The organism is Enterococcus villorum (assembly GCF_007990225.1).
Classification (GTDB): Bacteria; Bacillota; Bacilli; order Lactobacillales; family Enterococcaceae; genus Enterococcus_B; species Enterococcus_B villorum.
On the sequence record NZ_BJWF01000005.1, the window covers coordinates 1 to 106,085 of the forward strand.

Annotated in this window: 112 protein-coding genes, 1 tRNA gene, 2 pseudogenes and 1 other annotated feature; of the genes and pseudogenes, 23 read left to right on the forward strand and 92 right to left on the reverse strand. The window is 35.1% G+C overall.

The features are described from left to right. The 9 genes and pseudogenes from EVI01_RS03410 to EVI01_RS03450 all read right to left on the reverse strand — a co-directional run. A pseudogene (locus EVI01_RS03410) lies at positions 1 to 991 on the reverse strand (cell wall protein); the annotation flags it as partial. A 760-nt stretch (positions 992 to 1,751) separates the two neighbouring features. After that, on the reverse strand, positions 1,752 to 2,099 hold the full coding sequence (gene rbfA, locus EVI01_RS03415; protein ID WP_010752122.1) for a 30S ribosome-binding factor RbfA: 348 nt from the start codon (positions 2,097 to 2,099) through the stop codon (positions 1,752 to 1,754). A gap of 20 nt (positions 2,100 to 2,119) precedes the next feature. After that, positions 2,120 to 4,405, reverse strand: a complete 2,286-nt coding sequence (gene infB, locus EVI01_RS03420) for a translation initiation factor IF-2 (RefSeq protein ID WP_010752123.1) — start codon at positions 4,403 to 4,405, stop codon at positions 2,120 to 2,122. Positions 4,406 to 4,417: 12 nt separating this feature from the next. After that, a complete protein-coding gene (locus EVI01_RS03425) occupies positions 4,418 to 4,729 on the reverse strand; it encodes a YlxQ-related RNA-binding protein (RefSeq protein WP_010752124.1) in 312 nt (103 codons plus the stop codon). Further along, complete coding sequence (rnpM, locus tag EVI01_RS03430; RefSeq protein ID WP_010752125.1) at positions 4,726 to 5,019, reverse strand: RNase P modulator RnpM; 294 nt, start codon at positions 5,017 to 5,019, stop codon at positions 4,726 to 4,728. The genes EVI01_RS03425 and rnpM overlap by 4 nt, the downstream gene beginning before the upstream one ends. A 23-nt stretch (positions 5,020 to 5,042) precedes the next feature. Continuing rightward, complete coding sequence (gene nusA, locus EVI01_RS03435) at positions 5,043 to 6,227, reverse strand: transcription termination factor NusA (RefSeq protein WP_010752126.1); 1,185 nt, start codon at positions 6,225 to 6,227, stop codon at positions 5,043 to 5,045. A gap of 22 nt (positions 6,228 to 6,249) precedes the next feature. Beyond that, the gene (gene rimP, locus EVI01_RS03440) at positions 6,250 to 6,723 is read right to left on the reverse strand and encodes a ribosome maturation factor RimP (protein ID WP_010752127.1); all 474 of its coding nucleotides are present in this window, start codon (positions 6,721 to 6,723) and stop codon (positions 6,250 to 6,252) included. 142 nt (positions 6,724 to 6,865) lie between these two features. Beyond that, positions 6,866 to 11,218 (reverse strand): PolC-type DNA polymerase III, encoded by a 4,353-nt coding sequence (locus EVI01_RS03445; RefSeq protein ID WP_010752128.1) that lies wholly within the window; start codon positions 11,216 to 11,218, stop codon positions 6,866 to 6,868. 253 nt (positions 11,219 to 11,471) lie between these two features. After that, a complete protein-coding gene (locus tag EVI01_RS03450; protein ID WP_010752129.1) occupies positions 11,472 to 11,843 on the reverse strand; it encodes a winged helix-turn-helix transcriptional regulator in 372 nt (123 codons plus the stop codon). A 132-nt stretch (positions 11,844 to 11,975) separates the two neighbouring features. On the opposite strand from EVI01_RS03450, the gene EVI01_RS03455 reads away from it, so the two are divergent. Continuing rightward, positions 11,976 to 12,818 carry an aldo/keto reductase gene (locus EVI01_RS03455; RefSeq protein ID WP_010752130.1) on the forward strand — a complete coding sequence of 281 codons (843 nt, stop codon included), beginning with the start codon at positions 11,976 to 11,978 and terminating at the stop codon, positions 12,816 to 12,818. A gap of 124 nt (positions 12,819 to 12,942) precedes the next feature. Beyond that, positions 12,943 to 13,737 (forward strand): SDR family NAD(P)-dependent oxidoreductase, encoded by a 795-nt coding sequence (locus EVI01_RS03460; RefSeq protein ID WP_010752131.1) that lies wholly within the window; start codon positions 12,943 to 12,945, stop codon positions 13,735 to 13,737. A gap of 246 nt (positions 13,738 to 13,983) precedes the next feature. On the opposite strand, the gene EVI01_RS03465 is transcribed toward EVI01_RS03460, so the two are convergent. The 8 genes from EVI01_RS03465 to rpsB all read right to left on the reverse strand — a co-directional run bounded on the left by EVI01_RS03465 (position 13,984) and on the right by rpsB (position 22,306). Then, entirely contained in the window at positions 13,984 to 15,687 is a 1,704-nt protein-coding gene (locus EVI01_RS03465; RefSeq protein WP_010752132.1) for a proline--tRNA ligase, read from the reverse strand. A 68-nt stretch (positions 15,688 to 15,755) separates the two neighbouring features. Further along, a complete protein-coding gene (gene rseP, locus EVI01_RS03470; protein ID WP_010752133.1) occupies positions 15,756 to 17,024 on the reverse strand; it encodes an RIP metalloprotease RseP in 1,269 nt (422 codons plus the stop codon). A gap of 132 nt (positions 17,025 to 17,156) precedes the next feature. Further along, positions 17,157 to 17,957 carry a phosphatidate cytidylyltransferase gene (locus EVI01_RS03475; RefSeq protein WP_010752134.1) on the reverse strand — a complete coding sequence of 267 codons (801 nt, stop codon included), beginning with the start codon at positions 17,955 to 17,957 and terminating at the stop codon, positions 17,157 to 17,159. Beyond that, positions 17,954 to 18,763: an undecaprenyl pyrophosphate synthase gene (uppS, locus tag EVI01_RS03480; RefSeq protein ID WP_010752135.1), complete on the reverse strand. Its 810-nt coding sequence runs from the start codon at positions 18,761 to 18,763 to the stop codon at positions 17,954 to 17,956. Before uppS ends, EVI01_RS03475 begins: the two co-directional genes overlap by 4 nt. A gap of 274 nt (positions 18,764 to 19,037) precedes the next feature. Then, entirely contained in the window at positions 19,038 to 19,595 is a 558-nt protein-coding gene (frr, locus tag EVI01_RS03485; RefSeq protein WP_010752136.1) for a ribosome recycling factor, read from the reverse strand. A gap of 2 nt (positions 19,596 to 19,597) precedes the next feature. Further along, entirely contained in the window at positions 19,598 to 20,320 is a 723-nt protein-coding gene (gene pyrH / locus EVI01_RS03490) for a UMP kinase (RefSeq protein WP_010752137.1), read from the reverse strand. A gap of 225 nt (positions 20,321 to 20,545) precedes the next feature. After that, positions 20,546 to 21,427 carry a translation elongation factor Ts gene (tsf, locus tag EVI01_RS03495; RefSeq protein WP_010752138.1) on the reverse strand — a complete coding sequence of 294 codons (882 nt, stop codon included), beginning with the start codon at positions 21,425 to 21,427 and terminating at the stop codon, positions 20,546 to 20,548. Positions 21,428 to 21,523: 96 nt separating this feature from the next. Continuing rightward, positions 21,524 to 22,306 carry a 30S ribosomal protein S2 gene (gene rpsB / locus EVI01_RS03500; protein ID WP_010752139.1) on the reverse strand — a complete coding sequence of 261 codons (783 nt, stop codon included), beginning with the start codon at positions 22,304 to 22,306 and terminating at the stop codon, positions 21,524 to 21,526. A gap of 908 nt (positions 22,307 to 23,214) precedes the next feature. Here rpsB and EVI01_RS03505 point away from each other — a divergent pair. Then, positions 23,215 to 23,697: an arginine repressor gene (locus tag EVI01_RS03505; protein WP_010752140.1), complete on the forward strand. Its 483-nt coding sequence runs from the start codon at positions 23,215 to 23,217 to the stop codon at positions 23,695 to 23,697. Between the two features lie 116 nt (positions 23,698 to 23,813). Here EVI01_RS03505 and argS read toward each other — a convergent pair whose 3' ends face one another. The 4 genes from argS to arcA form a co-directional block, all read right to left on the reverse strand. After that, complete coding sequence (gene argS / locus EVI01_RS03510; protein ID WP_010752141.1) at positions 23,814 to 25,505, reverse strand: arginine--tRNA ligase; 1,692 nt, start codon at positions 25,503 to 25,505, stop codon at positions 23,814 to 23,816. A 70-nt stretch (positions 25,506 to 25,575) separates the two neighbouring features. After that, positions 25,576 to 25,776, reverse strand: a binding site (T-box leader). A 145-nt stretch (positions 25,777 to 25,921) separates the two neighbouring features. Next, positions 25,922 to 26,872, reverse strand: a complete 951-nt coding sequence (gene arcC / locus EVI01_RS03515; protein WP_010752142.1) for a carbamate kinase — start codon at positions 26,870 to 26,872, stop codon at positions 25,922 to 25,924. A gap of 115 nt (positions 26,873 to 26,987) precedes the next feature. Further along, positions 26,988 to 28,007 carry an ornithine carbamoyltransferase gene (gene argF, locus EVI01_RS03520; protein WP_010752143.1) on the reverse strand — a complete coding sequence of 340 codons (1,020 nt, stop codon included), beginning with the start codon at positions 28,005 to 28,007 and terminating at the stop codon, positions 26,988 to 26,990. Between the two features lie 110 nt (positions 28,008 to 28,117). After that, positions 28,118 to 29,344, reverse strand: a complete 1,227-nt coding sequence (arcA, locus tag EVI01_RS03525; protein ID WP_010752144.1) for an arginine deiminase — start codon at positions 29,342 to 29,344, stop codon at positions 28,118 to 28,120. Positions 29,345 to 29,805: 461 nt separating this feature from the next. On the opposite strand from arcA, the gene EVI01_RS03530 reads away from it, so the two are divergent. Next, the gene (locus EVI01_RS03530) at positions 29,806 to 30,507 is read left to right on the forward strand and encodes a Crp/Fnr family transcriptional regulator (protein ID WP_010752145.1); all 702 of its coding nucleotides are present in this window, start codon (positions 29,806 to 29,808) and stop codon (positions 30,505 to 30,507) included. Positions 30,508 to 30,708: 201 nt separating this feature from the next. Here EVI01_RS03530 and tsaD read toward each other — a convergent pair whose 3' ends face one another. The 7 genes from tsaD to galE form a co-directional block, all read right to left on the reverse strand. Continuing rightward, positions 30,709 to 31,737: a tRNA (adenosine(37)-N6)-threonylcarbamoyltransferase complex transferase subunit TsaD gene (gene tsaD, locus EVI01_RS03535; protein ID WP_010752146.1), complete on the reverse strand. Its 1,029-nt coding sequence runs from the start codon at positions 31,735 to 31,737 to the stop codon at positions 30,709 to 30,711. Continuing rightward, positions 31,734 to 32,201, reverse strand: a complete 468-nt coding sequence (gene rimI, locus EVI01_RS03540; protein WP_010752147.1) for a ribosomal protein S18-alanine N-acetyltransferase — start codon at positions 32,199 to 32,201, stop codon at positions 31,734 to 31,736. The genes tsaD and rimI (EVI01_RS03540) overlap by 4 nt, the downstream gene beginning before the upstream one ends. A gap of 4 nt (positions 32,202 to 32,205) precedes the next feature. After that, complete coding sequence (gene rimI, locus EVI01_RS03545; RefSeq protein WP_010752148.1) at positions 32,206 to 32,748, reverse strand: ribosomal protein S18-alanine N-acetyltransferase; 543 nt, start codon at positions 32,746 to 32,748, stop codon at positions 32,206 to 32,208. Beyond that, entirely contained in the window at positions 32,732 to 33,454 is a 723-nt protein-coding gene (gene tsaB, locus EVI01_RS03550; protein WP_010752149.1) for a tRNA (adenosine(37)-N6)-threonylcarbamoyltransferase complex dimerization subunit type 1 TsaB, read from the reverse strand. Before tsaB ends, rimI (EVI01_RS03545) begins: the two co-directional genes overlap by 17 nt. 146 nt (positions 33,455 to 33,600) lie before the next feature. Next, positions 33,601 to 34,581: a LacI family DNA-binding transcriptional regulator gene (locus EVI01_RS03555; RefSeq protein ID WP_010752150.1), complete on the reverse strand. Its 981-nt coding sequence runs from the start codon at positions 34,579 to 34,581 to the stop codon at positions 33,601 to 33,603. A 39-nt stretch (positions 34,582 to 34,620) separates the two neighbouring features. Beyond that, positions 34,621 to 36,105: a UDP-glucose--hexose-1-phosphate uridylyltransferase gene (gene galT, locus EVI01_RS03560; protein WP_010752151.1), complete on the reverse strand. Its 1,485-nt coding sequence runs from the start codon at positions 36,103 to 36,105 to the stop codon at positions 34,621 to 34,623. A gap of 6 nt (positions 36,106 to 36,111) precedes the next feature. Then, positions 36,112 to 37,101, reverse strand: a complete 990-nt coding sequence (galE, locus tag EVI01_RS03565; protein ID WP_010752152.1) for a UDP-glucose 4-epimerase GalE — start codon at positions 37,099 to 37,101, stop codon at positions 36,112 to 36,114. 229 nt (positions 37,102 to 37,330) lie between these two features. Between galE and EVI01_RS03570 the strand changes: the two genes are divergently transcribed. Then, a complete protein-coding gene (locus EVI01_RS03570) occupies positions 37,331 to 37,498 on the forward strand; it encodes a DUF3042 family protein (protein WP_002288457.1) in 168 nt (55 codons plus the stop codon). A 140-nt stretch (positions 37,499 to 37,638) separates the two neighbouring features. Here the strand turns inward: EVI01_RS03570 and EVI01_RS03575 are convergent, their stop codons facing one another. The 9 genes from EVI01_RS03575 to EVI01_RS03615 all read right to left on the reverse strand — a co-directional run bounded on the left by EVI01_RS03575 (position 37,639) and on the right by EVI01_RS03615 (position 45,584). Next, complete coding sequence (locus tag EVI01_RS03575) at positions 37,639 to 39,462, reverse strand: FAD/NAD(P)-binding protein (RefSeq protein WP_010752153.1); 1,824 nt, start codon at positions 39,460 to 39,462, stop codon at positions 37,639 to 37,641. Positions 39,463 to 39,805: 343 nt separating this feature from the next. Beyond that, on the reverse strand, positions 39,806 to 40,201 hold the full coding sequence (locus EVI01_RS03580) for a rhodanese-like domain-containing protein (RefSeq protein ID WP_010752154.1): 396 nt from the start codon (positions 40,199 to 40,201) through the stop codon (positions 39,806 to 39,808). A gap of 14 nt (positions 40,202 to 40,215) precedes the next feature. After that, the gene (locus EVI01_RS03585) at positions 40,216 to 41,181 is read right to left on the reverse strand and encodes an ROK family glucokinase (protein WP_010752155.1); all 966 of its coding nucleotides are present in this window, start codon (positions 41,179 to 41,181) and stop codon (positions 40,216 to 40,218) included. Continuing rightward, on the reverse strand, positions 41,181 to 41,393 hold the full coding sequence (locus EVI01_RS03590) for a YqgQ family protein (RefSeq protein WP_010752156.1): 213 nt from the start codon (positions 41,391 to 41,393) through the stop codon (positions 41,181 to 41,183). Before EVI01_RS03590 ends, EVI01_RS03585 begins: the two co-directional genes overlap by 1 nt. A gap of 20 nt (positions 41,394 to 41,413) precedes the next feature. Beyond that, positions 41,414 to 42,112 (reverse strand): rhomboid family intramembrane serine protease, encoded by a 699-nt coding sequence (locus EVI01_RS03595; protein WP_010752157.1) that lies wholly within the window; start codon positions 42,110 to 42,112, stop codon positions 41,414 to 41,416. Between the two features lie 13 nt (positions 42,113 to 42,125). Then, complete coding sequence (locus EVI01_RS03600; protein WP_010752158.1) at positions 42,126 to 42,671, reverse strand: 5-formyltetrahydrofolate cyclo-ligase; 546 nt, start codon at positions 42,669 to 42,671, stop codon at positions 42,126 to 42,128. A 128-nt stretch (positions 42,672 to 42,799) separates the two neighbouring features. After that, positions 42,800 to 43,795: a FecCD family ABC transporter permease gene (locus EVI01_RS03605; RefSeq protein ID WP_010752159.1), complete on the reverse strand. Its 996-nt coding sequence runs from the start codon at positions 43,793 to 43,795 to the stop codon at positions 42,800 to 42,802. Then, complete coding sequence (locus tag EVI01_RS03610) at positions 43,792 to 44,781, reverse strand: FecCD family ABC transporter permease (protein ID WP_010752160.1); 990 nt, start codon at positions 44,779 to 44,781, stop codon at positions 43,792 to 43,794. Before EVI01_RS03610 ends, EVI01_RS03605 begins: the two co-directional genes overlap by 4 nt. Further along, positions 44,778 to 45,584, reverse strand: a complete 807-nt coding sequence (locus EVI01_RS03615) for an ABC transporter ATP-binding protein (protein ID WP_025480716.1) — start codon at positions 45,582 to 45,584, stop codon at positions 44,778 to 44,780. The genes EVI01_RS03610 and EVI01_RS03615 overlap by 4 nt, the downstream gene beginning before the upstream one ends. 163 nt (positions 45,585 to 45,747) lie before the next feature. Here EVI01_RS03615 and EVI01_RS03620 point away from each other — a divergent pair, with 163 nt between their 5' ends. After that, positions 45,748 to 46,692, forward strand: a complete 945-nt coding sequence (locus EVI01_RS03620) for an iron-hydroxamate ABC transporter substrate-binding protein (RefSeq protein WP_010752162.1) — start codon at positions 45,748 to 45,750, stop codon at positions 46,690 to 46,692. A gap of 162 nt (positions 46,693 to 46,854) precedes the next feature. Here EVI01_RS03620 and EVI01_RS03625 read toward each other — a convergent pair whose 3' ends face one another. After that, the gene (locus EVI01_RS03625; RefSeq protein ID WP_010752163.1) at positions 46,855 to 47,349 is read right to left on the reverse strand and encodes a dihydrofolate reductase; all 495 of its coding nucleotides are present in this window, start codon (positions 47,347 to 47,349) and stop codon (positions 46,855 to 46,857) included. A 178-nt stretch (positions 47,350 to 47,527) separates the two neighbouring features. Next, on the reverse strand, positions 47,528 to 47,677 hold the full coding sequence (gene rpmG, locus EVI01_RS03630; RefSeq protein WP_002296119.1) for a 50S ribosomal protein L33: 150 nt from the start codon (positions 47,675 to 47,677) through the stop codon (positions 47,528 to 47,530). A 229-nt stretch (positions 47,678 to 47,906) separates the two neighbouring features. On the opposite strand from rpmG, the gene EVI01_RS03635 reads away from it, so the two are divergent. Beyond that, positions 47,907 to 48,353 carry a DUF2188 domain-containing protein gene (locus EVI01_RS03635; RefSeq protein ID WP_010752164.1) on the forward strand — a complete coding sequence of 149 codons (447 nt, stop codon included), beginning with the start codon at positions 47,907 to 47,909 and terminating at the stop codon, positions 48,351 to 48,353. A 64-nt stretch (positions 48,354 to 48,417) separates the two neighbouring features. Here EVI01_RS03635 and asnB read toward each other — a convergent pair whose 3' ends face one another. Then, entirely contained in the window at positions 48,418 to 50,313 is a 1,896-nt protein-coding gene (gene asnB / locus EVI01_RS03640) for an asparagine synthase (glutamine-hydrolyzing) (protein WP_010752165.1), read from the reverse strand. A 360-nt stretch (positions 50,314 to 50,673) separates the two neighbouring features. Beyond that, on the reverse strand, positions 50,674 to 50,850 hold the full coding sequence (locus tag EVI01_RS14255; RefSeq protein ID WP_174270071.1) for a hypothetical protein: 177 nt from the start codon (positions 50,848 to 50,850) through the stop codon (positions 50,674 to 50,676). Between the two features lie 1,182 nt (positions 50,851 to 52,032). Here EVI01_RS14255 and EVI01_RS03650 point away from each other — a divergent pair. Next, positions 52,033 to 52,935 (forward strand): SHOCT domain-containing protein, encoded by a 903-nt coding sequence (locus EVI01_RS03650; protein WP_010752166.1) that lies wholly within the window; start codon positions 52,033 to 52,035, stop codon positions 52,933 to 52,935. Between the two features lie 545 nt (positions 52,936 to 53,480). Here EVI01_RS03650 and EVI01_RS03655 read toward each other — a convergent pair. The 24 genes from EVI01_RS03655 to EVI01_RS03780 form a co-directional block, all read right to left on the reverse strand. Further along, positions 53,481 to 54,500 carry a peptidoglycan recognition protein family protein gene (locus EVI01_RS03655; protein WP_010752167.1) on the reverse strand — a complete coding sequence of 340 codons (1,020 nt, stop codon included), beginning with the start codon at positions 54,498 to 54,500 and terminating at the stop codon, positions 53,481 to 53,483. Positions 54,501 to 54,623: 123 nt separating this feature from the next. Beyond that, a complete protein-coding gene (locus tag EVI01_RS03660; protein WP_010752168.1) occupies positions 54,624 to 55,973 on the reverse strand; it encodes a DUF3329 domain-containing protein in 1,350 nt (449 codons plus the stop codon). A 194-nt stretch (positions 55,974 to 56,167) separates the two neighbouring features. Beyond that, on the reverse strand, positions 56,168 to 56,374 hold the full coding sequence (locus EVI01_RS03665) for a BhlA/UviB family holin-like peptide (RefSeq protein ID WP_002334520.1): 207 nt from the start codon (positions 56,372 to 56,374) through the stop codon (positions 56,168 to 56,170). Between the two features lie 75 nt (positions 56,375 to 56,449). Then, the gene (locus EVI01_RS03670) at positions 56,450 to 58,780 is read right to left on the reverse strand and encodes a BppU family phage baseplate upper protein (RefSeq protein ID WP_010752169.1); all 2,331 of its coding nucleotides are present in this window, start codon (positions 58,778 to 58,780) and stop codon (positions 56,450 to 56,452) included. Positions 58,781 to 58,821: 41 nt separating this feature from the next. Continuing rightward, complete coding sequence (locus EVI01_RS03675; RefSeq protein WP_010752170.1) at positions 58,822 to 59,595, reverse strand: hypothetical protein; 774 nt, start codon at positions 59,593 to 59,595, stop codon at positions 58,822 to 58,824. A gap of 14 nt (positions 59,596 to 59,609) precedes the next feature. Continuing rightward, positions 59,610 to 61,304 carry a BppU family phage baseplate upper protein gene (locus EVI01_RS03680; RefSeq protein ID WP_010752171.1) on the reverse strand — a complete coding sequence of 565 codons (1,695 nt, stop codon included), beginning with the start codon at positions 61,302 to 61,304 and terminating at the stop codon, positions 59,610 to 59,612. 12 nt (positions 61,305 to 61,316) lie between these two features. After that, positions 61,317 to 64,076 (reverse strand): phage tail tip lysozyme, encoded by a 2,760-nt coding sequence (locus EVI01_RS03685; RefSeq protein ID WP_010752172.1) that lies wholly within the window; start codon positions 64,074 to 64,076, stop codon positions 61,317 to 61,319. Next, on the reverse strand, positions 64,073 to 64,792 hold the full coding sequence (locus EVI01_RS03690) for a phage tail domain-containing protein (protein ID WP_010752173.1): 720 nt from the start codon (positions 64,790 to 64,792) through the stop codon (positions 64,073 to 64,075). Before EVI01_RS03690 ends, EVI01_RS03685 begins: the two co-directional genes overlap by 4 nt. Then, entirely contained in the window at positions 64,789 to 67,092 is a 2,304-nt protein-coding gene (locus EVI01_RS03695) for a phage tail tape measure protein (protein ID WP_010752174.1), read from the reverse strand. The genes EVI01_RS03690 and EVI01_RS03695 overlap by 4 nt, the downstream gene beginning before the upstream one ends. A gap of 191 nt (positions 67,093 to 67,283) precedes the next feature. Next, complete coding sequence (locus tag EVI01_RS03700; protein WP_010752175.1) at positions 67,284 to 67,748, reverse strand: hypothetical protein; 465 nt, start codon at positions 67,746 to 67,748, stop codon at positions 67,284 to 67,286. Beyond that, entirely contained in the window at positions 67,748 to 68,374 is a 627-nt protein-coding gene (locus EVI01_RS03705; RefSeq protein ID WP_002317335.1) for a major tail protein, read from the reverse strand. The genes EVI01_RS03700 and EVI01_RS03705 overlap by 1 nt, the downstream gene beginning before the upstream one ends. Before the next feature lie 5 nt (positions 68,375 to 68,379). Further along, complete coding sequence (locus EVI01_RS03710) at positions 68,380 to 68,745, reverse strand: HK97-gp10 family putative phage morphogenesis protein (protein WP_010718814.1); 366 nt, start codon at positions 68,743 to 68,745, stop codon at positions 68,380 to 68,382. Then, complete coding sequence (locus EVI01_RS03715) at positions 68,735 to 69,073, reverse strand: hypothetical protein (protein ID WP_010718813.1); 339 nt, start codon at positions 69,071 to 69,073, stop codon at positions 68,735 to 68,737. Before EVI01_RS03715 ends, EVI01_RS03710 begins: the two co-directional genes overlap by 11 nt. Beyond that, on the reverse strand, positions 69,063 to 69,389 hold the full coding sequence (locus EVI01_RS03720) for a phage head closure protein (protein ID WP_010718812.1): 327 nt from the start codon (positions 69,387 to 69,389) through the stop codon (positions 69,063 to 69,065). The genes EVI01_RS03715 and EVI01_RS03720 overlap by 11 nt, the downstream gene beginning before the upstream one ends. Next, on the reverse strand, positions 69,370 to 69,648 hold the full coding sequence (locus EVI01_RS03725; protein WP_010718811.1) for a head-tail connector protein: 279 nt from the start codon (positions 69,646 to 69,648) through the stop codon (positions 69,370 to 69,372). Before EVI01_RS03725 ends, EVI01_RS03720 begins: the two co-directional genes overlap by 20 nt. A 1-nt stretch (position 69,649) precedes the next feature. Further along, on the reverse strand, positions 69,650 to 70,996 hold the full coding sequence (locus EVI01_RS03730) for a phage major capsid protein (RefSeq protein WP_010752176.1): 1,347 nt from the start codon (positions 70,994 to 70,996) through the stop codon (positions 69,650 to 69,652). 12 nt (positions 70,997 to 71,008) lie between these two features. Beyond that, positions 71,009 to 71,578 carry an HK97 family phage prohead protease gene (locus EVI01_RS03735; protein WP_010752177.1) on the reverse strand — a complete coding sequence of 190 codons (570 nt, stop codon included), beginning with the start codon at positions 71,576 to 71,578 and terminating at the stop codon, positions 71,009 to 71,011. After that, positions 71,550 to 72,779 (reverse strand): phage portal protein, encoded by a 1,230-nt coding sequence (locus EVI01_RS03740; RefSeq protein WP_146811536.1) that lies wholly within the window; start codon positions 72,777 to 72,779, stop codon positions 71,550 to 71,552. Before EVI01_RS03740 ends, EVI01_RS03735 begins: the two co-directional genes overlap by 29 nt. Before the next feature lie 21 nt (positions 72,780 to 72,800). Then, on the reverse strand, positions 72,801 to 74,528 hold the full coding sequence (locus tag EVI01_RS03745; protein ID WP_010718807.1) for a terminase large subunit: 1,728 nt from the start codon (positions 74,526 to 74,528) through the stop codon (positions 72,801 to 72,803). Next, positions 74,525 to 74,977: a P27 family phage terminase small subunit gene (locus tag EVI01_RS03750; RefSeq protein ID WP_010718806.1), complete on the reverse strand. Its 453-nt coding sequence runs from the start codon at positions 74,975 to 74,977 to the stop codon at positions 74,525 to 74,527. Before EVI01_RS03750 ends, EVI01_RS03745 begins: the two co-directional genes overlap by 4 nt. Before the next feature lie 110 nt (positions 74,978 to 75,087). Further along, positions 75,088 to 75,468 carry an HNH endonuclease gene (locus EVI01_RS03755; protein WP_010752180.1) on the reverse strand — a complete coding sequence of 127 codons (381 nt, stop codon included), beginning with the start codon at positions 75,466 to 75,468 and terminating at the stop codon, positions 75,088 to 75,090. After that, positions 75,465 to 75,866, reverse strand: a complete 402-nt coding sequence (locus EVI01_RS03760; RefSeq protein WP_010752181.1) for a hypothetical protein — start codon at positions 75,864 to 75,866, stop codon at positions 75,465 to 75,467. Before EVI01_RS03760 ends, EVI01_RS03755 begins: the two co-directional genes overlap by 4 nt. After that, positions 75,847 to 76,146, reverse strand: coding sequence for a hypothetical protein (locus tag EVI01_RS03765; protein ID WP_010752182.1), 300 nt, complete (start codon positions 76,144 to 76,146; stop codon positions 75,847 to 75,849). Before EVI01_RS03765 ends, EVI01_RS03760 begins: the two co-directional genes overlap by 20 nt. A gap of 805 nt (positions 76,147 to 76,951) precedes the next feature. Continuing rightward, positions 76,952 to 77,431 carry a hypothetical protein gene (locus tag EVI01_RS03780; RefSeq protein ID WP_010752184.1) on the reverse strand — a complete coding sequence of 160 codons (480 nt, stop codon included), beginning with the start codon at positions 77,429 to 77,431 and terminating at the stop codon, positions 76,952 to 76,954. 344 nt (positions 77,432 to 77,775) lie between these two features. Between EVI01_RS03780 and EVI01_RS03785 the strand changes: the two genes are divergently transcribed. Next, positions 77,776 to 77,988, forward strand: coding sequence for a hypothetical protein (locus EVI01_RS03785; RefSeq protein WP_010752185.1), 213 nt, complete (start codon positions 77,776 to 77,778; stop codon positions 77,986 to 77,988). A gap of 79 nt (positions 77,989 to 78,067) precedes the next feature. Next, entirely contained in the window at positions 78,068 to 78,310 is a 243-nt protein-coding gene (locus EVI01_RS03790) for a hypothetical protein (protein ID WP_010752186.1), read from the forward strand. Positions 78,311 to 78,336: 26 nt separating this feature from the next. Here EVI01_RS03790 and EVI01_RS14005 read toward each other — a convergent pair whose 3' ends face one another. The 15 genes from EVI01_RS14005 to EVI01_RS03855 all read right to left on the reverse strand — a co-directional run bounded on the left by EVI01_RS14005 (position 78,337) and on the right by EVI01_RS03855 (position 85,655). Continuing rightward, positions 78,337 to 78,519: a hypothetical protein gene (locus tag EVI01_RS14005; RefSeq protein WP_244150162.1), complete on the reverse strand. Its 183-nt coding sequence runs from the start codon at positions 78,517 to 78,519 to the stop codon at positions 78,337 to 78,339. Between the two features lie 28 nt (positions 78,520 to 78,547). Further along, positions 78,548 to 78,736, reverse strand: a complete 189-nt coding sequence (locus EVI01_RS03800) for a hypothetical protein (protein WP_010752187.1) — start codon at positions 78,734 to 78,736, stop codon at positions 78,548 to 78,550. After that, the gene (locus tag EVI01_RS03805; RefSeq protein WP_010752188.1) at positions 78,733 to 79,308 is read right to left on the reverse strand and encodes a hypothetical protein; all 576 of its coding nucleotides are present in this window, start codon (positions 79,306 to 79,308) and stop codon (positions 78,733 to 78,735) included. Before EVI01_RS03805 ends, EVI01_RS03800 begins: the two co-directional genes overlap by 4 nt. A 129-nt stretch (positions 79,309 to 79,437) precedes the next feature. Next, on the reverse strand, positions 79,438 to 79,893 hold the full coding sequence (locus tag EVI01_RS03810) for a DUF1064 domain-containing protein (RefSeq protein ID WP_010752190.1): 456 nt from the start codon (positions 79,891 to 79,893) through the stop codon (positions 79,438 to 79,440). Between the two features lie 141 nt (positions 79,894 to 80,034). Then, positions 80,035 to 80,256, reverse strand: coding sequence for a hypothetical protein (locus EVI01_RS03815; protein ID WP_010752191.1), 222 nt, complete (start codon positions 80,254 to 80,256; stop codon positions 80,035 to 80,037). Between the two features lie 8 nt (positions 80,257 to 80,264). Next, positions 80,265 to 81,122 carry an ATP-binding protein gene (locus EVI01_RS03820; protein WP_010752192.1) on the reverse strand — a complete coding sequence of 286 codons (858 nt, stop codon included), beginning with the start codon at positions 81,120 to 81,122 and terminating at the stop codon, positions 80,265 to 80,267. Further along, positions 81,122 to 81,898 carry a phage replication protein O gene (locus tag EVI01_RS03825; RefSeq protein WP_010752193.1) on the reverse strand — a complete coding sequence of 259 codons (777 nt, stop codon included), beginning with the start codon at positions 81,896 to 81,898 and terminating at the stop codon, positions 81,122 to 81,124. Before EVI01_RS03825 ends, EVI01_RS03820 begins: the two co-directional genes overlap by 1 nt. Before the next feature lie 15 nt (positions 81,899 to 81,913). Next, positions 81,914 to 82,729 carry a PD-(D/E)XK nuclease-like domain-containing protein gene (locus EVI01_RS03830; protein WP_025480718.1) on the reverse strand — a complete coding sequence of 272 codons (816 nt, stop codon included), beginning with the start codon at positions 82,727 to 82,729 and terminating at the stop codon, positions 81,914 to 81,916. Then, on the reverse strand, positions 82,692 to 83,714 hold the full coding sequence (locus tag EVI01_RS03835; RefSeq protein ID WP_010752195.1) for a recombinase RecT: 1,023 nt from the start codon (positions 83,712 to 83,714) through the stop codon (positions 82,692 to 82,694). Before EVI01_RS03835 ends, EVI01_RS03830 begins: the two co-directional genes overlap by 38 nt. 1 nt (position 83,715) lies before the next feature. Then, positions 83,716 to 83,910 (reverse strand): hypothetical protein, encoded by a 195-nt coding sequence (locus EVI01_RS03840; RefSeq protein WP_010752196.1) that lies wholly within the window; start codon positions 83,908 to 83,910, stop codon positions 83,716 to 83,718. After that, positions 83,907 to 84,065, reverse strand: coding sequence for a hypothetical protein (locus EVI01_RS13605; RefSeq protein WP_010752197.1), 159 nt, complete (start codon positions 84,063 to 84,065; stop codon positions 83,907 to 83,909). Before EVI01_RS13605 ends, EVI01_RS03840 begins: the two co-directional genes overlap by 4 nt. Then, positions 84,062 to 84,355, reverse strand: a complete 294-nt coding sequence (locus tag EVI01_RS03845) for a hypothetical protein (protein ID WP_010752198.1) — start codon at positions 84,353 to 84,355, stop codon at positions 84,062 to 84,064. Before EVI01_RS03845 ends, EVI01_RS13605 begins: the two co-directional genes overlap by 4 nt. Positions 84,356 to 84,395: 40 nt before the next feature. Then, positions 84,396 to 84,572, reverse strand: coding sequence for a hypothetical protein (locus EVI01_RS13610; RefSeq protein ID WP_010752199.1), 177 nt, complete (start codon positions 84,570 to 84,572; stop codon positions 84,396 to 84,398). 49 nt (positions 84,573 to 84,621) lie between these two features. Then, the gene (locus tag EVI01_RS03850; protein WP_002323902.1) at positions 84,622 to 84,882 is read right to left on the reverse strand and encodes a hypothetical protein; all 261 of its coding nucleotides are present in this window, start codon (positions 84,880 to 84,882) and stop codon (positions 84,622 to 84,624) included. 23 nt (positions 84,883 to 84,905) lie between these two features. Beyond that, entirely contained in the window at positions 84,906 to 85,655 is a 750-nt protein-coding gene (locus EVI01_RS03855) for a phage antirepressor Ant (protein ID WP_010752200.1), read from the reverse strand. 62 nt (positions 85,656 to 85,717) lie between these two features. Here EVI01_RS03855 and EVI01_RS14010 point away from each other — a divergent pair, with 62 nt between their 5' ends. Next, complete coding sequence (locus EVI01_RS14010) at positions 85,718 to 85,849, forward strand: hypothetical protein (RefSeq protein WP_010718782.1); 132 nt, start codon at positions 85,718 to 85,720, stop codon at positions 85,847 to 85,849. Here EVI01_RS14010 and EVI01_RS03860 read toward each other — a convergent pair. Beyond that, the gene (locus EVI01_RS03860) at positions 85,838 to 86,110 is read right to left on the reverse strand and encodes a hypothetical protein (RefSeq protein WP_010752201.1); all 273 of its coding nucleotides are present in this window, start codon (positions 86,108 to 86,110) and stop codon (positions 85,838 to 85,840) included. The genes EVI01_RS14010 and EVI01_RS03860 overlap by 12 nt on opposite strands. Positions 86,111 to 86,128: 18 nt before the next feature. Then, complete coding sequence (locus tag EVI01_RS03865; RefSeq protein ID WP_010752202.1) at positions 86,129 to 86,332, reverse strand: helix-turn-helix domain-containing protein; 204 nt, start codon at positions 86,330 to 86,332, stop codon at positions 86,129 to 86,131. A gap of 295 nt (positions 86,333 to 86,627) precedes the next feature. Here EVI01_RS03865 and EVI01_RS03870 point away from each other — a divergent pair, with 295 nt between their 5' ends. The 4 genes and pseudogenes from EVI01_RS03870 to EVI01_RS14015 all read left to right on the forward strand — a co-directional run bounded on the left by EVI01_RS03870 (position 86,628) and on the right by EVI01_RS14015 (position 88,312). Continuing rightward, positions 86,628 to 87,047, forward strand: coding sequence for a helix-turn-helix domain-containing protein (locus EVI01_RS03870; RefSeq protein WP_010752203.1), 420 nt, complete (start codon positions 86,628 to 86,630; stop codon positions 87,045 to 87,047). A 16-nt stretch (positions 87,048 to 87,063) separates the two neighbouring features. Continuing rightward, positions 87,064 to 87,486 carry an ImmA/IrrE family metallo-endopeptidase gene (locus EVI01_RS03875; protein WP_010752204.1) on the forward strand — a complete coding sequence of 141 codons (423 nt, stop codon included), beginning with the start codon at positions 87,064 to 87,066 and terminating at the stop codon, positions 87,484 to 87,486. Positions 87,487 to 87,515: 29 nt separating this feature from the next. Beyond that, positions 87,516 to 87,717, forward strand: a pseudogene (locus tag EVI01_RS03880) (hypothetical protein). An 85-nt stretch (positions 87,718 to 87,802) separates the two neighbouring features. Beyond that, positions 87,803 to 88,312, forward strand: coding sequence for a PH domain-containing protein (locus EVI01_RS14015; protein ID WP_010752206.1), 510 nt, complete (start codon positions 87,803 to 87,805; stop codon positions 88,310 to 88,312). Positions 88,313 to 88,488: 176 nt separating this feature from the next. On the opposite strand, the gene EVI01_RS03890 is transcribed toward EVI01_RS14015, so the two are convergent. After that, positions 88,489 to 89,145, reverse strand: coding sequence for a hypothetical protein (locus tag EVI01_RS03890; RefSeq protein WP_010752208.1), 657 nt, complete (start codon positions 89,143 to 89,145; stop codon positions 88,489 to 88,491). 153 nt (positions 89,146 to 89,298) lie between these two features. Between EVI01_RS03890 and EVI01_RS03895 the strand changes: the two genes are divergently transcribed. Then, positions 89,299 to 90,447, forward strand: coding sequence for a site-specific integrase (locus tag EVI01_RS03895; RefSeq protein WP_010752209.1), 1,149 nt, complete (start codon positions 89,299 to 89,301; stop codon positions 90,445 to 90,447). A 106-nt stretch (positions 90,448 to 90,553) separates the two neighbouring features. Here EVI01_RS03895 and EVI01_RS03900 read toward each other — a convergent pair. The 3 genes from EVI01_RS03900 to EVI01_RS13615 form a co-directional block, all read right to left on the reverse strand. Then, positions 90,554 to 90,641, reverse strand: a tRNA-Ser gene (locus EVI01_RS03900). 193 nt (positions 90,642 to 90,834) lie between these two features. Then, entirely contained in the window at positions 90,835 to 91,401 is a 567-nt protein-coding gene (locus EVI01_RS03905; protein ID WP_010752210.1) for a TetR/AcrR family transcriptional regulator, read from the reverse strand. Between the two features lie 538 nt (positions 91,402 to 91,939). Continuing rightward, positions 91,940 to 92,092: a hypothetical protein gene (locus EVI01_RS13615; protein WP_155853997.1), complete on the reverse strand. Its 153-nt coding sequence runs from the start codon at positions 92,090 to 92,092 to the stop codon at positions 91,940 to 91,942. Positions 92,093 to 92,493: 401 nt separating this feature from the next. Between EVI01_RS13615 and EVI01_RS03910 the strand changes: the two genes are divergently transcribed. Beyond that, positions 92,494 to 93,093 carry a TVP38/TMEM64 family protein gene (locus tag EVI01_RS03910; protein ID WP_010752211.1) on the forward strand — a complete coding sequence of 200 codons (600 nt, stop codon included), beginning with the start codon at positions 92,494 to 92,496 and terminating at the stop codon, positions 93,091 to 93,093. Positions 93,094 to 93,182: 89 nt separating this feature from the next. Beyond that, positions 93,183 to 94,985: a glycerophosphoryl diester phosphodiesterase membrane domain-containing protein gene (locus tag EVI01_RS03915; protein WP_010752212.1), complete on the forward strand. Its 1,803-nt coding sequence runs from the start codon at positions 93,183 to 93,185 to the stop codon at positions 94,983 to 94,985. Positions 94,986 to 95,158: 173 nt separating this feature from the next. On the opposite strand, the gene EVI01_RS03920 is transcribed toward EVI01_RS03915, so the two are convergent. The 3 genes from EVI01_RS03920 to EVI01_RS03930 are packed head-to-tail and all read right to left on the reverse strand — an operon-like array spanning position 95,159 to position 96,256. After that, positions 95,159 to 95,755, reverse strand: coding sequence for a helix-turn-helix domain-containing protein (locus tag EVI01_RS03920; RefSeq protein WP_010752213.1), 597 nt, complete (start codon positions 95,753 to 95,755; stop codon positions 95,159 to 95,161). Continuing rightward, positions 95,733 to 95,954, reverse strand: coding sequence for a helix-turn-helix transcriptional regulator (locus EVI01_RS03925; RefSeq protein WP_010752214.1), 222 nt, complete (start codon positions 95,952 to 95,954; stop codon positions 95,733 to 95,735). The genes EVI01_RS03920 and EVI01_RS03925 overlap by 23 nt, the downstream gene beginning before the upstream one ends. A gap of 2 nt (positions 95,955 to 95,956) precedes the next feature. After that, positions 95,957 to 96,256, reverse strand: coding sequence for a hypothetical protein (locus EVI01_RS03930; protein WP_010752215.1), 300 nt, complete (start codon positions 96,254 to 96,256; stop codon positions 95,957 to 95,959). A gap of 178 nt (positions 96,257 to 96,434) precedes the next feature. On the opposite strand from EVI01_RS03930, the gene EVI01_RS03935 reads away from it, so the two are divergent. Continuing rightward, on the forward strand, positions 96,435 to 96,869 hold the full coding sequence (locus EVI01_RS03935) for a thioredoxin family protein (RefSeq protein ID WP_010752216.1): 435 nt from the start codon (positions 96,435 to 96,437) through the stop codon (positions 96,867 to 96,869). A 13-nt stretch (positions 96,870 to 96,882) separates the two neighbouring features. Then, positions 96,883 to 97,230: a hypothetical protein gene (locus tag EVI01_RS13620; protein ID WP_010752217.1), complete on the forward strand. Its 348-nt coding sequence runs from the start codon at positions 96,883 to 96,885 to the stop codon at positions 97,228 to 97,230. Between the two features lie 622 nt (positions 97,231 to 97,852). Here the strand turns inward: EVI01_RS13620 and EVI01_RS03940 are convergent. Further along, positions 97,853 to 98,071 carry a hypothetical protein gene (locus EVI01_RS03940; protein WP_010752219.1) on the reverse strand — a complete coding sequence of 73 codons (219 nt, stop codon included), beginning with the start codon at positions 98,069 to 98,071 and terminating at the stop codon, positions 97,853 to 97,855. A 453-nt stretch (positions 98,072 to 98,524) separates the two neighbouring features. On the opposite strand from EVI01_RS03940, the gene EVI01_RS13625 reads away from it, so the two are divergent. Continuing rightward, positions 98,525 to 98,674 carry a hypothetical protein gene (locus tag EVI01_RS13625; protein ID WP_010752220.1) on the forward strand — a complete coding sequence of 50 codons (150 nt, stop codon included), beginning with the start codon at positions 98,525 to 98,527 and terminating at the stop codon, positions 98,672 to 98,674. A 98-nt stretch (positions 98,675 to 98,772) separates the two neighbouring features. Here the strand turns inward: EVI01_RS13625 and EVI01_RS03945 are convergent, their stop codons facing one another. Beyond that, on the reverse strand, positions 98,773 to 100,548 hold the full coding sequence (locus EVI01_RS03945) for a hypothetical protein (protein WP_010752221.1): 1,776 nt from the start codon (positions 100,546 to 100,548) through the stop codon (positions 98,773 to 98,775). 463 nt (positions 100,549 to 101,011) lie between these two features. Here EVI01_RS03945 and EVI01_RS03950 point away from each other — a divergent pair, with 463 nt between their 5' ends. Then, a complete protein-coding gene (locus tag EVI01_RS03950; RefSeq protein ID WP_010752222.1) occupies positions 101,012 to 101,836 on the forward strand; it encodes a hypothetical protein in 825 nt (274 codons plus the stop codon). 1,057 nt (positions 101,837 to 102,893) lie between these two features. On the opposite strand, the gene EVI01_RS03955 is transcribed toward EVI01_RS03950, so the two are convergent. Beyond that, entirely contained in the window at positions 102,894 to 103,412 is a 519-nt protein-coding gene (locus tag EVI01_RS03955; RefSeq protein ID WP_010752224.1) for a hypothetical protein, read from the reverse strand. A 1,068-nt stretch (positions 103,413 to 104,480) separates the two neighbouring features. Between EVI01_RS03955 and EVI01_RS03960 the strand changes: the two genes are divergently transcribed. Next, positions 104,481 to 106,085 (forward strand): bacterial Ig-like domain-containing protein (locus EVI01_RS03960; protein WP_146811540.1); only part of this gene is annotated, 1,605 nt, incomplete at its 3' end.

The window sequence follows — 106,085 nt, forward strand, 5'->3', positions numbered from 1 at the left end:
TCACCCATTCATAAGTAACTTTTCCACGGGTATTTTCAGCAGTTACATACTCTTCTGGGTTAGGAATCGTTGATTGGTGCTCGCCTAATGTATGGTCACCTGTTTTGATATTTACCTTGATTTTACCGATTATGTTTTCAGCATTTTGAAAATCGAATGCAAGTTCAAGTGGCAAATAAAACGTTCGGTAACCAACCATCCCTCCCGGCAATCCAGAGTTTCCATAGTATGTATAGACAAATTTAGGTATTTTAAACACTTCTTTTTGCGGTGGTGCTACTTTTAGACGAGTAAATGTTATATATAAATTTAGGTTCTGAAGTGTTGTTCCAAATATATGGATTGAAGCATCAGAGGGTGTAATATGAATTTGCCAATTCCCACTTTCCGAAGTTGTCGTTACATAATAAATATCATTAGCACGCCCTTCTTGAGTACCATCTCTCAAAGTACCCATGTACCAAATGTTAGCAGAGGAACTCCACGAATCCCAAAAACCAATTGGAGTTTTCTCGCTACTCCTTGCTAATACTTGAGATACTCCAAAAGTGAACTTATCACCCACTTGATAGTTGTCGTTAGCGTCATCAAATATCTCAGGCAGTTTTTTACGCCAATAATTTAAAACATGATCACCGACTTGTCTGTCTAAAGTTGCCTCAGGAACACTGATACTATCAGGAACTGGTTTTACTTTAGTAAAAGTCGGATTTTCCTCTGACGCTCTTGCCGAAAGAACAAGACTCCTACCTTGGATTGTACTTGTTTCGGTATCCTTCTTTACTTCTTCTTTCGTTTCTTCTTTGGTTGATTGAGTGGCTTTTTTACTGGTCTTGCCTTTTGTTTCTTCCTTTTTTTGTATGACTTTCTTCGTGTTGCTACTTCCGATTGTATTTAACACGGAAACAGCTTCAACAATGGTACCACTGGTTTGTCCAAAAGCGAGTGCTAAAATCAAGATACTATTTATTAGCTTTTTTCTTGTTTTCAATGAAATTCTCCTTTATGTATTTCTATTTATGAAAGTTCCCAATGACGGTTTTAGCTCTTCTTAGTAAAAACTTTCTTGTCATTTGATTGTTATGTAACTGATTTCCTTTTTGTTGTTTTTATTCACTCCTTTTGTTATTTTTTTCGAAGAAATATTAACTAAATACCTTACCTATTTAAGAGTAACAGGGTGTAGATGATTACAAAACGTCATTTTTTACTTATTAAAAGTAGGTTTTTGACTGGGATTTTTTGTTAGGAAATCGTCAGAAAATCATCTATTTTTTTGTATAAAGAATGTGATGATATGAAGAGGTCGTTCACTAGATTTCACATGAAGAATCAATAAAAATAGTTTACTGCTTTGTTTTGCCCATTTCTCTACGCAAATAAAGGGAAAAGAACGATCTGGCTCCACTTTGTTTATTTAGAACTTGGCTCTTTTTCTAATTCACAAATTTTCTCATCCATAGATTGAATAAGAAATTAAAAAGGTGCCTTCACTGAATGAAGGATGGAGATGAACAACTGAATCATAAAAAATTCAAAAATTAGTGTTTTTTTCAACACTTAGCTTATATGGAAATATTTTCTTAGCTAAACATTTTCTCTCATTTCTTTTATTATGCAGGTTTTCAAACTTCATGAATTTTTTCTGGACAAAGGAAGCAAATGATCGACTATCCTTTTTTATTCATTAAGAATATGAATCAAAAAAAGAACTATAAACCTTGCATTTACAAAGTTTATAGTTCTTTTTTTTAATCTTTATTTAAATTACGCAACAATTCGTCAATATGATTTCCGTAACCAACGGATTCATCTAATTCAAATGTTAATTCAGGCGTTTTATAGATGCTTAAGTTGTGTCCTAGTTCACGTCGAATTAAACCACTGGCTTTTTCTAAGCCTTCTTTTGCTTTTTTCTTATCTGATGCTAAATCAGAAAGAATACTATAGTAAATGGTGGCTTGTTGTAAATCGCCCGTCACATGTACATCGGTGATTGTAACATTTTCCACTCGTGGATCACGCACTTTTTTACGTAAAATGTCATTGACTTCTTTTAAAATTTCTTGACCGACTCGGCGGTCTCGGTAGTTTGCCATATTGAGCGGCCTCCTTTAAATTAATTGTTTTTAATTTCTTCCATGATGAATCCTTCAATTACGTCATCCACTTTGATGTCGTTGAATTTTTCGATCATTGCGCCACATTCGTAGCCCATTTTGACTTCTTTTACGTCATCTTTGAAGCGTTTCAAGCTAGCTAATTGACCTTCGTAAATAACAATGCCATCACGAATCACACGTACGCCACTATCTCTGCGAATATAGCCTTCCGTTACATAGGCTCCGGCAATGGTTCCAACTTTCGATACTTTGAATGTTTCACGAACAATCATTTGACCAGTAATTTTTTCTTCAAATTCTGGATCAAGCATCCCTTTCATCGCTGTTTCAATTTCTTCGATGGCTTTATAAATAATACGGTGCAAGCGAATATCAACTTCTTCATTGTCTGCTTGGCTTTTGGCTTGTGGTGTCGGACGAACGTTAAAGCCGATGATAATGGCATTACTTGCTGCTGCTAATGTCACATCACTTTCATTGATGGCACCAACTGCTGAATGGACGATTTTTACACGTACTCCTTCAACATCGATTTTCTTCAATGAAGCAGCTAATGCTTCAGCGGAACCTTGAACATCTGCTTTAATGATTACATTGACTTCTTTTAATTCGCCTTCTTTTAGGCTTTCAAATAAGTTGTCTAATGTGACACGGCTAGTACTTGCACGGTGTTCTAATAATGCTCGTTTTGCTCGTTCTTCCCCAGCTGCTCGTGCTGTTTTCTCATCTTCAAAGACAACAAAACGATCTCCTGCTTGAGGAACATCATTTAAACCAGTGATTTCCACTGGCGTAGCAGGACCGGCAGATTTTTCACGACGACCTAAATCATTGACCATCACACGAACACGACCATAGGTATTTCCTACAACGATCGGATCCCCTACATTTAAAGTTCCTTGTTGAACAAGTAAAGTTGTCACTGGACCTTTTCCTTTATCAAGTCGTGCTTCAATAACTGTACCGATTGCACGCTGTTTAGGATCGGCTTTTAAGTCTTCCACTTCTGCTACTAATAAAATCATTTCTAGTAATTCGTCAATATTTTGTCCGAATTTCGCAGAGATTTCAACAAAGATTGTTTCGCCACCCCAAGCTTCTGGAATCAATTCGTATTCACTTAATTCCTGCATCACATGTTGTGGGTTCGCTCCTGGTTTATCAATTTTATTGACAGCAACAATAATTGGCACACCGGCTGCTTTGGCATGGTTGATGGCTTCCACTGTTTGTGGCATCACACCATCATCAGCTGCCACAACTAAAATAGTGATATCCGTAATACTTGCACCACGAGCACGCATGCTTGTAAACGCCGCATGTCCTGGTGTATCTAAGAAAGTGATTGGTTTGCCATCAATATCAATTTGATAGGCACCAATATGTTGAGTAATTCCGCCTGCTTCTCCACTTGTGACACGTGAATGACGTAACGTATCAAGCAACGTCGTTTTCCCATGATCGACGTGTCCCATGATTGTTACTACAGGAGGACGAGAAACAAGATTATCTGGATTTAATTCTTCTGGTTCAAAGAATTTATCAATGTCTGCGATGTCCACTTGGACTTTTTCTTGTGGTTCCATGCCATAATCCGTGGCTAATAATTCGATGGTGTCTTTATCCAATGCTTGGTTTTGGTTAACCATCACGCCAAGTAAGAATAATTTTTTAATGATCTCCGCTGGCTCACGATGGATTTTTTTGGCGATATCTGCAACGTTCATTCCTTCTGTATACTCTAATACTTCTGGTAATTCACGGAATTTACGTGGTGGAACTGCAGGTTTATTTGATGTTTGTTGTTTGCCTTTTTTGCCTTTTTTATTGAAACGATTGCGGTTATTATTATTGAATTTCCCGCGATTGTTATTGTTGTTTCGGTTTTGATTTCCACCTTGGTTGGTGCTTGGACGGTTTTGGTTATTGCCGCCTCCATTGTTTCGGTTTTGATTTGCTGATTGATTTTTTCCTTGAGTCACTTGACCGCTCCCTTGACCGCGATCTTGATAGTTGCGGTTATTTTTTTGTTGTTTCGTTGTTGTTTCTGGTTTTCTTCGTTCATCTGGCTGGTTTCTGGCTGGTTTTTGGCTTGCTGGCTGTACTGGTTTTTTATTCGTTTGTTTTTGATGAAACGCTTGTTGCAACTTTTTTTCCTCATTTTCTGTAATAGCTCCCATGTGGTTTTTGACATGGATGCCAAGTTGCTGCGCTTTCTCCACAACGTCTTTACTAGGCTTATTTAACTCTTTTGCTAGTTCATAAATTCGTTTGTTGCTCATGCAATCACCTTCCTAACCTTCAATTAGCTCCTTGGTTTTCTTCGCAAATCCATTATCGATAATGCCAAATACTTTGCGAGGTCGTCCAATTATCTGCGTGATTTCCGCTTCAGAAAATAACTCAAAGCAAGGAACTTCATAATATGAACTTTTATCTTTTATCTTTTTCTTCGTATTCTCACTTGCATCACTGGCGACAAACACAATTTTCGCTTTGTTTTTTCGAATATCTCCGATCGTCAATTCTTCACCGGTAATTAGTTTACCTGCTCGCATGGCTAATCCAATGAGATTCATGGCTTTTTGCCGATTGACTTCATTCATTTACCAAAGAGCTCTTTTCGTGCTTTCTGGTGTGATACGTAATCTAAGAGTTCTTGATAAAATTCATCTGTTAAAGTTGTTTCTAACGCTCGATCCAGAATTTTCTTATCCCAAGCTTGTTGTACTTCATCCGGCTCAAGTGAGACATACGCACCGCGCCCTGGCATTTTCCCAGTGGGATCAATCGATACTTCCCCTTCTTTTGAACGGGTAATTCGAATCATCTCTTTTTTGGGTTTCATTTCACCTGAAACCACAGATTTGCGTAAAGGGATTTTCCTTTGTTTCATCTCTTTGCCTCCTAAGCGATCAGTTAAGCATCTTGATCGTTTTCTTCAAACTTTTCGTCGTTGAATGCAATGGTTTCATATTCATCATCTGTCAAATCTGACTGAACAATTGCTTCATCATGGATGGCTTCTGCTGTTTCTTCTTGTTTTTGGGCTTGTTGCTCATAATAATCAGCCATATCTGACTCTGACTTAATGTCAATTTTATGATTCGTCAATTTTGCCGCTAAACGAGCATTTTGCCCACGTTTACCAATGGCCAATGATAATTGATAGTCTGGCACAACGACTGTACAAGCTTTAGGGTTTTCTTCATCAAAGATTACATCGACCACTTGTGCTGGGTTTAAGGCATTTGTAATAAATACTGCTGGATCTTCATCCCATTCAACAATGTCCATATTCTCGCCTTTTAATTCATTAACAATCGCTTGAACACGTTGTCCTTTAGGTCCGACACAAGTACCGACCGCATCAATGTTTTCATCGTTTGAACGAACAGCGACTTTTGAACGGTCGCCTGCTTCTCTTGCGATGCTAACAATTTCAACGATTCCATCATATACTTCTGGTACTTCTTGTTCAAATAACCGACGTAAAAGGTCTGGATGACTACGACTAACAAAAACTTGAGGACCTTTTGACGTGTTTTCTACACGAGAAACATACACTTTGATGCGGTCATGTGGTTGATAAAATTCATTTGGCATTTGGTCTTGTTTGGATAAAACAGCCTCAATTTTCCCAAGATTGACATAAATATAGCGTTTGTCTTGGCGCTCAACGATCCCTTGCATAATGTCTTTCTCGTAAGCACTAAATTCATTATAGATGATGGTTCTTTCTGCTTCTCTTACACGTTGCAAAATGACTTGTTTAGCTGTTTGTGCAGCAATTCGACCAAAGTCTTTTGGCGTCACTTCAAAACGGATAGTATCGCCAATCTCATAGGCAGGGTTAATTAAAAGAGCATCTTTTAATGAAACTTCAAGTTGTGAATCCATTACTTCTTCTGTCACTTCTTTTACAGCATAGACATGGATTTTTCCTTTTTTTTGCTCAAATTCGACTTCAACGTTTTGAGCTTGTCCATAATGACGTTTGTAAGCAGAAACTAAAGCCGCTTCTAAAGCGTCAATCACGATTTCTTTTGAAATTCCTTTTTCTGCTTCCAATGCATCTAATGCGTTTAGCATTTCTTTACTCATTCTTCTGTTTTCCTCTCCGTGATTAAAATTGGATTGCTAAGCGAGCTTTGGCAATATTTTTTCGGTCAATAACCAATTCTTTTTCTCGTGTTTTGATGCGAATTTTCAATATAAGCTGTTCAGCGTCTACTAATTGAAGAAATCCTTCGTACTGCTTTTCTTCCTCAACAGGTTGATAGAAAGAAACATGGATATATTCTCCAAGTGCTTTTTGATAGTCTTCCTCTTTTTTTAGTGGACGTTCTGCGCCAGGCGAAGACACCTCTAAAAAGTAGGCTTGTGGAATAGGATCTGGATCGGCTGCATCAAGTTTTTCACTCAGTTTTTCACTCACCCATGCACATTCTTCGATATCTATTCCGCCATCCTTGTCAATGAATACTCGTAAAAACCAACTTTTGCCTTCTTTCACAAATTCTACTTCTACAAGTTCAAAATTCTGTTCATCTAAAATCGGAGTCACCATTTCTGTGACTGTTTCAACGACGCTACTCAAAAATTTCGCCTCCTTAAAATTGGATCCGTAATTCCATTAAAAAGAGTGAGCGAAAATTCCGCTCACTCACAGTTAGTATCATTACCTAACATAACTATACCATGTTTCGCTTAAAATGACAAGTATCCACGTCAATACTCGGTTAAAACATATCAAAAAGCGAAAGTTGATTTTCATCTGGCAAGTCTTTTAATACCCCATTGTCATTCATGTATTCAATCAATGTTTTTGAGACTTTCCCACGTGTGGCAAGGTCTTCTTTTGATAAGAACGGACCATCTTGTCTTGCTTCTACAATTTGTTTGGCAACGTTTGTCCCTAAACTTGGCACTGCTCGAAATGGAGCAATTAAAGTGTCGCCTTCAATTACAAAATTCACCGCATCGGATTTATATAAATCGATCATTCCAAAGTGGAAGCCTCTTTCTAACATTTCATTGGCTAGTTCTAAGACCGTCAACTGGTTCTTTTCTTTCACAGAAGCATCTAGCCCTTTGTCAGTGATTTCTTTCATGGCTTGCTTTACGGCCTCTTTGCCTTTACACATCGCCACTAAATTAAAATCATCTGCACGTACTGAAAAATAAGCGCAATAATATAGAATCGGGAAGTATACTTTAAAATAAGCCACTCGCAAAGCCATGAGCACATAAGCTGCAGCATGGGCTTTCGGGAACATGTATTTGATTTTAGAACAGGAATCAATATACCAATCTGGTACGTTGTTTTCTTTCATCGCCGTCAAATAAGTTTCTCGCAATTCATCAGGTATCTTATTCCAAAGACCTTTACGTACCGTTTCCATGATCTTAAAGGCCATTCCACTATCTAAACCTGCATGAATCAAATAAACCATAATATCATCACGACAACCGATAACTTCGGCTAAGGTAGCATCGCCTCGTTTAATTAACTCCTCGGCATTTCCTAGCCAAACGTCGGTTCCGTGTGACAAACCTGAAATCTGTAATAATTCAGCAAAGGTTCTTGGGTGCGTTTCTTCTAACATTCCTCGAACAAAGCGTGTTCCAAATTCTGGAATACCCAGTGTCCCAGTTTTTGAATAGATCTGTTCACTGGTCACATTTAACACTTCAGGACCTGCAAAAATCCTCATGACTTCAGGATCATCAGTCGGTATAGTCTGCGGATCAATCCCAGACAAATCTTGCAACATACGAATAACCGTCGGATCATCGTGTCCAAGTATATCCAGTTTTAAGACATTGTCATGAATGGAATGAAAGTCAAAGTGGGTCGTTTTCCATTCAGAACTTTGGTCATCTGCTGGATATTGAATCGGTGTGAAATCATAAACATCCATATAATCAGGAATAACAATGATTCCTCCAGGATGCTGTCCGGTCGTTCTTTTTACACCAGTCGCACCTTTTGCTAATCGATCCACTTCGGCACTCCGATATTGCAAGTTATGGTCTCGTTCATAGCCCTTTACAAAACCATACGCCGTTTTATCGGCCACTGTACCGATTGTTCCTGCCCGATAAACATACTCTTCTCCAAACAACACTTTGGTATAGTTGTGGGCTTCAGCTTGATAATCACCTGAAAAGTTTAGATCAATATCTGGTACTTTGTCGCCATGAAAACCTAAGAAAGTTTCAAATGGAATATCATGACCATCTTTGTTTAAGCGAGCGCCACATTTAGGGCAGTTTTTCTCCGGCATGTCAAACCCTGAACCATACGTGCCATCTTCAAAGAATTCTGAGTACTGACAATCTGGACAAAAATAGTGAGGCGCTAATGGATTGACTTCCGTAATTCCTGTCATAGTGGCGACAAAACTAGAACCTACCGATCCACGAGAACCAACTAAATAACCATCCTCGTTACTTTTGTGGACAAGTTTTTGTGCAATTAAATAAATCACCGAAAATCCATTCCCATTAATGGAGTTTAATTCTTTTTCTAAACGTTTTTGAATGATTTCTGGTAACGGATCTCCATATAATTGTTTAGCTTTAGAATAACTCAACTCAGAAATTTCTTCTTCTGATCCCGGAATTTTGGGCGTATATAGATCATCTTTAACAGGAATGACCTCTTCACAAAGATCCGCAATTTTGTTTGTATTATCCACCACAATTTCTTTGGCCAGCTCTTCTCCTAAAAAGTTAAACGCCGTTAGCATTTCATCCGTTGTTCGAAAATGAACATCTGGTAAGCTATGGCGATTCAGCGGATTAGCGCCCCCCATTGAATTAATTAAAATTTTACGATAGATCGCATCTTCTTCATTTAAATAATGGACATTTCCAGTAGCTACGACTATTTTATTTAACGTTTGACCGATTTCAACTAAATTACGAATGATTTCCTCTAGATCATGTTCATTTTTGACTAATTCTTGCTCAAGTAATGGCGCATAAACAGCTTTAGGCATAACTTCGATATAATCATAAAATTTTGCACGGTTTCTGGCTTCTTCGATCCCTTTTTGCATCATTGCTTCAAAAATCTCGCCTTTATCACACGCAGACCCGATGAAAAGATTTTCTCGCAACTTCTTCAACTGAGACCTAGGAATACGTGGCACACGTTCAAAATACTCCACATTCGACATGGAAATTAATTTGAATAAGTCCTTTAATCCAGCTTGATTCTTCGCCAAGATTGTCACATGAAACGGACGGGCACGTTTATAAGAATCGCCTTCTCCTACATGGGCATTCAATTGATCATGATAAAGCATTTCATGATTTTCCATAGCTTCTTTTACAAAGATCCATGCTAAATGCCCAGTTGCCTCTGCATCGTAAATGGCACGGTGATGTTGCTCAAGACTTACGCCAAATTTTTTAGATAAAACGCCTAAACCAAAACGCTTAAATTGTGGATAGAGATACCTTGCAAGCTCAAGGGTATCAATCACAGGGTTAGCAGCTTCTGGAATCCCGTATTTTGCATAACTCGTGTTTAAAAAGCCCATGTCAAATGCTGCATTGTGGGCAACAAGTATCGCATCCTGTGAAAATTCGAGAAACAGGCGTAACACTTCTTCTTCTGACTTAGACCCACGAACCATTTCATCCGTAATACCTGTTAAATCAACCGTTGTTCTTGAAAGTGGATGGCCCGGATCAATAAATTCATCGAAACTTGCAATCACATTTCCTTTGTACATCTTCACAGCAGCTAATTCAATGATCGTATCATAAACGGCAGATAGACCGGTGGTTTCCACGTCAAACACCACATAAGTTCCTTCATTTAAAGAAACATGCGCATCATTATACGCAATTGGCACCCCATCATCGACCACGTTGGCTTCCACACCATATAGAATTTTAACGCCCGCTTTTTTCCCAGCACTATGCGCTTCTGGAAAGGCTTGGGCTCCTCCATGATCCGTAATAGCGATGGCTTTATGTCCCCATTTACCCGCTTGCGCCACAATGTCAGAAATACTATTTGTAGCATCCATAGTACTCATATTACTGTGGACATGTAACTCTACGCGTTTTGAATCTTCAGGTGCGTAATCTTTACGAGGGGCATGTTTGACTTCCAGAATATCTTGGGCATTCATGACTAGATCACGTACAAATGTATCTTCTTGTATGCTTCCTCTGACTTTTAACCAACTACCCACATTAATCGCTTCAAAAATTTGTTCATCTTTTTCATTATTGGAAAACTTTTTGACAATAAATGAAGATGTATAGTCCGTAATTTTTAAAGTTAAAATTTTACGTTTGGATCGAAGCTCACGAACTTCTTTATCAAATACGTAGCCTTCAAGAGTTACTCGACGTTCTTCTTCTACGATATTGATCATAGGGATGGTTGGTTCATCCGCAGGAATATTGCGTCCAAGTTGGATCGGGCCCTCTAAAGCAGGTACCTGTTCCTTTTTTTCTTTTTTCTTTTGCTCATGGACAATCAGACTTTCAGCTGCTTGCTTCATAAAGGCTTCTGCTTGTTCTTGTTTGCGTTCTTCAAATAGTTTTAAGACACGCTCTGCTTGTTCTTCATCAATTTCAGGTTCAATCCGAAACTTAGGAAAACCATAACTGATAAATAAAGTTTCCACTAACGGTAAATATTGTTGCTTTAAGTAATTGATTGCCCCACTGCTATCTACGGGCAAAATGATTTTATGGTCTTTCAGTAGCGGAACTTGTGTTTTTAATACTTGTTGCGCCAAAGGAGTGTCACATTGTTGGCTTTCCAACGCTTGTGCCCAGTAATCTTGTAATAATTTCTCATCGAACTGTTGACTATCCGCATGAATCGTTAATTTGATCTGTGCGATATCTTTAAACGCAACTGTCAAATGCTGGAATAATGAACGGTAGAGCATGATCGGTAAAATTTGTGAAAAGTGTAAGGTAAATTCCCATAATCTGGATTTCCGATGAACCACTACACGTTCCATTTCGCCAGTTGAGATTAATGGATGATTTTTTTCCACTTCTTCTAGTTGAATTTGCTCCAACAGTTTTTCAAATAACTCTCGTTTTTCTGACAAAACAACACGCCCTTTCTGACGAGGTACAAATAAAACTTGTTTTTTATTTTTTTAGCCTCTTCTTTTTCAGTACTATCTAGTATACCTGTTTTTAGATGTTTTTACATTAAAAACCGAGAAAGAATCTTCTTACTCACTTCCAAAAAATGGATCAATTTAGCAAAATGAGCTATTTTTCTTTTAAAAATATTCGTTTTTTAAGTAAAAAACGTATCGACGAACTTTCAATATCTAACCATGTAAGCAGGCTAAATTATTGTTCTTCTAATGACTCTTCGCAACGCAAAATGACTGGTGTGCCTTGCTCTTTTAATGTCGATACGTGCATCTCGCCCCAATCACATAATGCATCGAGTACACTACTTAACGTTTTGCCGTAGTCACTTAAAGAGTATACGACTTTTGGTGGAACTTGATGATAAGAGGTACGTAAGACAATTTTGTCTGCCTCTAATTCGCGTAGTTGTTGGGTTAACATTTTTTGGCTAAGTTTAGGAATTTTTCGTTTCAAATCACTTGGTCGCATGGAACCATGGCGAAGATTACACAAAATGATTGGCTTCCATTTGCCACCAATGACATCCATGGTCGCCTCTACACCGATATTATAAATTTTTTCGTTCATTTTTACCTCCAAAAATGTGGTTATTCTACAAAAGTTACTTTTTCGACACTATAGAACAAAAAAGTAGGTACTATCTATTTGAATTTTTCTAGTATACAGTATATTTATTGAATTTCAAAGGAGGAATCACATATGATCCACGCATTAAATGAGCACGTCACTTTAAACAACCAAACAAAAATTCCAGGGATGGGACTAGGCGTTTTTCAAATTCCAGATGCTCAAACGGCTGAAGTTGTAAAAGCAGGAATTTTAAAGGGCTATCGCTTGATTGATACAGCTCAAATATATGATAATGAAATCGGTACTGGTATTGGTATCAAAGAAGGATTAGCTGCTGCTGGGATTTCTCGTGAAGAATTATTTGTCACTTCAAAAGTCTGGAACAATCATTTATCCTATGATGAAACGATCCATGCTTTTGAAGAAAGTTTGTCACGTCTAGGCTTAGACTACCTTGATCTTTACTTAATCCATTGGCCGGGAAACGAAGCTTATTTAGAGTCTTGGCGTGCTTTGGAACACTTGTATCAAGAAGGAAAAATCAAAGCAATCGGTGTCAGCAATTTTCAAGTGCATCATTTAGAAAAATTATTAGCCGAAACACAAATCGTTCCTGTGATTAACCAGGTTGAATTGCATCCAAAATTATCCCAAAAAACATTACGTGATTTTTGTGCCAAACACAATATTAAAATACAAGCATGGTCTCCATTAATGCAAGGCCAGTTATTAAATCATCCAGTTGTACTGGAAATTGCTAAAAAACATCATGTTTCTGCAGCACAAGTTATCTTACGTTGGGATGTCCAGCAAGAAATTTTATTGGTTGTTAAATCTGTGAAACCAGAACGTATGAAAAGCAATGCAGAAATTTTTGATTTTACCCTTTCAGAAGAAGACATGAACGCTTTAAATGCTTTAAATGAAGATTTACGTGTTGGTCCTAACCCAGATACATTTGATTTTAAGTAATTTAAAAAGATAGAAATCGCCCATCTTCTATTGATGGGTGATAACTCTTTCCAAAAGATACCCACTTCAGCCATTAAATCCAGTGGGGAAAACTAAGTTCATCTAAAAGAATGGAGTGTGCAAAATGGAATTAGGTTTATCACATAAAACAGCTCTTGTTACAGGTTCCACAAAAGGCATCGGAAAAGCAATTGCAACTGAATTAGCAAAAGAAGGGGCAGATGTGATCATTAATGGGCGGCAAGCTGAGGTTGTTAACCAAGTAGTAGCTGAACTGAAAAAAAATTTTCCTCATACCAATCCGCAAGGGGCACCTTTTGATTTAGCTGATCGCAAAGCTCGTGAAGAACTGTTTGTTAAATTTCCTAAAGTAGATATTTTAATAAATAATATGGGCATTTTTGAACCAATGGATTACTTAGATATCACGGATGAAGTATGGGAACGTTTCTTCAATATTAACGTCCTATCAGGAAATGCTTTGGCAAAATTTTATTTACCTAAAATGCTCGTACAAGATTTTGGTCGTGTGATTTTTATTGCTAGCGAAGAAGCCGTGATGCCTTCAGGGGAAATGGCACAATATAGTATGACAAAAACGATGAATCTTTCTTTAGCAAAAAGTTTATCTAAATTAACATCTGGTTCACAAGTTACTGTCAACACCATCATGCCAGGATCGACTTTAACAGAAGGTGTCCAAAAAATGTTAGAAAACATGTACGCAGACAGCACGCTACCCCAATCGGAATGGGAACAAGATTTTATGAAAAATCATCGTCCGCTTTCGCAGATTCAGCGTTTGATCCGCCCAGAAGAAATTGGCCGTTTTGTTGCGTTTGTTGCCAGTCCTTATGCTTCCTCATTTTCTGGTGCCGCATTACGTCTTGACGGAGGCTTAGTACCAACGATTTATTGATAGAATCCTCGATTTGTTTTGGTGTTCCACCAGTCAGCAAACTAGTGGACTCAATGAAACATATCGTTAGTTTTGTGAGCAACAGCTACTTTTGATCCCATATATAGTTGGTCACTGAATCTATGATGAAAAAAACTTGGTAAAATAAATTATTTCTTATGGAAAAATAAAGTTGAAAAGAAAAAGACAAACCTGATTGATGTCGAGGTTTGTCTTTTATTTTTAAATAAGATTACATATAGTTGCTTATTGATTTAATAGGATTGGCAAAGTGTTGACTAATTCTTCTTTGCGCACTTCTACCATTTCTCCTGTTTTTTTGATTTTTACTTCGACAATGCCGTCTACTGCTTTCTTACCTACTGTGATTCTAATTGGACAGCCAATTAAATCAGAGTCAGCAAATTTCACGCCTGCTCGTTCATTTCGATCATCTACTAACACTTGATAGCCAGCTTCTGACATTGTTTTTTCTACTTCATTGGTTAAGTTTGTTTGGTAGTCATCTTTTAAATTCATTTGAACAACATGTAAGTCAAACGGCGCAATTCCTTTTGGCCAGTTGATGCCATTCTCATCTGAATTTTGTTCAACGATTGCTGAAAGCAAACGACTGACGCCAATTCCATAACAGCCCATAATCACAAATTTTTCGCGCCCATTTTCATCTAAAACTGTTGCACCCATTGATTCACTGTAACGTGTACCTAATTTAAAGATGTGCCCAATTTCAATCCCACGTGTAAAGGCTAATACACCATGATTATCCGGAGAAGGATCACCTTCTTGTACAAAACGAAGATCCTCATAGGAAATGACAGAAAAGTCTCTTTCTGGATTAACATTTACAAAATGATAGCCCGTTTCATTTGCTCCTGTGATCGCATTTGCTAAATCTTGTACGTGACGATCCGCATAAATTTTTACCTCTTCTGACACATTCACTGGACCGACAGAACCAAAATCAGCGCCAAGATATTTTTGTGCATCTTCTTCTGTTGCTTCTTCTAAGAAATCAACAGCTAAAAAGTTTTTCAATTTTACATCGTTAACGTCATGGTCGCCGCGCACTAAGACAAGGACTGGTTCTTCATCGGCTATAAATAAGACCGATTTGATAATTTTTTGAGGTTCAGTCTCAAAGAAGCCAGCCACTTCTTCAATCGTCTTCACTTCTGGCGTAGCAACTTTTTCTAATTCAAGCTGAGTTTCATGTGATTTCTTAGAAACATAATAACTCGTGGCCATTTCTAAGTTTGCTGCATAATCACTTTCGGTTGAATAGCAGATGGTATCCTCGCCAATTTCAGAAATTGCCATGAATTCTTTAGAATCCTTACCGCCCATTGCACCGCCATCTCCGATGATTGCTCGAAAATCTAAGCCGCAACGTTTAAATATTTCTGTATAAGCTTTTTCATAATCTTTGTAAGTTTCATCTAAACTTTCTTCGGAAGAATGGAAAGAATAAGCATCTTTCATGATAAATTCTCTTCCACGTAGTAAGCCAAAGCGAGGTCGTTTTTCATCACGATATTTCGTTTGAATTTGGTAAAGGTTTAACGGTAATTTTTTATATGAATTGATTTCATTACGAATCAATTCTGTAAAAGTTTCTTCATGTGTTGGACCTAAGATCATTTTGCGATCATTGCGATCTTTGAGACGATACAAATTAGGACCGTATGTTTCATAACGTCCAGATTCCTCCCACAATTCAGCTGGCAAAAGTGCTGGCATCAACATTTCAACAGCACCAATTTTTTCAAATTCTTCCCGCATAATGTTTTTTAGTTTTTCTAATACACGGTTTGCTAGCGGTAGATAAGAATAAATACCAGCTGATACTTGGCGAATATACCCTGCTCTTAGTAAAATTTGATGACTTAACACTTCTGCATCATTTGGAACTTCGCGTAATGTCGGAATCAACATTTTTGATTGTCTCATTCTATATACTCCTTTATTTCTCAATAATAATCGACTGTTTGTCATTATACCCTATTTATGAACTTTTTCTAGAAAAAGAATCGTTGGATATCATTCCATGTGACTAAAACCATTAACAGCATTAATAAAGCAAATCCTGCTAAAGTGATAAATCCTTCTTTTTCCTGACTCAACGGCTTTCCTCTAATACCTTCAAAAACATTTAAAACTAATTTTCCACCATCAAGGGCTGGGATTGGTAATAAGTTGACGATTCCTAAGTTCATTGAAAGAACAGCCATCAAAGTAATAATTGTCATTATGCCTTGATCAGCCGCTTCTGATGATAATTGGAACATCATGACTGGACCGCCTAATTTATCGAGGCTAAAATTGGTAAAAAGTGAACCTAACGCTTTAAAAATTTCTAGAGAACTACTAAAAGCACGTTGGGTACCACCAATGATTTTATCCATAAAACCTGTTTTCATAGGAGCTTGAATCCCCAATTGTCCATATTGTTTGCCATTTGTTTCAACGGCACTTGGCGTTACATCAATGGATTGCTTCTTGCCATCACGTTCTACTTCAAACGTTAATTTTTTCTCAGGATTTTCAGTGATTAGCGTCGTTAAATCATTCCAAGAATGAATCGCTTTACCATCAACATTTAAAATCGCATCATTTTCTTTTAAGCCTGCTGCTTGAGCTGCTCCATTTGGCAAGATTTTACCTATTTGGTTAGTATTTGTCACTTGAACACCACCTTGCATGAAAGCAAGTATGATGAATAAAACAATAGCTAAGAGAAAGTTATTCATGGGACCTGCGAAATTGGTCAACATTCTTTGCCATAGTTTTGCTGATTGAAATTGAACATCTTTTGGCGCAATCCGTAATTCCGTTCCATCAGCTTCAATAATCGAAGCATCATGTGAGACTGAATAAGTGACTTCTTGATCTTCATCACCATTTACATAACCAGTAATCGTTAATTCCTCTTCAAGGTCATAGCGAATCAGTTCTAGTGGGATACCGTTTGTTAACTGTACCTTTTTACTTAAATTGATTTTCTCTACGATACCATCAGAATTTAACAAAAGAGATAACGGCATTCCAGGAGCCATTTCTGTTTCATCGTCTCCGTTTCCTGCCATCCGTACATAACCTCCGATAGGCAATAAACGTAGTGTATAGGTCGTCCCGTCCTTTGCTTGATGCCCATAAATTTTCGGGCCCATTCCAATTGCAAATTCACGAACGAGAATTCCTGATCGTTTCGCAAAGAAGAAGTGTCCAAATTCATGAACAATAACCAAAATGCCAAAAACAATAATAAATGTGATAATTGTTTTCATTTTACATTCTCCTTTACTCTTTTATTTTCCATGTTAAATAAAACACTTTAATTTTACCATATTATTCATTATTCACCAATAGTGTTCATTTTTTAATAATTGCTGTATATTTCTATCAATTACCTGCTTGTTCTAAATCAATCCAAATAAATGCATGATTGGAAAAACAAACAGCAGACTATCAAAACGGTCGAGGATTCCGCCATGTCCAGGTAAGATATTCCCAGAATCTTTGACTTCATAATGACGCTTAATTGACGATTCGACCAAATCGCCAAATTGACCAACAATCGATAAAAGAATGGTTAAAAGAAGCATCACGAACATCCCATGACCAAATAGTTCTTTTGAAGGATAAAGTAAGAAATATAAAATAGCCACAACTAAAGCACTGGCAATCCCGCCTAATGCCCCTTCAATCGTCTTATTTGGCGAAACATCTGGACTTAGTTTGTGCTTACCATATTTCCTACCCACCATATAAGCACCGATATCTGTTGCCCAAACGATAAATAAACCAAAAATCAAAACAGCGATTCCTTCTGTTCGTGCATTGACGAAATTTTGAAAACCGATTCCTACATACAGACTGACAATGACAGGAAATCCTGCTTCATCTATGGTATAAGTATTTTTGGATAGAACGGACGTTCCCAGTAAAATCATGACGATAAAATAAAACAGCATAAAGGTACTGGTCTTTTCTGGTAAGAAGAAAAACCAACGTTCTTTTGGTAAAACTAAGATGACTGCACCAATAGCCGATAAAATCCCTTCAAAACTTAATAACGTTAAACCTTTCATTCTAAATAGTTCATATACACCAACTACTGCTAATAAAGCTGCTACAAACTCAATGGCCATGCCACCGATCCAAATAATTGGTAGAAATAAAGCTAATGCAATAACAGCTGTAATTACTCGTTGTCTCATGATGGATCCCCTTCTTTCTCTACTTTCTTCACACCACCAAAGCGTCGATCTCTGTTTTGAAAAGCAGCAATTGCTTCTTCTAAGTGGTCGCCATCAAAATCAGGCCACAAGGCTTTTGTAAAATACAACTCGCTATAAGCAAGTTGCCAAAGTAAAAAATTACTGATTCTTTCTTCTCCGCTTGTTCGGATCACCAGTTCAGGATCACGTAATTCAGTTGGTAAAAAACCTGTCATCAAGTGGTTAGCAATCATTGTGTCATCAATCGACTCCACTGTCGTCTCTTGTTTTTTTACTTCTTCGGCAATTTTTTTGACGGCTGTAACGATTTCTGCTCTACTGCCGTAATTTAAAGCAAAATTGAGGATCATTCCCGTATTATCTTTTGTTTGTTTAATCGCTCGACGAACGGCATCTTGGGTATGTTCTGGCAACAATTCTTCATATCCCATGACATGCACCTTCACATTTTCTTTGATCAATTCTGGTACAAACGTGTCAAAGAAATCCACTGGAAGCTGCATTAAAAAACGTACTTCGTCTTTAGGACGTTTCCAATTTTCTGTTGAAAAAGCATAGAGAGTCAAAACTTTCACGCCTAATCTAGAAGCTTTTTTTGTTACTTTTTTTACTGTCTCCATACCTTCTTTATGGCCGGCAACACGAGGTAGTCGTCGATTTTGTGCCCATCGACCATTTCCATCCATGATAATTGCAACATGCTGAGGGATGGGTCCTTTGGCATCAAATTGAAAATCACTTATTTCTTGAATATACTTGTTTTTTTGCGGAAAAAAACGTAACATTCTTTTTCCTCCTATACTAGAAATTACCACTATCTTTTGTATTATAGCAATTTATGTAAGGTTTTCCTATGATCTATTGATTTTTTTAGTTATTTCCCAAAGTTTTTTTTAACTTTTTTAATAAAAGTAGACTTTTTGTATCCCACCCTAAGATTTTTCATCGATCTAGTTCCCTATTATTCCTTTTTTCTTTCGGTCAGTTGAACGACCTCATAAAAAAATCTCAAAACAACTATGTGTTTTGAGATTTGTTTTATTTAAGTTATTCTATTTATTAAACTTCTAATAACTCTTGCTCTTTTTCGCTGGCAATTTTATCAACTTCTTTGATGCTCTTATCGGTTAGCGTTTGTACTTCTTTTTCTAACCCACGTAGATCGTCTTCTGTAATATCACCATTTTTTTGTTGTTTTTTGTACTCGTCAATTGCATCACGACGAATATTACGTACAGCGATTTTTGCATTTTCAGCTTCTTTTTTCACGTCTTTTGCTAATTCTTTTCGACGTTCTTCTGTTAATTGTGGAATGACTAAACGGATAACATTCCCATCATTGGTAGGACTGATTCCAATGTCACTTGCCATAATCGCTTTTTCCACATCTTGAAGGATGCTTTTATCAAATGGTGTGATCATTAAGACACGTGCTTCTGGAATTTGGATGGATGCCATTTGGTTCAATGGTGTTGGTGCACCATAGTAATTGACGGTGATTCGGTCAAGTAAACTTGCATTGGCGCGACCTGCACGAATTTGTCCTAGTTCACGTTGTAGATTTTGTGCTGCTTTTTGCATTTTTTCTTTTGCTTCTGTCATAATTGCATCAGCCATTTCTATTTCCCCCTTACAGTTGTTCCGATATTTTCACCTAAAATAGCGCGTCGGATGTTTCCATGTTCGTTTAAATTAAAGACAAGCAATGGAATATCGTTATCCATACTTAATGAGCTAGCAGTAGAGTCCATAACTTGTAAACCTTTTGCAATAACTTCTAAGTGAGTTAATTCTTCAAATTTCACCGCACTTGAATCGACTTTCGGATCGGCTGAATAAACACCATCAACATTATTTTTCGCCATTAAAATAACATCTGCACCAATTTCAGCTGCTCTTAATGCCGCAGTTGTATCTGTTGAAAAATATGGATTTCCTGTTCCGCCTGCAAAAATCACTATACGTCCTTTTTCCAAATGACGCTCTGCTTTTCTACGAATGTACGGTTCAGCGATTTGACGCATTTCAATTGAAGTTTGTACTCGTGTCGGTACACCTACATTTTCCAATGTATCTTGTAGTGCTAAAGCATTCATCACTGTTGCTAGCATTCCCATGTAATCGGCTTGTGCACGTTCCATGCCCATTTGCGCACCGATTTGTCCGCGCCAAATATTGCCACCGCCTACAACGATCGCCATTTCGACGCCTAATTCGTGTACCTCTTTGATTTCTTGGATAATTTCTTTAATAACGGGTGGTTTGATGCCAAACCCTTCATTCCCAGCTAAAGCTTCTCCACTTAATTTTAAGACTACACGCTGATATTTCGGTGTCACCATGTTCATTCCTCCAATATTTTCTATTGCTATTTTACCATATTCAGATAATTTAGCCACTAAAAGTCTAATTATTTATACCTATGCCTAAAAAAAAGAGCTGTGACATACGTCGCTGCTCCTTGATTAATTCCAAATAAGTGTCATTTCTAACGATGATTCAAAGTTGAGAAAATTATCTCAACTTTGAACTTGGTTTAGAACGCACACCTTAAAAAATATTCAGAATTATTTTTTCACTTGACTCATTACTTCTTCAACAAAGTTGTCTTCGCGTTTTTCGATTCCTTCGCCAACTTCAAAACGTACAAATGTTTTCACAGTTGCGCCTTTAGAAGCAACATATTTTTCAACAGTCATATCAGGATCTTTTACAAATGGTTGGTCAACCAAAGCGATTTCTGCTTTGAATTTTTTCAAACGTCCTTCAACCATTTTCTCAACGATATTTGCTGGTTTTCCTTCGTTTAAAGCTTGTTCTGTCAGAACAGTTTTTTCGTGTTCTAATTCAGCTTCAGGAATTTGAGTTTCATTTACATAGCGAGGATTGATTGCTGCTACGTGCATAGCTACATCTTTTGCAACAGTTTCATCAGTTGTACCATCTAAAACAGTTAAGACAGCGATACGTCCACCCATGTGTAAGTAGCCACCAAAAGCAGCGTTATCTTCTTTTTCAACTACTTCAAAACGACGGAAGCTGATTTTTTCTCCAATTACTTGTGTTGCTTCAATCAAATCAGATTCAATTGTTCCTTTTTCTGTTTTGATTTTCATTGCAGCGTCCATGTCTGCTGGTTTGTTTTCTGCTACAAGTTCAGCGATCTCTTTTACTAAATCTTGGAACATTTCGTTTTTAGAAACGAAGTCAGTTTCTGAGTTTACTTCAACGATTGCTGCAGTATTTCCTTTCACTGCTACTGAAGCTAGTCCTTCAGCTGCAATACGGTCATTTTTCTTCGCAGCTTTGGCCATTCCTTTTTCACGTAAAAGATCCACTGCTTTTTCCATATCGCCTTCTACTTCAACCAATGCTTTTTTCGCATCCATCATACCTACGCCTGTCATTTCGCGTAGTTCTTTTACCATTTTAGCTGTTACATCTGCCATTTTTGTTTCCTCCTATATTTTCTTTTTAAAAAAAGCTGTTTCAAAGGAGAGTGAGGCTTGTCGCCTAGCCTTTGAAACAGCTCCATCATTTAAAAATTATTCTGCTGAAGTGTTGTCGCCTTCTACAACATCAACAATTTCTTCGATTGAAGTTGCATTGTTTTCTGCTACAAAATCTTCTTCAACTACTTGGTCTTCCCCTTGATTTCCTTCAATAAATGCATCTGCCATTTTTGAAGTAATCAATTTAACGGCACGAATAGCATCGTCATTTGAAGGAATAACTACGTCGATTTCATCTGGATCGCAGTTTGTATCAACCATAGCTACGATTGGAATATTTAATTTATGCGCTTCTTGAACAGCAATACGTTCTTTACGTGGGTCTACGATGTACATTACATCTGGAATTCTTGGCATATCAGCGATACCGCCTAAGAATTTTTCAAGACGTTCACGTTGTTTGTTCAAACCAGCAACTTCTTTTTTAGGTAAAACTTCAAAAGTTCCATCTTCTTCCATTGCATTGATTTGTTTCAAACGGCTGATACGTTTTTGGATTGTATCCCAGTTAGTCAATGTTCCACCTAACCAACGATGGTTTACAAAGTATTGTCCAGCACGAATTGCTTCATCTTTGATTGCTTCTTGTGCTTGTTTTTTTGTACCTACGAATAAAGCAACACCGCCTTCTTCTGCAATGCTCTTCATGTAGTCATAAGCTGCATCTACTAACTTAACAGTTTTTTGTAAGTCGATGATGTAGATACCATTTCTTTCTGTGAAGATATATTTCTTCATTTTTGGGTTCCAGCGACGAGTTTGGTGACCAAAGTGTACGCCGGCTTCTAGTAATTGTTTCATTGAAATTACTGCCATTTTTGTTTCCTCCGATTTGGTTTTATTTTCCCTCTTCTTGTCTTTCACCTCGCTGACAAACTTTTTCAAGCACCTATCAACGATCCAACAAGAATGTGGATTTATTGATGCAAAAAGCATCCTCAAACATTATACAAGTAACTACTTGGTATAGCAATAGTTAAAGGGGTATTTCTGCTCAACATTCAATATTTTACCTGACTTATCGTTAAATATCAAGAATAATCTTATCTTTTGTTTTCTCTTATTCTTTTCATTTCTACCGTTTTATATTTGTTTTAGAAGAGGTACAAAAAGTAAAGAGTACTTTTGCCTCAAACTTTAGATATGTGTAAACGGTGTTCAAGTAGCAACTCCTCAACAATAAGAGATACATTTCTAAAATATGAAGAGCTATTTTAAAAATGTATCTCCTATTCGCTCGGAGCTAAACGCTACTTTCACGACCTCTTGTCATAAACGGTGTTCAAGCATCAGCTCCTTGAAATAAGCCTAAATTTTTTAAAATATGAGAAGCTATTTCAAAAAATTTTTTCTTGTTCTCAGCAGAGCTAAACGATGCTTTCACGACCTCTTGGCTTAAACGGCGGGAACAGAAGCAACTCCTTCGGAAATAAGACAAAATTCACAAAAATTTGAAAAGCAATTTTCGTGAATTTTGTCTTATTTCTCGGAGCTAAACGCTTCTTTCCCAGCCTCTTAGCTTAAACGGCGTTCAAAGGTTTGCATCTACGGCAATAAACCCAAACAGAGGAAAAACATAAGGAGCTGTTTTTCTCTGTTCGTTCTTATTGCTTGATGCAGAACAACCTTTTCACAGCCTCTTGTCATAAACTAGAAAAATAAATGGGCAATATGGTTTTTTTTTGATATGATACATGTGGAATTTTTTGTGAGGGGGAGAGAACATGCGTAAGTCTGAGCGACACTTACTGATTAAACAAGTAATTGGGGAGTCTACGATACACACACAAGAAGAACTATTAACTAAATTGCAGGATTACGGTGTAACAGCCACACAAGCTACGATTTCTCGTGATATCCGCGATTTAAAAATTGTCAAAGCACCTGATGAAGATGGTGTATCTCATTTTGTACTTTTTCAAGAAAAAAAAGGAAAGGAAACCAAAACAGAGGATGAAAGACGGCTTGTACAAATGATTGAAGATATTGTTTTAAAAGTAGAACGGGTTCATTTTCTGACAATCGTGCATACATTACCAGATAATGCGCACCTTTTTGCTGCTGTTTTAGATGATATCAAACCACCTCATATTGTCAGTACTATTGCTGGATTTGATACCACGATCGTCATTTCTAAAGATGAAGAAGAAGCAAAATTAGTCGAAAAATTTTTACACCATCCAAACGAAGCAACTATTTTTAATTAATAATCGAAAGAACTCTAACGAAAGAGAAAAAACCACTCTGTTGCAAAATTTGACTCTCAAATCTTGTAATAGAGTGGTTAATTTTTTAAAGCTATATATTTTCAGACAATTAATTTTTACATTTTATCTGGAGCATGAAGCCCAAGTAAACGTAAGTCTTCTTTCAATAAGACGGATACAGCGTAAACTAAAGCAAGACGAGATTCTTTTTCTTCATCTTCAACTAAAATCTTTGTATGAGCATAATACTTATTAAATGCTTGTGCTAATTTAATTGCATGTTTGGCGATGATCGAAGGTTCATATTTTTCACCAGCTTGTAAAACAGTCTCAGGATATTTTTGGATTAATTTAACCACTTCCCAACTGTTTTCATCCTTCAAAGCATACGCTTGCTCTTCTGATGGTGTAAATCCTGCTTTTTCTAACAAGCTAATTGCACGAGCATGTGTGTATTGAACGTATGGTCCAGTTTCTCCTTCAAAGCGAACTACTTCTTCTAAATTGAAGTCAAATGTATTCAAGCGATCGTTTTTCAAATCGTGGAAAATAACTGCCCCAACTCCGACTTGTTTTGCTACGATATCTTTATTTTCTAAATCAGGATTTTTCTCGCTGATCTGTTCTTTGGCAGATTGAATAGCTTCGTTAAGAACTTCTTCTAATAGAACGATTTTTCCTTTACGTGTAGATAATTTTTTCCCACCTTGGGTAATCAATCCAAACGGAATATGGTGCATGTCATCTGACCAGTCAAAACCTAGTTCTTTCAGTACACCTTTTAACTGTTTGAAATGATAGCTTTGTTCATTTCCAACTACATACAAGGATTGTTTAAAATCATACGTGCGTTTGCGATAAAGAGCCGCCGCCAAGTCACGTGTAATATAAAGTGTTGCACCATCAGATTTTTTAATTAATGCTGGGTTTAGATCGTAAGCAGACAAATCAACGATTTCTGCTCCTTTATCTTCTTGCAATAAATGTTTTTCTTCTAAAAGTTCGACGATTTCATCCATTTTGTCATTATAGAATGCTTCACCGTTCAATGAATCAAAACGAACTTCCAGTAAATCATAAATTTTGTTAAATTCTTTCATTGATTCATCACGGAACCATTGCCACAATTCAATGGCTTCTTTATCGCCTTCTTCTAAACGTTTAAACCAAGAACGTGCTTCATCATTTAATTCTGGTTGTGTTTCTGCTACTTCATGGAATTGAACGTAAAGACGCAATAATTCATTGATTGGTTCAGCTTTAACTGCTTCTTCTGAACCCCATTTTTTATAGGCAACAATCAATTTACCAAACTGCGTACCCCAGTCACCTAAATGGTTGATGCGAATCGGTTGATAGCCTAATTTTTCCATAATAAAGCCAATTGAGTTACCAATAACCGTTGAACGTAAATGGCCCATAGAAATCGGTTTGGCAATATTCGGTGAGGACATATCGATAGGTACATTCCCATGATTTCCAATAGTACTATCGCCATAATGTTCTTTTTCTTTCACAACAACAGCCAAAACCTCTTGACTGATCATTCCTTTGTCCATGAAGAAGTTTAAGTATGGTCCAACCACTTCAATTTTCTCAAAATTTGTTGGATCGATTTTTTCCGCAAGTTCTGCCGCAATTTGTTGTGGTGCTTTGCGATAAATTTTTGCTAGTGAGAATGCTGGAAATGCAACATCTCCATGATCTGCAGATTTTGGATTTTCTAACAGCTGCTCCACCTGTTCCATTGTAAGATCGTCTTTCACGACATGATAGATTGCTTTTGCAACAATAGCTTTGTTATTCATTTACATTCCTCCTAAAATACTTTTGTTTGTTCAAAACAAAAAAATCTCTAGTGATTATATGCATATAATCACTAGAGACGAGATATCCCGCGGTACCACTCCAATTGTTCTATTTGTTAGAACCCACTTTATCTGATAACGGTAGATGACCGTCTGTGCTAGACAGCGTTCTCCAAGTGCGCTTCATTGTACTCTTTTCGTTTGGCTTTCACCAGCTCCAAACTCGCTTTTATCAAGTAAATACAACTACTCTCTTGTTCAACAAACAATAAACTTATTAGACTTGAATTGAATTATAGCAGAAAAAAAAACTGCTGGCTAGGATTTCTTATAAAAAATGTCCAGAAGGCCTAAAGGAGAAGAAATACCGACTGGACATTTTTAGCAATGTTGGTGACTAAGAAATGAGATATTTCTTAGTTGTCTGAGACAATGATTGTCCCTTCTTCAGAAGCAAGTAGATTTTCAATGTTTTCTAGAGAAGTAATAATTGCTTTGGCCTTTGGTCGTGCTTCAACAAAGGCAATCGCTGCTTCTACTTTTGGCAACATGCTTCCTGGGGCGAATTGGTTTTCATCAATATATTGTTTCATTTCAGATACCGAAACTGTTTCTAATTTCTTTTGATCGGGTTTTTGATAGTTTACATAGACGTTGTCTACACCCGTTAGAACAATCAATAAATCTGCTCCGATAATTTCCGCTAATTTTTCAGAAGCGAAGTCTTTATCAATAACTGCTTCTCGTCCTTCTAGCCCGGTCGCTGTTTCCACCACAGGGATGCCACCGCCCCCAACAGAAATGGTGATTATTCCTTGTTCCACTAATGTTTCAATCACGCGAGCTTCTTTGATTGAGATTGGTTTAGGAGAAGCAACTACTTTACGCCACCCACGGCCTGCGTCTTCTTTGAAAGTTACTGTAGGATCGTTTTTCATTTGTTCATTGGCTTCTTCTTCTGTATAAAAAGGGCCAACTGGTTTACTTGGTTTTTTAAATGATGGATCATTTTCGTCAACAATTACTTGTGTGACTAAAGAAACGACATCTTTGTCGATTCCTTTTTCTTTTAATACTTCTCCCATCGCATTTTGCAACCAATAACCAATGGAACCTTCTGTCATTGCAACACAAGTATCTAAAGGCATAGCTGGTGTTTTTTCCGAGTCGGCTGCTTGTTGTTGAATCAATAAATTCCCAACTTGCGGACCATTACCATGTGAAATAATCAATTCGTCGCCTTGTTCGATGAATTTTACAAGATATTTTGCGGTTTCCATTAGTGCTTTTTGTTGGGCTTTGGCACTTGCATCTGTGGATAAAATCGCATTACCGCCTAATGCGACAACTACTTTACGATTTGCCATGATTGTCTTCCTTTCTTCCGTTCATTTTTCGAATTTTATCGATGACAAAACAAGCCAGCAGTTGAAAATGGTTTCGTACAGCTGACTCGTTTCAGTCATGAGATATGGTTAGGCTTTATACATGAGGAATAAATAGGTTTCCAAGCGTTGCAGCCATGATTGCTTTGATTGAATGCATACGATTTTCAGCTTGGTCAAATTGACGTGCATATTTGCTACGGAAGACTTCATCCGTTACTTCCATTTCTGTAATTCCAAAACGTTCTTTCATTTGTTCGCCATAAATTGTGTTTGTGTCATGGAATGCTGGCAAGCAATGTAAGAAAATCAAACGATCCGTATTGTGTGTTTTTTCAACCATTTCCATATTGATTTGATAAGGTTTCAATAGTTTAATACGTTCTTCAAATTTATCTTCTTCACCCATTGATACCCAAACATCTGAGTAAAGAACATCTGCACCGTCGACTCCTTTGTCCACGTCATCAGTAACCATTAACTCTGCACCAGATTTAGCAGCAAATTCTTCTGCCATTTTCACAATTTCTTCTTCTGGTTGCAATTCTTTTGGTGCGACGATACGCATGTTTGCTCCTAAGATTGCGCCTGTTACTAATAATGAGTTCGCCATGTTATTACGGCCATCTCCACAATATGCGACTGTAATACCTTCGACTTTTCCAAAGTTTTCTTGAATGGTTAAGAAATCAGCGATCATTTGTGTTGGATGCCATTCATCTGTCAATCCATTCCAAACAGGTACACCAGAAAATTCAGCTAGTTCTTCCACCATTTTTTGACTGAAACCACGAAATTCGATTCCGTCAAACATACGGCCTAATACTTTTGCTGTGTCTTCAGTTGACTCTTTTTTTCCTAATTGGATGTCATTTGCTCCTAAATATTCAGGATGAGCGCCTAAATCAATAGCTGCTGTTGTAAAAGCTGCACGTGTACGAGTAGAAGTTTTTTCAAATAAAAGTGCAATGTTTTTACCTTCTAAATAATGATGAGGAATCCCACGTTTTTTCAAATCTTTTAAGTGTTCAGAAAAATCGATTAAGTATTGTAATTCTTCTTTTGTGAAATCTTTTTCTGCTAATAAACTTCTTCCTTGAAATACTGATTTTTTCATCACTAACATTCTCCTTTAGTTGTTTGTTTTCTTTTTTATTCGTTATTTGATTTTTTTAAGAGGAAATCTGGTAGCAGCTGACAGTTTGACTGCTACCAGCGTTCATATTATTATAAATCTTCACGTACCAACGGTTGGCTCATGCAACGAGGGCCACCACGTCCGCGTGACAATTCACTTGAATTGATTTCCAATACTTTAATGCCATAGCTACGTAATAGTTCATTTGATACATAATTTCGATTGTAGGTAACAACGACACCTGGAGCGATCGCTAAAGTGTTTGAACCATCGTTCCATTGTTCACGTGGCGCTACAATGGCATCCCCATTTCCTGTTGGGATCAATACAAGTTCATTCAGACCTAATGCCGCTTTTAACGAAGCTTGTAAGTCATCTGAATGCGAAATTTTAAGATCGTCTCCTGCTTGTTCAATCGTAAAGACATCCATTTTACCTTCTTTACTTTGAATCGCTGGATGAATCGTGAACTTGTCATGATCTACCATAGTAAATACTGTATCTAAGTGCATCATCGCACGGTTGTTAGGGATTTTAATCGCTAAAACTTTTTCAAACCCAGCATTTTTTGCGAATAAGTGATGTGCTAATTTTTCAATTGCTTTGGCACTTGTCCGTTGAGAAATACCTACAGCAACCACTTTATCACTTAAAATTAATTCGTCTCCGCCTTCGATATGATCTGGATTTTCTCGATCCAACCATACTTCTACCCCTTTATTCGCAAATCTAGGATGGTATTTTAAAATAAACTCTGTAAACATTGATTCACGACGACGTGCTTCAAAAGTCATTTTATTGACTGTCATCCCATTTCCCATTGATGCAGATGGGTCGCGTGTAAAGTAAAGGTTTGGCATTGGATCCATATAAAATGGATAATCGTCATCTGATGACAGGTCGAATAAATTTTTTGAACGTACATCGATATCTTTTGTACGGACACCTGCCATAATTTTATCTACCATCTCTTGGGTTTCCATTGATAGAAGGAACTCATGAAGACCATCTCTTACAGCTGCAGATGCAATGTGCGACTCATCTAACATTTTATTTAAAAATTGTTCTTTTACATTACCGGCATCAATCGCTTCTGCTGCTAATTTTTCTAGATATAAAGTTTCGACGCCTTCATTTTGCAATGTCTTTGCAAAATAATCATGCTCTTGTTGGGCAATTGGTAGATATGGAATATCATCGAACAACAAACGGTCCATGATGTCAGGTGTTAGATTTTCCACTTCTTGTCCAGGTCGTTTCAATAAAACTGTCTTTAACTTCCCTATCTCAGAGAAAACGTGAATAGGTTTATCCATGTTGTGTTGCCTCCTTCGTTTTGATTACACCCATAGGATACCTCCTTATTTGTAAACACTTTCATAATTTCTTCTCATTCAAAACGAGAGATTTCTAACATTATTAGAAGGCAATTAAATAAATACACGTTTTTACATTTTTTATTAACTTTTCTTTCTTTTTTTATACTGAAAACTCTCTCAAAAAAATATTTATTCATTCAAAAAATTTTTTTGTATAATTTATGATGTTTTTATATTATAGCTTTGTTAGCGCTATCTTTATGTACTATAATTGTTTTTTATACACCATTCTCAAGCATTAAAACAGATTATGCATTTAACGTGCATAAATTTTACATAATAACAAAAAATTTTTTTTCTGATAAAAAAAGAACCGATTTTCTCATGTGTAAAAACTTTACATTTACTTAAAAAAAAGTCACAATATAAATTAGATGAAAGTAAGGAGTGGGAGTTTTATGCGTGTCAACAGAATTGATTTTCACTTTTCAAAATTACGTTATTTGCCTGATTTTGAAAACTTTACTGATGAAGAATTTGAACTTATTAAGGAACATACGATCCTTCGTTCTTACAAAAAAGGACAAGTTTTATTTGACGAAGGAGACGAACGTCAGCGCCTCTATATCTTAACAGAAGGCTTAGTACGATTAGAACGCTACGATGAAAGTGCGACGTATTATTATTATGACTATGTGAATGCCCACAGTCTTTTTCCAATGTCTGGTATCTTTGAAGCAGAAATTTATTCCTATACAGCTCAAGCAATGACAGACATTGAAACTTTTTCTTTCCCTGTGTCTTGTTACGAAAAAATCGCAAAAAATAATCCGAAACAGCTACTTTATATGATTCATAAAATTTCAAAGGTTGTGGAAATGCATGAACTGCGCATTCAAATCGGATTAACATCAAGCGCTTTTGATCGAGTGAAACAAAATTTATTTGTATTAAAAGAAGAGCTCGGCATCCCGACTGAAGATGGACATGTGGAGATCCCTTATCCTATTACTTTAAAAGAGTTGGCTGTGAATAGCGGTACAACAAGAGAAACGGCTGGGCAAGTCATCAAGCAACTCAAAGATTCTGGGTTATTAGATTATCAAAAGAAACGCTTTACTTTTTGCAAAGAAGCGATAACTCCTGCACTAAGAGACTGAAGAAACAATAAAACCGAGTGCCATCAATAGAAATTTTGCAATGGACGATAAAACAAATAATATCGATGGTTAAAAATGAAACAAGCATGCGCTTATTTTAACGAATCATTTTCTGACAATTAGGTATTTTTCTGATCGTGTAAATCAAAAAAAGAAGTTAAGATTTTTTATCTTAGCTTCCTTTTTGTTAGACAATCATTTCTATTTTCTACTACTTTCACTTAGCGTTAAGCTTGGGTCAGCATTTAAACGAAAATCTGCCACATGCTCTTTTTTTAGTTCGACATGTGCTGCTGCACCAATCATTGCCGCATTGTCGCCACAAAGTTTTAATGGTGGAATCAGCAGTTCAACTTCCGGTAATTCTTCTTTCAGCTTCTTCTTAAGCCCTTCTCTTAGCCCTTGATTAGCAGCGACGCCTCCGGCTACAACCAGTTGTTTGATTGGGTATTCTTTACAAGCACGAATCGTTTTAGCTACTAATACATCCACCACACTTGCTTGAAAACTAGCAGCCAAATCTTCTTTATTCAGTAATTCTTCTCGTTGTTGCGCATTATGCACCAGGTTAATAAAGGCGCTTTTTAATCCGCTAAAACTAAAATCATAGTTATTTTCGTGGATCATCGCTCTAGGAAAATGATAGGTATCTTGCCCTAGATGAGCCAGTTGGTCAATTTCTTTTCCACTTGGGTAACTCAACCCCAATACACGACCGACTTTATCATAGGCTTCACCAGCAGCATCATCTCTTGTTTCCCCAATGATTTGAAAATCACCATCTTTTTTCATATACACCAGTTCTGTATGTCCTCCACTGACAAGTAATGCCATAAGAGGAAATTTAAACGCTTTTTGAAACCTTGCCGCATAAATATGTCCTGCCATATGATTAACAGGTATCAAAGGCAACTGATGAGCCCAAGCAAAAGCTTTTGCGGCAGAAATACCAATCAATAACGAGCCCACTAGCCCTGGACCATAAGTAACTGCAACAGCACTTAGTTGATTGACTGAGATGTTCGCTTCAGTCAAAGCATCTTCAATACACAATGTAATTTGTTCTACATGGTGACGGCTAGCTACTTCTGGAACCACACCACCAAATCTTTTATGACTATTTATTTGTGAAGCGACAATATTTGCTAAAATTTCATCGCCATTTCTTACAACTGCTACACTTGTTTCATCACAACTTGATTCAATTGCAAGAATCAATTCTTCTTTCATTTCATCGTCTCCGTTTTTAGCTTTGTGCTCATAATGATCGCATCTTCCACTGGATCATGGTAATATAATTTCCGTTTACCTAGCTCTCGAAATTTCTCTGAACGATAAAGTTGTCGAGCAGCCATATTAGAAGTTCGTACTTCTAAAAAAACCGTATACGTGCCAGCTTGTTTTTCTTTCTCTAGTAAAAAACGTAATAACTGACGCGCATAACCTTTTTTTTGCTGTATTTCTGCGACTGCAACATTCGTGATTTCTACTTCATCAATCACTTTCGAATAGCCAATAAATCCTTGAAGAATGGTATCTTCCACTAATAGATAGTATTGCGTATGTGGTTGATGGATATCCGCTAAAAATTGCTCTTTTGTCCACGGAGAACCATAATCATACACTTCCTCGCAAAGCTCCCATAAACAGATAGCCAATTGCTCATCTTCAAAATCATTTTTATTATAAATCATTGCTTCACTCATTTTCTAAAATTTTGATCATTTCTAACCCATCTTCGTTCGTTTGGGTATAATACCCTTTTTTTACTTTTTTTGATTGAAAGCCTAATTTCCGATAGAGTCGTTGGGCATCTTGATTACTCATTTTAACTTCTAAAGAGAGTGTCTCACAGCGATTTATTATAGCAAAGTTTTCTATTTCGTCAATAAGTAGCGTTCCTATGTTCTTTCGTTGATAAGAAGGAATCACAGCAATATTTGTGATATGACAATCCATTCCAAATACTCTTGCACCAACAAAACCAAATAGCTTTTCTCCATCAAAGATTCCTAGATACAAATTTTGAAAAGGAGATTTTAATTCAGCTAAAAAAACACTTTTCGTCCAAGGAAGCTCTCCATTGTATACTTCACGTTCTACTGATAATAAATCTTTAATATCATGCTTAGTCAATTCTTTGAGGAGATAAAGATTTCCTTGAATATCCACCGTCTTAGTATTAAATTCCTTTTTTTCATAAAAAAGACTTTTTGCGTATGCTTTAAATTTTTTCAACATAGCTTTCGTCTCCAGGAGTATGGGTTTCTAGCCATTTTTCTTCTGCTTCTACTTTTTTTAAGTAACGCGGTAAAAAATTTTGGATATCCTTTGTAGGCTCGATTTTTGATCCTAACGTAGCGATTGTTATTCCATTTGGCAGATTCCATTCAAGCACATGATTTATTTTGGCTGTAGGTAGGATTTCTTCGATTTCTGTTGTAAATTTTTGAACATCTACCCCTACAAATAAAATAGGTTCCTGAAATTGTTTGAGTTGATCAAGCAGTTCAACGATTGAAATATGTACATCTTCAAGAACTGTTTCAATTTCCCCTTCTCGTTGACGATAAACACCTGCATAAACATTTTTTCTTCTGGCGTCAAATAATGGAACGATGAGTCCTTCTACATTCACACAATTGGCAGCAATTGCTTGTAAACTTGAAACACCAACAAGTTCTTTGTTCAACGTGTAGGCCAATGTTTTTGCTGTCGTTACCCCAATTCTTAATCCAGTGTAAGAACCTGGCCCATCAGAAACTACAATTCGATCCACCTCAGTTGGTTCTAGTTCTATTGCTTGAAACAATTGTTCAATCGCTGGCATTAAGCTGACGCTATGATTTTTCTTTTTATTGATTTGAATTTGTCCTAAAATATTGCCATCCTCAGTTATGCCGACTGCTAAGGTTTGATTGGCTGTGTCTATCCCTAAAGTAATCATTTAGATGTATCCTTTCTATTAACTTCTATCGCTTTATATTGTAGCATACTTCTTACGAAGAAAAAGAAATTTCATTTTAGTAAAAAAGAAAAAAAAGTTGCCAATTGCCACAACTTTTTTCTCAAATCGTATTTACAAAAAAATTTTTATGATTTTGTTGAGTCACGCAAGACAAGTTCAGTTTCCACGATGATTTTCCTTGAAACCGGTGCATTTTCATTCATCATTTGCAAAATGGTTTCCACCGCTAACGATCCCATCCACTCTGTATAAACTTTGATTGTAGAAAGAGACGGAGAAACATATTTCACTACACTGATATCATTAAAACCAATAATGGATAAATCGTCCGGTACTTTTAATCCTTTTTCAGTAATTGCCTTTAATGCACCGATTGCTAGCGTATCGTTTGCTGCAAATAGTGCATCGAATGAGGGATGTGCATTTTCCAAATACTCTTTCATTTTTTGATAACCAGATTCTACCGAAAAATCAGCTTCAATTATTGTGATTGGTAATCCTTTTGCTGACATAATTTGCTGATAAGCAGCAATTCTTGGATCATTGAGAAGTTGATGTCCCATTTTAGTATATTCTACACCAGCAAGCATAAGAATCGAAGTGGCGTTCTGGCTTAAAAAATAATCGATTACTTTTTGAATACTTGAATGAAAATCAACAACCAAAGAATTTATCTGGTAGTCCGCCCCATCAAAATCGACTAACAAAAGATGCTCATGCGCTTTTTTTAATGCCACTAATTGCTTTTCATCGAATTTCCCTAAAGCGATGGTACCATTCGTTGATTGTTCACTGATTGCATCCCACGTTTCTTTGATTAAAGTAATATTGGCTTCTTCTGCCTTTTTTTCGATCCCCAAGCGAATGGATAGATAATACAAATCTTCTAGCTCTTCTTTGTCATTGTACCACTGTATCAAACGCAATGTCTTTTGATTGGTGGGGGTATTTTTATGATGCTTTGTGTAATTTAAATGCTCAGCAGCTTCAAAAATTTTCTGTTTTGTTTCCAAACTAACAGATAACTCTTTATCATAATTAAGCACCCTTGAAACAGTAGCAGGAGAAACCCCTGCCAACTGCGCAATATCTTTGATCGTTGCCACACGTTTCACCTCCTACCTTTATTCGTCGATTTTTGAACACTAAAGCGTTTCTGTAAAGCGTTGGAAAGCCATTTGACCTTTTTCATCTCGTTTAAAAACGCCTGCATCTTCTAACACACGAGCAAATACTTTCCCTACTGCCTGATAAAGAATATCCGAAACATTCTCTTGTGACACATTTGGATTCTCAGCCTTCAATTGACTGGCCCATTCTATATGATAGGCTGCGACATTATTTTCTTTTCCCAATAAATAATTTTCGACTTCAGTGAGTTCAGATTTCAATCTTGGGGGTAAAACAGCCAATCCCATCACTTCAATCAAACCAATATTTTCTTTTTTTATATGCTGAATGTCTCGATGAGGATGAAATATTCCTTCCGGATGCTCTTTAGAAACATTGTTATCACGCAAAACTAAATCAAGTTCAAAATAATTTTCTTTCTTTCTTGCGATTGGCGTAATTGTATGATGAGAAGTACCATCTGCTGAATATGCCAAAACGTCAACTGTTGGATCTGAATAATTTTTCCATTTGTCTAATACACTAGTTGCTGCGGCAATTAAAAGGTCTTTGTCAGTCGCTTGTAAACGAATGACAGACACCGGCCACTTCAAAATCCCCGCAATCACTTGAGGGTAATCGGATAATTTTATTAACCGCTCAATTGGTGCCTTCGCCATTGGAAATTCATGTCTTCCTGCTTGGTAGTGGTCATGTGAAAGAATGGACCCACCAACAATCGGCAAATCTGCATTGGAACCAACAAAATAATGTGGTAAAACTTCAGTAATTTTAAGCAAACGAGCAAATGTTTCTTTTGTGATCTTCATTGGACGATGCTCTTCTGACAAAATGATCGAATGCTCATTATAATAAGCATAAGGGGAATACTGGAATCCCCAACTTTCACCGTCTAAATTCATTCTTATGATTCGATGGTTGGTTCTCGCTGGATAATTCAAGCGTCCTTTATAACCTTCATTTGTTAGACAAAGCATACATTTTGGGTAATCTACATTTTCTATTTTACGTTGTGCAATGATTTGTTTTGGATCTTTTTCAGGTTTGGATAAATTGATTGTGATCTCCAGTTCTCCATATTCAGAAAGGTACGTATACTTAATATTTTTAGCAATTGCCCTCGTTTTAATGTAGTCATTTCTTTGACTTAGCTGATAAAAATATTCTGTTGCTTCTTCTGGACTATTGGCGTAGTGTTGGGCAAAAAAGGCATTAACAACAGATGGTGGTGGCGTTAAAAAGTCCATCAATTGTGCTTCAAACATTTCTTTTTCTGCTATTGAACTAGAAATCACTTCATTTTTCTGTGCTTGTTCTACTAAACGGTCTAGCAAATCCAGCGAGCTTTCTTGAACTGGTCTTACATCAGTAGTCTCTAATGCATCTTCACCAATCATCCCAAGAATTTTATTCTGTAAATAGATTCGATCCATTTCCATCCAGCCACCCGCTTCAATTGCTAACGTCGTAAAATCGCAAATTGTTTGACTGATTGTCATCTTTTTCTACTCCTCATAGCCATGTGGGTGACTTACATGCCAATCCCAGGCCGTCTTAATAATGTCATTTATGTTTGTATATTTCGGTTGCCAACCCAAAATTTCTTTGGCTTTGTCACTGGAAGCGACTAAACGACTAGGGTCACCTGCTCTTCGAGGAGCCACCTTGGCAGGAATATCTCGACCGGTTACTTTTCTGGCAGCTTCTAGCATTTCTTTCACTGAATACCCTTTATTACTTCCTAAATTGAAAAAATCACTCTCATTTCCTGCCTTTAGATATTCTAAAGCTAAGATATGCGCAACGGCCAAATCTTCTACCTGCACATAGTCTCTAATACAGGTACCATCTGGGGTATCGTAATCATCTCCATAAATCGATAAGAAATCACGTTGCTTTAGAGCGACTTGTAGAATAATAGGAACTAAATGTGTTTCCGGTGTATGATCTTCACCGATCGAAGCATCCGATTTTGCTCCAGCTACATTAAAATAGCGCAATGCCACATAACGCATATTATAAGCTTGATCGCACCATTTCATCATTTTTTCCATCATTAACTTGCTTTCACCGTATGGATTTTTAGGATTGGTCGGTGTTTTTTCAGTGATTGGTGATACTTCGGGTTCTCCATAAGTAGCCGCTGTTGAAGAAAAAACTATATTTTTTACTTTAAATTCATGCATCACTTCTAATAAGATTTGCATGCCATATACGTTATTATTAAAATAATCTAGTGGCTTTTCAACTGATTCCCCTACTAACGAACTTGCTGCAAAATGTAGCACACCTTCAATGTCTTCTTTTTCAAATACGGATCTTAAAAAAGTTTTATCGCGAATATCGCCTTTATAAAATTGTGCTTGTGGGTGCACAGCTGCTTGGTGGCCAGTCAATAAATTATCTACTACCGCTACTTTATAGCCTTGATTGACCAATTGATCTACCGCATGAGAACCAATATAACCAGCACCACCTAATACTAAAATTGTCATAGAATCTCTCCTTACTTTTATAAAAACATCAAGAAAAACTTCTTTCGATGTGTTTTTTAATCGTTTAATTGATACTATTGCTATCTTAATTTAGTAAATTTATAATAAAACATTTAGTAAATATTTTCAAGTGTTATTTGAAATGGTTTCCAATGGTAAACGTCAGACTAGCCTTTTTTTTCAATTTGTTACATAATAGATATAACAACTAATAAATGAGGTGGATTCAATGAAAAAATTTGTGTCTGGTATTTTAGTCGGCAGCCTTGCTACAGCAGCGGCAGTTGCTGGGCTAGTGGCTTCAGTTAAAAAAACGGTCATCGATCCAATTGACGAAAAAGAAGCGATGATTGAAGAAAATCGTAAAAAAGCCATGCGTAAACGTGTTTCACGCTAAGTGAATAAATCTGGTTATGCCAGAAATAGTCAATTATAAAAAAGAAACCAGAGAATAGGAAAGTAGGAGTTACCCTTTCCATATTCTCTGGTTTCTTTTGATTGAAAAGTTCAAGTGATTTGAAATCTCTTCTATTTATTTCATTTTTTCTTCGGGTTTTCACTTGCTAAAATACGTTGGGCAATTTTATCGATTTGTCTTAAATTCCATGCGTCAGTATACGGTCTTGAAACAGTAGCGGTCAACCAGTCCACTCCTTCTACCGGGATGCCTATACAATATAGATTTTCTTCCAATTCACCTTGCTCGTTTCGTACTTGACTGGTAGCCAATTCTATATCAATTGCTCCAGTCTCGTACTTTTGTGTTTTATCTAAATAAGTAAATGAACGCACAAGGTGATTTCGTTTTAAACTTTGTAATGCCGGATTTTTCGTATGTTGCAAATTCGTATGAGGCAACCTCGCTTCAATCAAATATCGACTTTTAATCTCTCTGTGTTCTTCTTCTACTTTAAAATAGCCATCTTGCATTTGAATTTCTATGGGAGGCTCAACAAGGTGAAAAATCCCTGCATCAATTAAAGCTGCTAATTCTTTTGTACGAATCAGAGGTGGTCCAATCGTAAGAAAAGCATTTAAATGCGTAAACCATCCCCATAATAACTCTTTATACTCTTTTGCAGTAAAAATACCCCATTCAATGGCTAGATGAACTGGATTTCGCCAATCTTTTAAAGCATCAAAAGCCGATATGATTGCTCCCGTACAATTGCCTTTTGCTGATTCCTTTATTTGATAGGCAATAAACCTTTGACTTTCTTTCTGAAAGGATCCTGTGCATTTACTTAACGGTGACTCGAAAAATTCCCAAGACCATTGATAAGGCAATAATTCAGGGTATTTTTTTTGCCAACTTGTTTGCTCATTGAGAAGAAAATCCTGTTCAAAGGTGAGTGTTGAAATAGCAAATTGTTTTTCTTCGATGAGTTTTTTATAGTAAAACAACTCAACGTCCTTTTTTAACAATTCAAAAAATTTTTCTCCTGTTAACTGATTCTCTTGATGAAGTTTTTCTAAATTTTCTTTTGTTATCAACCTTGGAATCGCCATTGCACCACCTTGTTTTTCGTTTCGCCCACGAGGAAAATAAGGCAACCCTTTTTTCGAGCCACAATAAACGATGGGTTCGTTACCAGATGGATGATATACAAGTCTTTCTCCTTGTTTTTGAAATTCTCCTCCTCGAGACACAGTGAATAAACCAACGTAATCAAAAAAGCTAAGACCTAATCCTCTCAGAATGATTGTTTCTTTCGGTGGAATTTCCTCTACAGGAACCTCGGCGGGATTTGCAGGAGGCTGATAAAATAATCCTTCTTTTTTAGCATACTGATAAAGATTTTTTTCTTCTCTCACTAATTCATTTTCCCAATAGCCACTAGCAACCACTAATTTATCCACTTGTTGTTGCTTACTTTTTGTTCTTAAATAAAAAGTCTCTTCTACTTTATCGATTTCATGAACGAGTGAATGAATAAAGGTGATATGAGGTACTATTTTTTTCAATTGATCATAAAACCAACGTTGGTACAATCCATAAAAACAACGTGTGGATGGTTCATTTGCTTGTAAATGCTTTGCTTCTGATAAAAAAAAGGTCTTATTTAAAAGTTCTTGTTTTTCTATATACTCGCTTGCTTCTGTTTTACTCCATTGATATAGATTAGGTCCTAAAAAAATTTCTCCGCCACTAGATAATGTTTCATCTGTAAATAATGTGACTTGTTGAGAGACTGAATTCATCAAGAGTTCAGTGGACTGATCCACTCGCCAAACACGACCACCCGGCCCATAAGGATCAAACAAATAGATGTGTAAATCTGCTTTTTTATGACTGTTTCTAAGTAAACGTTCTACTACGCTTAAGCCTCTTGGTCCGGCTCCGATAATACCGATATTCATTTTTCGATCCTCCTTTGATGAATCCTTTTTAATATAGATGTTTGACTTAACTGTTCTTTTCTTGCGGAGTATTTGTAGCTCACTGGAGTAATCCGCTATTTTTGAAAAAGAAGAATAGAATGAAGTGATGGGATTTGTTTCTTAAATCTACTTCAAGAAAGACACTCTTTCTCCTAACAGACAAAAAAGTCTTTATCTTTGAAAAGCTTGCTCGCTATCCTAGTGTAACTTATTTTCTCCGTTTTCTACCTTTTCTTTGATCATAGCATAAATTAGCTCATTCACCATTTAATATGACGCAAAAAAACAGTGCAAAATTTTCCTTGCACTGTTTTTGTTTCTCTTATACTCTTTTACTTTTCACTTTACCTGACCAGCTATCGTAACCGCCTTTTAATATATAAATATCTTTATATCCAGCTTTTCTTAATTTGTTCGCCGTACGGATACTTAGACTTTTCTTGTGATCATAGATGTAGACAGGTTGATCTTTACGAATGGATCCTAATGAATCTTTTAAGACTGTATAAGGGATATTTCTTGCTCCTAAAATATGACCTGCATTAAACACATCTTTTTCACGAACATCAATTACTTGTGCTTTTCTCATACCTTCGCGAAAGGCTTCTTCTTCTAGTGTTTTTGCAGAACGTTTTGCCATTACTCGTAAATAAACTTCCCAAAATACGATAGCAAGAACGATCAAGAGCAAAATGATATTAATTACCCATAAAACCATGCTTTTCCTCCACTTTATTCAGCATATTTTAAAGCTAATGAAGCAGCACCAATAACACCAGCTTCATTACCTAATTCTGCTAATTTAATTTTCGTTGATTCTTTTACTTGAGGGAATGTGAATTGGTTGAAATATTTTTCAACACGGCTACGCAAAAATTCACCAGCAGCAGAAACGCCGCCCCCTAAAACGATACTTGACGGATTCATCGTATTCCCCAAATTTCCACAAGCTAAACCTAAGTAGAAGCAAACACGATCTACGACGATCAAACCAAACGGATCATCGGCTTGCGCAAATTCGAAAATATCTTTACTTGTTACTTCTTCTCCATTATCAAGCATTGCTTTTAGTTTTGAATCGCCCGCATATTCTTCTGATAAGAAACGTGCTAAGCGAACCACGCCAGTAGCACTTGAGACAGTTTCTAGACAGCCACGCTTGCCACATGTACATTCAAAACCTTCAGGATCAACCGTGATATGCCCGATTTCGCCACCTGCACCAGCGACACCATGAATTAAATTTCCAGCAGCGACGATCCCTCCGCCAACACCTGTTCCTAATGTGACAAAAATAACATCAGGATCGTTATCTCCAGCACCTTTCCAACGCTCACCTAATGCTGCTACATTGGCGTCATTATCGATGGCAAATTTGATTCCTGTGCCTTCTTCAATTTGTTTTTTGACGTATTGAAGTTCTGTCCAGTTTAAATTATAGGCACCGATGACTGTACCTGCTTCACTATCGACGCTTCCTGGTGTTCCCATACCGATTCCAATGAAATTTTCGGCTTTCATATTATATAGGTTTAATCGATGATTGATTGATTCAATGATTTCAGGGATAATATGTTTCCCATCATCCAATATATTGGTATCGATACTCCATTTTTGTTGAATTTCTCCTTCGGGTGTTAAAATTGCAAATTTTGCTGTTGTCCCACCTAAATCAATCCCAATAATTTTTTTGTCCATCACAAGTTTCCTTTCTTTCGGCTTTCTTCCACTCGGTGCTCTCTTTTTAGTATACGCCACGCTGTCATGTAGGTATGATGATCAATCAAGCGACTCTCATAAAGATTTCTTAATTCGATCGTCATTAATTCAATGTCATAGATACGTGACCCAACATAGACAAAGATGCCAAATCGTTTAAACAGTTGCTGTACGTCATATAAGCTCTCCATCTCTAAGCACTTCCTTCACATTATACAAGTAATCCATAGTTTTTTAAACCCAATAAAACACATATTATCAAAAGAAATCCAAAAACAAGAGCGGAAAGGATCTTTTGATGAATCGAATAATTTGTTACTTTTTGTGGTAGACCTAAAAGATTCCCTAATAACAATCCCCCGATAATTCCACCTAGATGTCCCCAGATATCTACAGAGGTATCCAGTAAACCAAAAATAAAGCTCAGACCAATAAATAACATATAGTGCCTTATCATTTGTTGTATTTGATAGTTATTTTTAAAATGATAGCCTAAAATAAATAAGGCTCCAAACAACCCAAATAAAGAAGTGCTTGCTCCACCTGACAGTACACCTACATTATTAAAAGCAAAACTTGTCGCATTTCCTAGTATTCCACTGAAAAGATAAATGAGCAAAAAGCGCCAATGTCCATACAGCGTTTCAATTTGTTCACCCATAAAATACAAAATCAAGGAATTCATCACAAAATGCATCAATCCAAAATGGATAAAGATCGGTGTAACGAAACGCCACCATTCATTCATGTAAGCAATTGACGGACCAAACATTCCTAGATAAGACGGAATATTTAAAAATGGGAATAATTCAATCATTACAAAAACGATGGTTTGAATGGCTAGAAAAAAATAAGTTAAGATAGGACGCCTTAACCAAGCATTTAATTTTATTTTCTGTTGATAGTTCATGAAACCCTCCTTCTTATTGATCGATAAATAACTGTTGAATTTTTTTATCGAAACTTTCTGGTACCCATTGATCATTCAATTGTTCTTGAAAAACCAGGCTACAGGTTTGGTTGTTATAATTGGCTAAATAGCGATCATAGTATCCACCACCAAAACCAATGCGATAGCCTAGTGGATGATAGACAAGTCCTGGAACGAGCAGTAAATCAATGTTATCTGGAGCAAAAAAACGATCAGAAATTGGCTCGAAAACACCAAATTTCGTTTTTTCAAATTTTGTTGTCCCATCAACTTGAAAAAATTTCATTTGCCTATTTGGACCTGTTTTGGGAACCAGTACCGTCTTTTTCTCTTTCCATGCGACTTCAATGATCGGCTTTGTCGCTACTTCTATTTCATTAGATATGGTCAACCCAATGACATGGGCATGTTTCCATTCATCACTTTGAAATAATTTCTGATAAAGTTTACGTTCTTTTTCTTGTTTATGCCCGCTAGTAGCAATTTTTTTTAATTCTTGTATCCCAAGCTCTCTTAAGCTCTTCTTTGTATATTCCAAACTAAAGCCTCACCCCTCAGTAAAATGGTAGCGGAAAATGATAAAAATAGCAATTTAACTTTTTAAATAAATGACTTTTTTATAAAAAAGAAGACGTCTCTAAAAAAGAGTCGTCTTGTTACTTCCTTCTAAGCAATCGTTCGCTTAGAAAACAATAGATATAAGAAATACGGAGCGCCCATGATGGCAATTAAAATACCTGTAGGGACTTCTCCACTAGGTAAAATCACTCTAGCAAGAATATCTGCCATATTTACAAAAAAAGCACCAATTAAACCACTTAAAAGAAAGGACCATTGATTTTCTCTATGAACAATAAATTTAGCCACATGTGGTGCAAGTAAACCGACAAAAGAAAGACTCCCAGCTACCGCCACACTGCCACAAGCCAATGCTACAGCAAGTAATAATAATATTGTTTGACTTCTTCTCACATTTAATCCCAGACTTTGAGCTCTTTCTTGACCAAAGGATAATAATCCAATACGTTGACTATAAAACATAGCGACTGGAATAAGTACCACCGCCCAAGGTAGAAGTGAAAAAACATAAGGCCAACTAGCAGCCCAAATAGAACCAGCTAGCCAAGAATTAACAAAAGCATAATTTTCTTTTGATAATTTAATGGTACACAAAATCATTAATGCCGAAAGTCCTGCATTAACAGCAATCCCCGCCAATAAAAGACGATTCATTCCCAAAAATCCATTTCTAGTATAAGAAAAGAGATAAACAAGAAATGCTGCCAACAAACCACCCAAAAACGCTACGAACAACAATAAAAAAGGAGAAGCATGATTGGCATAAAATCCTAAATAAACCATCACGAAAAAACCAGCACCAGCATTCATACCTAATATACTGGAATCTGCTAATTTATTTCTGGTCACTCCCTGCAATAAAAAGCCAGATACGCCTAAACAAAAGCCTGCAAGCAAACTAATCAATAAACGAGGAGCTCGAAATTGATAAACAATCAGTTGATGAACTGCTAATCCCTTACCTGTAAATATATCAAATAACTGATCGAAAAAAATAAATGGTGTGCCGACCATCAAACTAATGATGGAAATTATGACTAATAAAAGGAAGAGCAAAAAAATTATTGACTTGATTTTTTTCATAACCGCTCCCTCCTAACTTGAAAGAGTAAGAACGGGACACCAACCAGTGCAATAACCAAACCAAACGGTGTCTCAAAAGGTGGGTTGACCATGCGAGCAAGAAAATCTGCAAACATAACCATTCCTCCTCCTACTATAAAAGAAGCTGGAAGAATATAACGATAATCTGTACCGATAATTCCCCGCACAATTGGCGGTACCATCAATCCAATAAAAGAAACTGGACCAACAAGCGACACAGCCATTGCTGCTAAAATTGCTACGATGATAAAAGCAATCCATCTAATCCGTGTTGGATGCCCACCTAGAGCCAAAGCATGTGATTCACTTAGATTAACGAGCGATACCGACCGACCTAAAAAGAAGGAACAGCAAACAATAAAAAGATAGATAGGCGCTAACATTTTTAACTGTTGCCAAGTAATGTTGGCAGCCCCTCCTACAAACCAAAAGGCCAAATCTTGTTGCAAATGAAACAGCTGGGTTAACGCTTGACTGAGCGCTGTAAAAAAAGCACTAATCGCCACTCCTGCTAGAATAAATTGAATCGGATTCATCCCCATTCTTGAAAAACGTAAGAAGCCAAAAACAAGCAACGTAACAAGCAATGAACCAATCAAAGACATTAAAAAAATTGAAAATGCAGATGCTTTTGGCCAAAAAGCAAACCCAATGGCCATTGCAAGAGATGCACCTGAGTTGATTCCTAACAATCCAGAATCCGCTAAAGGGTTTCTAGTTACTCCTTGCATTAAAGCACCACTAAGTGCAAAACAACTACCGACAAAAAAGGCGCCTAATACCCGAGGTAAACGAATCGTTCGAATAATCAATTGAGATTGATCGGATGAATCAAACTGAAAGAGGGCTTGCCATAAATTTGAAAAGCCAATTGATACTGCCCCATTTGATAAAGCAAAGAAAAAAATAATTAAAACAAGTACTGTGAGCACAATAAGAACACTCAACTTACGTTTTTGCTTCATCCTCTCTCCTCCTTACGATCTTTGATTAAATCGTAAGTTAAAAACACCGGTTTCTTTGTCTCTGGTAATTGAATGATCTGAGCATCAATCTCAAAGATCTCTCTCATCCATTCTTTCGTGATCACTTCATTTGGTTTTCCATGAACCAGTAATTGACCATTTTTCATTCCGATTAAATAATCTGAAAAACGCGAAGCATGGTTGATGTCATGAAGCGACATTAAAATCGTTGTCTTTTTCACCTGATTAATCTCTATTAATAATTGCAAAATTTCCAATTGATGAGCAGGATCTAAAAAAGTAGTTGGTTCATCTAAAATCAAAATATCTGCTTCTTGCGCCAACGCCATAGCAATCCAAACTCTTTGTGCTTGTCCTCCTGATAAACTAGACAGTTCCCTTTCTTTCAAATTCGTTAAATGTGTCACTTCTAAAGCCCATTCAATCGCATGTAAATCTGCTTCATTTAGGCCACTAAAAAATTTTTGATAAGGATAACGTCCATACGAGACGACCTCTGACACAGTCATACCTAAAGGAAGTTCACTACTTTGTGCTAATAAAGAAATTTTTCGTGCCAGCATTTTAGGACTATATGTAGCTATTTCAGAACCATTTACAATGATTTTCCCCTCTGATACAGGAAGAATACGGGTAAAACTTTTTAATAAAGTGGATTTGCCACTACCGTTTGGCCCAATCAAACTCGTCACTTTTCCTTCTGGAATCTTCACCGATAATTTTTCAATGACTTGTTTATTTAAGTACCCTGCGGTCATATCAACGGCTTCTAAAGTAGTCATTTTTTTCACCCCTTCATTGAAAATCATTCTCAATTATGAAGCTCCTTCACAATTTCGTCAAGCATTACTTTTACTGATTCATTCACAAAAAGAGTTGACACTGCTTCAATTGTCAGGAATAATATCAATTGAGAATGATTATCAATCCCATCAGGAGGAAAAAATGAAATCAAAAAAGAAATTATTCACAATTGCTCTATCTATTTTACTGATCAGCTTCATCAGTGCTTGCTCTTCATCTACTACAACAAATTCATCCAATTCCCAAGCGACCACGGGAACACATACTGTAACGGATACATTGGGTCACAAAGTAGCAATACCAAATAATCCTAAACGAATCATTGGGAGTTATTTGGAAGATTATTTGGTGGCGCTAGGAGAAAAACCAGTCGCTCAATGGACAGTCGGCAGTGGTTCGATTCAACATTATTTACAAAAAGAATTAAAAAATGTACCGACCATCTCTTATGACTTACCTTATGAAAAAGTACTAAGTTTTGAACCTGATCTTTTATTGATTTCCTCTTCCGCCACAGTGGAAGGTGGAAAATATGAACAATATAGCAAAATTGCTCCTACGTATGTCGTAAAAAACGGCAATGATGTCACTTGGGAAGAACAACTAAAAGACGTGGCTAAAGCTTTAAATAAAGAAAAAGAAGCAGAAAAAATCATTACAGATTACCAAAACGAAGTAAAAGAAACCAGAAAAGAATTAGCGAATAAAATCAATAATAAAACGGCTGCTGTCTTATGGGTGACCAATAATTCTGCGTTTATGGTTAGTGACACACGATCAAGCGGTCGCATTATCTATGATGATCTTCAATTTGGCATCCCTAACTTAGTCGCTGAAGTTTCAAAAAACGCCACTTCTGACTGGTCAGCTGTTTCTTCTGAAAAATTAGCACAACTAGATGCCGACTACATTATTTTAGTCAACAGCGACGAAAAAGCGGCGATGTTTAACGAAGCTACTTGGCAAAATTTAAAAGCGGTAAAAGAGAACCATGTTTTAGAATTTGGTCCAGAATCAAGCTGGTTATATAATGGCCCAATTGCTAGTCAAAATATGGTAAAAGATATCAAAAATCAGTTAAATTAACAAGAAAATGAGGAGCATAGCACAATATAAGGAATACTTTTGTTCTATGCTCCAATCACGTATAAAAACAGAAGCAAAATAAAATAATTCCTACTTACTTCACGGAGATGAACACATCATCCTCTCCTATAATTATTAATATATGAACATAATTTCCTTCAATTATTGCTTTTTTTGCCATTTTTGAAAGCGATGCGCATACCTATTTTCTTGGTTAATAATGCCTTCATGTTCTTCAACCAATTCAAAATCTGAAAAGTCAATCTCTCCAATATAGGTGTCTCCTTCAAATTCACCGTCAATCAATGTCCGCCAGATAATCCCTGTTTCTGGTAATAAATCCTGAAAAATTTGACTTCCACCCGACACATAGATATCTTCTGAAACGTCTTTTGCATACATTAATAATTCTTCGATGGAATGAAAGACTTCTGCATTTTCTTCTACTTTAAAATCTTTTTGAGTGGTCAAAACTATAATATGCCGATAAGGTAAAGATAATTCTCCCATCCCTTCATACGTTTTTCTTCCCATCACTAATATTTTATTCATTGTGTGTTCTCTAAAAAAGCGCATGTCATTTGGTAATCTCCAGGGAAGCAACCCATCTTTACCAATTAAACCATTTCTATCTTGTGCCCACATTGAAATGAACATATCGTCTCCTCCTCTTAAGCTTTCTATTAAGCATCATACACAAAGCAAACAATCAACACAAAGTATATGAACATCGTTAATTATTGGATAAGAAAAAAGACTGGAATATCCTATGATTTCCAGTCTTCTTAACAAATTTTATTCACTCAAACGAGCAAATAAACCTATTGTCTTATTTTTATTTAGTTTCACGGTGTAAAGTAACTTTACGTTCGCGTGGGCAATATTTTTGTTTTTCCAAACGATCAGGGTTGTTACGTTTGTTTTTGCTTGTTAAGTAGTTACGTTCTTTACAAGAAGTACACTCTAATGTAATGTTTACGCGCATGTTTTTCCCTCCCCTTTGTTTACTAGAATCCTCTAAGATGACTCTCAGACTTGATTATCTTACCATAATTTTCAAATGATTACTAGCCTTATTATAAAATTTGTTAAGTAATATTACTTGACGAAAATACCAAAAATTGGATCTATCAAACAAAATCTTTTTCTTTTTTACCTTTTGCACTTACACTGAATATAAAGCCAAATCTTATATATTAAAGGAGGAACATCATATGCCTTGGAACATGAAGGACTACCCAGCTTCCATGAAAAATTTAGAAGAGTTGACCCGAAAAAAAGCCATTGATATAGGCAATGCGTTGTTAGCAGAAGGATACCCTGACGATCGAGCTATTCCCATTGCGATCAAACAGGCAAAAGAATGGTATGAAAACGCAGATAGCTCAGAGAAAAAAGATTTTTCTAAAGAAAAAAATCCTACCAAGAAAGATAAACATGATACAAATCCACGCGCTTCGAAATTATTAAATGCCGATGTCCTCGTAAAATTTGAAGAAAATGAATGGATTGTCTTATCAGAAGGAGCAAAAAAAGCCAGCAATCGTTTTGATACAAAAGAAAAAGCGATTGAAAAAGCAAAAGAAATTGCTCAAAATAAAGAGACATCAGTAATCATTTATAAAAAAGATGGGTCAAAAGAAAGAGAAATAAACAACTAATTCTAAAATAAGACAAAGAAACTTAGGAAAATTCTTTCCAGTTTCTTTGTCTTATTCTGTCTTTTTATACAGTTACATAATTAATGGTTTCCATTTTTGGAATTTCTTCATCAATAAAGTACACTTTATACCAAGTTAAGAAACTAAAAATCGTCCAAATTTTTCGTTGTTCTTCTTTTCGACCTTCATGATGATCGTTTAATAAATTCATGATCTTTTCTTGGTCAAAAAATTCTTTGGCAAAATCCGCTTCAAATAGTTCTTTTACTTGCTTATATCCATGCTCTTCTTTCAGCCAAGCTTTAATCGGCACCGGAAAACCTAATTTCACACGATTTGACCATTCTTCTGGCAAATGTTTATTTGCTGCTTGGCGGAAGACATCTTTCGTGTTGTTTTGATTCAATAAGAACTTACTTGGAATTTGTTGTGCCAACTTCATTACTTCAATATCTAATAAAGGAACACGTACTTCCAATGAACTAGCCATTGATAATTTGTCTGCTTTTAGCAAAATATCTTTTGGCATCCATTGATGAAGGTCTACATACTGCATTTTATTCACTTCATCTTCAATATTTTCTGTTTTTGCGTAATGAACAGACATAATCTCATTAACAGAGAGTGCTTGTTGGTACTCTTTTGTTAAAACTTCTGTTGCTTCATTTTCTTCAAATACACGTGCATGCCCAATAAAATATTCTTTGGCAGGAGCTAAAGACTCATACAAATGGATTCTGCCATGGAAATTTCTCATTTTACCAATCGTTCGTCCTAAGTGGTAACGGGTTCCTTTTGGTAATTTTTTCAATCCTTGAGCAATGACACGAATAAATTTTGAATTTGTATGGAAACCATACGTCTGATATCCCGCAAATAATTCATCTGCTCCCTCACCAGATTGTACGACACGTACGCTTTTTGAAGCTAAATTAGCTAAAAAGTAAAGTGGTACACAGGAAGGATTGGAATCTGGCTCATCTAAATGATACTGGATCAATGGAAAAGCTTTAAAAGACATGTCCCCATCAATGACAGCGGCTGTATTATCTAAATCCAATAACTCAGTCAGTTTTCTCGCTTCAATTGCTTCATTATAAGTTTTATCATCAAACCCAATCGAAAATGAGTGATCTGGTTTTAATACAGAAGTAACATAACTTGAATCAACACCACTTGATAAAAATGAACCAACTTCAACATCACTTATTGTATGAGCGGCAATAGATGCTTGAACTGTTTCATCAATCTTTTCAATCCATTCTTGTCTTGAGTGACTTTGTTTTGTTTCAAAATCAGCATCCCAATATTGTCGGATATCCAAATGGCCATTTTTATAAGTAAAATAATGTCCTTCAGGTAAACGATAAACATCTTTAAAGAATGTCTCACCGTTTAATGGTGAATATTGAAACGTCATATAAGGTTTTAACGCTGATTTATTCAATTCTTTGTGAAAGTCTGGATGTGGTAAAAAACTCTTGATTTCTGAACCAAACATGAATGTGCCATTCATTTCAGTATAATAATAAGGTTTGATTCCAAAATGGTCACGAGCGCCAAATAATTCGTTTGTTTCATTATCCCAAATAGCAAAAGCAAACATCCCACGAATTTTTTGTAAAAGCTCTGTTCCCCATTCTTCATAGCCATGTAGTAAAACTTCTGTATCCGCATGCGTTTGAAAAACATGTCCGGCTGCTATTAACTCTTCTCTAAGGGGTTGATAATTATAAATTTCTCCATTAAAAATAATGATCTTTGTCCGATCTTCATTATAAATAGGCTGCGTACCACCTTCTAAATCAATGATACTTAATCTTCTAAAACCTAAAGCTATATGTTGATCAATGTAATCACCAGAACTATTTGGTCCTCGATGAACGATTCGATCCATCATAGCATTTACTATTGTCTTTTTATTGTCTTTGTCATTCACAAATCCTACAATCCCGCACATCTATCTTTCACATCCTAAATAATTATTACTATCTTCATTTTTTATCCATATGAATCTTATCATAGAGTACATACAAAAACTAACCACTAACACTCTTACAGTTTCGTCACATGAAAAAATATTGAAATTTTTCATATTGGTTATAAAGATGTCGTTCTATCAACTAATTTAACATGTTTTCACTTATGAAGCTACTACCTTTGTAAGGCAACTTAGAAAATAGTCTTTATTATTTAATTTTATTTATATTTTATCTATTACGGCATATGAACTAATTGAGGATATTTTTGTAGATTTTCTACGTAACCAAGAATGAATAAATTAAAAAAGCCTCAAAATTGAGACTTTTTCTATGATCGGTTAATTATTGTCAATACCATGGTACAGATACCTACCATCGGTGAACCAGCATATGCCAGATAGTTCAGAAACGTTGATATAAGGAAGGTATCTGGCTAGATTAAGTAAAAGTTCTTCTATCTTTTCGGGAATTAGTTGTTCGCTATGTTTTCTGATTGTTGGGGGTACTTCTTCCATGCCCACACTTCGAATTGATCGGCATTCGGAAAGTTAGATTTGATTATTAATCTATACACATCAGATTCCGGGATAATTTTAAATTCTTGTTAATGACCTAACGAATCGTTTCCTCATGACTCAAGTGCCTTTTCACTATAAAAATTCATTTATTCCACTTCCTTTAGTATAATTTGGAAGATAATTAAATTAGTTAACTGTATTGACTTTTTTAAAAAGTGGATTCAAAATGAAAATACAGTCATATAAGCCAAGGAATACCCTGAAATCAACATTCTTAGTTTGACCCTCTCGAATTGTTTTTTCAGGTGTCTTTTTGTTGCCTGTTAGCTTATTAAATTACCTGAAGAATGCTGATATGACGTTCCTTGGTAGACTAAAATATCTTTGCAAGAAATAAGGGGGTTCGATTAACGGCATTGAGGAGAAATTAAATATTGGAGGAACTCGCTGTACTCTTAGAATAAAAATGTTCCGAACCTAATTAAAGTAGCTGACTACTTTGATTTATCTGTAGATTACCTCCTAAGAAGAGAGTCGAACAATAAAAAAACTTCTGTTGACTTATCCCAAGATGATATACTCTTATCTTTGGACAGTGAGACGCTGGATGAAGAAGACGTGCCATTGTTAATTGTACTAGCAAGGACTATGGAAACAGAAAAAATGGTAATTAAGAAACAAAACACATTGATTTCTGCACAGCGCACGAGCTTGGACACTTTCTTGAACGATATTTAGTACTTTCCCCTCTTTACTCCAAGTCGGTTCATAAACCGAAACTCGAACATGAAGCAAATAAATTTGCAATGCCATTACTTATGTATAATCTCATTATCAACGAACTGACAGACGCATCGCACTTCTTAATTGATAGATTCATGGATTTTTATAACATACCCATGAAGTTAAGTGATCTATGTCTCTCTGGACGTAAGAACTACTTCAACGAGGAGATATCTCCAGTATAACTTGATCAACAAATAACAAATGAAATAATAGGAAAAACAAAATATTTTTTTGTTTTATTTTTTCATCGAATAAAGTTTTTTTGAAAAATTAGGAAAAACAAACAATTAAATATGGAAAGATTTTGAAAACAAAAAAGCCCGCGGTGCAACGCGGACTCTACCCTTTTTTCTTAAAGACAAATATATTATAGCAGGAAACGAGGGTTAGTAAATGGATTATTGCGAAATTTGTGGCGATGACTTTGAAAAAGGCAAAAAGATTAATTTGACTTCCGGCGAAGTGATTTGCATTGATTGCAAAACCAGAACAAAAAAAGAAATGCGGTTAGGTATTTTCGACTCATTCAAATATTCCTTAGGCGAGATATACGAAATGTACCACAAAAAAGACATAGATTTGAAGTCTGTTTTTTCTAAGAAAAAATCATTCTTATTAGATGTGAAGAACACAGAAACTGTATTCGAAAAAGGTATCCATATAATAGGTGGTCAACATTTAATTGAAGCTGAAGGATATACAAAAATCGGACAGCTTACTGATGGCAGAGTCTATTTTAAAGGCAATTATAACTACTTCTATTATTTGGTATCTTTGGATTTCGAAGGTGCTAGATATAGAACCGAGACAGTTCAAACTTCAAATGGAATCACAAATACAAATTCGATAGAACGAACCAAAAAGAAAGGTAAGTCTGGTAAAGTTGTTGCAGGAGCTATAATAGGTACTATGATCGTGCCTGGAATAGGTACTGCTGTGGGTGCTTATGCAGGTGGAAAAGGGAAAGACAAGAAAAAGAAGAAAGCCAAACAAGTTGTAAGTACTAAAAACGTAACAAGTGGCACAACTCGAGAAGTCGAAGAAAATTCAGTGTGTCATCTGGAATTAGTCAGACTTTCGGACGACAAAAAAATAAAAATTTCTGTTAAAGCAAATAGCACAGATTATCACGAATTAGCAAGCATGGAATTAAAAACTGACTATTTGTCAAACCAAGCCATCACTAGAGAGCAAGCGATAGAAAAATTAAAAGAACTAAAAGAACTTTTCGATTTGAGCATCATATCAGAAGAAGAGTTTGATATCAAAAAGAAAGAATACTTATCTAATATCTAGCGAAGATTATTCAAGGAACACCCTTCCGATGCCTAACGCCTCACGTTAGGCATCGGAAGGACAACTATGGTAAAGATAAAAAAATACAAAAAAAGACGGGGCAACTGCCTATATGTTGAAAGCTTACTTAGGTACAAATTAGTCACCGTAAACTTGATAAGATTACTCCTGCGATAGTTCAAACTTTCGCAAACCAAAACGTAAAATACAAACATTATAGAGAATTTATCAGTACTACTTCTAGGATATTCGAAGCAGTGAAAACAAAAAATAAAGCTAGAAACATCGATGGATCAGCTCTGTATCAATGTTTCTAGCTCTATTAAATTTACCTAAAAGGAAGGTACAGGATTTATATATGGCTGGTAATAGAAGAAAATTACTAGCATATTTTAGCGATTTACCCTAATTTTTACTTGTAGTTATAAAATATTAGCACTAACTAAATTTCAAAACGTAGTCAAAAATGTATTTAAAATTCTAATCGGGTAAGTGTTCGACTAAACTAGATTTAATTATGTACGCTCCTCAACGAGGAGCTATTTTTATCGTTTAGGAATATTTAAATACCAACGTTTGTCATGGAAATCTTGCGCATCGCCTTTAGTGTTTCCTTCTGGATCATTCGTTGCCCGCATCATGACATAGACTTTCTTATTAGGGAAGTTGCGCATGTTAAAAGATACATGATATCCAACGTTTCCAAATGTCCCATACGCTTGATTTACATCTGGTCTATAAATTCCATCAGCTTTTACTCTAGCTAATTCTTTCCCAGTATTGTAATCCATAATGAAGATATACTCGTATTTATAGTTAGCAATGTGCCATCCAGCTACATGCAAGTTTGCATTTTCGATTTCCCCAAACTGATCAATGTGGGCGTCATTTGTTCCATCTGTCAGCGTAGGATTTGCTGCACCTGCTCTAGTTTGATCAATGACTGGTTTATCATCTGAAGTAGTTGGATTTTCATCGGTAAATCCATGAGCTAAATCATATGCTAATTTTTCTTTACTTACGCCCATTTCAGAAAGATAACCGTAAGGATCTGTATGATCGCCCCAGATATTTTGTGTTACCCATAAATGCGATTTGATTCCTGGTTGGTTATAAGGAGTATACAATGTTAATGGAATACCATATTTCATTGCTGAATCTCTAGCCAATTCAACGTATGCCTTGTAGTTTTTCTCAAACGTTGCTTTATCATGTGTGTGCTGTAACTCAATCTGCACAGGACTGTTGGCATTAGCATACGAACCAGCACCGTACTGTACATAACCAGGTTGTCCGACTTGATAAACAATTCCACCGTCTCCCACAATGTAAGCAGTATAAGCGCTAGTCCATGAACGTTGCATATACTGTGCTTCATTGCGTCCTGTTGCTGTTTCGTTAGCCGTTTCATGAAGTAAAATATACTGATTATTTGCTACTTGTGAGCTACCTTCATTTACACCTAAATTAAATTCATTGTTGATCGTATAGGCAAACCCATTAATTGGCAATAAAAAAAGAGCCGTTAATAGGCTCATCGCAGTAATAGTAATTTTCTTTTTCATTGATCATCTACTCCTTTAATTATTAGTTTTTTTATCAAATACTAAATTATATTTAAACAAAAAGACACGATATAAATCGTGTCTAACATTAATATATTATGAAAATAAAAATATTTGATTTTGCTATTTTTCTTTTTCTTCTACCCTAATAGAGTCCACTCCCCAATATGCAGCAACACTTCTATTTCTCTCATTATTTTTATCTGAAGTAATATCATTACCATTGTAAACTGGATAAATAGTTTGTGGCTTGTAATTTAATGGTGGAACAACTATATCCATTTCACCATTCTTAATTTGCCTTTTAATAGATTCATTTTGATTATTGTAACTTACATAGTTTTTATATATGTCAGCAGTTCCATTGAAAAAAAGTAATAAAAAACTAATCATTAAATAACTGAAGATCATAGAAAAAACAACTTTATTGATTTTATCAAAATTTGCTAGCAATTCAAAAAGACTAATTACTATAGATATGAAAATAAAAATAATTCCCCCAAAATAAGATCTAGACCAAGATAACGCGGTTGGAGAAATAGTAAGAACTCCTATTGTCAATATGCCACCAACGAAAAACAATGAACTTAAAATATTACTAATTGTTAAACTACTATTTAAGTACGATAAAACAATCAAAGCTAATGCTATCGTTAGAGGAAACATTGCATTTTCCTGTAATGCACGACTGATTGCAGGTATTGCATCAAGAATTTTCCAAAAGATTGAAAGATTACTTCTATCAAAATAAGTAGCCCTGATGTCGTTGCCAGGTGCCATTACCATAAAAAGAAAACCTACAATATTTCCAACAATACCAGCAATCATCCATTTTTCTATTTTTTTATTCTTATAAAAATACGAAAGAGCAGTATATACTACAACAATGAACAATGTGCCTCCAGAGGTATTTTCATTACACCAACCAGCTATTATTCCCAAAAGAAGCATCCCTATTGTCTTAAAAAAACTATTATTTTGTTCTTTAGATTCTGTTATATATCGATGATAAACCAAAATAAAAGATAACATAATAACCATTGCGGTGAGATAATTCACAGAACCAGCCATCCACAAGTAAACATTATTGAAAGCTGGAGTAAATATCCACATTAATGAAAATATGATAAACCCTTTTAGATAAACATTTTTAGTAGCCCGATCTTTTATTATGGAAGAAAACATAATAATTTGATAAACCAATATAGAAAACATGCAAGAATTATATATATTAAAATATATTTTTGGTAGTTTAGTAAAAAATCGAAAAATAACGTGGACTACTGATCTGCCAGTCCATGTCATATATTGTTGATATTCGTCAGATAAAATTGTTTTTATACTTGAGGTTTTTACAAAATAAGAATAATCGTCGTGTACCAAAGGGGACATGCTATTTAAAATAAGCATAAATACAAAAATACAAAATAAAACAATAAATAAATGTCTGTCGCTCTTAATTTTTTTAATCATACCAAACAATTAGCTCCTCTTTATTTCAAAATATAACTTAGTATAACATAAATTTATTATTTGGCAGCGTCAAATTAAAACATACAGAATCTATATTCCAACAAATCATTTGTACTATTTTCTCAAATAAAGTAGCACTTATCCATCAAATGATTTTCTATATCTAAATGTTCAGTTTAGTCCATTTCTTTCTCCTATTGTAATTTCTCGTGAATCTTCTCTACGGTACTCTTGATTGTCTCTACATCACCCAAAGCGTTCGTTAATTTGTCGATAGTATCTTGATACCGTTCTTCTCTTGTATTGTTCTGTTTCATTACCCAAACAAGTAAGCCAACAAACAATACTGCAAAACTTATTTGTTCAGGATTTGAAAGCAACGACTCCAACAATTTATCCATGCTTCATCACTCACCCCTTTCATTGCACAATAAAAAACCCCCACCTTTGAGCGTGTTAGTAGCAAAATTAGTATTTTATGCAGGTTTTACTTCTGATATTTTTAAGGATAATAGTTGTAGATGGAACATCTTTGCTGCGGCATCTATCCCTAAAGTAAATTCTACTTTATCTCCTGCGACTAAAGTGTGAACGTACTGACCAGCTTGAGATGTCATATAGTTTAAATTGGCACTACTACCTACATTAGCGAAGTTAGTATCACTTCCATTTTTTCTAATTTTTACATAAGCAAATTTGAACGTATTGTTTCCATGCAATTTTACAGAACCCTCAAAAAATAAAACACAGTTTCTGGTTGCGGTTAAGGTAATTCCATCACTACTTATCGTATATGGTAAATCACTAGCTGTGTGAAAAAAATCCGTAGCGACAAGAGTCCCTATTGGTATTTTTGTCCCATCTGGTGAATCTGTTAAATCTCTACCTTCACTGTAAATGGCGAATAGTGGCATTGCGTCACTAATAGTTTTAATGTTAGTTGTGTTAGTGGCTATCTTAGAAGTATTGGCAGTTACTTTTTTATCAACTTCATTAATGGAAGCAGTCAACTGCGAATTAATCTCCGATGCTTTCCCATCAGTATATTTATTTGCTTGACTAACAATTTCAGAAATTTTAGTATCTGTGGCCAGATTGTTTTCCACGTATTTAGGTGATAAATCCCAAACATATTCCTCTGGGTTATCAGAATCACGCATACCAATACCACGATATTTATACTCACTAATATTCGGAGTAGCTACATCTCCTTCCTCTATCTTTAACAACTCGATTGTGCAATTTCCAAGTGTATTTTTTGGAAATTGGTACAATTCGATATTGCTAGGATTAGCAGCAGCTACCTCATTAGGTGTAAAAGTTAAACGCCATGTATCAACTAAACCATTCACAGGAGTTAATGTGCCATAATCAATCGAACCATTTCCAAATAGTTTAAAAGACTGATTGACTGGCTTCGTTCCTTTTAGTGTGATTGTCATCGTTTTCCCTATTTCCAAATTCTTTTTCATCTTTGCGGCATACAAATTATAAGTTGATGTATTTATTGGAAATACAACCGACTGATTTGCCAGATTTTCATTCAAAGGAATTTTGGATATCTGCCATGGTTTTTCAAATAAGTTGGGGTGATATGGCGTAGGTATTGCTCCTTCTTCTAACTTGATATATTCTATACTGATTGATCCATCCACTATTTGGGAATTACTATCTAAACGTAGATAAGTACGCTCTACTTGTTTCATTTCTGATACACTACCAGTCACAGAAATCATTTTTGTTTCTCCCACTAACGTATCAGCTAAGTTCGTTCCCAATAGAATGTTACCTCCAGGAAATTTTCTATAAGTTAGTCGAACTTTTGACAAGTCTCCTACAAAACCCTCATTCACTGTTACCTTAGCAGAAAGCGTATAGGTTGTTTGGGGCTTGATTTGCATGACATTTCCTGTTTCAGCACCAAATCCAGAATTTCTAAAAGTTAATTTTACACCCCTATTTTCGTTGACAATTGTTACATTATCTTTTGTTGTAAAATAATCACTAGTTATAGTGCTTAATAGATTGGAATTTCCACTATAATCATAGTCTCCAAAATCAATGCTGTTTGAATACATCTTTTTCAACTTGCCAAGATCACCAATTTGCTGATTGGTTTGGTTCATCTTATCTTTGATTAACGTTAATTCATTTTGTGTTGAAACAACGTTTTGAGAAACAGTATCAATATTAGATTGAGTTGTTTTTAATTCCTCTGTTACCTCGACAATAGTTTGATCAATTGACTGTGCTGCATCCTCTACAAAATTATTTATTTGCTGGTTGGCCTTTTCGATTGTAGAATCTACATTTGTTAATGCCTCATTCACTGCATCTGTTGTTTCTTGCTTGATTCCATCGAGCAGTTGTTGAAAGTCTTTGAAATAATATTCTCCATTTAATTGAACATCTCTATCGATGATAGATTTCTCGATATTGAAAGTAAAAGCCAAGTTGTCGGTGTGACTGCCATCTGGAAAGTCAATATAAACATTCGCATCAACTTTGCCTTCATAAGCAAGTAACATATCAGGAATGAAGTATTTTACAATACCTTGCATGTAGCTTTCAGTAATGATTTGGTTGTCAAAAATAGGAAATTCTTTTTTCTCTTCACCAGAATAGATGTACATAAAAAGACGAACAGTCGCATTGATTAAATCAGTTGGACTTCCGTCTTGATTTTTAATTTCAAATTGTAATACGCCCGCTTTTTTGTCATAGGATTTGAAAGTAAAACCAGTAATTTTCGCTGGTGGATTTGTCGGTTCTGTCGGAACAATGATTTCTCCTGTCTTTTTTTCCATTGAATCACCTTCCTTAATAATTAAATAGAGGAGTCACCGTATTAATAAATTCCTTCGATACCTGCAATCGTAAAACCTGTGTCATCTGTAAAATCTATAGTTCCATTTCCATGAATAGTGGCCAATCGACATTTAGTAAAACGTAGCACCACGTTGTCACGATAATTAGTAAGTTCTATTCGAATATTCCAAATACTTTTTTCGGATGAACCTATACCCGTGAACATAATAACTGGGTTATCTACCGCTGGTGTTTCAAGCGTAAATTGTGTACCTAAACCCTTGATATGAAATCGTAAACGGCTAAAACGACGTGTACTAGCCGTTAAATTCATATTTTGTCCTACAGCACAATCTGAATCGCCCGCTTTCCACAGTTTCGTTACTTGTTCAATTCGTTTCCAATTTCTTGAATTGTAGCCACCTTCTCCGCCTTCCTTGCTTGAATTGATATAGAAAATACTTCCGTTTGATACATCAATCATCACATAAGTCTTACGTTGAGCGTGTTCCCCGAATACATGCAACTGGATAATTTGTCCAGGGATCATTGGATCAGGCGTTCCCATTTCGTCAGCCCAAGCCCATACAGTAGCGTAATGCCCAAATGGAATATTCCAGAAACTATACTTCTCACTTAAGTAATTATCCTTAATTAAATGACCGGTTGCTTGTGCTACGGTCTCAGGTGAAGCAAAACCTGCATTTCTCTCAGTAGCAAGCGCATGTGCTTGTTGGTCGTTACCATCACAATGAATAGCAAATTGTTCTAACATGTGATCAATTGCTTCTTCTCTTGTCATATCTTCAAACATTATCCATCACTCCTTCAATATGAAAATGACCGTTTTGTTGCTCGTCCCACGCCATTCATTATCAACATTCTTGCTGTCTTATCAATTGACAATTGATAAAAAGCTTCAAAATCAACACTAGTGTCTTTAGTAAATGCACAAGTTCCAACTATCATTTTCAAAGTACCGAGATTTCTCACCGTTTCCCAATGTTCATGCCCGCAAATGTAGGCAATAATGACACCTGGTCCTTTTGTGCTAAAATCAAATACTTCACTTCCTGTAACGGACTCCGATGGTTCTCCAGTTAGCGAATCATAATCAATGGTTACTGACACACCTTGTTTAAACCCATCAATAAGTGTCCGTAATGCTGCAGTATTCCATACACCTGTTGCGGAATCATCTAATGGAATATGACCTACTAATAAAACATGATAGCTACGATCTAAGTTCGTGAGGAAAGTACCGAAGTCTTTCAATTGTTCTGCTCCGATTTTCCCTATTTCCCCATCTTTTGTATGGCCACTGAATTCTTTATACTGACCGTTGCTATCAAGTGCATCACTATAATCATCTGTATCAATGCGATAGATTGCAATTCCTTTATCTGGGAATAAACGACCACCGAATGTGCCATTATATAAATGGTGCATATCCGCACTATTTAAACAAGTTTCTGGTGTATGCCCTATCCAAGCATAAGGAATTTTTCCAGTATCATGATTTCCACGACAAACGATGACGTCTTTTTTCCATACACTAGCAAAATTTGCGAAACGTTTTTGTATGGCCATTGAATGTGTTCGCCCAAAGTCACGAACACCAATCTTGAACTCTCCTGTACGCCCACTATTACAATCACAGTTATCTCCACCGTAAACAGTCACATCACAGTGTTTGGCCATTTCTTTAAATTTTGCTAAAGTACTCCAACGCCTAGGATTCGTCGAACTATCTCCTGTTGTAAAAGCACTGTCTTTCCCCATCCCATCGACGTGAGTATCTGTGATGAACGCAACGTTAAATAACTGATGATCAATGTTGGCAATAACTTCATCAAAATTAGACGGAACAGAATATCCACCGTCTGTAATCTGTCGCACAGAACTAGACACAGAAAGTTTTTTATTTTGAATGTCATTTAAGCGATCAGCTAAACTATCATAATTTCCTTTCGCTTCATTCAGAATGTTAATGATCGTACCACCAGGATCTATGTTTTCCAGTAATTCACGATTCTCTTCTAACCACTGCTCCCAGTCATTTTTGCCCTGAACCATGTAATCTTTGAATTTTCTTAGCAAATCCTCAAAGGTCCACACACAGCCAGAATCACGTAACTGGCTTCTAGATATTCCAGAAATGACTCGATAGGTAAAATCCTGTGTGCTAAATTGTTCACTCCAAGTTCCATCACCATTAAGTGATCGGAAACTGAAATGTGCGGTGTTTTCACCGCCCCATTGCCAGTCAGGCTCACTTAACGTATAAACAAGCCTTGCTTGTCCTGGACTGTATTCTTGTACTTTTTGTTCAACAGGTTGGTTTTCGCCAAATTTTGTTGTGTTAATAAAAAATGGCACTAGGCCATCGAATGTTTTTAGTTTGCCATGTTCCACCACTTCAACAACCAATTTTTGGGTTGAAACATCTCCTTGTCGAACTTGAATCATTCCCACATAATTATAGGGTTCTGTTGTGCTTAATATAACGTTCCATTTTGCCATCAAATCTCCTCCCTATTTTGGTGGTATGACAATGGAAGAAATTGCACTTGCACTATAATACTGGCGATCTAACTTTCCACAAATCATACCTAACTCTGTATTTTGTTCATAAGTTTGCATACGACCATTAGCTAAGCCTCGGATAACGCCAGTATGTCCATAAGTTCCATCTGCAAACCATGAACCCACTTGTCCACCTCTTGCCCAATTAATAATTGCACCAACTACTAATTGATCGTATCTAGGGTTTTGAATCACTTTCCAACCAACAGCAGACCAATCATAGGCAATACCAATATCAGATGCTGCAGAAGTATTTCCTATCACATGAGTTAAACCATATTTTGTTCCAGCACCCATGCCACAACCACCCAGATATCCTGAATATTCTGCAGACAAACCATAACACTGACCATTACCAATTCGTTGTCCAATCAAAGACTCTAAATGTTTTATTCCTGCTTCTCCAGTAGCTCCTCCTGGTTTTAAATCTTTAAATTTGTTATACCAGTTAACTGCATAATCTTGACGTTCAGGATGTGTCGCTGCCGGACGTTCATAGTTTCGTTCAAAAGCATATGCTGCTTGTCTTGGATCAGTACAGACCTTAAATCCATCAACCGTCGTAGGTTGTACTACGCCCATCCATTGTCCATTTGTAAATGTCCAAATAAGCAACCGAACTTGTGCATCTAAGCTCGTTATTGGTTCTTTAATACCTGCAGCATTAAATAAGTTTTGAACATAAACTTTTCCATCCCATGTTGCTGGACCAACAAGAGGATATGAAGAACCATCCCACTGAACTAATCCGTATGCTGGTCCAGCTATTTGAACAGTATCAGGATCAAAAGTTCCTCCTGTTTCTTGTTGAATGTTCCCTAATATTCCACATGCAGATTGTTTCGTAAATCCGTTATTACACAAAATATCGTAAATTCTCCAAGCTCTCTTTTCTGCATCTGTTTTTAATTCACTAGGATACCCACCAGTAGATTCTCCACCTCCTGATGGACCACCACCTTGTCCAGGAATTATTTCTTTTCTTTTAACTGTAAGTTTTCCTTGTACATCTAAGTCTCCAAAATAAATTGCTTTACCATTTCCTAATAAAACTAATCCTTTTCCTACTTTAGGAGAAATCAAAATATATTTGCCGTCTCCATTTGTACGAATAACTAAAGAATTATCTTCAATAGGGGTTGGCGTAGAAGCCCCAGGAAAAGGATTACCAGCAGAATCAGTTGTTCCAATCGTTCCAATTGAACCCTTAGAATTCCAAAATTCCATACCTTTTTTGGTTAGCTCCATGATTTTTTTGTTTTCATTCCAAATTTGAAGTGTGCCTTTTACAAGTTTTAACACATCACCATAAGCATTAAAGGAAGTTTCGAATACTTCTGCATTTATTGTTCCTACTGTGATGAAGTCAGCAACAATTTCTCCTTTTGATGTGATAGCAATACCAAAAGGTCCATTTACGCCATTATCTGAATAACCTAACCCATTCAAATTCCAGCGCCACACACGTTTTGCACTCGCTACGTCATCGGTATCCATTATAAGTATCTCGGATGGTGCTTTCTCTGGACGAAAAACGACATGTCCACCAGAATTCCCAGTAATCCATGCCGTTGCATTGAGTACGTTTTGCACTAATGTTTCTGTCCGATTATCAATTTTCTTTTTGAGTTCTTGAGTTTGAGAATTCATTGTAGAAGTATAAAGAGATAAGTCATTTCCTAAAACTAAATTCTTATACTTGCCAAGTGTAGGAAAATAGGTGTATTCCACTACTCGCTCAGCGATTTCAATATCAAGCTGTTTTGCTCTTACATGAACAACATCACCAAAGCTTAGAGTTGAAAGCTTTTGATACATTTCACCGTATTCCAGAGTATGCTCCAACGAAACCATGCTTACCGTATGAGTCGCTTTAGGTTCATGAATACGGTCTTTATCAAACAATGTGTTACCCCATTTGATAAGGTCATCCACTGTTTTACAATCCGAATTTTCTCTTTTACCTATACGCCGATTTTCATCCGTTACTCCATCTATTTCTAAAAATCCATAGGTGATAGGGTCTTTATCTTCGTTATAATCATTGTCAGGAACACCACCAACCAGAAATAGACTGTTTACAATAGATTCTTCGTCTATTTCTTCCTCAATAGCTTCGAGATTTAAGCCAAAATCAATTCTAAATCCATTATCAGCTCCAATTTGTTTGACTAGATTCAAATCATAATTATTCATGTCTAATTCTGCGCTGGCAACACCTACTAGATTTTGATTACCATTGTTTGAACCAATGATAGCTTCTACTGGAGCAACTTGCTTTGCAGTGAACTGATGTATTGTTCCAACATTTGAAAGATAATTGAATTTTTGTGAGAATGCCAAACTGGATTTTAGATTGTTCATGATCTGTGTTCCATTGCCATTATCTGTGAAAGACTCAATAATAAAATTTTTATTGGCCATAAAGCCAATATGCCTTGCCGTTACTGAAATAGAAGTCAGATTTTTTTTGACATTGTATATTTCAAAATACTGCCATGATCCATCTGGCACCTTTGCTTTTAAAAAATTTCCTTTTTTTAAATATGATCGATACTGACCATTTTTGGCATAATTTCCATAAAAACGATATTGACCATTCAATACTCGGTTAATCTCTGGCAAATCTTCCCAATCAATTACCGAAAATCCGTTCACATCCAAATCTTCTGGTACCTTGTTATAAGCGTAAATGAATTCTTGCGTCACAGATACACACTCCTATTCCAAAATCGAATTTGATTGAACTTGCCAGATAATTCGATGGTGTTTTTTCCTGGTGTCAAAATCGGCCAATCGCCTTTTGTAAACAGCGATAAACCTTCCTGAACAACTTTACCCAGTTCAGTATCAACCGCCACAGTTCCAGTTACAGTGTTTAAAACAGTTAACGTTCGATCGCCGATTTTTATTGAAATGTCCCCACCTTTTGAATCAATTTCAAGATATGGTTGGGCTTTTTCGTCTCCGTGATCATAAATTTCAACTTTAGACACGTTGAAGTTTTTAGGTGTTTCGCCAACTTTTCTTTTGAAAGGCTGGCACCGAAAAGTAACATCAAAAGTATAAAAATAGCCCCACTCATTTTCGAATGGAACTTCTTTACTCATACTACAAATAGCGTCTAAATATTTATCTGGATCATTGTGAGTGATTAATTGACTTTTCCCTGTCAGCCAACGTTTAACTTCTCTCAGCCGTGAATGCGGAATGGTAATCCCTTCGATTTCAAGGTTGAACGGTTCATAATCATCGAATGTTTCAGTTAGTTCGCCGTTTCTGCCTTGTACCGTATACGTTTCATAGCGTTTGTTTGGCATTATTTCAGGCAACTCGCTTTCAATAATGCAATTCATATCAAGCGTAGCATTCAAATTTTTCCAAATGAAATTGGGTTCATCAGAATTCATGAAAATTCGACTCATTCAGGAACACCTCCCAAATCATAAATAGCTTGTCGATTAGCTCTTGCAAATTTACGGTTCATTCGATCTAATTCCGATGGATTATTTGCATCAACTTTGCCAATATGGATATGTTGCTCGATATTACCATCAGAAACTTTTCCACCGATACCTCTGCGTTTTTCTTCGTCAGATAATGGAGTCACAGTAGTTTTTCCATTTTTAGCAGTTAATAACTCTGGTCCAGCTTCACCAACAATCGCTTGTCCATTGATTAAATGACCACCTTGAGCTAAATATGGGAGCTTGGATATAGAAAATGATTTACCACCAATACCAGGAACCCATTTTGGTATTTTGATATTATTCAGTCCACCAATAAAACCATTAATCAAACCAATCATGGCATTAATAGGAGCTTTTCCCACAGCAACAATACCATCGAAAATACCGCCAAAAATATCAACCAAACCTTGCCACGCTCTTGACCAATCACCTGTAAATATACCAGTAATAAAGTCAATAAATCCTGTCAGTATCCTCTTTCCTGCATTATAAAAATTCATGAAATTAACTACTATTCCTTCGAAAACACCAGAAATATAGCCACCTATAAATTTAAAAACTTCTACGGCGACATCTGAAATGCCTTTGAAAAATGCATTAACTCCATCATGAAACCATTTCACTTTGTTATATGCCAATACAAATCCAGCAATCAATAAAGCTATTCCTGCGATTACTAAAACAAACGGATTCGTTGCAAGAAAACCAGATAAAGTCTGCCAAATCCCTATAAAAGATTTAACTCCACTAACAATTTTAGTAATTGAACCCATAAGTGTTCCTAAAATCACTAATAGTGGACCAATTGCTGCTACTACTAAAGCTATTGTTACTAACATATTTTTTTGCCCTTGATCAAGTGAATCAAGCCAAATTTTAAATCGTTGCAATGCATCTATTGCCAATTCGAAAAAAGGCAACAAAGCTATTTGTACGCTTTCTCCCACAGATGCCATTGCTAATTTTGCGTTGTTCATGGCCATATTTGCCTTATCAATCGGATCAAGTGTAGCTTCATAAGTAGAACCAACAGAGCCACCACTTTCTGAGGCAACTTTTGCTAAATCTTCTAGATTAAGAGTTCCCCTTTTAATTGCATCAGCCATTCGAGGACCGCCTTTATTACCAAAAATCTCAGCAGCAGCATTAATTGCTTCAGTTTCTGAGCTTGCATTTTTAATTTTATCTTGCAATTCTCCAAGTCCTTGTGACAATGTTTTCCCGTCTTTAGCATAGGTAACTGTGGCTTTAGATAGACTACTCAAAGCTGCGCTAGAATCAACACCAGCTTGCTCGAATTGCCCCATTAATGTAATACCTTCACCAAAACTCAATCCTAGTTGTTTGATTTGAGGGGCTCCATCAATCGCCTTTTGCATTAAATCATCTACAGATTGCCCTGTATTTTGAGCTGTCTTTGTTGTTACATCTAATACAGAATTTAAATCATCATAAGACATGTCATAAGCCTCAATTGCTTGTCGAGCAAAAATAGCCGATTGCGAAACATCTGTATCATTGATTTCAGCATACTGTAGGAGATAATTGGTGGAATCTTCCAGTTTTTTGTCCATGAATCCAAATTGAGTATTTACTTCGCCAATGGCTTCTCCTACCGTTTGTAAAGGCAAGTGAGTATTTGAACCAACATTTTCAAAAGATTGCGATAGTCTATCAGCTTGATCACCTGTTGCTCCGGTTTTAGTAATAATAGTATCAAGAGCTTCATCTACTTCACTAAAAGCTGCTAGTCCTGCAGCACCTGCAGCAACAATTGGTGCAGTTACGCCAATAGACATTTTTTCACCGACACCTTTAACTTTTTCGCCAGCTTCTTCAATTTTTTGAAGTTTTTTTGCGGTATCAACAGAAACATTTCCCTGTTCTTTTAATGCATCATTAGTTTGCTCTAATGCAGAACGCAGTTTATTTTCTCCTGTTTCAGATTCCAAAAGTCTTTTATAGAGTTTTTGAGATTGGTCTGAATATTCACCAGTTTCTTTAACTGTTTTTTCATACTCTTCCCTTAACATCTGGGTTCGCTTTTCTGCTAAAGAAAGTTGTTTTTCTAATTTTTTCTTAGTAGCTGTTAATTTCTCTGTTTGAGTTGCATTCTTATCCATGGCAGACACTTGGTTTTTGTACTCGGTAGCTGCTAAGTTCATTTCTTTATTGATTTCTTTAATTGTTTTTGAATAGCTTACTTCGCCATTCGTTTTAAAATTTAAAACAACATCTGATTCTTTCCCTGACATTTTAGCGCTCCTTTCCTACCACCAAGGACTCTTATCCATAGTTATGGATTGAGGTGGCTCAAACTCAGTATTTTGTTGTAACCACTGTAGGTATGATTTCAGCCACAAGTTAGGCGTAGATTTCAAAAAGAAACTCTCACTCCAATTTAATAGAGTGAGAGCAACATAAATATAAAAACTCCAAGGAGTTCCTATCTCTTCCGATTCTTTTTGTTTTTCTTTCTTTTTGCTTGCGCTTTTTGAAAGTCTTGTGGCTTCTTGGATTTTTTTAGGTCTTCTACCTGAAATGTCTGACTAGCAAAAATTTCCATACAGGTACTATAAGCAGACAACACCTCTCCACTCATTCCTAAGAATTTAAAAATAGTTTCTGGATCTTCCTCTAAACCACCAGTGCGCAACATTGCATAAATCAAGGCACGCATGATTTTTAAATCACTAGGCGATAAGTTAGCAGAAGAAATTTTTCCTTCTTTTTTGTATAGCATGGCATTCATATCAGATTCGAATTGCGAATAATCTCCACCATATACATCTGCTATAAATTCCATTGTTTGCATAGTAAATGAGATAGGGAATTCTACACCTTGAATAGAGACAGTAGCAGAATTTTTTAAGTCTTCAACGTTAATTCCATAATCAGATAACCGAGCCATTAGCCTGCACCTCCAACTTTAGCCAATGTTTTCCACTGTTCTTCATCGTATACAGGTTGAGCAATGAATTTATTAAATAATTCGAGAGAAGCTCCGTCTCTATTTGAATCAAAGCTTGAATACATTACGTTGTTATACTTCAATCCAGATGAAATGAAGTTCGCAGTTACATCATCAATTTTCGTTTCATCATCAGCAGTAGCATATTCTTCATCAATAACATTGGACAACTGTGTTTTGGGATACCAAACAGCTTTCTTTCCACCGTTTTCAATATTTCCAATAAAACCAAATGCGAAATAAGGAAATTCACGAGCAGTATTTTTGCCAAAGGTTACACCACTTTCAGCAATCAAGCCTTTCAATTCGTCCATAACAGCAATTGGAATTCCTACATGATCCAGAGCTAACTCATGTTTTGTTTCTCGACTTACACGCCGAAACATTTTACTAGATGCCCATTTTTCAAGAGCTGTTCCATTTCCCTTTATTCCTAATTTTGTAGCAATTGGTAAACGAACAATCTCGCTATAAGTTGGTGCTTCTCCAACAGTATCAGGAGTAGCCATCATACCAATCAATATATCGTCTAATCCTTCAAAATAGAAAGTATCTTGCTTTCCCATTTAGATCATCCTTCCCACATTTTAATAATTTTCTTTGTCATAATTTCTTCAATTGTTTCTTTGTTTTGTTCATATGTTCCACTCGCAAAATGTTGGGCTCGTTGCTTTGTTGTCCCATTTTCAGCAAATCGCCAATAAAAAGCTGTGTCTTCAAATTGAACTTTTACTCGTTCATTTTCTACTACAACTCTTACATGATCTTTCATATGCTTTTTCTTTAATAATGACTTAGGTATTTTAGGCAATAGTTGCTTCAGGTAAAAATTAGCAGCTTCTTCTAAAGATTCTATTGATATTTTTTTCGGATCTACCTTTGAAAGATTTCCTAAATAATCTGCCATGTCAGCAAATCCGTTCGTATTATTTGCCATTTTCCACACATCTCACATACGTGTAATAGTTAGTCACTGTCTCATCATTTTCGTCACCTTGTATACCCACGAAATCGACATAAGGGATACCTACTTTTTCCAAAGCTTGCTCAATGACTACTAAGTCCTGCTCTGTTCCTAACGTAAAGAAAGAAATTTGATAGAATGGCATCTTTTTATATACTTTTCCGGAAGCCATTTTCTTATTAATACTCACATTTGAATACACGATATATGGATACACTGTTCCTAAAGTAGCCTTATCTCTAAACACCGGTAACTTAGTTGATTTCAATGCTTTTATTAATTCATTGAAGTTATTCGACATAAGCTAAACTCAACTCCATTTCTCTTGTATCGGGATTTGTATAAATCCGAGTAATGTTATACGTCACAGAATCAATTTTGAGGGCATTTAGCTTCTCTGTGATAGATTTATCCCATCGAACTTTAATTCGCCTGACAACGTCTGTCTTGGCTTGCTGTGATAAATATTTTTCTTGAGAAGTCACACCAAGTTCTTCATAGAAAATTGGGCGCTTGAATTCATAAACCGTAGTTGGACGATCGTTCTCATCTGTTCCTGTTTTGATTTCTAGCAATTCAGCTTTCCATCGCAGATTATTAGTCTGTCGTTTCGGCATTTTGAATCACTCCTTGCACAATAAATGGCGTCATAGCATTCATAGCTTTGTCGAGTTCATCCTCTGAAACTCTATATTCATAGGCAATGCCGGCAACCATCAAAATAAGATATTCTTGTTGGCCACCAGTTGCTGTTTTGACATAATCTTTTGCCATATCTAAATAAAAAGAGAGCAAAGAATCATCCATGCCCTCTTCAAAATGAATATGTGATTTGAATTTTTCCTCTAAAGATAATTCTTTAGTTTGCTCTTCCATCTTAATCACCAACTGGTTTTGTAATTTCATAACGATATACTGCAGGTTCAAACGGGGAATAAACCAATTGTCCATCTAATAAATTGTAAATTTGGAATCCAATTTGATTTTTACCAGAGAATTTTTCAACAAGTTTTTGAATCTCCAAGGCACCAATAACTTCTTGAATTTTGAATGCAGAAAAATCGCCAAAATATAAAACTGGCGTATCTGGTTCACCTTTTTTATCTGCTGCATCTGTCCAATCTACAGGATAGCCAACTAATTGGTAACCAATTCCACCTTCTGCTTGTGTGAATGGTCGCAACAACGGAAACCCATCATCTGTTTTCATTTTTTCAATAGCAGTCAAAGCAGCTCGATTAATAATAAAACGACCTTTTTTCATTACTTCTGTCACTGGTGTATTTTTAAATTCAATTAATGCATCATACAATTTTTGTCCAGCACCTGTGGCAGTTAAATCTAAAGGTTTCTCAAATGCTACAGCTTTTTTTGCTAATGCACCAGGATTTTCATTTCCAGCGTCATCTCCATTGAACATATAATTGATTTCCTTACGCACATAAGCTTTTTTCAATTCTTCGACAACAATATCTTCAACTGGAACACCAGACATTTTTAGTAATTTCTTAGTTACCGTTGCCAATGCATCGAATTCGGCCGGATCAAGTAAAATTTCATCAAACTGAATAGCTGTTTCAGTAATATCAGTTGAACGTTCTTTCTTGTTAACATTCGCATCTGCTTTTTTCACAAGAATTGGATATTTTACATCACCTGCTGTACGTACCACTGTTCCGTATTTACGCAATAAGTTTTCTTCCTGTGCATATGTGATTACTTCAGAAGCAATTACTTCTGGAACAGTAACTGAACCATTACCAGTTTCAATTCCTAAAGCTCTAGCTTCTGCTTCAGAAATATTTCCAATAACAAAATTAGCAAATGCTTTTCGTAATTGTTGATCTTTTTGTGTCTTGGTCATCTTACTTCTTGCCTCCAATCCTGATTTAATGGAATCTAGCAATCCATCACGTTGTTCTTGCGAAATCATGCCTGAACGATTTTCAGGATCATCTTCTCCGTCTCCACTAGGTTCATCGCCAGAACGATTGTCAGGATCATCAGTGCCATTTCCTACGCCACCATCTTTTCCATCTCCTGCATCACCATCATCTTCCAACGCATCTTTGATTCCATTTAATTCTTCAATGACTGCATCAATTTCTTGTTGCACGCCGTCGATGTCTGCTTCACGCAATTCACCAGATTCGATTTTTCCACGTAATTCTTCCAGTCTTTGCTCTTGACGTGCTTTCATTTTCTTTAATAATTCTTTATCCATAATGTTTTCCTCCTAAGCTCCTAGTGCTTGATTGATTTTTTTAATTAAATTTTTTCTTTTTTCGACTACTTTTTCTAAGTCTTCCTTGCTTCTTAAAGCTGCTTCGGTATCTTCATATGCTGGCAACGGCACGATAGAAACTTCATACAATTCCACCTCGTGAATCGTTCGAAGCATTGGTGTAGAGTTGTAGTCCCATGTTTCTTCAGTTGGTATGAATCCAAAACTGCATTGATTGATATCGCCACGTTCCATCGATTTTATCAAATCCCTAGCAACTGTTGTATCTGGAAGATCAACTTCAAATTTCAACCCACGTTCATCTTCTGATAAACGTAGCGTGCCGCTTTTTGTACGTCCTAAAACATTGGACCAATCATGATTGAAAAGGCAGCGAACATCTGAACTACTAATAGCCCTTGAAAAGGCACCGGGAGCTATCACTTCATCCAAGTCTTCCCATAATCTTGTTGGGCTATTAAAAACTGCTGCATAACCACTAATCGTTCTTGTTTGTGTTTCTTCATCAGAACGTGTTGAAAGATTGGTGATGTCAATCGTTCGAATTTCCTTTTTCTTCATTTCCATCACCTCCCTTCAAGTTTTGATCATTCGTTGGTAAGGAATCATCTGTAGCATGTTTTTTTCCAATTTCTGTCAAATCATTTGATATATAAACAGCTTCAGTTTCTGGCGTTCCTTGTTTAGGAAAACCAAGCATTTCTGCCACATTATCCGGACTTGTAATTCCAGTACGAACGATGTTGTATCCAATATTTGTTTTTGTTGAGTAAGTAACGAAATCCAAAATATTGATTTTCCATTCCACTCGATAGCCAGAATTAGGCATAAAAAAAAGAGCCGTGTAATGCTCGCTCTTGTTCTTCAATATTGGTTTGATTGCTTTATTGTGCAGATACATCATCGCTTTTTCGATGTCTGTCTTAATTAATGATTGATAGGTATCAACATTTATACCTAAGAATTTCCCCAAATCCTTTTTGTACACGCCTAGATAGTTCAAGATCGCATCGTCATCTACTGGACTTTTAAGTGTATCGATTGAGTAACCTTTACCAAGAGGAATCATTTTGACTGAATGATTACTGTCATCCTGTGTTCCTTCTAACTGATCAAGTATTGCTTTAACAATTTTCGTTTGGGCACTGTTATTCGGATTGATATGCGCATCCAGTTTAAGCATAAAAGCGAGTAAACCGCCTTTAGTATATTTATCCGTCAAAACCTTTTCTGCGCTTAGAACGCCTTCTAGTGTGCTTCTTGCTAAATCGATTATTCCTGCACCTTTTAAAGAATCTGTGCCGATATTCTTAATGTGACGAATCATCTGACTTGGTATTTTTTGGCCATTCATTTCAAACTCTTCTTGTAGACGCTCATTTATTTTAGTTGTCACACCGTATGCTAAATGAAGTTGATCTCGATCAGTCAATGGGAAGGTTTCTCCATTAATTAGTAGCGTGTTCGTCTCAAGTTTCGAAAATTCAAAACCTGTTAAATAATCATTTGGGCTTTGCAATATTTTAAGCAAGAAATGATTTTTTACTTCGTTACCATCTGGACCAATAACAATCGGTGTGGCCAACGCTACCTGATTAGATATGTCTTGAACTAATTCATAAACATCAGAAGATTCCATAATTGAATTGTCTGTGACATATCTTTGAGTGTAGCGAGTGGTTTGACCAAATATATCTTCAATGTAGCCCCGTTTTTCCATGAATGAATATACTGCGTTTGAAATTCTATCTCGAATTTTCATCTTTTCTCACCGCCTTTCTAATTATCTATAAATACTATCGAGATACTCATCCAATTCGTTCGAATCAATATCTGTCATCTGATTCATCGTTTCTTTATGACCACACAAAAACGCCACGAAACCGTCAATCTTTTTCTTCGACTGGCGTTTACTTGGCGCTTTTTGTCCATTGATGTTAGTAATTGCTACAACGTTCAAAGTGCAATATAGGAATAAGGGATTATCAAATTGTATCCGTTTCTCATAAAATAATCTTTCAACATCATCAAATGGCGAATTCAATACTCTAGGAAATTGAGGTACTTCAACACATTCCAATCCTAAATTCTCTAATTTCTCAACAAACTTATCGCTCATTGCTGGATCATAATTTACTTGCTGAATATCGTATAAATTCATGCAATCTTCGATATACTGCAATATTTGATCTTGATCAATCATTTTGCCATCGCAAAACTCAACAAATCCTTTGTCAGCCAAATCACTATAAGGAACATTATCTTCTTTTTCTCGAAACTCTAAATTTTCATTCGGAATAAAATAGAGTTGCTTTACTTTAAGAATCGCTTTACCATCTTCATCCCATGTTGGAAAGTTTAAAGATACACAGGTCAAATCTCGTGTACGTGATAAATCTAAACCGATATAGCATGGTTCATTACTTAAATCACCAAGTTCTTGCGTGGTAACTAAACATGGCTCTACTTGATCCTGTTCAAAGAAATTATCTGCGCCATTCACAAATACATCCAAGTGTTTCGTTAGAAATTCAGCTTTGGAATGAGCTGACCGTTGCGCTGTTTTAAATGCTGATTCTAAAGCAGATAAATCGACTGATATTCCCCAGTTAGGATTGCACATTTCCCAGACTTTTCTATCCGTCCAATCATAATTTTTATTTGGCTCATAGATTAGAACAAAGTTTGAATCATTATCATCACGTTTCAACACTTCTTTTGCTTCGCGATATACACGCATTCCAACAGACGACGAACCTTTCCCAGCAGTTGAGATATTAAACATCAATGGCTGTGGTAAAGATATTTGAGCAGACTTAAAATTGTCATACTGTTCCATTTTCTCTTGCTTATGCAATTCATCATTCAACACAAAATATGGATTTGAACCCTCGATATTATCAATATTCTTGGTTTGAACAATAAATTTATTTGAGTAAGCCATATCTTCATGAATATAGTCATAAGTAATACTAGAAACAGTTCCCTTTGGTCCTTTAAATATTTTTGTTCCTTCAAGTAGAATTGGATTGTTTAAAATGGTAGCCGCAAAAGGCTTAGCAGCATATTGAGCTTGAGCAAAATCAGAGGCACACGCATAACAATCGACTGATAAAGCACCTTCACCGTACATTGCATAACCTAATGAACCTACGGCAATCAATGTTTTACCATTCTTTTTTGGGATTTGAACATAAGCCTCACGAGTAACGCGAACAGTTTGACCTTTTTCATTTTCTTTAACCCAACCATAAATCCAAGAATAAATAAATTTTTCCCAGGATTCTAACAGAAATGGTTTTCCTACCATTTCTCCTTTTGTGTGAACAATAAATGTTTCTACCCAATCCATCATTTCATTCGCCCGATCTACATCAAACCAAATGTCTTTTCTTTTTTTCCACCTATACCAACGATCTATTGCTAAACGAACGGTTTTAGGATACTTCTTAGGTTGCTTTCTTACTTCTTTTGCAAATAAATCAGCATAATTTACACCAGGTTCAATCATTTTTCAGCACCTGCCTTCTTACGCCATTTATTTCTGTGCGCTGCTAGTTCATCTACTGGTTTTACTTCCGGACGTGTAATTTCTTCATCTTTTCTTGCAGTCGATCCTCCAGTAATTTGTCTACCATTTTTTGCTTTGTTCGTTAATCCTAATAAATCCAGAGCTTTCATTTTCTTATCAGCCCAAGTTTCTACTTGTTGCGCTAACGGATGTTTTGATTGATTAGTAGCACCTGATTTATTCGTGAATTTTTGAGTTTCTGGAAAACCTTTTTCTTTCCACAATAAATATTTATGTTGGTATATTTCAAAAATATCCAGATATGATTCAATCAACGGATCAAGAGTGATAGTGTACAAATCAGACTTACGCATTATTTCTAAAATACGAGCTTTTTCAGCACTTACTTTTTCATCAATAATCGCTTTACGTTGCGCTTTAGTCGTCATTTTTGTATACACCCCCCTTTGTTTTTGAAAAATTTGACCTAACGATGCGCGTGACTCCCCGCTACCCTATCTCCCCACGCGAAAAAATTTTGAAAATGAATAGGGGGGCTTCAATTGAAATACGAAGGAAAAACTTTTTTGTCTTCCGTTTCGTTTTCAACAATTGGATGACATTTTGGACATAATAGCATGAGATTGTTTGGATCAAGCTTAAGCAGTTCGTTGTCTTTGATTGGTACAATGTGATGGACGTGTGCTCTCTTTCCAAATATGAACTGACCACACCGCTGACAATGACCACCTTCTCTTTCATAAATAAATTGACGCATATCTTTCCATGCTTGCGTTCGATAGAATGGTTTGTTCTCATGATGATAAACAGACTTTGCTTGTTGCTTCTTCTTACGTGATTTACTTGATTGCTTGTGTTCAGTACAATATATTCCCTTTGCTATCTTGTTCGTGCATCCATCAAACTGACAGTATTTCATTCTGCTTCACGGATAAATTTTAGGATGTCGCCTTTTGCACGGATAGCGCCAGGAATATCAATACCATGTTTCTTAGCATATGCACGCAATTCTTTTGCAGTCATGTTGTCCAGTTCATCCGTTTCACAAGCGGACTGATCATTAGTAACTTCGTCTCCATCAAAGTCAGCAGTGGCGTTTCTATTACTTTCTAATTCTTCTCCTGACAACTGAATTTCTTCATCTCCCTTGAACAAGACACCATCGCCAACAATCGCCTTGGCAACTACAGTCATATCAGATTGTTCGCTTGTATCAAAGTTAGGTTCTTGCCCTTTCGGAACCACAACAATCTTTTTCTTTTCTGAATCCCAGTACTCAGTTCCAGTAATTGATGATCTAATTTTTTTCAATACCATTTTGATTCTCTCCTTTGTAATTTGTACTGATTACTTTTGCACCCATTCGTTCATACCACTTAACAGTTTCCTGAAGATTAGGTAAAGTGTGAGATAGTAATGTTATTACTAAAAAATCAAAACCTGTGCTTTCATTTACTACTTCAACATGTGCATAATTACCATTCCAATAATCTCTCAACCCATTAGGACTATTCTCAGCTTCAATTGCTTTTTTATAAACTTGCCCCATACCAGATGTAACATCAAAAGTAAGTACAGCCTCATGAAAATCATTCATAGATAAAACTCCTTTCAAAATAAAAAGACCACTCAATGAGTGATCTAATATGTAAAAACTACACCTCAGCAATGAGATGCAGTTATAGCTCTTTACGGTTTGGGCTTACCGTAAACCAAAGTCGCTGGAATGGGATCGCACCACTCATGTACTATTTCTCTCTAGTTTTGTACAAGGTCCCGATAGTCCGCCATACGAAACCTACCTTCACCTTCGCGTCTCTCTACTTCCGCCACAGCGACATAAGTGTATTGCAAATTTATTTTTAGTCGTTATATAATTAATTAAGGAGGGTTTTCATATGCCTAATTATGTTATTGATACAACACCTACAAAAAATACTGTCTACATACTTCACGAGATAGATTGTCCGTATGCACTAAATAAAAAATACTACGTTAAAATCGGTTATTTTACAGATTGTTCATCTGCTATTCGATATTTACGAGTTAAAAACTTAGACAAAAATTTTTCTGGATGCAAATACTGTTGTCGTTCTTGTTGGAATAAAAAATAATTGTATTGCTAGCTATCTTTTGAGGATAGCTAATTTTTTTATATCAAAACAGACAGCAACCCATTGATAAATACGAAGAAATTAACAAGGAGCTTGTCACTTCCTTTTCGTTTATTTTTTTGTTTGATTGCTGTCCATTAAAGCATAATTACAACGATGAGAGAGATTTCCTCCCTTCGTTTATTTTGTCTAAGTCCTGTTCTTAATCTTTCGACACTAATAGAATATCATGCTGTATACAATACTGACATAGCTACAATGTTCGAACATTTAGTGAACATTGGAATTTTAGAACAAACTAATTTGTACAGCTTCGTCTCTGCCCTTATTGTAATAATCAATCTCACTAAGTTTGTTTTGTCTATCTATCTTGTTCATTTCATATTCATCTAAAAAAGACAAAGTTTTACGAATTTCTGCGTGTCTTTGTCTAACATAAGATGAGCTATAGCCAATTTCTTCCGCTATTATCTCTAATGAACAATCCTCGACATACTTTTTTCGAATGATCTCATTATCAAGTCCTTTAAAAGAGTTAATAATAGCAAGCATTTCTTGACGTTGCTCTTCGAGTATTTCAATTTCATTTTCGATTTTTTGAATATTTTCTTCTAACATGGATGATCTAGAATTCTTTTCAATGCGGACGTCTGCCAAATCTCCATAGACCCACCGATTCAATTCAAGCTTACTTTTATTAAGATTCCATTTTAAGTAAAGAATCTGCTCATCAAGTTCTTGATAATCTTTTAACCACTGAAATCTCACAAACGCCACCCCTTATGGTAAAATAGTTATGTGCCGCTATCTCGTTAAGAGGTGGCTTTTTTTATTTTTTCTTAGCCGTTCCATTCTGGATTGCCTTTTGTTCCAAACGACGTTTTTTCTTCTTGATTTTCGATTTTGTTTTTCCCATACAAACATCCTTTCTGGAATATATATCGTTCGATTTTTACTGTTTAACAAGAGATGGCCAAATTTTATTGTTCGCTTTGAATCATCTCTTTGAAAAAATTTTAGTATTTTTGTAAGACCCCTAAATCATATTTTTGTTTGTTATAATACCTTTATCGAGGTATTTAATCGAAATATAAAACTAAAAGTGATCAACAATGAATAAAACTAAATTACTTGAATTAATTAATCAACGATTTGAAGAAACTGATTTAGAATTTTTAAATATAAAAAATTCCCCTGAACTATTTGCTTATTTCACTGAAGATGATATTCCAACTTTAAAAACACTTAAATATATCAGTGACATCAAAGTTACTACTCGTACTGGCGAACTCAACCTCTATAAGCTGTCTATAAAAAAGCAATAGCATAAGGTAATTCTTTATTGATATAATTTATTTGTCAGAAAATAATATGCTGACAAATAATAATCAAGGAGAAATATATATGGCAAAATATGTTTATGCTAACTTATTAGGAAATTGGAAGTGTCTAAATGACGACGATAAATGTGTAATGGGTGAACATAGAGCCTCACCTAGTCAATGGTGGGAAGAAGGAGCAGAATTATATGCGCCTATTCATAGATCTGATACAGATACTCTCTATGATTTTCCGTACGTAAATATTCACTACAAGGGTGTAGACTATCGAGTTTCACCTTTGGATATACAAATCGTTAACAGATAAATATTTATTGATATCCTCCATAATGATTATTTGGTCGTTATTATGGAGGTATTTAATATAATCATCGGTTCCGGCATAATCTGATCATCCTTCAAAAATAGATCAGAACATTTTTTTCTTAGCTTCTTATTGTTCGTATATGTTTTAAGCAACCATTGACTTGCCTCACTCTTGCTTTCTCCGGAAAAATAAATTTTCCCTGTTTGGATTCCTGCAAGTTAAATCATCATCTTCACCTCAAATCAAATTTTTTTCTGCTAGATGGAGCAAAAGCAATCCGACATCAAGAATCTTTTGATCCATTATTTCAGCTACTTTACTCGGCTTAACTCCTTGAGAAAAGAGCAAGCGTGCTTGCTCTATCTCTTCGTGAGTCCAAATAAATTTGGTTTCCCCAAGGATAATTACTGGGTCCGTTGCTCTCATTGTTCTTCTGGAAAAATGATGTCATCCTTATGTTTAGACCAGGTATCTGCATATGGAGCAAAGTATTGTCTAGCTAATTCGATTTGATCAATTAAAGCTATTTCTGATAACTCATGATCTGCAGCAATTTCATTCATACTATCGCCTTCATCTAAACGGATAAGAACGTCTCGAATATTTACGGTGACATTTTCTGGTAGTTGTAATGTCGTTGCTGTTTTAATAAATTCATCAATCGTTTCTTTTGAAACCAGGACTTTCACATTTTCAACTTCTTCTACACCATCGCCAACATCAAGTGAAGTCTGCTCTTCTTTGAGCATTTCGATTGTGCCATCTGAATTCACCACGTATTCAATATTCGGTTTCTTCGTTTGCTTGTTTACTGGCACTGTGTATTCGATTGTTTCTGGTTGAATTACTACAGTCACTGTTGATCCAAGAAACTCAGTTAGATTTTCAGTGCTACCTCTCAATGATCCGTTGCTAACAACTAGTAATACTTCTGTGTTCCCATTTGATTTTGATGTTACTTTCTTTAATTCTGGTCTGAAATTCACTTGTTTTGTCATTTATATTTTCCCTCCGAAATGTTTAGTCATTTTGGCAATCTTCGCAATAGCGTGGATATCCAGGAGCTTCACCATCAATAAAACAGCCACAACCTTCACACACCAAACCTTCTAAAATATCCTCAACCATCAATTTTCCTCCATCAATTTCTTTTTTCTTCGCTCTGCTTGTCTCTTTCGCTGCTGTCTTGCTGATTCAAAGCAGTCCATTTCAATGAACTTATTGATTTTCGATTCGAACTTAGCGAATGTCACTGGAAAGCCATATCGATGAGCAAACATCTTCATTTTCAGCATAGAGATTGCATCTTGATAACCTTTGACATCAATCACTTTTTTCACTTGGCCATTCTCATAAATCACAAAATCAGCTCGATAATAAATCGGTGCAATCTTACGATCGTTACATAGATAACCTTCTTGCAATAAAACATTCTCTTGCATTGCGCAATATGTTTCAGATAAAGGCATAAAACTTATACCATTTCGTTTTAGCTTCATGTAGTATCTAGCCTCTGCCTTTGAATCAAACATAATGCCGTCTACTTCATGTTTTTTATTTCCGTATTTACTTTTTGTCACCATCTGCATACTTCCTTTTTAATTCTTTTAATCGCCCATCATGCTTTCGCCCATTTCTATTTCATACTGGGCAAGGTTCGCAAGTTGACCAACCAAGCGACGTCTTATACCAAATGACAGTTTCATCATTACACCTTAAACAAATCATTTTGCACCTCTCATCCATGCTTGATTACCCTTTGGAGTGCATTTCTCTTTCTTTGCTGGCTTAGTTTTAATTTTTGCAAATCGTCGGTCAGGCTTAAACGTTTTGAATATTTCACCACCACACGTATTTGCAACTAATTCTGCTGCTTCATAGCTCTCATAATGATGTGCTTGTTCAGAGGAAATGACGCCTTTTCCGTTTTTGTCTAAATAACACATTTTCTTAATTACAAAGGTAAAACTGGATTCCTCCTTTTATCTGTCGTTAATTTGAATACAGCAATGTTCCCTTTTGTTCCATTCATGACACGAGAGAACACTCGCTCGCCGTACGCGTGTTTTAATTGCTTTGATGATAAATTAGTCGTGAATATCGTAGCTTTGCTTAAACGGGCTTCTGTGAGCGATGTGAGAACATCAACATCATATGGTGTTGCTTGATTGTTTTCTTCCATTCGACCTAGCTCCGCACCTAAATCATCAATCACCACAAAATCTGTCTTTTTTATTTCAGCCATCAACGATCCTGTCACAGCTTTTCTTGCTTCTGGATCATTCATCGCGAACTTCAATTGCTCTAATAATTCTCGATAGCTTATAAATGAACAGGCAATTTTATAATTAGATGCCATCATCACTTCTTTGATCACTGCAGCACCTAGATGAGTTTTTCCGGCTCCTGTTCTACCAGTAATAACCGCGTGAATCGTGCTACCACTTACGATTTTTTTAGCCCATTCTTGAGCCATTCCTTTTATTTGTGCTGTTTCCTGATCAACTACTTTGTATCCATCAAAATCGAAGGTCCATATGGCATCGTCCGTAATCATTGAACTGTTAATCATTCGATTGAGGGCATCCCTTTTCATTGCTTCATTCGCTTTTTTGATAGCTTCTTTTTGATTTTTCGTTACCATTTCTCGATATCCGCAACTCTTATTGATACATGTAGGACCGCATCGATCCGTACCATCTTTGTTTTTTGATTTCCACATGTACAATGGATCCCCGCATTTTGGGCAAGGATGATCAACAATCCTCAAACCGCCATAAGGTGCAGCCATTGCACTTAGTTTTTTATCCATTACCAATCCTCACCTGTTTCTGGTAACTCATCATTAGAAATATTTTGTTGCTTTCTTTTATTTTTTTGGATAGCCATCTTATCGAAATGCTTTCTTAAGCTAGTTGGTGATAAAATCACGCCAGACCAGAAATCATTACTAGTGGCCCACACAATCATGTCTTGAACTTCTCTACCAGTTCGTTTGTCAGATTCAATTGTTAAACGAATCATATTCGCCCATTTATCCAAATCAGGTTCTTTGATGTTTTGATTTTTTCGAATTAGTTTTAATAAAAGAATGGCCAATTTTTTATTTGGATCATCATCTGCGTACACGCGTTTTTTGCGTGTTGCGACATAATTATTATTCTTTTCATTCTTCTCATTCTTTTCATTCTTGTTTATGTTCAGTTCGTTGTCCTTTTGATGTTCAGCTCGTTGTTCAGTCTGTTGTTTTTTTTCTTCTGAAAATCCTTGATAAATGGCGTAGTTATTGACTTTATACGTTGTTCCATTTTTCCTGCTTTTTTCAATGCTTATCATGTCATCTTCAACAAGTAGACTTAAAAATTTTCTGACAGTATTTCTACTTACTCCCCAACGTTCAGCCAATTTTTGTTCTGAAGTAATTCTTTCCCCAACATCAACTTTTTTAAATGAACCATTAAAAATAATTTTCTTTTCTTTGTGGTTAGCCATTAGAATTAAATCAAGCCACCACTTTAGATATTGCGGATTATCCCATATCCAATTTTCAGTTATAGAACGGTGAAGCTTGACCCATCCTTCAGCCATATAATCACCACCGTTCTATAAATCGTCCATGCCAGTGAATCCAGTTATTGGAAGATTACCCCTACAGTACTCGCATAAACCGCAATGGTTCGGCTTCTCTTCACCATTCTTCACTCTGACAATTCGCTCAATTTTTTCTTTTAATAAGACAAGTTCGTAATTCATTTTGTCTTGTTCAATTGTTATAAGTCTTGCTTCACTTGGTGTTTGTTTAGAAACTGCTGCAATAATCGGTGTGAACGTCTTTCCGTATTGCTGTAAAAGTAACTCCTGATATATAGCCATTTGAAGTACATATCCAAAATTGACTAGGAATGTTTCTCTTGATCCATAATCTTCATTCCATTTACGTTCATGCATGTCTTTCGTTGTTTTGATATCAACAAAGTATTCTTCTTCTAAATTCAAGCAGTCAATTTTGCCTTTCCACTGAGTTCCAAATAATTCACCAGTTACAATCGTTTCTTTCTCACCTTGATAAATGTTCATGAAAGCTTCTTCTTGTTTTAATCGATCAATCATCTGTTCAGCAATCTGGAAATCTTTCAATAATCCATACGGCTTGCGACTAGAAAACATTTTGGATTTATTTTCTTCTTTGAACGCTTCGTGTATCTCTTTCGATTCAAAATACGAATGTACATAATTCCCGACTAAAAGAGCTTTAGGATTAGATATCGGTTGCCAATCCCCTTTGAGTTTGGCCAAGGCGGCCGCTTCACATTTTAAAAAGGACTTATATTGTGACGTTGACATGTACTGCCAGTCAGCTTCATTTGAGTAATAATTCTCATCAGAAAGGGTACTCATCGTCTTCGAATTCTGAGACATCATCTGCACCTTCCTCACGTCCGAAATCTGGAATATCTAATAATTCTTCTTGAATCGGTTCGTTCAATGTTTCTTTTTCAATCGGATGAGCTTGTTCAACTTCTGGATGTCCTGACATATCCGCAATACGAGTATTTTCTTCTTGAATATCGTTAGGAATCACAATCTCTTCTGCTTCTTTTTGAATTGGTTCGACAGTTTTATTTGAAAAAAGTTTTTCTTCAAGTGTGGCCACTTTTTCTGTTTGTGGCGTTACATCTTTCCGATCATTATCAAATTCATTTTCTAATGTATCTTTTGCGGCTTGAACCAACAAATCGTTGTCATTGCTTGTGTTGATTAATGCTTTAGCTGCACGATTAATCACTGTTCGTTTAGCCATTTCTTCTGGAAATTCCTTTTGCGGTCCAGAACCCTTCATCTTTGACTTCGCCCAACTTTGATCAATTTGTTTTTTCGTCATGACTGTTGTGGTCTCTTTACCATTTGCTAACTTGATAACTACATAAGCAGCAATGATTTCATTGTCTAAATTCTCGAATTTTGTTTCATGCTTTTTGACAACCATGTTTGGTCCATCCATTGCAACTTCAAACTCATCATCTTGTCGAACGACTACAGGCGTAATATCTGCCCCTCCAGTTACACGATCAAGGACTGCCATTGTTCCAAAATATGAACGCATTAGCTGAACCTTGTTTCCGTACTTGATGAAGTAACACTGTTTCTTCGCTGGTGATAGTCCTTGAATAACCATGTCTAAGAGTGCATTAGAAATAGAGGTTTTCATTTCTTGATTATTTGCGGCCATCTGTAGCAAATTTCCACCTGTATTGTTAGTAAGCTCGAAAAAAGCACTCTTTAATGCATTTTGTGGACTGTATCCTGGAGGCATCTCTAAACCCTGTTCTTGTAACCGTCCAAGATTACTGATCACCTGCTCGTCTAATGAACGTTGTGTTGTTTGTGTTAAATCGTTTGCCATATTAAATTCCTCCTAGTTCAATCTTTGGAAAATATTGTTGTACATATTCCAAAATATCCTCTTCTTGTACATATCCATCTTCGGTTAAATAGCAAGAGTCACCTGGATATAACGGATTTCCTTGCCAATCAACTCCGACAGGACTAGCTTCATTTGGCGGTTGCTGTCTAGCACCTAATGAATCAAACTCCTTCATTTTTCAGTCACTTCCTTTAGTGTAGAATTGAATAAGTAAGTCAAAACTAAAGTAATGAAGTAAATCCAACCATAACGAATGTTAATTGTGGCAAAGCACATACCCACACCAACGAGGTCATATGCTCCTTTCACATTAATTCGTGTTTTTTTCATTCAGATTCCTCCAGCAATTCAGATTCTTCCATTAAATGGAACACCATTTCTTTCTGATACTTAAGGACAGTTCGTCTAAAAGTTTGGCACTCTGCACAATTGCAATTGCTTCGAAATGATTTCTTAATTATATTTCCTTGTTCTAAAATGCCAATTGCGTAAAGATTAGCTGGTCCAGCGATTTTAATAGCCACACATTCATCATCTGTCACTGCTAGTGAAAGGCCTAAGCTTTCTTTTTCGCATTCATTAGCTAACTCTTCAATAAGATTTTTAATTTTTTCGTTCATGTGATAAAATCTCCTTGTGATTTTTATTTTTTTGACACGATTATGCTTGCCGGCGGTCGTGTCTTTTTTTTGTTCTATACTCAGCTTCATCAAGACCTATGAAGATCCAAACCATGTAAACAATCGTACCGATTAATGCTTGTCTGCTTCCCCAAAGACCTAAAGCGTAGATCATTAGTGGTGCGCTAAATACTAATGCTCGATTAAACTTGCCCATGTCTTTCCCCCTCTTTGCTGTTATTATGTCCGAACACTTACCCGATATTTTATTGTGCTAGAACCCATGCTCTACATTTTTCTTTGTCGTAAAATTTTTGATCGCCTATACGCCCGAATGGAAGTCCTTTATCTTCCCACTTACGAATAGTTGCAGTTGATACTCCGAAGTATTTCGCTATCTCTATTTGCTTTAATACACGTTTATCAACTGAGGCATCTCTTCTTGCTTTTGCAATTTCATCAGTTATGATTTCATGAATGTAGCTACGAAGTGCTGCCTCATTTTCAGGCGTTAAGATTACTTCCATAATCCTGAACCTCCTATCAAATTTTATTTTTCTTTCCAAACTCCATACTTAATAGCGAAATCCTTGACTACAGATAAATAAATTTCTTTTAACCTTTTATCACTTTCGATTACATCTAACTTATTTGTCTTATCTCGCTTGGATTTTGAAATACCTTCGCCAGCCATACGGTTACGTAAATTGGTTAATCTAGTTTTGAGAGAGGAACCAGCTCTACGATCAACTTCTTCATATATCGCTGTTTGAATTTCTTGATAAGCACCGTATCCGCCTTGAGTTTCCGCCATTTTATTTACGAGTTTTCGACATTCTCTACGCCAGTCAGTTGTATTCAACGCCACAATTTCAGTAATATTGTCCATTTGTGTTGCTAAACGTTTTGTCTCTAATTCTTGTTTAGCTACTGCATTAAATATTCCTTGGAACATTTGAAGTTCTGGACTTAGCTTTGAAGTATCAAGTAATTGTTGTTTATATTCTTTTTCTACTTGAATAAAATATTGACGCGCTTGTTTTCCTTTTTCTGTTCGTTGGAGCATTGAGATTTCTTTTGCCATATCTAACTTTAAAAAATGGTTTTTCTGAGGTCTTCCACCTTTTACTGATTTTTCAGTAAAACTTATAAAATCAACGTTTTCATAGAATCCATACTCTCTCATTCTCGGAAACCAATCATTATACCGCTCTTTTACTTCTAAAAATTCATGTAACTCTCTACCACTTACTAACTGCTCATTTTCCTCATTTGTTGTTACTTTGATTAGTTCTTTCATTCGTTTTCCTCCCCAGCTGATTTTTATTTGCTATAATTCTCATTAGAAAGCGAGGTGTTTTGATGTTTAGCGAAGAAAAAATTTCTAAAGTTTTTGAGCATTATGGAATAGATACTACTAACCAAGATATGGAAAAATTAGTGCTTGCATTAGCTGATTTATTCCAAGAGCTTGAAGAACAATTAAAAAATTGATGTTTTATGTAAAGCTTCAAATCCAATGTGGGGCTTCACTATTTTTACTTCGCTATGTTCGATCAAAAACTTAACTTTGCTGAAAATATATCTGTAGGTTTCGTTGAATGCCGGTTCTCCGACATACTTAGTTAACTTCTCTTTGACTCTTTCCCTTAAATTGTTGACAGAAATGTTCTCTTCAATGCATTCTGAATAAATCTGTTTAGCTACTTCGTCAGATAATTCGTTTATCTTTGAAACTTGATCGATAATACTCATATTTTTTTACTCCTCTCTTTACAGTTCATACATAGTAATGATCGAATCGATAATTATATTAGCTTCTGCAGAAGTCTTTTTACCGCTTAAGATTAAAGATAAGTAACTTTTACTAATTCCAAATCTTTCAGCAAGCATTTTGTATGTTAGAAACTTAGATCCTTCTACATACTTTTTAATTTTTTCTCTGTCTTGTTTAGTAATTTCTGCAATATCAGTCATTACCGCGCCTCCTTTCTTTTACTTGTAAACAAATCTAACAACTATTTTATAAACTATATTGACATCATTAGATTATTAATCTATACTAAATCCATAGTTAAATAAGACATTAAAACGTTGATTTAAAAGCTTTCTTGGCGGTTGGCATTTATTAATCAATAGTGTTTTTGTTGTCTTTTTAGTTGTTAAACTTGTTTACAAGACATAGTATAGATTATTAATATAAACCAGCCAACAGTTTTTATATTATTTATCTAAACTTTTTTTGTAAGCATTCAGAAAGGTTGTTAAATCAATGAATACTTATGAAATAATAAAAGATTTAGCTAAAGAAAAAGGTCTTTCTATTAGGCAATTGGAGATAAATTTCGGATATTCCAACGGATACATTGGCAGTTGGAAAAGACAAACTCCTAATTCTACAGAATTAGCTCGACTTGCTGACTATTTCAATGTATCTGTCGACTATCTATTAGGACGCACTAAGAAAAAAAGGTACTACGATTTAACGGAAAAAGACGAACGTGATATTCAAAAAGAATTACAATCCTTAATCGACGATTTATCTAATGCTGATGGAATGGCTTTTTCGAAGAAGGATGGTGAAATGAGCGAAGCTACACGTGAAGCTCTCATTATTTCTTTAGAGAATGCATTGCGGATATCTAAGATAGAAGCTAAGAAAAAATATACACCTAAAAAATATCGCGATTAAAAGGAGTGCGATGTTTATGTATTTACCTCAAATTGATAAAAAAATTAATAAACTGGTAAAACTATATCAAACACGCAATCCTTTTAGAATTGCACGAGAATTGAAGATACTAGTTTTAGAAGAAGATTTGGGAGAAATTTATGGTTACTATAGTAAATTAAAACAAATAAAAATGATCCACATAAATTCTAACTTAGATGAAATGGGAAAATGGATAACTTGTAGTCATGAATTAGGCCACTGTGTTTTACATCCAAATGAAAATACACCTATGTTATCTAAAAAAACGCTAGTATCTGAATTAAAAATTGAAAAAGAGGCAAACTATTTCGCAACTCATCTGACTATTGATCCAACATTGGACGGCTTTGATCATATGACAAAATATGAAAAGCTCGTTTGCTTTGGATTACCAGATGAATTCGATCGTTACTTGTGAATTATAATACAACGTAAGGAGAATTTTATATGAAAATAGGACCACGAAAACCGAGTATAAAAAAATCTATCAGCGCTAGAACTACTGATAAAGCAAAAAGAGCTGTGAAAAAAGCAGTAATTCCTGGTTACGGTAAAAAAGGATCGGGATGGATTAAGGACCCAAAAAAAGGCTGCATACAATAAAGTTTATAAAAAGACTACATTTAGCTTTTGGGACTTATTTAAATAAAAAAAGCCCGTGCTGGCACACGGACTAGAAACCTTATTTCTAAGATTCTCCAATAAAATAATATCATAGAAACGAGGAATAAAAAATGACACTAGATACAAAAAACAAAAAAATTGCTAAACAATTAAAATATGCTCAAGAACATCTAGAACCTGGAGAAAAAGTAGTTGAAGGTGTATTTGGAGCATACGAAACAAAATCGATGGGCACAGATACAATAAAGAATGGGGTTTTTTTAGCAACGAATAAAAGGCTTTTCTTTTTTGGTAAAAGAACTTTCGGTTTTGATAGTGAATCTTTCCCCTATTCCAATATTTCCTCTTTTGAATTTGCTAAAAAAGCCATGGGATATAAAATCTCGTTCTATGCTTCAGGGAATAAAGTAAATATGAAATGGATAAGTATTGGAGATATAAATTCCTTTGTAAACTATGTTAAAGAAAAAATGGAAGCTAAAAATCACAAGAATATTGAACAAAATCAAAGCTTAACTTCTCCTATCCAAAAAATGAAAGAACTAAAAGAGTTGCTTGATATGGAAATCATCACTAAAGATGAATTTGAAAAGAAGAAAAAAGAGTTATTAGGATTATAAAAAAGAAAAAACACGTCCCACCGACCAAAGCGAGCGTGTTCAAAAAAACAAACCTACACAATAGGCTTCTTGTCTATTGTATCAGAGAAAGAGAGGGAATGCATCCATGATTTTCGCTTCACGTGAAACCCGTACTGTAAAAACTGGCGAGAAAAGAAATGATGGCAAAAAAGGACCTACTCCATTACCAGCTCGTCCTCAACCTCGCCCATAGGAACAATGTAAAGTTTTACTCGTTTTTCATAATCAACAAGAATGTTTATATCGTATTTCTGAAATAATTTTTCAACATCTTCAATCGTCTTTGTAAGCTCTGGCTCTTTAGGAGCATACAATAACAGTTCATTGTATTCATCTATGTCATATTGATAGACATTTAGATAACCAGAAGCTATATACTTACCATCAAAATCAAAGAGATAAATATATTTTAATGTTTTTCCATCTAGGGCCTCATCTCGAATTGGTTTTCTAGTAAATGGCAGTTTATTATTTTTTGTACGAAGTTTATTGAACCATTCGAAAAAGGAACTAAGTACTTTAGGGAAAATATATACTCCTAGAACTAAGATTAAGACAAAGCTTATAACTGCCGTAACAGTCGTTAACCAAGCAAAATCTAAGTGTGGTAGGATATTCTTCAAAATTTGTTGCATTATCCAATAGATCGACCAATTTAGAATAGATAAAAACGACACGATGGCTATCTTTTCTTCTTTTTTTGCATTTGACAAAACTAACAAATCATTACTTTTCAAAAGGAAATACGTAAAATATCCTGTGATAACAGATTGGAACAGTGCAGTTAAAATATTGAAGTTGTTGAAAAGCATATATTCACCTCTAGTTGGCTGGAGTTTTTTCAATCAATTATAACACAATATCATCTACTGTACGAATACACATTCCAAAACGAGCATATCATTTAAGGAGGTGATGCCAGCTATTTTAGTCCGAACACTTACCCGAGCGAAAGGACGAAAAAAATGGCAACATTCGAACAATACAAAAAGAAAAACGGTAAAAAATTGTGGAAGTTTCAAACTTATTTGGGAGTAGATCCCTTGACTGGCAAACAAGTTAGAACTACACGAAGAGGTTTTAAAACAAAAAAAGAAGCTCAATTAGCGCTGACCAAACTGCAATTGGAATACGAAAATAATGGTCTAAATAAGTCTAAAGAGTTAACTTTTCAAGAAGTATACGATCTATGGATCGTAAATTATGAGCAAACAGTAAAAGAAAGTTCTTTCGTTAAAACAAAAGAACAGTTTGCGAATCATATATTACCAGCATTTGGTGCTCTTAAAATCAACAAAATATCGATTGATATAGCTCAAAAGTTCGCTAATGAAAAGGTAAAAAAATTTGTGTTGTATAGAGAATTCATCAATAATGCTTCGCGTATATGTGATTATGCTATTAAATTAGGATATCTACAAGATAATCCCTTAAAAAAAATCACAGTTCCGAAAAGGAAGGTCTCTATTCATGAAGAAGATACTTTAAACTTTTTTAGTAAAGAAGAACTAGAAATCTTTTTGAAATCAGTAGAAAAGAAAAAAGATATTCGTATGTATTCTTTTTTTCGGACACTAGCCTTCACAGGGATGCGCGTAGGCGAGCTCTTAGCTCTCACATGGAAAGATATTGATTTTAACGATAATTATATCAAGATAAATAAAACTCTCGCCAGAGGAAAAAATAGACGCCTTTATGTAGAGCAACCTAAAACCAAAAATTCTAAGCGAGATATACCAGTCGATGATGAAACTATGAACATCTTGAAGAAATGGCGATTAGAACAAAGAAAATGGTTGTTAACATTGGGAATTAATACGTTAAGCAAAAATCAACTGGTATTTTCTAACCGGAAAAACGAATATCTCCAATTATCTAAGCCTCGTAAATGGTTAGAAGTGATTATCAAACAAAATAATCTTAAACGTATTACTATTCATGGTCTTAGACATACACATGCTAGTTTACTTTTAGAAGCTGGTGCAAATATTAAGGACGTACAAGAACGTTTAGGCCACTCGTCTATTCAAATCACTATGGATCTATATATCCACATTACAGATAAACGAAAAGAAAAAACAGCAGCGCAATTCGCAAAATATATCGGTATTTAAGCAGATCGTATTCAAAGACGTATTCAAACAAAAAAACAGAGGCGAAAACATTGCAAGCAAATGCCTGTATATCAATGTTTTCGCCTCTATTATGAAATGTTATATAAGGAAGGTACAGGATTTGAACCTGCGCGCCGGTATTAGCCGGTTCGCCGGATTTCGAGTCCGGTGCATTACCACTCTGCCAACCTTCCGTACTTATTATTTTTAAACTTTTTTGATAAAAAGTCAAGTCTATTTAAAAATAGAAAACAAGTAATGGCATATCTTTATTATGAAAAGAAAAAACACAAGAGTCATTTTTTCGCATTCCTCCAGAAGTTACGTTGATTAAGTAACGAAAGAAAGAGTGTTCAAATGAACCTTGTGCTATCAGGCAAAAACTGCCTAGTTAATCGTTTCAGGGTTATCCAAAGCAAGAATAGAGTCAATCGTCCGTTCAATAAACGAAATAATCTGCTCTTCTGTTGGATGTATGATGTTTGAAGACATCAAGGATGCAATACCTGTGACTGCTACCCATGTCCCTGTGTGTAATGCATCGATGTATTCATCGGATAGTTGATTGTAGCGATGATCTTCTTTTACGATTTCACGGAAATAGTTGTAAGAAAAATCATGCATCTTTTGTCCATCGCCGTGTTCATCAATGTATAACGCCATGTAGAGACTATGATGTTTTTTAGCAAAGTAAATATAATTTAACCCTAAATCAATGATTTTATTTCCTGTGCGTTCTACTGGAAAAACAGTTTCTTTTAGTTGTTCAAAAATAGTATCTAATAATGTATTTTTGAGATCGTCCATGTTTTTGAACTCTAAATAAATAGGTTGTGTAGATATCCCCATTTTTTTAGCAATGTTTCTCGCAGTAAAACCTTTGAAACCTTCCTTTGCAACAACATCATAAGCAGCTTTTAGAATTTGATCTTTGGTATAGACTTTTCTTCTCATTAGAACTCCCCCACTTCTTACTGCAGTATATGTTGTTTTATTGTAACCGATGAACACAGTTTTTGGCAAACATTTTACTCAAAACGTTATATTTTAATATTTTTTCTTATTTATTTTTAACAAAGATCCCTTATTATTTAAAAATAAATAGTAAATGTGGTTCCCCTTACAAAATTTGATTTATATGCAACTTATAATTGTTCAAAATTTTTCTTTCTTGTTATAGATAAAGAAATCAATAGAGAAGGCGTGTAATGGTTAATAAAAATTTCGTTATTTATTTTTATATTGGTTTAATAAAGTATTGATAAAAAAAAGTATTTTTATCTTACTTTTCTAAACGTTCGTTTTTCTTTTTTTCTCTCTTTTCTGGCAAGTGATCCATGTACTTTCCTTTCCAATACAAATAAGCATTCATCGCCTATCTGATAGAAGTTAGGCGATGAATGCTTTTCGGATGGATTAGGACTATTATTAAGTGGTTACTCTAAATTTTTACAAATTATCATAAAGCTCGTCGATGATTGGTTCTAAAAATTCATAAAAAGACTAAGCAGTATTCTCCACTTCCCTCATTTTCTTTCCCAATTTTTAGATGAACTACTAGTTGTTCAAAATTCTCCTTTGAAATTAAAGTTGAAATAGTCATTAAATTCCTTTGACGAAGCGCAAGTTCTTTTTCTCTAGCCAATATTTCTCCAAATAAGACTTCATTATCCCATTTAGCAAATTTTTGTGTAAATGCTCATAATTGATCATGTTCAGTAGTTTTTTTGGTCATTTTTCTTTTTTTGGTTTTGCTTTATTCATTTCATTATAGGAGATTTATCCACTCATATTTTTTCTATTTTTTCTTATCTTTTATTTATTTCATACTTTTCATGAAGTAAATCAATATTTAATAGATATATACTTAAAAAAAATAATTTTATTTAAATACATCTGTAGTTGGATGTATTTGCTTCACTTTTCTCTTATACTCATTGTATCTTACAAATTTGTTTGATCATTGTCATTTAAAATAGTAGCGCTTTACTGTACTTATAAAGTACAGTAATAGTATAAGTAATTTATCAAAGGAGTTGATAGATAATGAATGTTACAGTAACACGAAAATTGATCAATTTTATCTCAATCATTGGGTTGGGAATATCTATAGCATTAACGATTTACTTCATCAATTTAGGTGTATTTAAAGACTTAAATTCTTTGAGAGGACTAGTTGGTGATTCAACTATTTTAGGTCCTACCCTTTTTATCTTTATTCAGATCTTACAAGTCGTCATTCCTATCATTCCTGGTGGTATAAGTACAGCTGCTGGTGTTTTAATCTTTGGTCCTTATGCTGGCTTTATTTATAACTATGTAGGTATTTGTATTGGTTCGATCATTATCTTCTTACTAGGTCGTCGTTACGGAAAACCGTTTATTTTATCTATGGTTAGTGATAAAACGTATAATAAATATATTGGTTGGCTTGATAATCAAAATCGATTTGAAAAATTATTTGCTTTAGCAATTTTTCTGCCAATTGCGCCAGATGATGCTCTTTGTTTAATGGCTGGACTAACCAATATTTCTGTTAAAAAATTTACTTGGATTATTTTATTAGCAAAACCGTTATCCATCTTTTTATATAGTATGGCTTTGATTTATGGAGGCAATTTCTTAAACGGATTATTAGGACAATGATCGATGAGTGGGCGTGTTGCGTTAAGTGATTGGCGTAGGACATCCACTTATTTTTATTTTACGTTATAATGTATATGGTAGGTGATTGAATGTTAATTTATTTAAGAAGAAGTTTGGGAAATGCTTGGGATTTTCTTAAAGGAACTCAAGCATATTTTCGTGATGTTTTACTTATGCATGGATTTATCTTGTTTATCTGTTTGCCTTTATTAAATAGTACAACGAGATTTATTTTACATCGTGGTGCGATTGATTATCTATCGACAGATAATATTTCTACAATTATTTCTCAGCATCCTGGTGTTTTGTTTTCTTTAATTGCTGTTTTATTAACGATATTATTACTTGTTTATTTCGAGTTTACTTTTTTGCTTATCAGTGTTTATTTTATCAAAAAACAAGTACCAATATCGTTAAGACAACTACTGCAAGCCACGTTTAGACAACTAAAAAAAATACGTCCACTAACGTTTCTGTTTTTCTTAGCTTATTTTTTACTGATTTTACCAATTAGTGGCTTAAGCTTTAATTCTGATTTGCTATCCAAAGTGAAAATCCCAGCATTTATTATGGATTTCATTTTTACGAATCGTTGGATAGTCGTCAGCGCCTTTCTTTTATTCTATTTGTTTTTAGCTTATATCGGGATTCGTCTGATTTTTGCCTTACCAGAGATGATTTTACGCGATCGTCCCTTTAAACAGGCGATAAAGGAAAGTTGGTCTTTAACAAAAGCACGTTTTTTCGCTATTCTCGGACAATTTATTATTATTGGTGGTAGTATTTTACTGATTTCTGCTGCCGGTTATATGGTCGTGATTCTTTCTCAATCTTTCGTTGAAGAATTTTTCCCAGATTATTCATTGATTAGTGCTGTCTTTGCCATGACGATTCTCCAAGGAATTCTTTTGTTTAATATTGTTATGTCAACAGTAGGAATCTTTTACATCATTATTGACTTTATGGATGATGAAGGATTCTTACCAGATATCCCTAGCTGGTATCAATTAGACTTGCCTAGTCAACGGTTTTCAGTACTAAAAAATACCAGTTTCATTTTATTGGCTGTCTTTTTTGGTGTAGGGGTGTGTTTATATAACATGAATTATTTAACCTCAGCTTCACAAAAAAGACCTATCACTATTTCCCATCGAGGGGTCAGTGCCGGAAATAGTGCACAAAACACCTTAGCAGCTTTAGAAAAAACCAGCCGAACGTATCATCCTGATTATGTAGAAATGGATGTCCAAGAAACAAAAGATGGTCAATTTGTCGTTATGCATGATTTCAATTTAAAACAATTAACTGGTGTGAATAAAGCGCCACAAGATTTAACATTAGAAGAATTAGAAAAACTAACAGTAACGGAAAATGGTGTAAAAGAGCCAGTTGTTTCATTCGATGCTTATCTAAAAAAAGCAAAGGAATTAAACCAAAAACTTTTAATTGAAATTAAAAATTCAAAAAAAGATTCAAAAGATTTGATTGAACGCTTTGTACAAAAATATGAAAAAACAATTTTAGCTAATCAGCATATTTTACAAAGTCTGACTTATCAAACCGTTTCTGATTTGAAAGAAGCGAACCCTGAATTTTATGTTGGTTATATCCTTCCTTTTAATATTGTTGGTCCTCCTATCACTCCAGCTGATTTTTTAACAATGGAGTATAGTACAATCAATCGCAATTTTATTAATTCAGCTCATCAAGATGGTAAAAAAGTTTATGTGTGGACGGTCAACGATTCTGATGGAATCAGCCGTATGATGTTTTATGGTGTCGACGGCATCGTTACTGATCAAATGGGAATCTTGAATGAAACAGTTCAAAAAGCAGATGAAGAAGTGACTTATTCTGATAAATTACTGAATTTTGTTTTAGGAGTAGGATAGAAAAAAATGACTACAATTAAGATGATTGATAGGCGTATACAACGAAAAACTATAAATGATGCAACTCCATTTTAATGAGGTGCTGGATAAAATAAACAAAGACTATAAGTGAAAAACTTATAGTCTTTGTTTTACTTTGCTTGAATAAAAAATAGTTTGTTTTTCTCTTTTTATTATGAGATAGAATCAATTCTTTTTTGTAGTAATGCCGTGAGTCTTAAATGGTCAAATGGATATTCTTTTGTTGAACGGTTGTACTCGTGTAGTTTTAGAAATCTTTCTTTGATTAGTAAACGAAAATCATCTGAAGCATATGGCGCAAATAAACTGAATAACAATACTTCAACGTGCCCGATATAATCCCATTCAATGATACAGTTCTGAATTTCTTCTACTAAGAAACCACTACCAGTGTTTTTTATGCAAGAGATGATCTTTTCAGTCAAGCTTGCGAGAGAGCAATGAAACTCTTGCAGTTTTACTCTTGTATTCTCTTCAATACATTGTTTCGTTGTCACTTGTCTTTCTATTTCTTCTATTACATTCATTAGAGAACTAGGGGTCTCTTCAAAATTTTTAGAAAGATCAATAAATTCTTCAATTCCCACACCCATTCGATCAATTAATTTAATTAATAAATCAAAAGAAATATTTGTTTTCTCATTTTCTAATTTCGACAAAAATGAAACGGTTACAATATTGCCAGCCACTTCTTTTTGAGTAAAACCTTTTCTAATTCGAATGTATTTAAGTGCCTTTCCAATTTTCATACCCTTCCTCCACTGGTAAAAATAGCTGATCAACAGTAGTATGCAAAACTTTCGCTAAACAAAAGGCTAATTTCAAGCTAGGATCATATTTATCATTTTCAATTGCAATAATCGTTTGTCGGGTAACATTTGTCATTTTAGCTAATTCAGCTTGTGAATACCTTTGTTGTTTTCTTAGTTCTTTCATTCTATTTTTCATGATTATTTATATTTTCCATTTTCAATTTTTAAATTACTTAAAACAATCAGTAAAGCAACGATAAACAAGGAACCGATATTCATCTTTTCGCTAAAAAATTGACTATTTAATAGGCTCCCGAGTAATTGAACAACTGTAGATAGAAAGAGAATGCCTAAAGTCAATAGCATGGATCGGCTTAAAGCTCTTTCTAAAATTACTCTACCAAGTTCATCTTTTCGTTTGGAAATATTACTTAAAACTAATGCAATAAACAAAGAGAGAATAATTACTGAACTGATCATTATTATAAGAATATACATAAAAAACCTCCAACTTTTATTTTTACAATTAAAGTAAAACATGTTTTACAAAAAAAGTAAAACATATTTTACATTTTCATATATTCAACTATTTGTAAGATATGAAACTATTAATAAAATTTGTTTCTACACGTATATACTGGGTATTGGGATTAATTTTATGGGGAGGACAGATGAATTGAGAAATCCCAAAAAAATTTCGCTATTTTTACTTGTATTTATAGGAATTATTTTCTTTATTACAGAAACTACTGAAATAAAGAGGTGTGTTTTTTATAATAAACAAGTACAATCTTTTACTAAAATTTCCTCTCTTAATGAAATCAATAGCCTAAACAATAAGGAATCGATTGTCTATATTGGCAGATTTACTTGCCCGGTGTGCAGAGAATTTGTTCCAAAATTAAAGGAGGTGTCAGACGAAAATCCTTCAAAGAAAGTATATTACTTAGATACTGATCGTTTGGGGAATGAAGGCATTGATTTAGTTACATTAAAAGAATTAGGTGTATCATCGGTTCCTACAGTGATTGTTTTACAAAATGATGAATTAAAATTTATATTGAATGGTTCTAGTATTTCAGTGAAACAATTAAAAAAACTATTTTATTAAGGAGTTAAAAACAATGAAAACATTAAATCCATTAACTTATGTAAAAGTAACTATTATAGCTATAGTAGTTGTATTATTAATGAATTTAGGATTCTCAGTTTCCAATGCGTTTGCAGCTGAAAGTAGATTAAATGAACAAATCCGCTTAACACAAGGAATGTTAGCATCAATCTCTTCTAATAAAAAGGGAGATAAATTCGAAATGAATACTGTTATTTTGCAAGAAAATACAGATTTTACAACATCAGAAGCAACCAAACTGGCTACTACGTTTAACCATTTAACACTGGAAGAACAACAAAGCTTATTGCATCAATTATCTGAAAATTCGAATGCTCGTGTCGCACCAATTATCCTTTAGGCAGCAGGTATCGTTGGTGGATGGTTAGCTACAAAATTTTGTAAAACCTATCGTAACTATAATTCTGCTACAAAATTAGTTTGTGATGTTATCGAATAAAAATTGTCAAAAAGGAATTAAACATACTTCTTTTTATTTATAAAAAAAATAAACTTTCAACTGTATTAAAAATTTACAGTTAAATAGACAAAATCTTTACAATAAAAATGGATATTACATACGATAGATATTTCAAGCAGGTAATTTGTTACTATTCTATAAGAAAATACTCGCTCCCTAATAAGACAAAAATTCATAGAACTCTTTTCTAAATAAATAAGTGATTATAATTAAAAATATTTGTTTAACTCTCCCTCTACATTAAAGAAAAACAAAGAAACTGTAGATGGCACCCTCCTTATAGGTTGTCATCTACAGCTTCACATGAGTCTCTTCATATTTTTATTATTTTTCTCTTGCATTCTTTACAGCACGAACAACTGCTAATACTGCTGGGATAGCAGAAATAACCGCCAAAACAATCCCTAGTTTCCCTGAATTTTTACTTTTTTGCATCGTTTTTCGCTCCCTTCTCTCTTAATTCAATTATAGTGAAGTTTACGATATTTCTCAAAAAAAGTGTTTATGAAACGAGTGCCGCTTCTGCTACAGTATAAATTTCAGACAACTTAACTAATAGACGAAACTTACTATCATAGATCACCAAGCGATCTCTTTGATCGTAGCGTTCGACAAAAATAACAGCTGTATTAGTATATGTACGTTCGATGCAACCAATGACCTCATGATTCACTCCAATTGGTTTGCATATGTATGACTTGCCTACTTCTAGCTCTAACATCTCATTATTCCCTCCTTAGTTTTTCATTACTTTAATTTATAACAACAAATTAATGTGGTTTTGAAAACATTATATAGGAATTTTTTAATATTTTTTATTAAAAACAAAGGATTTAACTTTCAAACTATTTATTTTACACATAACTACTTCCTTCCTCACTTTGTCATTTTCAAGTGACATTATTGTTTGAAACTTTTAGCAGTTTGTTCGTGTCATTTTTCTGAAATACTCTAAAATAATTATCAAGGAGGGGGACTTATGATCTTAGTACAAGTCACTATATTTATTTTTTTAATGATTGCTTTACTTGTCGGTCTAATAGAAAGCTAAGTCAATTACATAAATATCAATTAATTGCTAAAAGAAATGAAGGATGCTAAACTAAATACAGATAGGAAAATTTAACAGAAAATTCCAATCATTTATTACATTTATTAAAAAGAGGTGAAAATAATGACTTTTACACAAAAAAACATTGAATACCGTGTAGCCTTTGATACATCAACCAACCAATTTATGGCGATTGATGCAACAAATGATAAAAATGTAGCTTTTGGTATTACGATTGAACAAGCTGTCCGAGCATTACATGAATCCAACTAAGGAGTGAATCATTTCTAATGATCGAAAAAAACTTGGCATCCCAAAACGAATAAAAGACGTTTGCGCAAAAGATTTGGCAAACGTCTTTTATTATGCAATTATTTTATTTTTTTCCACAAAGTCTTACTCATTCCTAAACCTATAACGACGAATGCTGTCTGCATAATCGGTACTCCAGCACCTGTATACACACTAAGAAAATACTCTTTTTGTTCAGGTGAGTAGGAACAAAACCACGAAACACCAAATAAAAATAGAAATTGGGTCATGAGCAATCCACTAGTGATCACTACCGCTGAACAATAAAATGTGCGATCTTTTTTAGCATAAAATGAACCTAATACTAGCCATATACTCCCAAAAACTGCCAAAATAAGCACAAGTCTACTCGTTTTTTGATAAAGTGCAATTATAAAGTTCGAGACTTTGGCTGTTTTAGATAAGACGAGTACAGGAGGCTGCGGATCTTCGCTATTTACCCAATTGTTCAGTAAAGGAACACGCAATAAAAGTTGTGCCTCTTCTACATCTGCATACGTGCCATAACTATAATTTCCCCCTTGATGAAAATCTTTGTAAAATAGATTATAGCTGTATGCTGTTATAAAAAAGTCTAAAATAACTGGCACATCCTCTACTACTTTTCCATCACCAGTTCCCATAAGGTATAATTCGCGCTTCTTTTTTAACTTTCCATTTTGATAGGCTGTTTCAAGTTCATTATTGACCTTTTTCCAAAATTCATTTGTCTCTTTGGCATTATTTTTATAATAGCCAGACTCATTTAACACATCTCTTAAAGCCCAAAAAATAATGTCTCCTTTTAGTTCTTTTACTTTTCCTGCTTGTGTCCAAGCATGTGTCGTGTATAATTCTTTGATCCTATCAGCTTCTTTAGCAAACGTGGGTGAAACAGCCAAAGCCTTATTTAGCGTTTCATGAGAAACCCAAATTCGACTATCACTTTTATTTATATCTGTTCCATCATCTAATCGGATCAAGTTTTTCATCAATTGCGCAAATTCTCCACTGGAACGATCATTTACCACCGCTAAACCATATATTTCTTCATTCTTATGTTTCAAACATTGATTAGCAAATAAAAACCCTATAAGAGGCATAAAAAACAAACATAACTTCACCATTTTTTTCTTATCAAACGTGATTTGTGAGATGATTTGTTTGAAATCTTTTGTTGGCTTAAATTCAGCCCCTACAACTATTTGAAGAAAACTAATCAACAAAGCCGATGCAACAAAAGGCAATAGCCAAATAGAATCCTCTCGAGTAAACCAATAAAACGGAAAAATAAATGTTAAGAGAAAAAACCAAGGAAAAATGTCTTTCACTGAACGGTATTTCCGATAATAGATCGCTAGTAAACACGCCACAATCATGATAACAGAAGGAATAACAATTGCATTGCGATAAATTCGTGTAGAATACTCATGCGTAAATCCAATTGGTGAGAATAAAAAATAGAGATATACAAAGAATAAATAGCCGTCTTTTTTAACAATCGGTTTAAGACTCAATGTAATGAGCACACTAGCAAGAATATTGAATCCTCCCAATAAAATAGAATAAGGAATCTGCCATTTATTTGCGAGAGCTAAAAATAAGCTATACGAGATACCTTTTGACAAAGTTTTTGCGTTGTACTCTCCTAACCACTGTCCTTCAATTAAATTTTTTGCATAATGAATTAAGAGTTGATCATCATAGTTGGCGGTCATATCTATACTATAGGTTGCTTTATAATATAAGTACAGACGAATCAAGGTAAGAAATAATGCTGTGCCACCTATGAAATAGATCTGTTTTCGTTTGTAAACCATTTGTGCTAATTGAATTTTCTCTTGATATCTCGTCATTTTTTTGAACGATCCCCTCTTTCTTTGTTAAGAGATACTTCAGAGAGATTTTTTAGAATACATTTATCTCTTTGCTCCTATAATCCTCTAGTAAGTATATCAAAAAAAGGAGATAAGACTTCTATCCTTAAAGGAATCTTATTGTCTCGTTCGGTTTGTTTTTGACTATTTAAAATAAAAAAACTCGTTTAAAAATAAATAAGTTCGCTGCTTTTAAACAACACTGTATATTAGAAACAAATAAGCACTTTTCATCATTTATTATACGGAAATATTAGTCGTTGTTCATATTGGGCTCTTTCCATTAAAAAAACTATTATTTTCATTTTCAATTTACAATAATCAAGAAAACAAAGGCATTTTCCATCTTTAAAAGCGTTCCGAAAAATGATATATATTTTTGCAGGGTAACTATTCTTACCTATCTTTATCTAGAAACAAACTTTTATATTTGGAGGGAAAAATGGGAACTTTTTTAGTGTTAATAGGTTTAATTGCTTTTTGTTGGGGATTAGGGGGATTATTAAAGTCCTTTATTAAACGAAAAAAGAAAAAAAAGAATCTTATTATTCTAGCAGTAGCATTTCTATTGATGATTTTTGGTTCACTGATTAGTCCAACGCCTAATTATTCAAGTGCCAAGACAACCACACATTCTGAAAAAATAATAGCGACAAATAAGCGTTCAAACCAAGCAACAAAAAAACAGAAAAAATTAGAAGCCGAACGCAAAGCAAAAGAAGAAAAACAAAAGCTAGAAGCCAAACGTAAAGCAAAAGAAAAAAAGCAAAAGTTAGAAGCACAACGTAAAGCAGAAGAAGAAAAACAAAAACTGGAAGCTGAGCGTAAAGCAAAAGAGCAAGAAAAGATAAACCAAAAAACTGCTGAAGCTACGACAGCTCTTGAGCAAGCCGAAGCGACTCCTACTAGAGAAAATTACAATACAGCAGCTGCTGCGATTCAGGCTATTCCAAATGGCAATCAAAATTTATCTCATCGACTAGCTACGTTAGATGCCACAATCAAAACAAATGAATCTGCCGAAGCTGAGCGTCAACGACAAGCAGCCATCCAAGCAGAACAAACCAAACAAGCAGCAGAAGCAGCTCAAAGAGAGGCGCAGGCGCAACAACAGAACAATGAACAAACCGTTTATATTGCTCCTGCACACGGTAAGAAATACCATTTCAATCCACACTGCCCTGGATTAAATCATGCAAATTCTGTCGTAGCTATCTCGTTGCAAGAAGCGCAAGCACAAGGTTATACTGCTTGTAAGCGCGAATAATATAAAACAATCATTTAAGGAGATACGCTAAGTCAGAATAAAAAATCTGACTTAGCGTTTTTTTGATAAAATATGTGTTTGTTTCCTTGAGTGTTGTCTCCTATTCATTAAACGTGATAAGTTCTTATACCCTTCAATTACAGTAATTCTTTTCTCCATTACTATATGGATGAAAATTATTCTTATAGGCAAGTCACTCAATGAATGATTCATCCTCCCGCAACAGTCTATACCTCATTCTTTTTAATCGATCAAACAACATAAACAATCTTATGCATTCTTCTTTTCATGGTATGATGGATTTGTCTTACTTACCAAATCATTTGACGTCATCTAACTGATGTCATTTTCATTTCTTGACTTTAAATTTAATAAAACTAATTATGTTAAAGGAGTTGTTTTGATGAACGAATTAAGTCATAAAGGAAAAATGTTTGTCTTTCCCCTATTAATAGGATTAATCATTTTGTGTAGTGCCATGTTGATAATGGGTTTTGATCTTGTCTTACTTAAATTAATATTACTAGTTCTTTCAGTCTTTAAGAACGTTTCAACCACGGGTAACTCTGATCCTTACATTGTAGCTAATCTTTATATTTTCCTGTATGGTATTCCCGCAATAATTCTAAATTATCTTTTCATCAATTATTGGGCAAACAATAAGTTGCCAAGTTTTATCGCTCATTTTATTCCTAAATACCATTCAGAATTATTAGGTAAGACGTTAGATATTTTCACTTTATTTATTACTCTTATCCTTTTTCTATATAAAAATTCAGATGTATCCCTTGCACCTAATACGTACAATTCTCTACTTTTGTCGATCTATCCATTTAATTTGAGTTATAAACTCTATCAATATGTGCCCCTCTTAAGTCATCACGTCGAGGCAAAAGAATCTAAGTCCATACCATCTAACTCATCCGATATAACCCAGTAATTCATTTCCTCCTCTTTTTTAAGGCTAGAATTTTCTAGTCTTTTTTGTCCTTCTTTTTTTAAATTCCTATTTATCATTATCTATTTGTTACCTGAAATAAAATAATCAATGACTATTTTAAAGAGTTGGACTTTCTTGCATTTTTCTATTAATTTTTACATTCTCTTTTTGCCTCATGCTTTCCAACAAATCCTCTGTTTTTTCGCTTAGCTCAGCATATTTATTTTTTTCTTTACTTACTGAATATTTTTTTGCATCCTTTACTTTATTCAAAAACCATTGTATTTCATTTAAGGTCAGTTGTTTCTTTTCTTTATGAGTTAATAAAAGTTGAGAAATTTTTATTTGTTGCTCCCTATTTTTTTCAGGAAAAATCTTTTTTATAAATAGACGAATGATTTGTTCTGCTTGCTCCTTCCTTTTGGTACCAATCACAGTAGACTCTTGATAGGCGTGTTCTATATTTATTCGCCTAAAAACTAATGGTATATTTGGTAATTCATCAGAAAATTTTTCAATTAAATCAACTAGTAAATTAGGCCCTTCACTTTTTTCAACATTTTTTATTTCTTCCACTATTATTTTATTCAACTCTTCCCATTTCATCTCATCTATTACATTTTCCAATTTCGGCATGCTATTTCTCTCCTTTTTAATTATATGTTACATTTTTATTTCCATATGAAAGAACTATTTTTTCATAAAAAAGAAATGAACTTAAGAGGGTTTTGACCACTCGATTATTCATCAAAAGATCAAAAAAGCAAGTAACCTTTAAAGGTTTAGAAGAATGAAAACAATTGATGGAAGAAAAAAACACCGCAAAAAAAAATCAGTAGAAATATTTAACACAATTAACGACAAACACCAAACAGATGGTGAATCATATAATAAATAGACTGCCACTAAGCTGAGCCCTCCTTTAATCTCCTGCCTCTTATCTTTTACTAAGTCATAATAAGTACAACAATAAATCGCGGATCCATTTCATCACAATAAATAATTTTGAAGACTTAAATCTTCAAAAACAAATAACAATTGAGCGTTTTCGCCCTATATATGTAATGCCAACTATGTCTGCAAGAATCATGTGAAATTAGAGCTTTCATTAAATAATCTAATTACCTATTGTTATCTCTCCATTTATGGATTCTTTTACTGACAGTATATTGTTGCTTGATTTTCGATTTTATTTACCTGTTTCATAAAATGAACAAATGCAAGTGTGGTACTTCTAAATAAACTTAAAAAAGAGAGGATAAATGGATAGCTCCTTATTTATTTCTCAAAAAATCGTTTTCTTTAATATTCTCAATTTTATTCGCACCCCTTCCAGAAATTGTATTTCTATTAAATATCCAATTCTATTTATGACAATAATCTATCTTAAATTTCAAAATACCTGTTTTTTCGAGTAAACTTCGAAAAATGTTCAGTATAGGCTTTTGCTTATAACAAAAACAATCCTACTTTTAATATAAAATTTATCTACTTTTCCACATATTATCACTTTGGGGTAGTGTGCTTTTTGATTAAAATTATTACCTATTAATGTGTTTAATCGCACACTTTAAACTTGTTTACCGACCATTTTCCCGCCTGAAAAAATCCGATAATTGAACCTAATTAAATAACTATATCTCTTACTATACTAAGAGTTAGAATTAATGAAATCTAACGTAAACTTTCAAAGGGGGAGAAAAATTGAGTAAAAAGAAATTATCAAAAAAAAGGAAAAAACAATTGCTGGCGCTATTTATGTCAGCAGGCATGATGACAAACACTCTTGTTAGTGCAGGAGTAGCATTTGCCGAAGAAAATACGATAAACAAAACACAGTTATCGAGCAATACAAATAAAAGTGACAGTGTTAAAGCAACAGATAAATATGAAAAACCAGTTCTTGAAAGTCCTTATATTTATCAGACTGATTTGAAGGGAAGAACTACTCCTAATACAGATGTTTTAATTTCAGATTATGAAGGGTTCGATGGATATGTAACCACACATTCAGATTCATTAGGTAACTTTACTGCGACTAGTTCTTTAATAAATAATCTTACAAAACATACTCCTGGAACTACTCTTTATGTAAAAGCTGGTGATACAAAAAATGAAAACTATGGTGAAGCGGAAACTACTCTAATTCATTATCCTACACCTAAAGTAAACGAAACTTATGCTTATGATACAGAAATAAAAGGAACAGCTTATCCAAACTCTAGAGTTTTTATTTCTGATAGTGATTTTGGTGGATATGTAACTGTTGAAGTTGATTCATCAGGTAATTTTACAGCTCCTGTTTCTCTGTTAAAAGCCTTAACAGACTATGAAAGTGGCAATACTTTATATTTTAAAAGTTCCGAGAGTGATATATATAGTCAAGCAGTCAGTCTAACATCCTCCACGAAAATTACAGAAAACCAATCATCCATTACAGCGAATGACTTCACATTAGAATATGGTGCAGATTTTAATGATCAAATTGCTATTGAAAAAGCATTAGCAACTGCAACAGATGCTAATGGAAATGAAGAAGGCGTCAAAGTTAAAGAAAGTAACGTAGATACAAGTAAACCTGGTGAATATAGCGTAACTTTCATTTCTGATTCAGGAAAAGAAAAAACGGTTAAAGTCACTGTAAAAGAGGCAGCAAAAAAAGCAGATACACCAGTCTTCAATCAACCTTATTATTATAATAATGATTTAAAAGGGAAAACTTCTCCGAATGCGTATGTAGATATTCGTATAAACGCACCAGGTGAAACCGACTTTACTGTTCAAGCAGATGGAAATGGAAATTTTACAGTTCCAAGCGAAACATTAAAAAAATATAGTGGTTATCAAGTTGGAAAGACCATTTATGCTACAGCTTCATTTGGAACTACTGAAACAACAAGCTCTGTAGCAATGGTAACTATAGAAAGTCAACCTGAGATTTTAACTGTTGATCCAGTATATGAAGATAGTGAGTATATTACTGGAACATTAACTAAAGGATACACAGGTGCCATTATTGCATACGATAGCAATAATAATATAGTTGCTGTTGCAGGTCAAAATGAATCCACTAACGGAACATTTAAATTAGCTATACAGAGAAAGCCAGTTCCAGGTGAAAAGTTAACCATAAAAAATTTTGATTCAGAAGGTGTCACAATTATTAAAGGAAAACAAATTACCGTACAAGAAAGAAATGTCGCTCCAACCCTTCAGTCAGAAAAAGAAATTCATGTTCCTTATGGCAGTGAATGGAGTGACGAAATTGCAAAAGAACAAGCCAAAGTCAAAGCAACAGATGGCAAAGGA

What these genes read in the sequence shown, in the direction of transcription:
- EVI01_RS03665 (WP_002334520.1), bottom strand. Translation starts at nt 56,374, where the DNA reads ATGGATAAATTGTTGGAGTCGTTGCTTTCAAATCCTGAACAAATAAGT.
- EVI01_RS03680 (WP_010752171.1), bottom strand. Translation starts at nt 61,304, where the DNA reads ATGGCAAAATGGAACGTTATATTAAGCACAACAGAACCCTATAATTAT.
- EVI01_RS03790 (WP_010752186.1), top strand. Translation starts at nt 78,068, where the DNA reads ATGGCAAAATATGTTTATGCTAACTTATTAGGAAATTGGAAGTGTCTA.
- EVI01_RS03650 (WP_010752166.1), top strand. Translation starts at nt 52,033, where the DNA reads ATGGATTATTGCGAAATTTGTGGCGATGACTTTGAAAAAGGCAAAAAG.
- EVI01_RS03840 (WP_010752196.1), bottom strand. Translation starts at nt 83,910, where the DNA reads ATGAAGGAGTTTGATTCATTAGGTGCTAGACAGCAACCGCCAAATGAA.
- EVI01_RS03610 (WP_010752160.1), bottom strand. Translation starts at nt 44,781, where the DNA reads ATGAAGCAAAAACGTAAGTTGAGTGTTCTTATTGTGCTCACAGTACTT.
- EVI01_RS13620 (WP_010752217.1), top strand. Translation starts at nt 96,883, where the DNA reads ATGAAAACATTAAATCCATTAACTTATGTAAAAGTAACTATTATAGCT.
- galE (WP_010752152.1), bottom strand. Translation starts at nt 37,101, where the DNA reads ATGACAATTTTAGTATTAGGTGGTGCTGGTTATATTGGTTCTCATGCG.
- rseP (WP_010752133.1), bottom strand. Translation starts at nt 17,024, where the DNA reads ATGAAAACAATTATCACATTTATTATTGTTTTTGGCATTTTGGTTATT.
- EVI01_RS03785 (WP_010752185.1), top strand. Translation starts at nt 77,776, where the DNA reads ATGAATAAAACTAAATTACTTGAATTAATTAATCAACGATTTGAAGAA.
- EVI01_RS03625 (WP_010752163.1), bottom strand. Translation starts at nt 47,349, where the DNA reads ATGTTCATTTCAATGTGGGCACAAGATAGAAATGGTTTAATTGGTAAA.
- arcC (WP_010752142.1), bottom strand. Translation starts at nt 26,872, where the DNA reads ATGGCAAATCGTAAAGTAGTTGTCGCATTAGGCGGTAATGCGATTTTA.
- EVI01_RS03910 (WP_010752211.1), top strand. Translation starts at nt 92,494, where the DNA reads ATGAATGTTACAGTAACACGAAAATTGATCAATTTTATCTCAATCATT.
- EVI01_RS03860 (WP_010752201.1), bottom strand. Translation starts at nt 86,110, where the DNA reads ATGAGTATTATCGATCAAGTTTCAAAGATAAACGAATTATCTGACGAA.
- EVI01_RS03475 (WP_010752134.1), bottom strand. Translation starts at nt 17,957, where the DNA reads ATGAGACAACGAGTAATTACAGCTGTTATTGCATTAGCTTTATTTCTA.
- rimI (WP_010752147.1), bottom strand. Translation starts at nt 32,201, where the DNA reads ATGATTTATAATAAAAATGATTTTGAAGATGAGCAATTGGCTATCTGT.
- EVI01_RS03810 (WP_010752190.1), bottom strand. Translation starts at nt 79,893, where the DNA reads ATGGTGACAAAAAGTAAATACGGAAATAAAAAACATGAAGTAGACGGC.
- EVI01_RS03725 (WP_010718811.1), bottom strand. Translation starts at nt 69,648, where the DNA reads ATGGAAGAGCAAACTAAAGAATTATCTTTAGAGGAAAAATTCAAATCA.
- rbfA (WP_010752122.1), bottom strand. Translation starts at nt 2,099, where the DNA reads ATGGCAAACTACCGAGACCGCCGAGTCGGTCAAGAAATTTTAAAAGAA.
- EVI01_RS03865 (WP_010752202.1), bottom strand. Translation starts at nt 86,332, where the DNA reads ATGACTGATATTGCAGAAATTACTAAACAAGACAGAGAAAAAATTAAA.
- EVI01_RS03850 (WP_002323902.1), bottom strand. Translation starts at nt 84,882, where the DNA reads ATGGAAGTAATCTTAACGCCTGAAAATGAGGCAGCACTTCGTAGCTAC.
- EVI01_RS03925 (WP_010752214.1), bottom strand. Translation starts at nt 95,954, where the DNA reads ATGAAAAATAGAATGAAAGAACTAAGAAAACAACAAAGGTATTCACAA.
- EVI01_RS03530 (WP_010752145.1), top strand. Translation starts at nt 29,806, where the DNA reads ATGCGTGTCAACAGAATTGATTTTCACTTTTCAAAATTACGTTATTTG.
- nusA (WP_010752126.1), bottom strand. Translation starts at nt 6,227, where the DNA reads ATGAGTAAAGAAATGCTAAACGCATTAGATGCATTGGAAGCAGAAAAA.
- EVI01_RS03755 (WP_010752180.1), bottom strand. Translation starts at nt 75,468, where the DNA reads ATGAAATACTGTCAGTTTGATGGATGCACGAACAAGATAGCAAAGGGA.
- EVI01_RS03690 (WP_010752173.1), bottom strand. Translation starts at nt 64,792, where the DNA reads ATGAGTCGAATTTTCATGAATTCTGATGAACCCAATTTCATTTGGAAA.
- EVI01_RS03825 (WP_010752193.1), bottom strand. Translation starts at nt 81,898, where the DNA reads ATGGCTGAAGGATGGGTCAAGCTTCACCGTTCTATAACTGAAAATTGG.
- EVI01_RS03845 (WP_010752198.1), bottom strand. Translation starts at nt 84,355, where the DNA reads ATGAACGAAAAAATTAAAAATCTTATTGAAGAGTTAGCTAATGAATGC.
- EVI01_RS03800 (WP_010752187.1), bottom strand. Translation starts at nt 78,736, where the DNA reads ATGAGAGCAACGGACCCAGTAATTATCCTTGGGGAAACCAAATTTATT.
- EVI01_RS13605 (WP_010752197.1), bottom strand. Translation starts at nt 84,065, where the DNA reads ATGAAAAAAACACGAATTAATGTGAAAGGAGCATATGACCTCGTTGGT.
- EVI01_RS03590 (WP_010752156.1), bottom strand. Translation starts at nt 41,393, where the DNA reads ATGGAGAGCTTATATGACGTACAGCAACTGTTTAAACGATTTGGCATC.
- EVI01_RS03930 (WP_010752215.1), bottom strand. Translation starts at nt 96,256, where the DNA reads ATGTATATTCTTATAATAATGATCAGTTCAGTAATTATTCTCTCTTTG.
- EVI01_RS03605 (WP_010752159.1), bottom strand. Translation starts at nt 43,795, where the DNA reads ATGAAAAAAATCAAGTCAATAATTTTTTTGCTCTTCCTTTTATTAGTC.
- EVI01_RS03715 (WP_010718813.1), bottom strand. Translation starts at nt 69,073, where the DNA reads ATGTCGAATAACTTCAATGAATTAATAAAAGCATTGAAATCAACTAAG.
- EVI01_RS03675 (WP_010752170.1), bottom strand. Translation starts at nt 59,595, where the DNA reads ATGTTTGAAGATATGACAAGAGAAGAAGCAATTGATCACATGTTAGAA.
- EVI01_RS03760 (WP_010752181.1), bottom strand. Translation starts at nt 75,866, where the DNA reads ATGGTATTGAAAAAAATTAGATCATCAATTACTGGAACTGAGTACTGG.
- EVI01_RS03575 (WP_010752153.1), bottom strand. Translation starts at nt 39,462, where the DNA reads ATGAATATCGGTATTATCGGAGCCGGACCAAGAGGCTTAAGCGTAGTA.
- EVI01_RS03920 (WP_010752213.1), bottom strand. Translation starts at nt 95,755, where the DNA reads ATGAAAATTGGAAAGGCACTTAAATACATTCGAATTAGAAAAGGTTTT.
- EVI01_RS03890 (WP_010752208.1), bottom strand. Translation starts at nt 89,145, where the DNA reads ATGCTTTTCAACAACTTCAATATTTTAACTGCACTGTTCCAATCTGTT.
- EVI01_RS03595 (WP_010752157.1), bottom strand. Translation starts at nt 42,112, where the DNA reads ATGAACTATCAACAGAAAATAAAATTAAATGCTTGGTTAAGGCGTCCT.
- EVI01_RS03835 (WP_010752195.1), bottom strand. Translation starts at nt 83,714, where the DNA reads ATGGCAAACGATTTAACACAAACAACACAACGTTCATTAGACGAGCAG.
- galT (WP_010752151.1), bottom strand. Translation starts at nt 36,105, where the DNA reads ATGACAATCAGTCAAACAATTTGCGATTTTACGACGTTAGCAATTGAA.
- EVI01_RS03765 (WP_010752182.1), bottom strand. Translation starts at nt 76,146, where the DNA reads ATGAATGATTTTCATGAGGCTGTACTTACTTTTGATGTTACATCTGGT.
- frr (WP_010752136.1), bottom strand. Translation starts at nt 19,595, where the DNA reads ATGGCTGATGCAATTATGACAGAAGCAAAAGAAAAAATGCAAAAAGCA.
- EVI01_RS03915 (WP_010752212.1), top strand. Translation starts at nt 93,183, where the DNA reads ATGTTAATTTATTTAAGAAGAAGTTTGGGAAATGCTTGGGATTTTCTT.
- EVI01_RS03580 (WP_010752154.1), bottom strand. Translation starts at nt 40,201, where the DNA reads ATGGTTTTATGGGTAATTAATATCATTTTGCTCTTGATCGTTCTTGCT.
- EVI01_RS03460 (WP_010752131.1), top strand. Translation starts at nt 12,943, where the DNA reads ATGGAATTAGGTTTATCACATAAAACAGCTCTTGTTACAGGTTCCACA.
- EVI01_RS03750 (WP_010718806.1), bottom strand. Translation starts at nt 74,977, where the DNA reads ATGACGACTAAAGCGCAACGTAAAGCGATTATTGATGAAAAAGTAAGT.
- EVI01_RS03660 (WP_010752168.1), bottom strand. Translation starts at nt 55,973, where the DNA reads ATGATTAAAAAAATTAAGAGCGACAGACATTTATTTATTGTTTTATTT.
- EVI01_RS03830 (WP_025480718.1), bottom strand. Translation starts at nt 82,729, where the DNA reads ATGTCTCAGAATTCGAAGACGATGAGTACCCTTTCTGATGAGAATTAT.
- EVI01_RS03570 (WP_002288457.1), top strand. Translation starts at nt 37,331, where the DNA reads ATGAAAAAATTTGTGTCTGGTATTTTAGTCGGCAGCCTTGCTACAGCA.
- EVI01_RS03615 (WP_025480716.1), bottom strand. Translation starts at nt 45,584, where the DNA reads ATGACTACTTTAGAAGCCGTTGATATGACCGCAGGGTACTTAAATAAA.
- EVI01_RS13625 (WP_010752220.1), top strand. Translation starts at nt 98,525, where the DNA reads ATGACTTTTACACAAAAAAACATTGAATACCGTGTAGCCTTTGATACA.
- argF (WP_010752143.1), bottom strand. Translation starts at nt 28,007, where the DNA reads ATGAAAAAATCAGTATTTCAAGGAAGAAGTTTATTAGCAGAAAAAGAT.
- EVI01_RS03805 (WP_010752188.1), bottom strand. Translation starts at nt 79,308, where the DNA reads ATGACAAAACAAGTGAATTTCAGACCAGAATTAAAGAAAGTAACATCA.
- EVI01_RS03705 (WP_002317335.1), bottom strand. Translation starts at nt 68,374, where the DNA reads ATGGGAAAGCAAGATACTTTCTATTTTGAAGGATTAGACGATATATTG.
- EVI01_RS03955 (WP_010752224.1), bottom strand. Translation starts at nt 103,412, where the DNA reads ATGCCGAAATTGGAAAATGTAATAGATGAGATGAAATGGGAAGAGTTG.
- tsaD (WP_010752146.1), bottom strand. Translation starts at nt 31,737, where the DNA reads ATGAAAGAAGAATTGATTCTTGCAATTGAATCAAGTTGTGATGAAACA.
- tsf (WP_010752138.1), bottom strand. Translation starts at nt 21,427, where the DNA reads ATGGCAGATGTAACAGCTAAAATGGTAAAAGAACTACGCGAAATGACA.
- rpsB (WP_010752139.1), bottom strand. Translation starts at nt 22,306, where the DNA reads ATGGCAGTAATTTCAATGAAACAATTACTAGAAGCCGGCGTACACTTT.
- EVI01_RS03895 (WP_010752209.1), top strand. Translation starts at nt 89,299, where the DNA reads ATGGCAACATTCGAACAATACAAAAAGAAAAACGGTAAAAAATTGTGG.
- EVI01_RS03655 (WP_010752167.1), bottom strand. Translation starts at nt 54,500, where the DNA reads ATGAAAAAGAAAATTACTATTACTGCGATGAGCCTATTAACGGCTCTT.
- EVI01_RS14255 (WP_174270071.1), bottom strand. Translation starts at nt 50,850, where the DNA reads ATGGAAGAAGTACCCCCAACAATCAGAAAACATAGCGAACAACTAATT.
- argS (WP_010752141.1), bottom strand. Translation starts at nt 25,505, where the DNA reads ATGAATAACAAAGCTATTGTTGCAAAAGCAATCTATCATGTCGTGAAA.
- EVI01_RS03745 (WP_010718807.1), bottom strand. Translation starts at nt 74,528, where the DNA reads ATGATTGAACCTGGTGTAAATTATGCTGATTTATTTGCAAAAGAAGTA.
- EVI01_RS03940 (WP_010752219.1), bottom strand. Translation starts at nt 98,071, where the DNA reads ATGTTAGAGCTAGAAGTAGGCAAGTCATACATATGCAAACCAATTGGA.
- EVI01_RS03635 (WP_010752164.1), top strand. Translation starts at nt 47,907, where the DNA reads ATGCCTTGGAACATGAAGGACTACCCAGCTTCCATGAAAAATTTAGAA.
- EVI01_RS13610 (WP_010752199.1), bottom strand. Translation starts at nt 84,572, where the DNA reads ATGGGCAAGTTTAATCGAGCATTAGTATTTAGCGCACCACTAATGATC.
- EVI01_RS03700 (WP_010752175.1), bottom strand. Translation starts at nt 67,748, where the DNA reads ATGGCTCGGTTATCTGATTATGGAATTAACGTTGAAGACTTAAAAAAT.
- rpmG (WP_002296119.1), bottom strand. Translation starts at nt 47,677, where the DNA reads ATGCGCGTAAACATTACATTAGAGTGTACTTCTTGTAAAGAACGTAAC.
- asnB (WP_010752165.1), bottom strand. Translation starts at nt 50,313, where the DNA reads ATGTGCGGGATTGTAGGATTTGTGAATGACAAAGACAATAAAAAGACA.
- EVI01_RS03855 (WP_010752200.1), bottom strand. Translation starts at nt 85,655, where the DNA reads ATGAAAGAACTAATCAAAGTAACAACAAATGAGGAAAATGAGCAGTTA.
- uppS (WP_010752135.1), bottom strand. Translation starts at nt 18,763, where the DNA reads ATGTTACGTTTTTTTCCGCAAAAAAACAAGTATATTCAAGAAATAAGT.
- EVI01_RS03695 (WP_010752174.1), bottom strand. Translation starts at nt 67,092, where the DNA reads ATGTCAGGGAAAGAATCAGATGTTGTTTTAAATTTTAAAACGAATGGC.
- EVI01_RS03505 (WP_010752140.1), top strand. Translation starts at nt 23,215, where the DNA reads ATGCGTAAGTCTGAGCGACACTTACTGATTAAACAAGTAATTGGGGAG.
- EVI01_RS03820 (WP_010752192.1), bottom strand. Translation starts at nt 81,122, where the DNA reads ATGGATAAAAAACTAAGTGCAATGGCTGCACCTTATGGCGGTTTGAGG.
- EVI01_RS03945 (WP_010752221.1), bottom strand. Translation starts at nt 100,548, where the DNA reads ATGACGAGATATCAAGAGAAAATTCAATTAGCACAAATGGTTTACAAA.
- EVI01_RS03585 (WP_010752155.1), bottom strand. Translation starts at nt 41,181, where the DNA reads ATGGACAAAAAAATTATTGGGATTGATTTAGGTGGGACAACAGCAAAA.
- arcA (WP_010752144.1), bottom strand. Translation starts at nt 29,344, where the DNA reads ATGGATAAACCTATTCACGTTTTCTCTGAGATAGGGAAGTTAAAGACA.
- rimI (WP_010752148.1), bottom strand. Translation starts at nt 32,748, where the DNA reads ATGTTGAAAAAATTTAAAGCATACGCAAAAAGTCTTTTTTATGAAAAA.
- pyrH (WP_010752137.1), bottom strand. Translation starts at nt 20,320, where the DNA reads ATGGTGACACCGAAATATCAGCGTGTAGTCTTAAAATTAAGTGGAGAA.
- EVI01_RS03620 (WP_010752162.1), top strand. Translation starts at nt 45,748, where the DNA reads ATGAAATCAAAAAAGAAATTATTCACAATTGCTCTATCTATTTTACTG.
- EVI01_RS03870 (WP_010752203.1), top strand. Translation starts at nt 86,628, where the DNA reads ATGAATACTTATGAAATAATAAAAGATTTAGCTAAAGAAAAAGGTCTT.
- EVI01_RS14010 (WP_010718782.1), top strand. Translation starts at nt 85,718, where the DNA reads ATGTTTAGCGAAGAAAAAATTTCTAAAGTTTTTGAGCATTATGGAATA.
- EVI01_RS03425 (WP_010752124.1), bottom strand. Translation starts at nt 4,729, where the DNA reads ATGAATGAAGTCAATCGGCAAAAAGCCATGAATCTCATTGGATTAGCC.
- EVI01_RS03670 (WP_010752169.1), bottom strand. Translation starts at nt 58,780, where the DNA reads ATGGAAAAAAAGACAGGAGAAATCATTGTTCCGACAGAACCGACAAAT.
- EVI01_RS03950 (WP_010752222.1), top strand. Translation starts at nt 101,012, where the DNA reads ATGGGAACTTTTTTAGTGTTAATAGGTTTAATTGCTTTTTGTTGGGGA.
- EVI01_RS14015 (WP_010752206.1), top strand. Translation starts at nt 87,803, where the DNA reads ATGACACTAGATACAAAAAACAAAAAAATTGCTAAACAATTAAAATAT.
- EVI01_RS03815 (WP_010752191.1), bottom strand. Translation starts at nt 80,256, where the DNA reads ATGTGTTATTTAGACAAAAACGGAAAAGGCGTCATTTCCTCTGAACAA.
- EVI01_RS03905 (WP_010752210.1), bottom strand. Translation starts at nt 91,401, where the DNA reads ATGAGAAGAAAAGTCTATACCAAAGATCAAATTCTAAAAGCTGCTTAT.
- EVI01_RS03730 (WP_010752176.1), bottom strand. Translation starts at nt 70,996, where the DNA reads ATGGATAAAGAATTATTAAAGAAAATGAAAGCACGTCAAGAGCAAAGA.
- rnpM (WP_010752125.1), bottom strand. Translation starts at nt 5,019, where the DNA reads ATGAAACAAAGGAAAATCCCTTTACGCAAATCTGTGGTTTCAGGTGAA.
- EVI01_RS03465 (WP_010752132.1), bottom strand. Translation starts at nt 15,687, where the DNA reads ATGAGACAATCAAAAATGTTGATTCCGACATTACGCGAAGTTCCAAAT.
- EVI01_RS03875 (WP_010752204.1), top strand. Translation starts at nt 87,064, where the DNA reads ATGTATTTACCTCAAATTGATAAAAAAATTAATAAACTGGTAAAACTA.
- EVI01_RS03710 (WP_010718814.1), bottom strand. Translation starts at nt 68,745, where the DNA reads ATGGCAAATAATACGAACGGATTTGCTGACATGGCAGATTATTTAGGA.
- infB (WP_010752123.1), bottom strand. Translation starts at nt 4,405, where the DNA reads ATGAGCAACAAACGAATTTATGAACTAGCAAAAGAGTTAAATAAGCCT.
- EVI01_RS03735 (WP_010752177.1), bottom strand. Translation starts at nt 71,578, where the DNA reads ATGAAGAAAAAGGAAATTCGAACGATTGACATCACCAATCTTTCAACA.
- tsaB (WP_010752149.1), bottom strand. Translation starts at nt 33,454, where the DNA reads ATGATTACTTTAGGGATAGACACAGCCAATCAAACCTTAGCAGTCGGC.
- EVI01_RS03720 (WP_010718812.1), bottom strand. Translation starts at nt 69,389, where the DNA reads ATGCCGAAACGACAGACTAATAATCTGCGATGGAAAGCTGAATTGCTA.
- EVI01_RS03450 (WP_010752129.1), bottom strand. Translation starts at nt 11,843, where the DNA reads ATGAACGAAAAAATTTATAATATCGGTGTAGAGGCGACCATGGATGTC.
- EVI01_RS03455 (WP_010752130.1), top strand. Translation starts at nt 11,976, where the DNA reads ATGATCCACGCATTAAATGAGCACGTCACTTTAAACAACCAAACAAAA.
- EVI01_RS03740 (WP_146811536.1), bottom strand. Translation starts at nt 72,779, where the DNA reads ATGAAAATTCGAGATAGAATTTCAAACGCAGTATATTCATTCATGGAA.